107 protein-coding genes and 1 tRNA gene (1 of these 108 running past the window's edge) are annotated in these 114749 nt (G+C 70.9%); 61 read left to right on the forward strand and 47 right to left on the reverse strand.

The window, feature by feature from the left end; genetic code table 11:
* Window positions 1-145 precede the first annotated feature (145 nt).
* From IFU19_RS03700 to IFU19_RS16985, 6 genes are all read left to right on the forward strand, one after another.
* Window positions 146-1312: an MFS transporter gene (locus IFU19_RS03700; protein ID WP_192013328.1), complete on the forward strand. Its 1167-nt coding sequence runs from the start codon at window positions 146-148 to the stop codon at window positions 1310-1312.
* A 125-nt stretch (window positions 1313-1437) separates the two neighbouring features.
* The gene (gene treS, locus IFU19_RS03705; RefSeq protein WP_244630765.1) at window positions 1438-3702 is read left to right on the forward strand and encodes a maltose alpha-D-glucosyltransferase; all 2265 of its coding nucleotides are present in this window, start codon (window positions 1438-1440) and stop codon (window positions 3700-3702) included.
* 35 nt (window positions 3703-3737) lie between these two features.
* Window positions 3738-4289 (forward strand): GIY-YIG nuclease family protein, encoded by a 552-nt coding sequence (locus tag IFU19_RS03710; protein ID WP_192012969.1) that lies wholly within the window; start codon window positions 3738-3740, stop codon window positions 4287-4289.
* A 92-nt stretch (window positions 4290-4381) separates the two neighbouring features.
* Entirely contained in the window at window positions 4382-5095 is a 714-nt protein-coding gene (locus tag IFU19_RS03715) for a hypothetical protein (RefSeq protein ID WP_249405346.1), read from the forward strand.
* A 96-nt stretch (window positions 5096-5191) separates the two neighbouring features.
* Window positions 5192-6799, forward strand: a complete 1608-nt coding sequence (locus IFU19_RS03720; RefSeq protein ID WP_192012970.1) for a sensor histidine kinase — start codon at window positions 5192-5194, stop codon at window positions 6797-6799.
* A complete protein-coding gene (locus tag IFU19_RS16985) occupies window positions 6796-7959 on the forward strand; it encodes a diguanylate cyclase domain-containing protein (protein WP_192012971.1) in 1164 nt (387 codons plus the stop codon). The genes IFU19_RS03720 and IFU19_RS16985 overlap by 4 nt, the downstream gene beginning before the upstream one ends.
* A gap of 37 nt (window positions 7960-7996) precedes the next feature.
* Here IFU19_RS16985 and IFU19_RS03730 read toward each other — a convergent pair whose 3' ends face one another.
* Complete coding sequence (locus tag IFU19_RS03730; RefSeq protein ID WP_192012972.1) at window positions 7997-8365, reverse strand: response regulator transcription factor; 369 nt, start codon at window positions 8363-8365, stop codon at window positions 7997-7999.
* A 116-nt stretch (window positions 8366-8481) separates the two neighbouring features.
* On the opposite strand from IFU19_RS03730, the gene coaE reads away from it, so the two are divergent.
* The 3 genes from coaE to IFU19_RS03745 all read left to right on the forward strand — a co-directional run bounded on the left by coaE (window position 8482) and on the right by IFU19_RS03745 (window position 11769).
* Window positions 8482-9084 carry a dephospho-CoA kinase gene (coaE, locus tag IFU19_RS03735; RefSeq protein ID WP_192012973.1) on the forward strand — a complete coding sequence of 201 codons (603 nt, stop codon included), beginning with the start codon at window positions 8482-8484 and terminating at the stop codon, window positions 9082-9084.
* A gap of 78 nt (window positions 9085-9162) precedes the next feature.
* Complete coding sequence (uvrB, locus tag IFU19_RS03740; RefSeq protein ID WP_055837767.1) at window positions 9163-11232, forward strand: excinuclease ABC subunit UvrB; 2070 nt, start codon at window positions 9163-9165, stop codon at window positions 11230-11232.
* 114 nt (window positions 11233-11346) lie between these two features.
* A complete protein-coding gene (locus IFU19_RS03745; protein WP_192012974.1) occupies window positions 11347-11769 on the forward strand; it encodes a VOC family protein in 423 nt (140 codons plus the stop codon).
* A gap of 157 nt (window positions 11770-11926) precedes the next feature.
* Here IFU19_RS03745 and IFU19_RS03750 read toward each other — a convergent pair whose 3' ends face one another.
* The gene (locus IFU19_RS03750) at window positions 11927-12163 is read right to left on the reverse strand and encodes a hypothetical protein (protein ID WP_055837761.1); all 237 of its coding nucleotides are present in this window, start codon (window positions 12161-12163) and stop codon (window positions 11927-11929) included.
* A 36-nt stretch (window positions 12164-12199) separates the two neighbouring features.
* Here IFU19_RS03750 and IFU19_RS03755 point away from each other — a divergent pair, with 36 nt between their 5' ends.
* From IFU19_RS03755 to IFU19_RS03805, 11 genes are all read left to right on the forward strand, one after another.
* Window positions 12200-12628, forward strand: a complete 429-nt coding sequence (locus IFU19_RS03755) for a MarR family winged helix-turn-helix transcriptional regulator (RefSeq protein WP_055940067.1) — start codon at window positions 12200-12202, stop codon at window positions 12626-12628.
* Between the two features lie 83 nt (window positions 12629-12711).
* Window positions 12712-15681 (forward strand): excinuclease ABC subunit UvrA, encoded by a 2970-nt coding sequence (gene uvrA / locus IFU19_RS03760; RefSeq protein WP_070408073.1) that lies wholly within the window; start codon window positions 12712-12714, stop codon window positions 15679-15681.
* Between the two features lie 21 nt (window positions 15682-15702).
* Window positions 15703-17628 carry an excinuclease ABC subunit UvrC gene (gene uvrC, locus IFU19_RS03765; RefSeq protein WP_192012975.1) on the forward strand — a complete coding sequence of 642 codons (1926 nt, stop codon included), beginning with the start codon at window positions 15703-15705 and terminating at the stop codon, window positions 17626-17628.
* A 30-nt stretch (window positions 17629-17658) separates the two neighbouring features.
* Complete coding sequence (rapZ, locus tag IFU19_RS03770) at window positions 17659-18537, forward strand: RNase adapter RapZ (RefSeq protein WP_055837748.1); 879 nt, start codon at window positions 17659-17661, stop codon at window positions 18535-18537.
* 40 nt (window positions 18538-18577) lie between these two features.
* Entirely contained in the window at window positions 18578-19555 is a 978-nt protein-coding gene (whiA, locus tag IFU19_RS03775; protein WP_055837743.1) for a DNA-binding protein WhiA, read from the forward strand.
* A gap of 326 nt (window positions 19556-19881) precedes the next feature.
* Window positions 19882-20508 carry a superoxide dismutase gene (locus tag IFU19_RS03780; protein WP_055837740.1) on the forward strand — a complete coding sequence of 209 codons (627 nt, stop codon included), beginning with the start codon at window positions 19882-19884 and terminating at the stop codon, window positions 20506-20508.
* A gap of 103 nt (window positions 20509-20611) precedes the next feature.
* Window positions 20612-21622 carry a type I glyceraldehyde-3-phosphate dehydrogenase gene (gap, locus tag IFU19_RS03785; RefSeq protein WP_055837737.1) on the forward strand — a complete coding sequence of 337 codons (1011 nt, stop codon included), beginning with the start codon at window positions 20612-20614 and terminating at the stop codon, window positions 21620-21622.
* A 6-nt stretch (window positions 21623-21628) separates the two neighbouring features.
* Window positions 21629-22843, forward strand: coding sequence for a phosphoglycerate kinase (locus tag IFU19_RS03790; RefSeq protein WP_055837734.1), 1215 nt, complete (start codon window positions 21629-21631; stop codon window positions 22841-22843).
* Window positions 22834-23652 (forward strand): triose-phosphate isomerase, encoded by an 819-nt coding sequence (gene tpiA / locus IFU19_RS03795; RefSeq protein WP_192012976.1) that lies wholly within the window; start codon window positions 22834-22836, stop codon window positions 23650-23652. The genes IFU19_RS03790 and tpiA overlap by 10 nt, the downstream gene beginning before the upstream one ends.
* Before the next feature lie 114 nt (window positions 23653-23766).
* Window positions 23767-24015, forward strand: a complete 249-nt coding sequence (secG, locus tag IFU19_RS03800) for a preprotein translocase subunit SecG (RefSeq protein ID WP_013586744.1) — start codon at window positions 23767-23769, stop codon at window positions 24013-24015.
* Between the two features lies 1 nt (window position 24016).
* Window positions 24017-24370, forward strand: coding sequence for an RNA polymerase-binding protein RbpA (locus tag IFU19_RS03805; RefSeq protein WP_055837729.1), 354 nt, complete (start codon window positions 24017-24019; stop codon window positions 24368-24370).
* Between the two features lie 280 nt (window positions 24371-24650).
* Here the strand turns inward: IFU19_RS03805 and pgl are convergent, their stop codons facing one another.
* The 6 genes from pgl to tkt are packed head-to-tail and all read right to left on the reverse strand — an operon-like array spanning window position 24651 to window position 32796.
* Window positions 24651-25442 (reverse strand): 6-phosphogluconolactonase, encoded by a 792-nt coding sequence (gene pgl / locus IFU19_RS03810; RefSeq protein ID WP_055940072.1) that lies wholly within the window; start codon window positions 25440-25442, stop codon window positions 24651-24653.
* Window positions 25439-26386, reverse strand: a complete 948-nt coding sequence (locus IFU19_RS03815) for a glucose-6-phosphate dehydrogenase assembly protein OpcA (protein WP_191916354.1) — start codon at window positions 26384-26386, stop codon at window positions 25439-25441. The genes pgl and IFU19_RS03815 overlap by 4 nt, the downstream gene beginning before the upstream one ends.
* Window positions 26383-27933 carry a glucose-6-phosphate dehydrogenase gene (gene zwf / locus IFU19_RS03820; RefSeq protein ID WP_055837719.1) on the reverse strand — a complete coding sequence of 517 codons (1551 nt, stop codon included), beginning with the start codon at window positions 27931-27933 and terminating at the stop codon, window positions 26383-26385. The genes IFU19_RS03815 and zwf overlap by 4 nt, the downstream gene beginning before the upstream one ends.
* 2 nt (window positions 27934-27935) lie before the next feature.
* Window positions 27936-29561 (reverse strand): glucose-6-phosphate isomerase, encoded by a 1626-nt coding sequence (locus IFU19_RS03825; RefSeq protein ID WP_192012977.1) that lies wholly within the window; start codon window positions 29559-29561, stop codon window positions 27936-27938.
* The gene (gene tal / locus IFU19_RS03830) at window positions 29558-30679 is read right to left on the reverse strand and encodes a transaldolase (protein ID WP_055837714.1); all 1122 of its coding nucleotides are present in this window, start codon (window positions 30677-30679) and stop codon (window positions 29558-29560) included. The genes IFU19_RS03825 and tal overlap by 4 nt, the downstream gene beginning before the upstream one ends.
* Before the next feature lie 17 nt (window positions 30680-30696).
* Window positions 30697-32796 carry a transketolase gene (gene tkt, locus IFU19_RS03835; protein ID WP_055940078.1) on the reverse strand — a complete coding sequence of 700 codons (2100 nt, stop codon included), beginning with the start codon at window positions 32794-32796 and terminating at the stop codon, window positions 30697-30699.
* A 229-nt stretch (window positions 32797-33025) separates the two neighbouring features.
* On the opposite strand from tkt, the gene IFU19_RS03840 reads away from it, so the two are divergent.
* The gene (locus tag IFU19_RS03840; protein WP_055837705.1) at window positions 33026-33952 is read left to right on the forward strand and encodes a heme o synthase; all 927 of its coding nucleotides are present in this window, start codon (window positions 33026-33028) and stop codon (window positions 33950-33952) included.
* Window positions 33953-34295: 343 nt separating this feature from the next.
* Here IFU19_RS03840 and IFU19_RS03845 read toward each other — a convergent pair whose 3' ends face one another.
* Together IFU19_RS03845 and IFU19_RS03850 are read right to left on the reverse strand one after the other, a co-directional pair.
* On the reverse strand, window positions 34296-34778 hold the full coding sequence (locus IFU19_RS03845; RefSeq protein ID WP_055837703.1) for a hypothetical protein: 483 nt from the start codon (window positions 34776-34778) through the stop codon (window positions 34296-34298).
* Between the two features lie 259 nt (window positions 34779-35037).
* Entirely contained in the window at window positions 35038-36024 is a 987-nt protein-coding gene (locus tag IFU19_RS03850; protein ID WP_192012978.1) for a COX15/CtaA family protein, read from the reverse strand.
* Between the two features lie 247 nt (window positions 36025-36271).
* Between IFU19_RS03850 and sufB the strand changes: the two genes are divergently transcribed.
* The 6 genes from sufB to IFU19_RS03880 all read left to right on the forward strand — a co-directional run bounded on the left by sufB (window position 36272) and on the right by IFU19_RS03880 (window position 41692).
* The gene (gene sufB, locus IFU19_RS03855; protein ID WP_055837990.1) at window positions 36272-37690 is read left to right on the forward strand and encodes a Fe-S cluster assembly protein SufB; all 1419 of its coding nucleotides are present in this window, start codon (window positions 36272-36274) and stop codon (window positions 37688-37690) included.
* 64 nt (window positions 37691-37754) lie between these two features.
* The gene (gene sufD, locus IFU19_RS03860; protein ID WP_055837697.1) at window positions 37755-38948 is read left to right on the forward strand and encodes a Fe-S cluster assembly protein SufD; all 1194 of its coding nucleotides are present in this window, start codon (window positions 37755-37757) and stop codon (window positions 38946-38948) included.
* Window positions 38945-39274, forward strand: a complete 330-nt coding sequence (locus IFU19_RS03865) for a non-heme iron oxygenase ferredoxin subunit (protein ID WP_055837695.1) — start codon at window positions 38945-38947, stop codon at window positions 39272-39274. The genes sufD and IFU19_RS03865 overlap by 4 nt, the downstream gene beginning before the upstream one ends.
* A 37-nt stretch (window positions 39275-39311) precedes the next feature.
* Window positions 39312-40082: a Fe-S cluster assembly ATPase SufC gene (gene sufC, locus IFU19_RS03870; RefSeq protein WP_055837692.1), complete on the forward strand. Its 771-nt coding sequence runs from the start codon at window positions 39312-39314 to the stop codon at window positions 40080-40082.
* A gap of 9 nt (window positions 40083-40091) precedes the next feature.
* Window positions 40092-40421, forward strand: a complete 330-nt coding sequence (locus IFU19_RS03875; RefSeq protein ID WP_055837689.1) for a metal-sulfur cluster assembly factor — start codon at window positions 40092-40094, stop codon at window positions 40419-40421.
* 107 nt (window positions 40422-40528) lie between these two features.
* Window positions 40529-41692, forward strand: a complete 1164-nt coding sequence (locus IFU19_RS03880) for a MalY/PatB family protein (protein WP_192012979.1) — start codon at window positions 40529-40531, stop codon at window positions 41690-41692.
* Window positions 41693-41797: 105 nt separating this feature from the next.
* Here IFU19_RS03880 and IFU19_RS03885 read toward each other — a convergent pair whose 3' ends face one another.
* Genes IFU19_RS03885 through IFU19_RS03905 form a run of 5 tightly spaced genes read right to left on the reverse strand, consistent with a single transcriptional unit; the run spans window position 41798 to window position 46818 of the window.
* Window positions 41798-42706 (reverse strand): siderophore-interacting protein, encoded by a 909-nt coding sequence (locus IFU19_RS03885; RefSeq protein ID WP_055940086.1) that lies wholly within the window; start codon window positions 42704-42706, stop codon window positions 41798-41800.
* Complete coding sequence (locus tag IFU19_RS03890; protein ID WP_192012980.1) at window positions 42690-43544, reverse strand: ATP-binding cassette domain-containing protein; 855 nt, start codon at window positions 43542-43544, stop codon at window positions 42690-42692. Before IFU19_RS03890 ends, IFU19_RS03885 begins: the two co-directional genes overlap by 17 nt.
* A gap of 52 nt (window positions 43545-43596) precedes the next feature.
* The gene (locus IFU19_RS03895) at window positions 43597-44661 is read right to left on the reverse strand and encodes an iron chelate uptake ABC transporter family permease subunit (RefSeq protein ID WP_191916368.1); all 1065 of its coding nucleotides are present in this window, start codon (window positions 44659-44661) and stop codon (window positions 43597-43599) included.
* Between the two features lie 56 nt (window positions 44662-44717).
* Window positions 44718-45764, reverse strand: a complete 1047-nt coding sequence (locus IFU19_RS03900; protein ID WP_235560613.1) for a FecCD family ABC transporter permease — start codon at window positions 45762-45764, stop codon at window positions 44718-44720.
* A gap of 31 nt (window positions 45765-45795) precedes the next feature.
* The gene (locus IFU19_RS03905) at window positions 45796-46818 is read right to left on the reverse strand and encodes an iron-siderophore ABC transporter substrate-binding protein (RefSeq protein ID WP_055837675.1); all 1023 of its coding nucleotides are present in this window, start codon (window positions 46816-46818) and stop codon (window positions 45796-45798) included.
* 268 nt (window positions 46819-47086) lie between these two features.
* Here IFU19_RS03905 and IFU19_RS03910 point away from each other — a divergent pair, with 268 nt between their 5' ends.
* A complete protein-coding gene (locus tag IFU19_RS03910) occupies window positions 47087-48685 on the forward strand; it encodes an ABC-F family ATP-binding cassette domain-containing protein (protein WP_055837672.1) in 1599 nt (532 codons plus the stop codon).
* Window positions 48686-48725: 40 nt separating this feature from the next.
* Here IFU19_RS03910 and menC read toward each other — a convergent pair whose 3' ends face one another.
* Genes menC through IFU19_RS03935 form a run of 5 tightly spaced genes read right to left on the reverse strand, consistent with a single transcriptional unit; the run spans window position 48726 to window position 53299 of the window.
* Window positions 48726-49871: an o-succinylbenzoate synthase gene (menC, locus tag IFU19_RS03915; RefSeq protein ID WP_199858597.1), complete on the reverse strand. Its 1146-nt coding sequence runs from the start codon at window positions 49869-49871 to the stop codon at window positions 48726-48728.
* The gene (locus IFU19_RS03920) at window positions 49868-50689 is read right to left on the reverse strand and encodes a GNAT family N-acetyltransferase (RefSeq protein ID WP_192012981.1); all 822 of its coding nucleotides are present in this window, start codon (window positions 50687-50689) and stop codon (window positions 49868-49870) included. The genes menC and IFU19_RS03920 overlap by 4 nt, the downstream gene beginning before the upstream one ends.
* Entirely contained in the window at window positions 50686-51468 is a 783-nt protein-coding gene (locus tag IFU19_RS03925) for an amino acid ABC transporter ATP-binding protein (protein ID WP_342343375.1), read from the reverse strand. Before IFU19_RS03925 ends, IFU19_RS03920 begins: the two co-directional genes overlap by 4 nt.
* Window positions 51465-52403: an ABC transporter permease subunit gene (locus tag IFU19_RS03930; RefSeq protein ID WP_192012982.1), complete on the reverse strand. Its 939-nt coding sequence runs from the start codon at window positions 52401-52403 to the stop codon at window positions 51465-51467. Before IFU19_RS03930 ends, IFU19_RS03925 begins: the two co-directional genes overlap by 4 nt.
* Window positions 52400-53299, reverse strand: a complete 900-nt coding sequence (locus tag IFU19_RS03935) for a transporter substrate-binding domain-containing protein (RefSeq protein WP_192012983.1) — start codon at window positions 53297-53299, stop codon at window positions 52400-52402. The genes IFU19_RS03930 and IFU19_RS03935 overlap by 4 nt, the downstream gene beginning before the upstream one ends.
* Before the next feature lie 98 nt (window positions 53300-53397).
* Between IFU19_RS03935 and IFU19_RS03940 the strand changes: the two genes are divergently transcribed.
* Window positions 53398-55005, forward strand: a complete 1608-nt coding sequence (locus IFU19_RS03940; protein WP_192012984.1) for a PucR family transcriptional regulator — start codon at window positions 53398-53400, stop codon at window positions 55003-55005.
* A 53-nt stretch (window positions 55006-55058) separates the two neighbouring features.
* On the opposite strand, the gene IFU19_RS03945 is transcribed toward IFU19_RS03940, so the two are convergent.
* From IFU19_RS03945 to IFU19_RS03960, 4 genes are all read right to left on the reverse strand, one after another.
* The gene (locus IFU19_RS03945) at window positions 55059-55913 is read right to left on the reverse strand and encodes an SURF1 family cytochrome oxidase biogenesis protein (RefSeq protein ID WP_192013332.1); all 855 of its coding nucleotides are present in this window, start codon (window positions 55911-55913) and stop codon (window positions 55059-55061) included.
* A gap of 132 nt (window positions 55914-56045) precedes the next feature.
* Window positions 56046-56252, reverse strand: a complete 207-nt coding sequence (locus IFU19_RS03950; protein ID WP_192012985.1) for a hypothetical protein — start codon at window positions 56250-56252, stop codon at window positions 56046-56048.
* Window positions 56249-56623, reverse strand: a complete 375-nt coding sequence (locus tag IFU19_RS03955; RefSeq protein ID WP_082516580.1) for a DUF3099 domain-containing protein — start codon at window positions 56621-56623, stop codon at window positions 56249-56251. The genes IFU19_RS03950 and IFU19_RS03955 overlap by 4 nt, the downstream gene beginning before the upstream one ends.
* 117 nt (window positions 56624-56740) lie before the next feature.
* Window positions 56741-57457, reverse strand: a complete 717-nt coding sequence (locus IFU19_RS03960; RefSeq protein ID WP_342030296.1) for a DUF4190 domain-containing protein — start codon at window positions 57455-57457, stop codon at window positions 56741-56743.
* A gap of 281 nt (window positions 57458-57738) precedes the next feature.
* Here IFU19_RS03960 and fabG point away from each other — a divergent pair, with 281 nt between their 5' ends.
* A complete protein-coding gene (fabG, locus tag IFU19_RS03965; protein ID WP_055837650.1) occupies window positions 57739-58449 on the forward strand; it encodes a 3-oxoacyl-ACP reductase FabG in 711 nt (236 codons plus the stop codon).
* Window positions 58450-58658: 209 nt separating this feature from the next.
* On the opposite strand, the gene serB is transcribed toward fabG, so the two are convergent.
* Complete coding sequence (gene serB / locus IFU19_RS03970) at window positions 58659-59300, reverse strand: phosphoserine phosphatase SerB (protein ID WP_192012986.1); 642 nt, start codon at window positions 59298-59300, stop codon at window positions 58659-58661.
* 121 nt (window positions 59301-59421) lie between these two features.
* Here serB and IFU19_RS03975 point away from each other — a divergent pair, with 121 nt between their 5' ends.
* Window positions 59422-59895 (forward strand): S-ribosylhomocysteine lyase, encoded by a 474-nt coding sequence (locus IFU19_RS03975; protein ID WP_192012987.1) that lies wholly within the window; start codon window positions 59422-59424, stop codon window positions 59893-59895.
* Window positions 59896-60050: 155 nt separating this feature from the next.
* Here the strand turns inward: IFU19_RS03975 and glgC are convergent, their stop codons facing one another.
* On the reverse strand, window positions 60051-61295 hold the full coding sequence (gene glgC / locus IFU19_RS03980) for a glucose-1-phosphate adenylyltransferase (RefSeq protein ID WP_055837638.1): 1245 nt from the start codon (window positions 61293-61295) through the stop codon (window positions 60051-60053).
* A gap of 76 nt (window positions 61296-61371) precedes the next feature.
* On the opposite strand from glgC, the gene glgA reads away from it, so the two are divergent.
* From glgA to IFU19_RS03995, 3 genes are all read left to right on the forward strand, one after another.
* A complete protein-coding gene (gene glgA / locus IFU19_RS03985; RefSeq protein WP_192012988.1) occupies window positions 61372-62562 on the forward strand; it encodes a glycogen synthase in 1191 nt (396 codons plus the stop codon).
* A 121-nt stretch (window positions 62563-62683) separates the two neighbouring features.
* Window positions 62684-63466: an ABC transporter ATP-binding protein gene (locus tag IFU19_RS03990; protein WP_055940109.1), complete on the forward strand. Its 783-nt coding sequence runs from the start codon at window positions 62684-62686 to the stop codon at window positions 63464-63466.
* 112 nt (window positions 63467-63578) lie between these two features.
* On the forward strand, window positions 63579-63830 hold the full coding sequence (locus IFU19_RS03995) for a type B 50S ribosomal protein L31 (RefSeq protein ID WP_055837630.1): 252 nt from the start codon (window positions 63579-63581) through the stop codon (window positions 63828-63830).
* Between the two features lie 175 nt (window positions 63831-64005).
* Here IFU19_RS03995 and IFU19_RS04000 read toward each other — a convergent pair whose 3' ends face one another.
* The 3 genes from IFU19_RS04000 to IFU19_RS04010 form a co-directional block, all read right to left on the reverse strand.
* Window positions 64006-64812, reverse strand: a complete 807-nt coding sequence (locus IFU19_RS04000) for a carbon-nitrogen hydrolase family protein (RefSeq protein ID WP_192012989.1) — start codon at window positions 64810-64812, stop codon at window positions 64006-64008.
* 281 nt (window positions 64813-65093) lie between these two features.
* Window positions 65094-66647 (reverse strand): HNH endonuclease signature motif containing protein, encoded by a 1554-nt coding sequence (locus IFU19_RS04005; protein ID WP_192012990.1) that lies wholly within the window; start codon window positions 66645-66647, stop codon window positions 65094-65096.
* A gap of 311 nt (window positions 66648-66958) precedes the next feature.
* On the reverse strand, window positions 66959-67693 hold the full coding sequence (locus IFU19_RS04010; protein ID WP_192012991.1) for an exonuclease domain-containing protein: 735 nt from the start codon (window positions 67691-67693) through the stop codon (window positions 66959-66961).
* Between the two features lie 142 nt (window positions 67694-67835).
* Between IFU19_RS04010 and IFU19_RS04015 the strand changes: the two genes are divergently transcribed.
* A complete protein-coding gene (locus tag IFU19_RS04015) occupies window positions 67836-68708 on the forward strand; it encodes an alpha/beta fold hydrolase (RefSeq protein ID WP_192012992.1) in 873 nt (290 codons plus the stop codon).
* Between the two features lie 116 nt (window positions 68709-68824).
* Here IFU19_RS04015 and IFU19_RS04020 read toward each other — a convergent pair whose 3' ends face one another.
* Complete coding sequence (locus tag IFU19_RS04020) at window positions 68825-69385, reverse strand: CGNR zinc finger domain-containing protein (protein WP_192012993.1); 561 nt, start codon at window positions 69383-69385, stop codon at window positions 68825-68827.
* Between the two features lie 72 nt (window positions 69386-69457).
* On the opposite strand from IFU19_RS04020, the gene IFU19_RS04025 reads away from it, so the two are divergent.
* Entirely contained in the window at window positions 69458-70450 is a 993-nt protein-coding gene (locus IFU19_RS04025; protein ID WP_192012994.1) for an EamA family transporter, read from the forward strand.
* 58 nt (window positions 70451-70508) lie between these two features.
* Here IFU19_RS04025 and IFU19_RS04030 read toward each other — a convergent pair whose 3' ends face one another.
* Window positions 70509-70982, reverse strand: coding sequence for an Lrp/AsnC family transcriptional regulator (locus IFU19_RS04030; protein WP_055837611.1), 474 nt, complete (start codon window positions 70980-70982; stop codon window positions 70509-70511).
* Window positions 70983-71158: 176 nt separating this feature from the next.
* Here IFU19_RS04030 and pdhA point away from each other — a divergent pair, with 176 nt between their 5' ends.
* From pdhA to IFU19_RS04045, 3 genes are read left to right on the forward strand one after another with little or no spacing between them, the layout of a single operon-like run.
* Entirely contained in the window at window positions 71159-72286 is a 1128-nt protein-coding gene (pdhA, locus tag IFU19_RS04035; protein WP_192012995.1) for a pyruvate dehydrogenase (acetyl-transferring) E1 component subunit alpha, read from the forward strand.
* Window positions 72283-73329 (forward strand): alpha-ketoacid dehydrogenase subunit beta, encoded by a 1047-nt coding sequence (locus IFU19_RS04040; protein WP_192012996.1) that lies wholly within the window; start codon window positions 72283-72285, stop codon window positions 73327-73329. The genes pdhA and IFU19_RS04040 overlap by 4 nt, the downstream gene beginning before the upstream one ends.
* Window positions 73326-74732, forward strand: coding sequence for a dihydrolipoamide acetyltransferase family protein (locus IFU19_RS04045; protein WP_192012997.1), 1407 nt, complete (start codon window positions 73326-73328; stop codon window positions 74730-74732). Before IFU19_RS04040 ends, IFU19_RS04045 begins: the two co-directional genes overlap by 4 nt.
* A gap of 565 nt (window positions 74733-75297) precedes the next feature.
* On the opposite strand, the gene IFU19_RS04050 is transcribed toward IFU19_RS04045, so the two are convergent.
* Window positions 75298-76173, reverse strand: a complete 876-nt coding sequence (locus IFU19_RS04050) for a TetR/AcrR family transcriptional regulator (protein WP_249405347.1) — start codon at window positions 76171-76173, stop codon at window positions 75298-75300.
* 120 nt (window positions 76174-76293) lie between these two features.
* Here IFU19_RS04050 and IFU19_RS04055 point away from each other — a divergent pair, with 120 nt between their 5' ends.
* Genes IFU19_RS04055 through IFU19_RS04075 form a run of 5 tightly spaced genes read left to right on the forward strand, consistent with a single transcriptional unit; the run spans window position 76294 to window position 82642 of the window.
* Window positions 76294-77901: a carboxyl transferase domain-containing protein gene (locus IFU19_RS04055; RefSeq protein ID WP_192012999.1), complete on the forward strand. Its 1608-nt coding sequence runs from the start codon at window positions 76294-76296 to the stop codon at window positions 77899-77901.
* 5 nt (window positions 77902-77906) lie between these two features.
* Window positions 77907-80150: an acetyl/propionyl/methylcrotonyl-CoA carboxylase subunit alpha gene (locus tag IFU19_RS04060; RefSeq protein ID WP_342343376.1), complete on the forward strand. Its 2244-nt coding sequence runs from the start codon at window positions 77907-77909 to the stop codon at window positions 80148-80150.
* Complete coding sequence (locus tag IFU19_RS04065; protein ID WP_082509705.1) at window positions 80147-81322, forward strand: acyl-CoA dehydrogenase family protein; 1176 nt, start codon at window positions 80147-80149, stop codon at window positions 81320-81322. The genes IFU19_RS04060 and IFU19_RS04065 overlap by 4 nt, the downstream gene beginning before the upstream one ends.
* The gene (locus IFU19_RS04070) at window positions 81319-81786 is read left to right on the forward strand and encodes a MaoC family dehydratase (protein ID WP_055837595.1); all 468 of its coding nucleotides are present in this window, start codon (window positions 81319-81321) and stop codon (window positions 81784-81786) included. Before IFU19_RS04065 ends, IFU19_RS04070 begins: the two co-directional genes overlap by 4 nt.
* 43 nt (window positions 81787-81829) lie before the next feature.
* Entirely contained in the window at window positions 81830-82642 is an 813-nt protein-coding gene (locus IFU19_RS04075; protein ID WP_192013000.1) for an aldolase/citrate lyase family protein, read from the forward strand.
* Between the two features lie 39 nt (window positions 82643-82681).
* On the opposite strand, the gene IFU19_RS04080 is transcribed toward IFU19_RS04075, so the two are convergent.
* From IFU19_RS04080 to IFU19_RS04090, 3 genes are all read right to left on the reverse strand, one after another.
* The gene (locus IFU19_RS04080; protein WP_192013001.1) at window positions 82682-83269 is read right to left on the reverse strand and encodes a histidine phosphatase family protein; all 588 of its coding nucleotides are present in this window, start codon (window positions 83267-83269) and stop codon (window positions 82682-82684) included.
* Between the two features lie 279 nt (window positions 83270-83548).
* Window positions 83549-84397 (reverse strand): Sir2 family NAD-dependent protein deacetylase, encoded by an 849-nt coding sequence (locus IFU19_RS04085; RefSeq protein ID WP_055837586.1) that lies wholly within the window; start codon window positions 84395-84397, stop codon window positions 83549-83551.
* Between the two features lie 86 nt (window positions 84398-84483).
* Entirely contained in the window at window positions 84484-84654 is a 171-nt protein-coding gene (locus IFU19_RS04090) for a hypothetical protein (protein ID WP_156458872.1), read from the reverse strand.
* 96 nt (window positions 84655-84750) lie between these two features.
* On the opposite strand from IFU19_RS04090, the gene IFU19_RS04095 reads away from it, so the two are divergent.
* Together IFU19_RS04095 and IFU19_RS04100 are read left to right on the forward strand one after the other, a co-directional pair.
* Entirely contained in the window at window positions 84751-85953 is a 1203-nt protein-coding gene (locus tag IFU19_RS04095; protein WP_249405348.1) for an amidohydrolase family protein, read from the forward strand.
* A gap of 771 nt (window positions 85954-86724) precedes the next feature.
* On the forward strand, window positions 86725-87531 hold the full coding sequence (locus IFU19_RS04100) for a TrmH family RNA methyltransferase (protein WP_055837580.1): 807 nt from the start codon (window positions 86725-86727) through the stop codon (window positions 87529-87531).
* Here IFU19_RS04100 and IFU19_RS04105 read toward each other — a convergent pair.
* The 3 genes from IFU19_RS04105 to IFU19_RS04115 all read right to left on the reverse strand — a co-directional run bounded on the left by IFU19_RS04105 (window position 87528) and on the right by IFU19_RS04115 (window position 89447).
* Entirely contained in the window at window positions 87528-87830 is a 303-nt protein-coding gene (locus tag IFU19_RS04105) for a putative quinol monooxygenase (RefSeq protein ID WP_055940130.1), read from the reverse strand. The two genes, IFU19_RS04100 and IFU19_RS04105, sit on opposite strands and share 4 nt — an antisense overlap.
* A gap of 67 nt (window positions 87831-87897) precedes the next feature.
* Complete coding sequence (locus tag IFU19_RS04110; protein ID WP_191916327.1) at window positions 87898-88590, reverse strand: hypothetical protein; 693 nt, start codon at window positions 88588-88590, stop codon at window positions 87898-87900.
* The gene (locus IFU19_RS04115; protein ID WP_055837571.1) at window positions 88587-89447 is read right to left on the reverse strand and encodes an SGNH/GDSL hydrolase family protein; all 861 of its coding nucleotides are present in this window, start codon (window positions 89445-89447) and stop codon (window positions 88587-88589) included. The genes IFU19_RS04110 and IFU19_RS04115 overlap by 4 nt, the downstream gene beginning before the upstream one ends.
* A gap of 355 nt (window positions 89448-89802) precedes the next feature.
* On the opposite strand from IFU19_RS04115, the gene IFU19_RS04120 reads away from it, so the two are divergent.
* Both IFU19_RS04120 and IFU19_RS04125 read left to right on the forward strand, forming a co-directional pair.
* The gene (locus IFU19_RS04120; RefSeq protein WP_249405349.1) at window positions 89803-91992 is read left to right on the forward strand and encodes a DEAD/DEAH box helicase; all 2190 of its coding nucleotides are present in this window, start codon (window positions 89803-89805) and stop codon (window positions 91990-91992) included.
* A 234-nt stretch (window positions 91993-92226) separates the two neighbouring features.
* Window positions 92227-93348 (forward strand): VIT1/CCC1 transporter family protein, encoded by a 1122-nt coding sequence (locus tag IFU19_RS04125; protein WP_197978823.1) that lies wholly within the window; start codon window positions 92227-92229, stop codon window positions 93346-93348.
* A gap of 145 nt (window positions 93349-93493) precedes the next feature.
* Here the strand turns inward: IFU19_RS04125 and IFU19_RS04130 are convergent, their stop codons facing one another.
* Window positions 93494-94537 (reverse strand): isopenicillin N synthase family dioxygenase, encoded by a 1044-nt coding sequence (locus IFU19_RS04130; protein WP_192013002.1) that lies wholly within the window; start codon window positions 94535-94537, stop codon window positions 93494-93496.
* Between the two features lie 157 nt (window positions 94538-94694).
* Window positions 94695-94780, reverse strand: a tRNA-Leu gene (locus IFU19_RS04135).
* Window positions 94781-94920: 140 nt separating this feature from the next.
* Between IFU19_RS04135 and IFU19_RS04140 the strand changes: the two genes are divergently transcribed.
* Both IFU19_RS04140 and IFU19_RS04145 read left to right on the forward strand, forming a co-directional pair.
* Window positions 94921-96222 (forward strand): M20/M25/M40 family metallo-hydrolase, encoded by a 1302-nt coding sequence (locus tag IFU19_RS04140; RefSeq protein ID WP_191915147.1) that lies wholly within the window; start codon window positions 94921-94923, stop codon window positions 96220-96222.
* Window positions 96223-96230: 8 nt separating this feature from the next.
* Complete coding sequence (locus IFU19_RS04145; RefSeq protein ID WP_055837560.1) at window positions 96231-97076, forward strand: undecaprenyl-diphosphate phosphatase; 846 nt, start codon at window positions 96231-96233, stop codon at window positions 97074-97076.
* Window positions 97077-97147: 71 nt separating this feature from the next.
* Here the strand turns inward: IFU19_RS04145 and IFU19_RS04150 are convergent, their stop codons facing one another.
* Entirely contained in the window at window positions 97148-98014 is an 867-nt protein-coding gene (locus tag IFU19_RS04150) for a PAC2 family protein (protein WP_055837557.1), read from the reverse strand.
* Window positions 98015-98122: 108 nt separating this feature from the next.
* On the opposite strand from IFU19_RS04150, the gene IFU19_RS04155 reads away from it, so the two are divergent.
* From IFU19_RS04155 to lnt, 9 genes are all read left to right on the forward strand, one after another.
* Complete coding sequence (locus IFU19_RS04155) at window positions 98123-98818, forward strand: HAD family hydrolase (RefSeq protein WP_055837554.1); 696 nt, start codon at window positions 98123-98125, stop codon at window positions 98816-98818.
* Window positions 98815-99831 (forward strand): tRNA (adenine-N1)-methyltransferase, encoded by a 1017-nt coding sequence (locus IFU19_RS04160; protein WP_191915146.1) that lies wholly within the window; start codon window positions 98815-98817, stop codon window positions 99829-99831. Before IFU19_RS04155 ends, IFU19_RS04160 begins: the two co-directional genes overlap by 4 nt.
* 9 nt (window positions 99832-99840) lie before the next feature.
* Window positions 99841-100788 carry an FKBP-type peptidyl-prolyl cis-trans isomerase gene (locus tag IFU19_RS04165; protein WP_055837548.1) on the forward strand — a complete coding sequence of 316 codons (948 nt, stop codon included), beginning with the start codon at window positions 99841-99843 and terminating at the stop codon, window positions 100786-100788.
* A gap of 26 nt (window positions 100789-100814) precedes the next feature.
* Window positions 100815-101807, forward strand: a complete 993-nt coding sequence (locus tag IFU19_RS04170) for a WYL domain-containing protein (protein WP_192013003.1) — start codon at window positions 100815-100817, stop codon at window positions 101805-101807.
* A complete protein-coding gene (locus IFU19_RS04175) occupies window positions 101804-102778 on the forward strand; it encodes a helix-turn-helix transcriptional regulator (protein WP_055837542.1) in 975 nt (324 codons plus the stop codon). The genes IFU19_RS04170 and IFU19_RS04175 overlap by 4 nt, the downstream gene beginning before the upstream one ends.
* A 164-nt stretch (window positions 102779-102942) precedes the next feature.
* Window positions 102943-103197: a Sec-independent protein translocase subunit TatA gene (gene tatA / locus IFU19_RS04180; protein ID WP_055837538.1), complete on the forward strand. Its 255-nt coding sequence runs from the start codon at window positions 102943-102945 to the stop codon at window positions 103195-103197.
* Window positions 103198-103260: 63 nt separating this feature from the next.
* On the forward strand, window positions 103261-104022 hold the full coding sequence (gene tatC, locus IFU19_RS04185) for a twin-arginine translocase subunit TatC (protein ID WP_055837953.1): 762 nt from the start codon (window positions 103261-103263) through the stop codon (window positions 104020-104022).
* Window positions 104019-106502 (forward strand): DEAD/DEAH box helicase, encoded by a 2484-nt coding sequence (locus IFU19_RS04190; RefSeq protein ID WP_055940146.1) that lies wholly within the window; start codon window positions 104019-104021, stop codon window positions 106500-106502. Before tatC ends, IFU19_RS04190 begins: the two co-directional genes overlap by 4 nt.
* Window positions 106499-108094 (forward strand): apolipoprotein N-acyltransferase, encoded by a 1596-nt coding sequence (lnt, locus tag IFU19_RS04195; protein WP_235560619.1) that lies wholly within the window; start codon window positions 106499-106501, stop codon window positions 108092-108094. The genes IFU19_RS04190 and lnt overlap by 4 nt, the downstream gene beginning before the upstream one ends.
* 15 nt (window positions 108095-108109) lie before the next feature.
* Here lnt and IFU19_RS04200 read toward each other — a convergent pair whose 3' ends face one another.
* Both IFU19_RS04200 and IFU19_RS04205 read right to left on the reverse strand, forming a co-directional pair.
* A complete protein-coding gene (locus IFU19_RS04200) occupies window positions 108110-108481 on the reverse strand; it encodes an RNA polymerase-binding protein RbpA (protein ID WP_055837532.1) in 372 nt (123 codons plus the stop codon).
* A gap of 108 nt (window positions 108482-108589) precedes the next feature.
* Window positions 108590-109387 carry a glycerophosphodiester phosphodiesterase family protein gene (locus tag IFU19_RS04205; protein ID WP_192013004.1) on the reverse strand — a complete coding sequence of 266 codons (798 nt, stop codon included), beginning with the start codon at window positions 109385-109387 and terminating at the stop codon, window positions 108590-108592.
* Window positions 109388-109607: 220 nt separating this feature from the next.
* On the opposite strand from IFU19_RS04205, the gene IFU19_RS04210 reads away from it, so the two are divergent.
* Together IFU19_RS04210 and IFU19_RS04215 are read left to right on the forward strand one after the other, a co-directional pair.
* Window positions 109608-110372: an SDR family oxidoreductase gene (locus IFU19_RS04210; protein ID WP_055837526.1), complete on the forward strand. Its 765-nt coding sequence runs from the start codon at window positions 109608-109610 to the stop codon at window positions 110370-110372.
* Window positions 110373-110374: 2 nt separating this feature from the next.
* Window positions 110375-112348 (forward strand): S9 family peptidase, encoded by a 1974-nt coding sequence (locus IFU19_RS04215; protein WP_192013005.1) that lies wholly within the window; start codon window positions 110375-110377, stop codon window positions 112346-112348.
* 51 nt (window positions 112349-112399) lie between these two features.
* Here IFU19_RS04215 and IFU19_RS04220 read toward each other — a convergent pair whose 3' ends face one another.
* The 4 genes from IFU19_RS04220 to IFU19_RS04235 form a co-directional block, all read right to left on the reverse strand.
* On the reverse strand, window positions 112400-112951 hold the full coding sequence (locus tag IFU19_RS04220; protein ID WP_055837520.1) for an HdeD family acid-resistance protein: 552 nt from the start codon (window positions 112949-112951) through the stop codon (window positions 112400-112402).
* A gap of 474 nt (window positions 112952-113425) precedes the next feature.
* Window positions 113426-113713, reverse strand: coding sequence for a WXG100 family type VII secretion target (locus IFU19_RS04225; protein ID WP_192013006.1), 288 nt, complete (start codon window positions 113711-113713; stop codon window positions 113426-113428).
* A gap of 12 nt (window positions 113714-113725) precedes the next feature.
* Window positions 113726-114199 carry a hypothetical protein gene (locus IFU19_RS04230; RefSeq protein WP_191915139.1) on the reverse strand — a complete coding sequence of 158 codons (474 nt, stop codon included), beginning with the start codon at window positions 114197-114199 and terminating at the stop codon, window positions 113726-113728.
* A gap of 26 nt (window positions 114200-114225) precedes the next feature.
* Window positions 114226-114749 carry the final stretch of a putative T7SS-secreted protein gene (locus IFU19_RS04235; protein WP_192013007.1) on the reverse strand. Its footprint extends 1234 nt past the window's final position, so the window shows 524 of its 1758 coding nt (coding positions 1235-1758); the start codon falls outside the window, past its right edge; its stop codon occupies window positions 114226-114228.

Below are 114749 nucleotides of genomic sequence, written 5' to 3' on the forward strand. Positions count from 1 at the left end.
AGTCGGAATGGCCACCCAATGTTGGGTGGCCATTTCGCATTTACGGGCACATTTTGTGTTCGTGTGTCAGCGCCGNCGGGGGACTGGCTAGAGTCGAGGGGTGAGCGCGTTCTCGGGGCACGTACCCGGGAGCCGCGACTACCGGATGCTGCTGATCGGTCTGTTCTTCGGCGGCGTCGCGACGTTCGCGCAGCTGTACTCCACCCAAGCGGTGCTTCCGCAGATCGCCGGCGACATCGGGTCGGGACCGGCCTCGGCAGCCCTCACGGTTTCTGCGTCGACGCTGGGGCTGGCGGCCGCGGTACTTCCCTGGTCCTTGGTCGCCGACCGCATCGGTCGGGTGCCCGCGATGGCATCCGGTCTCGTCGTGGCGACCGTGCTCGGGGCGGCGACCCTGCTCGCCGACGACCTCGTCGTGCTGCTGACGCTGCGGCTGCTCGAGGGGGCGGCGCTCGGTGCGGTTCCGGCCGTGGCCTTGGCCTACCTGAGCGAAGAGGTGCATCCTCGACACGTGGCGGCGGCGGCCGGCTCGTACATCGCGGGAACCACCGTGGGCGGCCTGTCGGGCCGGGTGGTGTCGGGTTGGGTCGGCGAGCTCGCCGGATGGCGGTGGGGAGTGGCATCCGTCATTCTTGTCTGCGTCGTGGCGGCGGTGATCTTCCTGGTTCTCATTCCCCGTGCGCGGGGTTTCGTGTCGGGGCGCGATCGCGAAGAGCGCGGACCCACGGTGCGCAGGAGGATCGGCGTCAATCTGCGATCCCCGGTGCAGCGGGCGCTGTACGCGCAGGGCTTCCTGCTCATGGGTGCGTTCGTGGCGGTCTACAACTACCTGGGGTTCCACCTCGCCGCTCCACCATTCTCGCTGGCGCCCGCCCTGGTCACCCTGCTCTTCCTCGCCTATCTCGCGGGCACGGCGTCATCCCCACGCGCGGGGGCCCTGGCCGTGCGGTACGGGCGGTTCCCCGTGCTGGCGCTCTCGATCGGCGTGATGGCGACGGGGGTCGCGCTGATGGCGGTCCCGGCTCTGGTCGTCGTGGTGGTGGGGTTGATCCTCTTCACCGCGGGCTTCTTCGGCGCGCACGCGGTGGCATCGGGGTGGACGCCCGTCGCAGCCGCGCCCGAGGCGCGCGCGCAGGCGTCGTCTCTGTACTACCTCGGTTACTACGCCGGGTCGAGCGTGTTCGGATGGCTGCTCGGCGTGGTGTTCGGCTCGGTGGGGTGGTTCTGGTTCCTCGTCGTGGTCTTGGCGATGTGCGCCGCGGCTCTCGGCGCCGCCCTCGTGTCGCTGCGCGCGGCTCGCCCCTCGCCGTGACCGTCTGAGCCCTTCTCTTATCCGACCCGCCGAGGTCAATGGCCCGGGGCGATGTCGCCGAAACCGGGTAGCGTCGGAGGTCAGACGTGAGGAGGTCGGGAGTGGACGACGCCGACGAGCGGACGATGGATCAGGGTACCGATGGCGAGACGGTGGGAGAGGTGACTGCAGACGACGTGGCCGAGACCGCGTCGGAGATCAGTTACGACGAGCAGAGGTACCCGGCTCGACCCCGCAGGCTCCGCCCGCGGGATCAGTTCCGAGGGGGAACTCTCCGACGGTTCCTGACGGATCCGCGCAACGCGAACGGAATGAACCCCTCGTACGTCGAGTGGCTCGTGCGCCAGTCGATGCTCAAAGACGCCGACGTCCTCAGCCGACAGCTGTCGGGACAGCCGTCGATGTGGCGGAACCCCTACGCTCGGCCCGACGCGCGACGCGCCATCGATTCGACGGACGTGTGGTTCACCGCCTATCCCATCTCGCTGATCACGCGACCGGGGGAATCCTTCCTCGAATCCCTCGGCAACGAGGCGCTCTGGGAGGCCTTCGAGTGGGTGGGCATCAACGGCATCCACACGGGTCCGGTGAAGCGGGCCGGCGGGATCACCGGATGGCAGGAGACCCCCAGCGTCGACGGCCACTTCGACCGCATCAGCACCCAGATCGACCCGGACTTCGGCGATGAGAACGCTTTCCGCCGCGTCGCCGACGTGGCCGACGCACACGGTGGCAGCGTCATCGACGACATCGTGCCCGGCCACACCGGCAAGGGCGCCGACTTCCGGCTCGCCGAGATGGCGTACAAGGACTACCCCGGCATCTACCACATGGTCGAGATTCCCCGGGAGGACTGGGGACTCCTGCCGGAGGTGCCCGCGGGACGGGACTCGGTCAACCTCGACTCCGACACCGAGCGCGAGCTCAGTGCGCGCGGATACATCATCGGCGAACTGCAGCGGGTCATCTTCTACACGCCGGGCGTGAAAGAGACCAACTGGAGCGCGACCGCCCCGGTGGTCGGCACCGACGGCATGGAGCGCCGGTGGGTCTACCTGCACTACTTCAAAGAGGGCCAGCCGTCGATCAACTGGCTCGACCCCACCTTCGCGGGGATGCGTCTGGTGATCGGCGACGCGCTGCACTCCCTCGGAGACCTGGGCACCAGCGCGCTGCGCCTCGACGCCAACGGGTTCCTCGGCGTCGAGAAGAGCGCGGAGGGTCTTCCGGCCTGGTCGGAGGGGCACCCCCTGTCGCACGCGGCGAACCACATCATCGCCGGCATGGTGCGCAAGGTCGGGGGGTTCACCTTCCAGGAGCTGAACCTCACGATGGAGGACATCCGCGACACCGGTGCGGTGGGTGCCGACCTCTCGTACGACTTCGTCACGCGTCCGGGATACCACCACGCTCTGGCGACGGCGAACACGGAGTTCCTTCGCCTCGCGTTGACCACCGCGCTCGAGACCGGTCTCGAACCGGCGCAGCTCGTGCACGGCATGCAGAACCACGACGAGCTGACGTATGAGCTGGTTCACTGGGCGACCACGCATCGCGACACCCTGTATCCGTTCCGTCACGGCGAGCACACCGGTGGCGAGATCGCCGAGATGGTGCGATCCGAGTTGACTGAGAAGCTGACCGTCGAGGCCGACTACAACCTCGTCTTCACGCAGAACGGCATCGCGTGCACGATGACGTCGCTCATCGCGGCGACGCAGGGCAAGGCGACTCTCGCCGAGATCTCCGAGAGCGACGTGCCGGCGATCCGCGACGCCCACCTGCTGCTGGTGAAGTACAACTCGTGGCAGCCCGGGGTGTTCGCGCTGTCGGGATGGGATCTGACCGGATCCCTGACCCTCCCCGCCGACGATGTGCGACACCTCATCTCGTCGGGCGACACGCGATGGATCGAGCGCGGGGCGCACGACCTGCTCGACGTGGCCCCGGAGGCCTCGTCATCGGCATCCGGGATGCCGCGGGCCCGGTCGCTCTACGGCTCGCTGGGCAGCCAGCAGGACGACCCCGATTCGTTCCTCTCGGGGCTCCGCGACGTGCTGCGGATCCGTCGCGAGAACGGCATCGCCGTCGCCTCGCAGGTCGACATCCCGCAGGTCGGACACCCGAGCATGCTCGTGATGGTGCACCGGCTCGACGGTGGCGACAAGCACCTCGACGAGGCCCCGCTGCAGATCACGGTGCTGAACTTCTCGGGCGAGACGATCGAGGGAACGGTGCGCTCCGAGTGGTTGGTCCCGCAGAGCACCGCCGTCGACGCCGAGACGGGCGACGTGGTGGGTCGCGTCGACGAACTGCAGAGCTTCTCGCTCGAGCTCGGGCCGTACGCCGGGCTCTTCCTGACGCTGGAGGCCCCGGTCGCGGGGGAGTGAGCCCCGATGTCGGGGGCCGGACGTAGCGTGGAGCCGTGTCCGCCCCCGACTGTCTCGCCGATCGCTGCCTCGCGCCCGCCGTCGCCGACGCCCCCGTCTCGCTCTGCGCGTGGCATCTGGCCGTCAGCACCGAGTGGGCGGCATCCGCCGACGGGGTGACCGATCTGCTCCCGACCCCCTGCATCCTCTGCGGATCGCGTCTGGGGGTGCGGTGGCCGAGTGGGTGGCTGTGCGCCGTGTGCGAATGGCGGCACGGGGATCCGATCGACGGTGAGCTCCCGCCGCCGCGCGTCGACGTCGTCTACTACCTGCGATTCGGCGACCGCATCAAGATCGGCACCTCGGCCCGCCCTCGCAGGCGCCTGGCCGCGATCTGGCACGACGAGCTGCTGGCGTTCGAACTCGGCGATCGTCTGGTCGAACGCCGTCGGCACGCCCAGTTCGCCGACGACCGATTCGACCGGACGGAATGGTTCCGCCGCAGCCCGGCGCTGTCGGCACACGTGGCAGCTCTGGCCGAGGGGGTCGACGACCCCTGGGCGCGATATGCGCGGTGGAGGAGCGAGGCTCTCGCCCGACGGGGATGACACCCGGGGAGCCGGGGCGCACGGCACAAGCCCCAGCCCGCTCCAAGCCTCGCCTCTTACCGTGAGCGGACACCACCCGGGAAAGGGATCTGATGGGCTTCCTCGATCGACTGTTCGGCTCCGGCGACACCCCTGAGCGCGGCCCCGTCGTGCCACCCGCACCCCGGCAGGCGGCCAGCGGACTGAGCGACGGTGACGGTCGCTACGCGCCACCTCCGCCCCAGACCTCGGCCGGGGCGATGTCGAGCTCAGTCGAGGGCCCCGTCGCCGGATCCGACGAGGATCGCCAGGCCGTCGAGCGGTACCGCTACCTTCTGCGCACGGCGCCGCCCGAGACCGTCGAGCAGGTGCACGCCGAGGCGTTCGGCCGGTTGACTCCCGCACAGCGCCAACAGGTGCTGCAGGAGATGTCCGCCGGCCTGCCGGCGTCGGAGCGACCGACCGGCGACGATCCGTCGTCGTTGGCGCGCGCGGCGACCCGCGCCGAGTACACGCAGCCGGGTTTCATGGAGCGCACCTTCGGCGGGCGGTCGTTCGGGGGCGGACCCGGGTTCGGATCGATGCTCGGGGCCTCGATGCTCGGCACCATCGGCGGCTACGTGGTGGGGTCGGCGCTCGTGGGCGCGCTCTTCGATCCCGGCTACGACGCCGGATTCGCCGACGGGGCGTCCGCCGATTCGGCCGTCGCCGACTCCACCGGGGGCGAGGGTGACGCCGGCGCCGTGGACGCCGGCGGGGGCGATTTCGGAGGCGGTGACTTCGGCGGCGACTTCGGCGGTGATTTCGGGGGAGACTTCGGCTTCTGAACCGAGCGCTGCGCGACGGGCGCCATTTCTGCGCGCCACGGGTGCCGGCGCCCCACCGAGCCAATGAAAAGGCTATGGTCGAGGCCATGGCGCACCATGAACAGTGAGCGTCTCGGCCTGCGTCGTAGCGTCCTGTCGAACCAGTTGCTTCTGTCGGCAGCGACCCTGATCGTTGTCGTGGTGTCGATCGCGCTCGGTCAGGTCGTCTCGGGCACCTTCTTCGTCGCGGGTGCGGCCGTGATCTTCATCGTCGCCATCGTCAGCGTCCTGGCGCCGTGGCAGCGGATTCCGTGGTGGACGGTCGGTCTCGTGCCCATCGTCGACGTGCTCGCAGTCGCGATGCTGCGTGTCAGCGCGCCCCTGGCCGGAGTGGGTCTGCTCTGGGCCTTCCCGGCGATCTGGGTGGGCATGATCCTCGGCTTGCGCGGCGTGATCGCCTTCACCGCGGTGATCTGCGCGGTCATGGTGCAGCAGTTGGCGACCGACCCCCTGCAACGCTTCAGCGCCTCCACGCTGATCCTTCCCTTCACCCTCGCCGCTCTGGCATCCATGGCGCACTTGACCTCCCGCCGGACCCGCGCCCAACGTGCTCTGCTGGAGAAGCAGTCCACCGAGCTCCGGCGCGCCGTCGACCGGTCGCGCCGACAGGAGGACCTGGTCACCGAGGTGCTGGATGCCGTCGACTTCGGCGTCACGAGCGTGACGCCGACGGGGGAACTCGTGGTCACGAACACCGCGCACGCGCGCCTGCTCGACCCCGTCGACGCCCTGGGACGCGACCTGGCCGTCTTCGCCGCGGACGGCGCGACGCCCATCGCGCCGCGAGACGCCCCGCTGGCCCGCGCGCGCGCCGGCGAAGCCTTCGAGGGCGAGCTCGTCTGGTACGGACAGCCCGGCGAGGGCCGCCGCGCGCTGAGCGTCACCGCGCGGCGTCTCCCTGCTCGAGCGGGCGAGGATGCCGGCGGCATCATCGTGTCGCGCGACGTCACCGTGGAGGAGCAGGCCCGTCGCATCCGGGAGGACTTCGTCGCGAGCGTCTCGCACGAGCTGCGCACCCCGCTGACTTCGATCCTCGGGTACCTCGATCTGGCCCTCGACGACGACACGATCACCGAGGCCACCCGGGAGCGGCTCGAAGTGGCCGAGCGCAATGCGGCACGTCTGTCGGAACTGGTCGCCGACATCCTCGCCCTGTCCACCGCGTCGGGAGAGGGCTTCGGGGTCGACCTGGAGCGCGCGCCGGCCGATGTCTCGGCCCTGGTCCGCACCGCCATCCACTCGATCATGCCGCGCGCCGTCGAACAGCAGATCCACCTCGACGGAACGGGGATCGACGACGGAGTCATCGCCGTCGTCGACGCGCACCGGGTGCGGCAGGTGATCGACAACCTGCTCTCCAACGCGGTCAAGTACAACCCGCGCGGCGGAGTGGTGGCCGTCACCGTGACGGCGGATGCCCGATCCGTGACCGTCGTGGTCGCCGACGACGGCCCGGGTATCAGCGTGAGCGAGCAGGCGCGTCTGTTCGAGCGCTTCTTCCGCGGTGACGCCGTGCGCAAATCCTCGACGCACGGGAGTGGGCTGGGGCTGGCCATCAGCCGCGACATCGTGCGAGCCCACGGCGGCGAGATCACGGTGCGCACCGCACCCGGTGACGGCGCCGCCTTCGCCGTGCGGCTTCCCCAGAGCGGAGAAGAGGGGTGAACCTCGACGTACTGACGCTGCAGGCGGCGGCGTCGCTCGTCATCGTCGTGTCCACCGTCATGTTCCTGCTCGACACCCTCATGTCGCAGGATTCCCCGCCGGGACGGCTGTGGGCGGGCGCCTACCTGTCGGGCACGCTGTCGGCCGTCTGCTATCTGGCGTGGATGCTCCTCCCCGACGCCTGGATGGCCGTCGCGCTCGGCAACGGCGCCTTCGTCGCCGCCACCGGTTTCATCTGGCTGGGGTGCGTGTCGTACAACCGGCACGCCATGAGGGCGCCCGCCGTCGTGATGGCGGTGACGGTTTTCATCGTCATCTCGGCCGCGCTCATCGCCGGCCCCGAGGGCGGCGAATGGGCCGGCGCCGTGCCGTACTTCCTCGGCAACGCCCTGTTCGCGATCGCCGGCGCCGTCGAGACGCGGCGCGCCGCCATCGGCCGACGCTGGAGTTCGGGCGGGCTCACCCTGGTGCTGAGCGTCGAAGCGGTCTGGTTCCTCGCCCGTAGCGTGGTCTTCGTCACCGTCGGCCCCGACAGCGACCTGTTCCGCACCGTCTTCGACACCCGCGTGTCCGCACTGCTCACCATGACCCTGGTGATCGCCGCGGTCATCGTCACCTCGGCGCTGCGCGCGAACGAGTCGGCGCTGCGCGGACTGCCCGACATCCGCCGACTCTCCGTCGATCGCGACGGCGTGCTGTTGCGCGAATCGTTCGAAGCCGCTCTGGCCATCACCTGTGCGCGGGCGGAACGGGCGGGCGAGGGCGTGTGCGTCATCGGCATCCGCATCGACGACCTGCGTCGCGTGGTGACCGCCTTCGGACCCGACGAAGGCGAGGGGATCGCCCGCGAGCTCTGGGCGTCGGTCCGCCGCCACGCGCCCACGATGGCGCTGGTGGGGGAGATGGATGCCACGGGGCTGAACGTGGCGTTCACGACCACGCCGACGACCGACGTGCGTCGCGCCGCGCGGGTGCTGCACGCGCGGGTGATCGCCGACCTGGCGGGGGTGGGGGCGTCGGTCGTCCCGGTCGTCGGGGTCGGGATGGCGCTCTCGGAGGACCACGGGCACGACGCGGCGGTCCTGTCCGAGCGGGCCGACGCCGCGGCGGCGCAGGCGGCGCTCACGGGCGATCAGCCGTTCGGCCTCACCGGGCGCTGAACGCGGGCGGGCCCGCCCGGGTGTCGCCCGGCGTCGCTCAGCTCGACGCCATGAGCTTCTGGACGAGCTCGCGCAACTCTCGTGGGCGGAAGGGTTTGGTGAGGTAGTCGTCGGCGCCGGCATCGCGGCCCGAGAGCTGCTCGAGTTCGTCGACGCGGGCGCTCACCATCAGGATTTTCGTGGAGCTGAACTCGCGGATCCGCCGGGCCGTCTCGAACCCGTCGATGCCGGGCATGCTCACATCGAGCGTGGTCACGGCCGGATCGTAACGTTGGACGAGATCGATCCCGTCGAAGCCGTTCGGGGCCGTGTGCACGACGAAGCCCGCGCTCTCGAGCACCGCGGCGATCAGCGTGCGGATGTCGAGGTCGTCCTCGATCACCACCGTGATGTTCGGGTCGGTCATCGTCGTGCTTCCTCGGTGGGGGCCGGAGAAGATCCCGCCTCTGGACGAATGCTAGACCACGCTCCGCCCGCGGGACGTCTCCGGGCGCGAGGGCCGAGGTATGGCATCCTCGGATCGTGCCTCTTCTCGCGTTGACGGGCGGAATCGCCTCGGGCAAGTCCACCATCTCCGGTTTTCTCGCCGCCAAGGGCGCCGTCGTCGTCGACGCCGACGCGATCGTGCGCGAAGTGCAGGCGCCGGGGACCCCGGTCCTCGACGGCATCGCCGCGGAGTTCGGCCCCGAGGTGCTCCGCGCCGACGGATCGCTGGACCGCGCGGCGCTGGGTGCTCGCGTGTTCGGGCACCCCGATCGACTGGCCGCGTTGAACGCGCTCGTGCATCCCGCGGTACGGGCGGAGTCGGTCCGGCGCTTCCGCGCGGCGCTCGACGCCGATCCCGAGGCCGTCGTCGTCTACGACGTCCCCCTGCTCGCCGAGGCACGGGCGGGCGACGAGTGGGATCTCGTCGTCGTCGCCCACGCCCCGGCGGCGGTGCGCGTGCGGCGTCTGGTCGAGACCCGGGGGATGAGCGAGGACGACGCGCGTGCGCGGATCGCATCGCAGGTCAGCGACGACGAACGCCTCGCCCTGGCCGATGTGGTCATCGACACCGCCGCCGACCTCGACGCCACGCGCCGCCAGGTCGACGAGCTCTGGGCGCGCGTGGCCGAGGCCGGCTGAGGGCGATCGCGCCGGCGCGCTCGCCCAGGGCGAACGCAACCCGCCCCCGATGTCGGAGGCCCCGCCTACGCTGGAAGCATGCAGGCCACCCGATCCGTTCGCCCCTTCGAGGTCATCAGCGAATACACCCCCTCCGGCGATCAGCCACACGCGATCGCCGACCTCGCCGCGCGCATCAACGCCGGCGAGACCGACGTGGTCCTGCTGGGCGCGACCGGAACCGGCAAGTCGGCCACGACGGCGTGGCTGGTCGAACAGGTGCAGCGCCCCACCCTGGTGCTGGCGCACAACAAGACCCTGGCCGCGCAGCTGGCGAACGAGTTCCGAGAGCTCATGCCCAACAACGCCGTCGAGTACTTCGTGTCGTACTACGACTACTACCAGCCCGAGGCGTACGTCCCGCAGACCGATACGTTCATCGAGAAGGACAGCTCCATCAACGCCGAGGTCGAGCGTCTGCGGCACTCCACCACCAACTCCCTCCTGTCCCGCCGCGACGTCATCGTGGTGTCGACGGTGTCCTGCATCTACGGCCTCGGTGCGCCCGAGGAGTACCTGCGCGCCATGGTCGCGTTGCAGGTGGGGGAGCGCTACGACCGCGACGCGCTGATCCGCAAGTTCATCTCGATGCAGTACAACCGCAACGACGTCGACTTCTCGCGAGGGAACTTCCGCGTGCGCGGCGACACGATCGAGATCATCCCGGTGTACGAGGAGTACGCCATCCGCATCGAGATGTTCGGCGACGAGATCGAGGCGCTGTACACGCTGCACCCGCTCACGGGCGACGTCATCGAGAAGATGGACTCCGTGCCGATCTTCCCGGCCTCGCACTACGTGGCCGGTACCGAGACGGTCCAGCGCGCCATCGGCACCATCGAGCACGAGCTCGAGGAGCGACTCAAAGAGTTCGAGTCCCAGGGCAAGCTGCTCGAGGCGCAGCGGCTGCGCATGCGCACGACGTTCGACCTCGAGATGCTGCAGCAGCTGGGCTTCTGCTCCGGGATCGAGAACTACTCGCGTCACATGGACGGCCGCATGCCCGGCGACCCGCCGCACACCCTGCTCGACTTCTTCCCCGACGACTTCCTGCTGGTGATCGACGAGTCGCACGTGACGGTTCCGCAGATCGGGGCCATGTACGAGGGCGACGCCTCGCGCAAGCGCACGCTCGTCGAGCACGGCTTCCGTCTCCCCAGCGCCATGGACAACCGACCGCTCCGCTGGGACGAGTTCAAGGAGCGCATCGGGCAGGCGGTGTATCTCTCGGCCACGCCGGGGCGGTACGAGATGGGGATCGCCGACGGTGTCGTGGAGCAGATCATCCGCCCCACGGGGCTGGTGGATCCCGAGATCATCGTGAAGCCCTCGAAGGGGCAGATCGACGATCTGCTCGAAGAGATCCGGGTGCGTGTCGAACGCGATGAGCGCGTGCTCGTGACGACCCTGACCAAGAAGATGGCAGAGGAGCTCACCGACTTCCTCGGCGAGCACGGCGTGCGCGTGCGCTACCTGCACTCCGACGTCGACACCCTGCGCCGCGTCGAACTGCTGACCGAGCTGCGGGCCGGCGTCTACGACGTGCTGGTGGGCATCAACCTCCTGCGCGAGGGGCTCGACCTTCCCGAGGTCTCCCTGGTGGCGATTCTGGATGCCGACAAAGAGGGGTTCCTGCGCAGTGGCACCTCGCTCATCCAGACGATCGGCCGCGCGGCGCGAAACGTGTCGGGCGAGGTGCACATGTACGCCGACCGCATGACCGACTCGATGCAGAAGGCCATCGAAGAGACCGAGCGCCGCCGAGAGAAGCAGGTCGCCTACAACCTGGAGCACGGGATCGACCCGCAGCCGCTGCGCAAGAAGATCGCCGACATCACCGACGTGCTCAACCGTGAGGCCTCCGACACCAAGAAGCTGCTCGCCCGCACCGACAAGGGGGGCAAGGGCAAGTCGCCGACTCCGTCGCTGCGGCGGACCGGTATCGCCGCCGAGGGTGCCGACCAGCTCGAGTCGACCATCGCCGATCTGACGCAGCAGATGCTCGCGGCCGCGGCGGAGCTGAAGTTCGAGCTCGCCGGCCGACTGCGCGACGAGGTGCAGGACATGAAGAAGGAGCTGCGGGCGATGGAGCGGGCCGGTCACGCCTGACCCGGTCGCAGAATCGTCCCGCAGTCGGGGGAGTCACGAGATGCGGCAGGCGATGACGTTGCAGGCGATGACGTCGCAGGGGATGATGCCACAGGGGATGCCGCAGGAGGGCTCATGCAGCAGAGAGTGTCGCTGATCACGCTGGGCGTGCGCGACCTGGCTCGGTCGCTGGAGTTCTACGAGGGCCTCGGGTGGAGACGCCACGCGGATTCCGTCGAGGGTGAGGTGGCGTTCTTCGACACCGGGGGCATGGTGGTGGCGCTCTGGGCCCGCGCGTCGCTCGCCGAGGACTCCGCCGTGGACGACGCCGGGGGATGGGGCGGGATCACACTCGCCCACAACGTCCGGCGAGCCGACGAGGTCGATGCGATCCTGCACGCCGCCGTTGCCGCCGGTGCACGCCTCGGTCGTGGCGGTGCGCCGACGCCGTGGGGCGGGTACTCGGGTGTGTTCGTCGACCCCAACGGGCATCCGTGGGAGATCGCGGTCAATCCGGGATGGCCCCTCGACGAGAACGGGCGGCCGCGCCTCAGGTGACGGCGCGGCCGGGGTGCGCTGCGCCTCGGCTGAACGCACGGCTGTCATGCGCTGTGTCTCGGATCAACGCGCGGCTGATGAGCGCTGCGCCTCGGCTGGCGTGCGCACGAACCGCGGGCATCGGTCGCGCGCGTGCGTGCGCACGTCCGGGACGTGGTCAGGGGCAGTGCAGCAGGGGCTTCGGGCCGGTGCGGTCGACCGAGTGCTCCGTCATCGCGTGCCCGCAGAGCGGGCAGGGCCGACCGGTCCGAACCGGCTCGGGGGTCGTCTCGTACGGGCCGACCGATGCCGGGCCGGCCACCTTGATGAGGCGCGTGTTGAGGTACTGGTACCAGCCACCGGCTTCGCGCACGCGCTCGCGGAGCGGTGGGCGATCGGCATCCTTTCGTGTCATGATCTTTAGTGTACTAACGAATGGGAAGGTGCGGTGATGGACGATCCCCTGAAGCTCGAGAACCAGGTGTGCTTCGCGCTCGTGACGGCCGCACGCAACGTGGTGTCGATCTATCGCCCCGTGCTCGAGCCGCTCGGGCTGACGCACCCGCAGTACCTGGTCATGCTCGCGCTGTGGCAGCGCGCCCCGCGATCGCTCGGCGACCTCGCCGCCGAACTCGCCATGGAGCCGGCCACGCTCTCGCCGCTCGTCAAGAGACTCGAGGCGCAGGGGCGCGTCGCGCGTACCCGGCGGGCCACCGACGAGCGCGTGCTCGACATCGACCTGACGGACGAGGGTCGGGCGCTGCGCGAACGCGCGCTCGCGGTGCCCGCGCAGATCATGGCGCGCGTCGGCATCGACGAGCGTCAGCTCGTCGCCCTGCGCGATGATCTCGCGCCCTTCGCCGCCTCGCCGCGCGACTGAAAAAGACCGGGCGCGGGCATGCACATCCGTGCGCCGGGTGCGAACCCGGGGCCGATGCCGGAGGCCCGACCTAGACTTAACACGTGCCCATCGTTCCCGTTTCCTCTCCCTCGTCGTCAGCGAACTCCGGCACCAGCGGAAAGCTGAGCGTTCGGGGTGCCCGTGTCCACAACCTGAAGAACGTCGACCTCGACATTCCGCGCGACTCGCTCGTCGTGTTCACGGGGCTGTCCGGTTCGGGAAAGTCGAGCCTCGCGTTCGACACGATCTTCGCCGAGGGCCAGCGACGCTACGTCGAGTCCCTGAGCGCCTACGCACGTCAGTTCCTCGGCCAGGTCGACCGGCCCGACGTCGACTTCATCGAGGGACTCAGCCCGGCGGTCTCGATCGACCAGAAGTCGACCAACCGCAACCCGCGATCCACGGTGGGCACGATCACCGAGATCCACGACTACATGCGTCTGCTGTGGGCGCGCATCGGCGTCCCCCACTGCCCCGACTGCGGCGCGCGCATCCAGCGTCAGACCGTGCAGCAGATCGCCGATCAGCTCATGGAGCTGCCCGAGCGCACGCGGTACCAGATCGTCGCCCCCGTGGTCACGCAGAAGAAGGGCGAGTTCGTCGACCTCTTCAAGGAGCTCAGTGCGAAGGGCTACGCCCGCGCCGTCGTCGACGGTGACCTCGTGCAGCTCGCCGAGCCGCCGACGCTGAAGAAGAGCTACAAGCACGATATCGCCGTCGTCGTCGACCGACTCGTGGCATCCGGAGACAACCTGAGCCGCGTCACCGACTCGGTCGAGACGGCCATGGGCCTGGCCGGTGGCATCATGCAGGTGAACTTCGTCGACGAAGAGGGCGACGACGCCTGGCAGTCGTTCTCCGAGAAGCTCGCGTGCCCCAACGGCCACCCGTTGCAGCTGACCGAGATCGAGCCGCGCACCTTCTCGTTCAACGCCCCGTTCGGCGCCTGCCCGGTGTGCTCCGGCCTCGGCACGCGCATGTCGGTCGACGTCGACCTCATGCTCGGCGACGAAGACCTGTCGATCCGCGAAGGGGCGATCCTCCCGTGGACCACGCAGGGCAAGGGGCTCTTCCAGTACTACGAGCGCCTGCTCGAGGGACTCGCGCGCGACCTCGACTTCTCGCTCGACACCCCGTGGCGCAAGCTCTCGCACGACGTGCAGCAGGCCGTGCTGCGCGGCGAGAACTACAAGGTCACGGTCAAGTGGAAGAACCGTTACGGCCGCGAGATGCGGTACGCGTCGGGCTTCGAGGGCGTCGTGCCCTACATCGAGCGGCAGTACCTGCAGGCCGAATCCGACACGCAGCGTCAGCGGTGGTCGGAGTACCTGCGCGAGGTCCCCTGCGCCGTCTGCGACGGCGACCGCCTCAAGCCCGAGGTGCTGGCGGTGCTCGTCGACGACACGTCGATCGCCGCGGCCTCGCGCATGAGCCTCGCCGACGCCCGGGAGTTCTTCTCGAAGCTGAAGCTCACGGCCCGTGAGGCCACCATCGCCGCCGCGGTGCTGCGCGAGATCCGCGCCCGCCTCGACTTCCTGCTGCAGGTCGGCCTCAACTACCTCAGTCTCGGTCGGGCGGCCGGAACGCTGTCGGGCGGCGAGGCGCAGCGCATTCGACTGGCCACGCAGATCGGCTCCGGCCTCACCGGCGTGCTCTACGTGCTCGACGAGCCCTCGATCGGTCTGCACCAGCGCGACAACCGCCGCCTGATCCAGACGCTCGAGACGCTGCGCGACCTCGGCAACACCCTCATCGTCGTCGAGCACGACGAAGAGACCATCCACGCGGCCGACTGGGTCGTCGACATCGGCCCCCGGGCCGGCGTCGACGGCGGCAACGTCGTGCACTCCGGCCCCCTCGCCGGGCTCCTGACCGACGAGAACTCGCTCACCGGCGCGTATCTCTCGGGACGGCGCGCGATCGAGGCGCCCAAGAAGCGCCGCAAGATCGACAAGAAACGTCAGGTGACGGTCGTCGGTGCACGCGAGAACAACCTGCAGAACGTCACGGTCGACTTCCCGCTCGGAGTGCTGACGGCCGTCACCGGCGTCAGCGGCTCCGGCAAGTCGACGCTGGTCAACGGCATCCTGTACGAAGTGCTCGCCTCGAAGCTCAACGGTGCCCGCCGCGTTCCCGGCAAGCACACGCGCGTCACCGGGCTCGACAACCTCGACAAGGTCGTGCACGTCGATCAGGCGCCCATCGGCCGCACCCCGCGCTCGAACCCGGCGACCTACACCGGCGTGTTCGACCGCGTGCGCAGCCTGTTCAGCGAGACGCCCGAGGCGAAGGTGCGCGGCTACCAGGCCGGGCGCTTCAGCTTCAACGTCAAGGGCGGACGCTGCGAGGCCTGCTCGGGCGACGGCACGCTGAAGATCGAGATGAACTTCCTGCCCGACGTGTACGTCGACTGCGAGGTCTGCCACGGCAAGCGGTACAACCGCGACACCCTGTCGGTGCACTACAAGGGCAAGAACATCGCCGAGGTGCTCGAGATGCCGATCGCCGAGGCCGCCGAGTTCTTCGAGCCCATCCAGGCCATCCACCGCTACCTCAAGACGCTCGTCGACGTGGGCCTCGGCTACGTGCGCCTCGGGCAGTCGGCCACGACCCTGTCGGGTGGAGAGGCGCAGCGCGTGAAGCTCGCCACCGAGCTGCAGCGTCGGAGCAACGGTCGGTCGATCTACGTGCTCGACGAGCCCACCACGGGCCTGCACTTCGAAGACGTCTCGCTGCTGCTCAAGGTGCTCAACGGCCTCGTCGACAAGGGCAACACCGTGATCGTCATCGAGCACAACCTCGACGTGATCAAGAGCTCCGACTGGGTGATCGACCTCGGCCCCGAGGGCGGCTCCGGCGGCGGCATGGTCGTCGCGACCGGAACCCCCGAGCAGGTGTCGAAGGTCGAGGCGAGCCACACGGGTGCGTTCCTGGCCGAGCTGCTGGAGTCCGGACGCACGGGGACGCAGCGCAACGCCGCCGCGCTCGACGCCGCACGCGCCGAGCCGGAGCTCGTGAGCGCGGCGGGCTGAGCCGTGGCATCCCGAGAACGGATGTCGCACCTGCCCTATCGTCCGAAAGCCGGCGAGATCCCCACCAACCCGGGGGTCTACCGGTTCCGCGATGCCGAGGGTCGTGTGCTGTACGTCGGCAAGGCCAAGAATCTGCGCGCCCGGTTGTCGAATTACTTCGCGCCCCTGCACTCGCTGCACGAACGCACCCGCCGCATGGTCACGACCGCGGCGAGCGTGGAGTGGACGGTCGTGCCCAGCGACATCGACTCGCTGCAGCTCGAGTTCATGTGGATCAAAGAGTTCGATCCGCCCTTCAACGTGCGCTACCGCGACGACAAGTCGTACCCCTTCATGGCGATCACCCTCGCCGATGAGGCGCCGCGCGTGATCGTGACCCGCAACCCCAAGATCCGCGGGGCGAAGTACTTCGGGCCGTACCCCAAGGTGTGGGCGGTGCACGACACGATCGACCTGATGATCAAGGTCTTCCCGATCCGCACCTGCAGCGATTCGTCGTACAAGAAGGCCATGGCCTCGGGGCGGCCGTGCTTCCCCGGGCAGATCGGCCGCTGCGGCGGGCCCTGCTCGATGAAGGTCACCATCGCCGAGCACCGTGCGATGGTCGACGATTTCGTCGCCTTCATGTCGGGCGGCGACCAGCGTTTCGCGCGCGAGCTCACCGCCCGCATGAAAGAGGCGTCGGCGGCGATGGATTACGAGGCCGCCGCCCTCTACCGGGACCGTCTGCAGGCCATCGACGCCGTGCTGGGCAAGAGCGCCCTGGTGCTGGCGCCCGACACCGATGCCGATCTCTTCGGCATCGCCGAAGACGAACTCGCCGCCACCGTGCAGCACTTCGTCGTGCGGGGCGGGCGCGTGCGCGGTGTGCGCGCCACGACGATCGAGAAAGAGATCGACATCTCGGGCGCCGACCTCGTCGACCAGGTGCTGCAGCGTACCTACGGCGATGCGGATGCCGCCGACATCCCGCGCCAGGTGATGGTTCCCGAGCTGCCCGACGACGCCCCGCAGCTCGAGGACTGGCTGCGCGAGCGGCGCGGGCGCCCGGTGACGCTGCAGGTCGCCCAGCGCGGGCGCAAGGCCGATCTGCTCAAGACCGCCACCCTCAACGCGCAGCAGGCGCTGATGCTGCACAAGACGCGTCGCACGAGTGACTACGTCGCGCGGTCGCAGGCCCTCACCGATCTGCAGGAGGCGCTCGGCATGAGCGAGGCGCCGTTGCGCATCGAGTGCTTCGACATCTCGCACCTGTCGGGGACCAACGTCGTGGCCTCGATGGTGGTCTTCGAAGACGGGCTTCCCCGCAAAGACCAGTACCGCTCGTTCGGGGTCGCCGAGACGACCGACGACACCGACTCGATGTACCAGGTGCTCACGCGACGCGTGGCCTACCTGGACCGACCGGACGAGATCGAGCCCGAGACGATCGACGGCGCGATCGTGACGTCGCCCGACTCCGAAGAGGCGACGGCCGACGGCGATGTCGTGACGGCGCGGAAGCGCCCCCGCTTCGCGTATCGCCCGCAGCTCCTCGTCGTCGACGGCGGCCAGCCCCAGGTCGCGGCCGCGGCACGCGCGCTGGCCGACGCGGGGCACGAGGAGATCGCGCTCTGCGGGATCGCCAAACGTCTCGAGGAGGTGTGGCTGCCGGGGGAGGAGTACCCGGTGATCCTGCCGCGCACCTCCGAGGCCCTGTACCTGCTGCAGCGCCTGCGCGACGAGGCCCACCGGTTCGCGATCGTGCATCAACGCAAGCGCCGCAAGCGCGACATCACGAGCGTGCTCACCGAGGTGCCGGGACTCGGCGACACCCGCATCAAAGCGCTGCTGCGCCACTTCGGGTCGGTCTCGGCGTTGAAGAACGCCACCCCCGACGAGATCACGGAGCTGCCGGGTATCGGGCCGACACTGGCCGAGGCCATCCACACGCACCTGTCTCGGTAGGCTGGACACGACAACGGGAGGCGATCGCCCATGGAACCGGCACGCGACGAGCCAGGCGAGGTGCTGATCGTCACGGGAATGTCCGGCGCGGGGCGGTCGACCGTGGCCAATGCCCTCGAAGACCTCGACTGGTACGTCGTCGACAACCTCCCGCCGCAGATGCTGCGTCCGCTGCTCGAGCTCACCGAGCTCGCCGGCGGGGCGGTTCCGCGCGTCGCGGTGGTCGTCGACGTCCGCGGTCGCAGCCTGTTCAGCGATCTGCCCGAGGCGATGCGCAGTCTGCAGGCGGGCCGTCAGGTGCGCGTCGTGTTCCTCAATGCCAGCGACGCGGTGCTGGTGCGGCGGTTCGAAGCCGTGCGGCGCCCGCACCCGCTGCAGGGCGAGGGCACGATCCTCGACGGCATCCGCCGGGAGCGCGAACGTCTCGCACCCGTGCGGGAGGCCGCCGACGTCGTGATCGACACGTCGTCGCTGAACGTGCACCAGCTGTCGCTGCGCACGGTCGCCCTCTTCGGCGACGAGGGTGCTGCACGCCACACGGTCACCCTCATGAGCTTCGGATTCAAGTACGGGCTGCCCCCCGACGTCGACCTCGTCGCCGACATGCGCTTCCTGCCCAACCCGTTCTGGAACGAAGACCTGCGCGCTCTCACGGGCGAAGACCCGCGCGTGCGCGAGTACGTGCTCGGGCAGGAGGGGGCGGCGGAGTTCCTCGGCGCGTACGCCGCGGCGTTGCACCCCGTGCTCGAGGGCTACCAGCGCGAGAACAAGCGGCACTCGGTGGTGGCGATCGGCTGCACGGGCGGCAAGCACCGGTCGGTCGTCATGGCCCGTGAACTCGCTGCACGTCTGTCCGATGTGCCCGGGGTGGCCGTCCGTGTGGCTCACCGCGACCTCGGTCGCGAGTAGGCTGTACCGTCGTCCCCGCTGCCCCCACCCGAGGAGAACCGTGCCCCTGACCGCCGACGTGAAGGCCGAGCTCATCACCGTCCGCGACCCGCGCCCGACCGCGCGGATCGCCGAGCTCACCGCCCTCCTGCGCTTCTCCGGTGGTCTGCACTCCATCGCCAACCGCGTCGCCGTCGAGGCCGAACTCGACTCCGACATCCTGGCCCGCCGGGTGGCCCGCGACCTCATGGAGCTGTACGGCGTGCGTCCCGAGCTGCACCACGTGCAGGGGTCGGGCGGACGCACCGGCGGCCACTACGCGGTGCGCGTCATCGAGGCGGGCGAGACACTCGCTCGTCAGACCGGCCTGCTCGACCAGCGCCGTCGCCCCGTGCGGGGCCTCCCCAACAAGCTCACGACGGGATCGCGTCCCGACCTCAGCGCCATCTGGCGCGGTGCGTTCCTGGCGAGCGGCACCCTGAGCGACCCCGGCCGCTCGGCGGCGCTCGAGATCTCGTGCCCGTCGTCGGAGGCCGCGATGGCCCTCGTCGGCGCGGGGCACCGCATCGGCATCCCCGCCAAGGCGCGAGAGGTGCGCGGTGTGCCGCGCGTCGTGGTGCGCGACGGAGAAGCCATTCGGGGTGCCCTGTACGAGATGGGCGCGCGCCGCACCGCGGGGGAGTGGGACCAGATGCGTCAGCGCCGCGAGGTGCGCGCGGGCGTGAACCGTCTCGTCAACTTCGACGACGCCAACCTGCGTCGCTCCGCCCAGGCGGCCGTCGCCGCGTGCGCGCGCGTCGAGCGCGCGCTCGAGATCCTCGGCGACGAGGTTCCCGACCACCTGCAGCAGGCCGGCGCTCTGCGCCTGGCCCACCGCGACGCGAGCCTCGACGAGCTGGGTCACCACGCCGACCCGCCCCTGACCAAAGACGCCGTGGCCGGTCGCATCCGCCGTCTGCTGGCGATGGCCGACAAGAAGGCCGAGGTCGAGGGCATCCCCGGCACCGAGGCCGCGGTTCCGGTCGGCGCCGAAGACTGATTCCCCGACTCCGGATGCCGCGCGGTCGACGCGCCGGCGGAGTGAGGCCCGCGGGGCGTGCGTCGTTCTCGGATGTGGCGCGCGTCGACGCGCACAGACCCCGCGTGTGCGCCGCCCCGTTCACACCGTGCGGGTCCGGCATCCGGGGCCGTCTCGCCACACTGAGCGACGCGCCCGGGCGATCTATCCTCCGTCATGCGGGGAAGCAACCCCGTGGCTCGTGCGTTACCCGTCACTAGGATGAAAACGTCACCCTCGCTGCTCGGTTCCTCGGCACGCCTTCCCGGTGAAGAGGCCTCGGCGGCGACCGATCGGAAGTAGAGAACATGGCGACCTACACGCTGCCCGAACTGCCCTACGACTACTCGGCGCTGGAGCCGCACATCAGTGCGACCATCATGGAGCTGCACCACAGCAAGCACCACCAGACCTATGTCAACGGCGCGAACACCACCCTCGAGCTCCTCGCCGACGCGCGCGAGAAGGGCGATTTCGCCAACATCAACCGCCTGCAGAAGGACCTCGCGTTCAACCTCGGCGGTCACACCAACCACTCGATCTTCTGGACGAACCTCTCGCCCCACGGCGGAGACAAGCCCACCGGTGATCTCGAGTCGGCCATCGACGACCAGTTCGGTTCGTTCGACGCGTTCCGCGCGCAGTTCACCGCCGCCGCTCTCGGCGTGCAGGGCTCGGGCTGGGCGGGTCTGTTCTGGGACTCGATCGGTCAGAACCTGCTGATCCAGCAGTTCTTCGACCAGCAGGGCCAGATCGTCGCCGGCACCGTTCCGCTGCTGCTGCTCGACGTGTGGGAGCACGCCTACTACCTCGACTACAAGAACGTCCGCGCCGACTACGTGAAGGCGTTCTGGAACATCGCGAACTGGGCCGACGCCCAGGACCGCTTCGCCGCGGCCCGAGAGAAGACCACGGGTCTGCTGGTACTGTCGTAAACGGTGCGGCGTCCCGGTGGGACACCTCACCGGGACGCCGTTGTCCGCCAGCGAACACCGCAATCACGCGCTTCTCGCGCACAACTGATTCAGGAGATATTCCGTGACCGTCAAGATCGGAATCAACGGCTTCGGCCGTATCGGACGCAACTACCTCCGCGCGGCTCTCGCGCAGGGTGCCGACCTCGAAATCGTGGCGGTGAACGACCTCACCGACAACAAGTCGCTGGCGCACCTCCTCAAGTACGACTCCGTCGGCGGCGTTCTCGCCGAGGACGTCTCGTACACCGCAGACTCCATCACCGTCGGCGACAAGACCATCAAGGTCTTCGAAGAGCGCGACCCGGCGAACCTCCCCTGGGGCGAGCTCGGCGTCGACATCGTCATCGAGTCCACCGGCCGCTTCACCAAGGCCGAAGACGCCAAGAAGCACATCACCGGCGGTGCCAAGAAGGTCCTCATCTCGGCTCCCGCCACGGGTGACGACGCGACCATCGTGATGGGCGTCAACGAAGAGACGTACAACCCCGAGACCGACGTCATCATCTCGAACGCGTCGTGCACCACGAACTGCCTCGCTCCCCTCGCCCAGGTCTTCAACGAGGCCTTCGGTATCGAGCGCGGATTCATGATGACGGCTCACGCCTACACGGCCGACCAGAACCTGCAGGACGGCCCGCACAGCGACCTGCGTCGTGCGCGCGGTGCAGCGATCAACATCGTTCCCGCCTCGACCGGTGCCGCCAAGGCCATCGGCCTGGTGCTGCCCGAGCTCAACGGCAAGCTCAGCGGCTCGTCGTACCGCGTTCCGGTTCCCACCGGCTCGATCGTCGACCTCACGATCGTCACGCCCACCGAGGGTCTGACCGTCGACCAGGTCAACGAGGTCTACAAGAAGGCCGCTGCCGAGGGTCGCCTCAACGGCATCCTGCAGTACACCGAGGACCCGATCGTCTCGAGCGACATCCAGGGCAACCCGCACTCGTCGATCTTCGACGCCGAGCTGACCAACGTCAGCGGCAACCTCGTCAAGGTCTCGTCGTGGTACGACAACGAGTGGGGCTACTCGAACCGTCTCGTCGACCTCACCGAGTACGTCGCCGAGCGCCTGTAAACCTTCATGGCTCTGCGCACCCTCGATTCGCTGGGGTCGCTCGCCGGCACGCGCGTCATCGTCCGTTGTGATCTCAACGTTCCTCTCAAGGACGGGATCATCACGGACGATGGCCGCGTGCGGGCGTCGCTTCCGACTCTCAACGCACTGATCAACGCCGGCGCGCGTGTGGTCGTGTGCTCCCACCTGGGCCGCCCCGACGGCGCGCCCGATCCGAAGTACTCGCTCGAGCCGGTCGCGCAGCGGCTGTCCGAGCTGCTCGGCCAGCCGGTCGCGTTCGCGCGCGACACGGTCGGCGAGTCGGCTCAGGATGCCGTGGCCTCGCTCGAGAACGGCGAGGTCGCCGTCATCGAGAACCTCCGCTTCAACGCGGGCGAGACCTCGAAGGACGAAGCCGAGCGTCAGGCCTTCGCACGGGAGCTCGCCGGACTCGGCGACGCGCTCGTGTCGGACGGCTTCGGCGTCGTGCACCGCAAGCAGGCGAGCGTCTACGACCTCGCCCAGCTGGTGCCCTCGGCCGCGGGTCTGCTCATCCAGAAGGAGCTCGAGGTCCTCGACCGCCTGACCGAGAACCCGGAGCGTCCGTACACGGTCGTGCTCGGCGGATCGAAGGTCAGTGACAAGCTCGGCGTCATCGAGCACCTGCTGCCCCGCGTCGACAAGCTCCTCGTCGGTGGCGGCATGATGTTCACCTTCCTCGTCGCCGAAGGGCACAAGGTCGGCTCGAGCCTGCTCGAGAAGGACCAGATCGACACCGTGAAGGGCTACCTCGCCACGGCGAAGGAGCGCGGCGTCGAGATCGTCCTCCCGGTCGACGCGGTCGTCGCGGCCTCGTTCTCGGCGGACGCCGAGCACGTGATCGCCGACGCGGACGCACTCGAGGACACCGACTTCGGCGCCTCGGGTCTCGGTCTCGACATCGGCCCGCGCACGGCGGAGATCTTCGCCGACGCGATCCGCGCCTCGCGCACCGTCTTCTGGAACGGCCCCATGGGCGTGTTCGAGATGGCGGCGTTCGAAGCCGGCACCAAGACGGTCGCTGCCGCTCTCACCGAGGTCGACGGCCTCAGCGTGGTCGGTGGCGGCGACTCGGCCGCGGCCGTGCGTCAACTCGGATTCTCGGATGACGAGTTCGGCCACATCTCCACGGGTGGCGGCGCGAGCCTGGAGTTCCTCGAAGGCAAGAAGCTCCCCGGACTGGAGGTCCTCGGATGGTCGTAATCGACACGGAATCGTCTGCTGCGCAGAACAGGCGAACCCCCCTCATCGCAGGCAACTGGAAGATGAACCTCGACCACCTGCAGGCGGTCGCGTTCGTCCAGAAGCTGCACTGGACGTTGAAGGACGCCCAGCACGACGACAGCAGCGTCGAGGTGGCGGTCTTCCCGCCGTTCACCGACCTGCGTACCGTTCAGACGCTGCTCGACGCCGACAAGATCCCGTTCGCCCTCGGCGGCCAGGATCTGTCGGCACACGACTCCGGTGCGTACACGGGTGAGATCTCGGGCCAGTTCCTGGCCAAGCTCAACGCGCGGTACGTCATCATCGGTCACTCCGAGCGTCGTCAGTTCCACGCCGAGACCGACGAGGTCGTCGCGGCCAAGACGCAGGCGGCTCTGCGCCACGGCGTCGTGCCGGTCATCTGCGTCGGCGAGACCTCGGAGGATCTCGAGAAGTTCGGCGCCAGCGCCGTGCCCGTGGGTCAGCTCGAGGTCGCGCTCGAGGGCGTGGCACCCGATGCCGACATCGTCGTGGCGTACGAGCCGGTCTGGGCCATCGGCTCCGGTCAGGCGGCGACGCCCGACCAGGCGCAGGAGGTCTGCGCGAAGCTCCGCGCCGTCGTCGCCGACAAGCTCGGCGCCGACGCCGCCGCACGCACCCGCGTGCTGTACGGCGGATCGGTGAAGTCGGGCAACATCGCCGGCTTCATGCGCGAGCCCGATGTGGACGGCGCCCTGGTGGGTGGCGCGAGCCTCGTCGTCGACGAGTTCGCCGCGATCATCCGCTTCCAGAAGCACGTCGGGGTCTGACCCCCGCACCGATGCCCGCGGCGCTTCGCCGCGGGCATCCGTGCGCCCGGCACGCCTCCCCGTATACTTGACGCTTGTGCGGTCGACTGGGCCGCTCGCGAAAGGCTTTCGACAGTGCAGATTCTCGAGTTCGTCCTGCAGGTGCTCCTGGGAGTCACCAGCCTCCTGCTGACCCTGCTCATCCTGCTCCACAAGGGGCGCGGCGGCGGTCTGTCCGACATGTTCGGCGGCGGCATGAGCTCCGCGCTCGGCTCGTCGGGGCTGGCGGAACGCAACCTCAACCGATTCACGATCGTGCTCGCGCTGGTGTGGTTCGTCACCATCGTCGGCCTCGGTCTGCTGACCAAGTTCGCGGAGATCTGACATGGCGACAGGCGGAAACGCGATCCGGGGTTCGCGCGTAGGCGCGGGACCGATGGGCGAGCAGGACCACGGCTTCCACGCCGACCGCGTGGCCGTGTCGTACTGGGATGCCCTCGGCAACGAGACCGTGCGGTACTTCGCGGCGGGCATCGCCGATGCCGAGATCCCCGAGACCATCGACTCCCCGCACTCCGGCCTCCCCGCCGGTCGCGACAAGAGCAACCCGCCGGCCCTCGCGAAGGCCGAGCCCTACAAGACGCACCTCGCGTACGTGAAAGAGCGTCGCACCGAAGAAGAAGCGGCGTCGCTTCTCGACGACGCGCTGCAGCAGCTGCGCGATCGCCGCGGCCAGTAATCTCAAGCGAAAGGGTCGGATGCCGAGGCATCCGGCCCTTTCGCGTTCCTCCGGGCGTCGACGCGCGGCGACGAGGAAGCCGCCGGGCATCGGCATCGTTCGATGACCGAGCAGCCGTGCAGCGCGAGGCCCGCTCTCCGGCTCTGTGCGTCGTCCGGTGGCGCCACGTGTGTCTCGCGGCCGTGAACGCCGGGGGCGGCCGGCACGGAGCCGCACGGAGCGAGACAGCGAAAGGGCCGGATGCCTGGCATCCGACCCTCTTCGCTGTCTCCCGCGTGTCTCAGTACTCGCGTTCGATGAGCTGCGGCGGCACCTGATCTGCGGCCGCCTCGTCGACGAAGAACGCGGTGCGGCGACGACCCTTGGCCCCGGCGGCGGGCACGCTCTGGTAGCTGGCTCCCGCGAGGGCGAGTCCGAGGGCGGCGGCCTTGTCGGCGCCGGCGATCACCATCCAGACGCGCTTCGACGAGTTGATCACCGGGCGCGTCAGCGAGACGCGATCACTCGGCGGCTTCGGCGATTCGCGCACGGGAACCGTGGCGCGGTCGGTCACCGAGATCTCGGGACGATCGGGGAAGAGCGAGGCGATGTGCGCATCGGGACCGACACCCAGGAAGCAGATGTCGAACGACGGCCACGGCCCGGTCTCGCTGCGGTCCGACGGCGCGAACTGCGCGAGCTCGTCGGCGTAGGCGATCGCCGCGGCATCCAGATCGAGCCCCTCGTCGCTCGAGGCGACGGTGTGGATGTTCTCGGCCGGGATGTCGAGATGGTCGAGGAAGGCCTCGCGCGCCTGCTTCTCGTTGCGGTCGTCGGAATCACGGGGGACGAACCGCTCGTCGCCGAACCAGAAGTGCACGAGCGACCAGTCGACCCGCGCCGCACGCTCGTCGCGCGCCGCGGTCCGCAGCACCGCTCCGCCCATCGTGCCGCCGGTGAGGCAGATGTGCATGCGCTTGCCCTCGGCCACGCGCTTCACGATGCGGTTCATGAAGCGCGTCGCGACGTACTCGGCGAGCGTGTCGGTGTCGTGCTTGATGATGACGTTCTTGGTCGCTCCGGTGTCGGTCATGAGGCGTTCCGTTCGCTCGCGGCCAGCAGCAGCTCCTGGCCCTCGGTGATGACGCGGCCGTAGAGCACATCCGGGTCGAGGCGGCGCAGCTCTTCGGCCAGGCACTCGCGGAGCGTGCGCCGGGGGAAGGCCAGGTCGTGGGTCGGCTGACCCGGCTGCGTGAGCACCGCGACGCTCGCCTCGGGGCGCTCGAGCAGCGTGTCGCCGCTCGCGCGGGTGAGCCGCACCGATTTGATGCCGCTGGACCATTCGTCGGCGGGCAGGTACGCGTAGTCGACGGGGGCGTCGAGCTTCATGCCCAACCACGCTGCCAGCAGCGCCGTGGAGGGGGAGTCGGCGGCGCCGCGCACCTCGATCGCGGTGACGGGCTCGTACGGCGGCTGGTCGAGCACGGCCGCGAGCTGCTCGCGCCAGCGGGTGACGCGCGTCCACGCGAAGTCGGTGTCGCCGGGGGAGTAGTGCTCACCGAGGTGGGCCACCCACGCGGCGGGGTCGGACTGCGACGAGGCGTCGGTGATGCGGCGCTGCGCGATGCGCCCGATGGGGGAGTGCGCGGGGTCGGCGGGCGCCTCGGCCGGCCACCAGGCCACGACGGGGGCGTCAGGCAGCAGCAGGCCCGTGACCAGGCTCTCGGCGTTGGAGCCGGCGGCGCCGTGCGCGCGCAGCACGACGACCTCGCTCGCGCCGGCGTCGCCGCCCACGCGGATCTGGGCGTCGAGTCGCGGCTCTTCGTCCTCATCGCCGAACAGCACGGCGATGACCCGCATGGGGTGCTCTCGGGAGGCGTCGTTGGCGGCCTCGATGACCTTCTCTTCGGCCCCGTGGTGGGTCACGATGATGAGCGTGAGCACGCGGCCGAGGGCGACGGCGCCGCCCTCTTCGCGCACGCTGACGAGCTTCTTCGAGATCGCGCTGACGGTGGTGTCGGGCAGATCGATGATCACGGGCGTCTCCAGGTGCGGCCGTCACGGGCGAGCAGTTCGTCGGCGGATGCCGGTCCCCACGACCCGGGCGAATACTGTTCGAGCGGACCGCTCTGGGCGGCCCAGAACTCCTCGATCGGGTCGAGGATCTTCCAGCTGAGCTCCACCTCTTCGTGACGCGGGAACAGCGGCGGGTCGCCGAGCAGCACGTCGAGGATGAGGCGTTCGTACGCCTCGGGGCTGGCTTCGGTGAACGCGTGGCCGTAGCCGAAGTCCATGGTGACGTCACGCACCTGCGTGCCGTCGCCGGGGACCTTGGAGCCGAAGCGGATCGTGACGCCCTCGTCGGGCTGCACGCGGATGACCAGCGCGTTCTGACCGAGCTCCTGCGTCTGGCTGCGCGAGAAGAGCTGCTGCGGGGCGCGCTTGAACACGACGGCCACCTCGGTGACGCGACGGCCCAGCCGCTTTCCGCTGCGCACGTAGAACGGCACGCCCGACCAGCGGCGGGTGTTGATCTCGAGCTTGATGGCCGCGTAGGTCTCGGTGACGGACTCGGGGGCCATGCCGTCTTCTTCGAGGAAGCCGAGGACCTCCTCGCCGCCCTGCCATCCGCCGGCGTACTGGCCGCGGGCCGTCGCCTCGGCGAGGTTCTCGGGCAGGTGCACCGCCGCGAGGACCTTCTCTTTCTCGGCGCGCAGATCGGAGGCGTTGAAGCTGATGGGTTCTTCCATCGCGGTGAGCGCGAGCAGCTGCAACAGGTGGTTCTGGATGACGTCGCGCGCGGCGCCGATCCCGTCGTAGTAGCCGGCACGGCCGCCCACTCCGATGTCCTCGGCCATCGTGATCTGCACGTGGTCGACGTAGTTGCGGTTCCAGAGGGGCTCGTACAGCTCGTTGGCGAAGCGTAGCGCCAGGATGTTCTGCACCGTCTCTTTGCCGAGGTAGTGGTCGATGCGGAAGATCGAGTCGGCGGGGAAGGCGCTCTCGACGACCTCGTTCAACTCTCGCGCCGAGGCGAGGTCGTGGCCGAAGGGCTTCTCGATGACGACGCGGCGCCACCCGGTGGTGTCGTCGGCGGATTCTCCGACGAGCCCCGACGCCTTGAGCTGCGTCGTCACCAGGGGGAACGCCTTGGGCGGGATCGACAGGTAGTACGCGTGGTTGCCCATGGTGCCGCGCTCGGTGTCGAGCTTGTCGACCGTGCTCTTCAGCCGCTGGAACGCCTCGGGGTCGTCGAACTCGCCCTGGACGAAACGGATGCCCTCGAGCAGTTCCTTCCACGTCTCTTCGCGGAACTCGGTGCGCGCGTACTTCTTGACGGACTCGTAGACGACCTCGGCGAAGTCCTGGTCTTCCCAGTCGCGTCGCGCGAAGCCGACCAGCGCGAAGCCGGGGGGCAGCAGCCCCCGGTTCGCCAGGTCGTAGACCGCGGGCATGAGCTTCTTGCGCGAGAGGTCGCCGGTGACGCCGAAGATGACGAGGGCGCTGGGCCCCGCGATCCGGCTCAGTCGGCGGTCCTCGGGGTCCCGGAGGGGGTTGTGACCCGGTGTGATCTCTACGACCATGCTTATTGTGCCGCCTCGAAGAGTGAGAGCACCTCGACCTGCGGGTCGGTCAGCGTCAGCGTGACGACGGGACGGCCGTGGCCCTCCGCCAACACGCTCGCGTCTCCCGCGGCCTGTGCCTGGATGAGTTGTCCGAAGGTGAACGGCCGACCGGGGATCTCGAGATCGAGGTCGGTGCGTTCGAGGATCTGCAGGAAGACGCCGTTGGCGGGTCCGCCCTTGTGGTACTGACCGGTCGAGTGCAGGAAACGCGGACCCCAGCCGAACGTCGTGGGGCGACCGGAGTCGGCCGCGACGAGCTCGCGGAGCCCGGCCAGCTGCGACAGGTCGAGACGGTTCACGTACGCCTGGATGCTGACGTAGCCGTCGGCGGGAACCGTCTGCCACAGCGCCGCCAGCACGCCGGCGACCGTGCCGCTGGAGGCCAGGGCGGGGTCGGAGACGCGCACCTCGACGCCGTCGACGACGAAGGCCGGCGCGGTCGGTTCGGGGCGGGCGTCGAGCAGGCCGCGGGTGGCGACCTTCGCCGACTCGACGTCGGGCTGGTCGAAGGGGTCGATGCCGATCATGCGGCCGGCGATCGCGGTGGCGTACTCCCACACGACGAACTGCGCCCCGAGCGAGCCGCTGACGAGCACCTCGCCGGTGTGCCGCTCGAAGAGGTGGAAGGCGTGGGCGTCGTCGACGAAGCGCACGACCTGGAGGTCGGCGGGCTTCGCGTCGAGCTCGGGCGAGACGGGCAGCAGCACGACGGGCAGGATGCCGGTTCCCTGCTTGCCGGTCGACTCGGCGACGAGCTGCTCGATCCAGTCGGGCAGACCGATGAGGTGGCTGCCGTCGGTGACGAGCCCGAGCTTGTCGCGCCGCGCGACGCAGCCTCCGGCGATTGCCGCGGCGAGCACGAGGGCGGGGTTGTCGGGCGAGTCGATCGCGACCTCGAGCAGGGTGGCATCCGCCTCGTCGAGGAGGTCGCCGATGTCGACGCCGGCCAGTCCCGCGGGCACGAGGCCGAAGGCGGTGAGGGCGGAGTACCGGCCGCCGACGGTGGGGTCGGCCGTGAAGACGCGGTAGCCGTCGGCGCGGGCCGATTCCTCGAGCGGGGAGCCCGGGTCGGTGACGACGACGATGCGTCCGGCGGGGTCGATGCCCAGATCGCGGAAAGCGGCCTCGAACGCGCGCTTGGCCGAATCGGTCTCGATGGTGGAGCCGGACTTGCTCGAGACGACGAGCACCGTCTGGGCGAGCCCGCCGGACTCGGCGTCGCCGTCGATGGCGGCGAGCACCTGTCCGGGCGAGGTCGAATCGAGGATGACCAGCGGAACGCCGGCCGACTGCGCGATGACCTCGGGGGCGAGCGAGGATCCGCCCATGCCCGCGAGCACGACGCGGGTCACGCCCTGCGCGACGAGTTCGTCGCGCAGGGCCGTGACCTCGGCCACGAGCGGGCGCGAGACGGAGACCGCTCGCACCCACCCGAGGCGACGTGACGCCTCGTCTTCCGCGGCGGCGCCCCAGAGGCTGGCGTCGCCCGCGGTGATCCCCGACGCGATGAGTGAACCGGTCAGGCCCGGCAGCTCCGCGTCGACGACCGACTTGACGTGGCCCGTGACCTTGACCGCGAAGCTCACTGGGCGGCCTGGGCGCTTCCGGCGTCGAGAGCGGTCTTGACCGTGTCCTGCAGCTCGTGCCACGAGGCGATGAACTTCTCGACACCCTCGTCCTCGAGCGTCTGCGTCGCGTCGGTGACGTCGACGCCGGCCGCGGCGAGGCGGTCGAAGACGTCGTGCGCCTCGGCGTAACCGCCGGTCACGGTGTCGCCGGTGATGACGCCGTGGTCGAAGGTCGCCTCGAGCGTCTTCTCGGGCATCGTGTTGACGGTGCCGGGGGCGACGAGCTCGGTGACGTAGAGCGTGTCGGGCAGGGCGGGGTCCTTGACGCCGGTCGACGCCCACAGCGGACGCTGCACCGTGGCGCCGGCCTCGAGCAGCTTCTTCGCGCGGTCCTCGCCGAACTTCTGCTCGAAGAGCTCGTAGGCCAGGCGGGCGTTGGCGATGCCGGCCTTGCCCTTGAGGGCTGCGGCCTCGTCGGTGCCGATCGCGGCCAGACGCTTGTCGATCTCGGTGTCGACGCGCGACACGAAGAACGAGGCCACGGACTGCAGGTTCGCGATGTCGTGACCGGCGGCCTGCGCCTTCTCGACACCCGCGAGGTACGCGTCGATGACCTCGGCGTAACGCTCGAGGCTGAAGATCAGCGTGACGTTGACCGAGATGCCCGCGCCGATGACCTCGGTGATGGCCGGGAGGCCGGCCTTGGTCGCGGGGATCTTGATGAGGACGTTCTTGCGGTCCACGCGGGCCGAGAGGTCCTTCGCCTGGGCGATCGTGCCCTCGGTGTCATGCGCCAGATCGGGGGAGACCTCGATCGACACGCGGCCGTCGACGCCGTTGGTGGCGTCGAAGACGGGGAGGAAGATGTCGCACGCGTCGCGCACGTCGTCGGTGGTGATCGAGAAGATCGCCTCGTCGACGCTGGCGTCGGCCGCGGCGAGCTCCTTCACCTGGCCCTCGTAGGCCTCGCCCTTGGACAGGGCGCCGGCGAAGATCGTCGGGTTGGTGGTGACGCCGACGACGTTGCGCTGCTCGATGAGCTCGGCGAGGTTGCCGGACTGGATGCGCTGGCGCGAGAGGTCGTCGAGCCAGATGCTGACGCCGGCGGCCGAGAGGTTCTCAGTGGGAGTGCTCATGGTCGTTATCTCCTCGATTACTTCTTCGCCGCAGCGAGCGACTCGCGTGCGGCCTCGACGACGGCCTCAGCCGTGATGCCGAACTTCTGGAACAGGGTCTTGTAGTCGGCCGACGCACCGAAGTGGTCGATCGCGACCGAGCGGCCGGCGTCGCCGACGATGCCCTGCCAGCTGAGGGCGGATCCGGCCTCGACCGAGACGCGCGCCTTCACCGAGGCGGGCAGCACCGACTCGCGGTACGCCTCGTCCTGCTCGGCGAACCACTCCAGCGAGGGAGCCGACACGACGCGGGCGTGGACGCCCTCGGCGGCCAGCGTCTCGCGCGCCTCGACGGCGAGCTGCACCTCGGAGCCCGTCGCGATGAGGATGACGTCGGGCTCGCCGTTCGCGGCCTCGGCCAGCACGTACGCGCCCTTGACGGCACCGGCGGCCGAGGCGAACTCGTCACCGGATGCCGCACCCTCGCCGCGGGCGAACACGGGGATGTTCTGGCGGGTCAGGGCGATACCGGCGGGTCCGGCCGTGCGGCGCAGCATCTCGAGCCACACGACGCTCGTCTCGTTGGCATCCGCGGGACGCACGAGGGCGAAGTTCGGGATGGCGCGGAGCGTCGCGATCTGCTCGATCGGCTGGTGCGTCGGGCCGTCCTCGCCGAGCGCGACGGAGTCGTGCGTCCAGACGAAGATGGTCGGGATGTTCATCAGCGCGGCCAAGCGCACCGGGGGGCGCATGTAGTCGCTGAAGATCAGGAACGTGCCGCCGAAGGGGCGCGTGGGCCCGTGCAGCACGATGCCGTTGAGGATCGCACCCATGGCGTGCTCGCGGATGCCGAAGTGCAGCACGCGGCCGTAGGGGTCGCCCGACCACTCGTGGGTCGACCACTCCGACGGGATGAAGGACTTGGCGTCCTTGATCGTGGTGAGGTTCGATTCGGCGAGGTCGGCCGAACCGCCCCAGAGCTCGGGGAGCTCGGCGGCGAGGGCGTTGATGACGGTGCCGGAGGCGGCACGGGTCGACACGTCCTTGCCGGCTTCGAAGGCCGGGAGCGCGTCGGCGATGTCGGCGGGGAGCTCGCGCGCCTGCAGACGGTCCCAGAGCTGCTTGCGCTCGGGGTGAGCCGCGGCCCACTCGTCGAACTTCTGCTGCCAGGCGGCCTTCTCGGCCTCGCCGCGCTCGACGAGCGCGCGGGTGTGCTCGAGCACGTCGTCGGCGACGGCGAAGTGCTGCTCGGGGTCGAAGCCGAGGACCTCTTTCGTGGCCTTCAGTTCGTCGGCGCCGAGGGCCGAACCGTGGATCTTGCCGGAGTTCTGCTTGCCGGGCGAAGGCCAGCCGATGATCGTCTTGAGCACGATGAGCGAAGGCTTGCTCGTCTCGCCCTGGGCGGCCTCGATCGCGGCGTGCAGCTCGGCGACGTCTTCGACGTACTGACCGGTCTTCTTCCAGTCGACCGTCTGGACGTGCCAGCCGTACGACTCGTAACGCTTCTGGACGTCTTCGGTGAAGGCGACGTTGGTGTCGTCTTCGATCGAGATCTGGTTGGAGTCGTAGATCGCGATGAGGTTGCCGAGCTCCTGGTGGCCGGCGAGCGACGACGCCTCGCTGGTCACTCCCTCTTGCAGGTCGCCGTCACCGGCGATCACGTACACGAAGTGGTCGAACGGGCTCTCGCCGGCGGGCGACTCGGGGTCGAACAGGCCGCGCTCGTAGCGGGCGGCGTAGGCGAAGCCGACGGAGGAGGCCAGGCCCTGGCCGAGGGGGCCGGTCGTGATCTCGACGCCGTCGGTGTGGCCATACTCGGGGTGACCGGGGGTCAGCGAACCCCAGGTGCGCAGTGCCTCGAGGTCCTTCTTCTCGAGACCGAAGCCACCGAGGTAGAGCTGCACGTACTGCGTGAGCGAGGAGTGACCGACCGACAGGATGAAGCGGTCGCGGCCCGGCCAATGGGTGTCGGCGGGGTCGTGGCGCATGACGCGCTGGTAGAGCAGGTACGCGGCGGGTGCGAGCGACATCGCGGTTCCGGGGTGGCCGTTGCCCACCTTCTCGACGGCATCCGCCGCGAGGATGCGGGCGGTGTCCACCGCGCGCCGATCGATGTCATCCCATTCGAAGTCCGACAACAGGGTCGCCTTTCTCGATACTGAGCGCCCGGTTTCACTTCCGACGCCGCACTCACCACCGTAGGAGTGGGAGTGGGGTGGGGTGTCGGCGCGGGGCGCGCGTTCTTCGCCAGCATAGCGAGAACGACCGTCACCGTTGCCTCTCGTGACGGGGGTCGACAGGCGGCCGGTCGTGTGGTGGACATGGCATAGAATCGTGGAGGTTCTATACGCGCTACCCCGGGGGACGATGGACATCTCGACGACGTCGCACGTCACTGCGACGACCGATCGCCGCTCCGTCGGACGCACCCTTCGGGCGTACATCGCCCTCACGAAGCCGCGCGTCCTCGAGCTGCTGCTGGTGACGACCGTGCCGGTCATGATCCTGGCGCAGAACGGTCTGCCCCACCTGGGGCTGGTGTTCGCGACCGTCATCGGCGGCTCGCTGAGCGCGGGGTCGGCGGCGGCGTTCAACATGTACCTCGACCGCGACATCGACGCGCACATGCAGCGCACCGAGAAGCGCCCCCTCGTCACCGGCGAGGTCTCTCCGCGCGGTGCCCTGGTGTTCGCCTGGTCGCTCGCGGTGGTCTCGACCGTGTGGCTGTGGGTCTTCACGAACCCGCTCGCGGCGGGACTGTCGGCCGCGGCCATCTTCTTCTACGTCGTGATCTACACGATGATCCTCAAGCGCCGCACCGAGCAGAACATCGTGTGGGGCGGCATCGCCGGCTGCTTCCCCGTGCTCATCGGCTGGTCGGCGGTCACCGGATCGCTGTCGTGGGCGCCGGTCATCCTGTTCGTGCTCGTCTTCCTGTGGACGCCGCCGCACTACTGGCCGCTGTCGATGAAGTACGCGGACCAGTACGACGAGGTCGACGTGCCCATGCTCGGCGCGACCCGCAGTGGATCGCAGGTCGGCCTGCAGGTCATCCTGTACGCGTGGGCCACGGTGGCCTGCTCGCTGCTGCTCATCCCCGTGGCATCCATGGGCCTGGTGTACTCCGTGTCGGCGCTGGTGTTCGGGGGGTGGTTCATCTACGAGTCGCACCGCCTGTATGCGCGTGCCGTGCGCGGCGGTGAGCCGCGGCCGATGCGCGTGTTCCACGCGTCGATCACGTACTTGACGCTGCTCTTCGTGGCGATCGCCGTCGACCCGCTGCTGCCGTTCTGACGGCGAGTCCGCACGCTGCGAAAGCGCCCGCCCCGACGTGAGGGGGTGGGCGCTTTCTCGTGGGGGAGCGGGTCGGGATCGTCGGCCGACCGCGTCCGGCGTCGGGGGCTCGGACTCCGCAACGTCGAGAGCGCGGAGCGGGTCTTGGCGGGGTGCGGATGCCGCGAGCCGGGCGCCGCGGACGGGCTGCCACCTCCGTGCAGACGGTGCCCGGGCGGCGGGGGTGCGCGCGAGCGCATCGGCGAACGAGACGCTCGTCGTCACGGCATCCGGTCCGGGCGACGAGGGGCACACACGAAAGCGCCCGCCCCGGGGATCGGGGCGGGCGCTTCGTATCGCGGTGTCAGCGACGGCTGGGATCGTCGTTCGCATCCTGCTGCGCGGCGGCGGCGGCGGCCGGCGGAGCGGGGGTGTTCGACGACGTCTCGACGTCGGCGTCTTCGACCGCCAGGGGCGCCGCGGTCGCGGCGGGGGCGGTGTACGACGGGGTCGACGACACGTGCGGCTCGGCCGAGGTCTCGTCGTCGCTCGTCCAGTCGATGGTCTCGATCGCGACGTCGGCGCGGGCACGCGTGGTCACCACGGCGGCCACGGCCAGGGCGGAAGCGATGCCGATGGCACCGGCGGCGAGGACGGCGGCGCCCACCGAAACCCACGCCTGTGCGACGTAGACGGTCACGACCGTGGCGTTGGGGTCGTTGACGAGGGCTTGGATCTCGTCGACCTGACGGAAGACGAGGACGAGTCCGCCGATCACTGCGGCGAGCGACGCGACCACGAGCACCCAGAACGGGATGCTGGTCACCAGGCGGGGACGGGTCTGCATGAGATGAACTCCTTGTCGTACCGTGCTCCGGGGATGCACGACGGCTGTTTCCGGTACCGGGGCACCGGGAGGGGATCCGGGCCTCTCAGGGCACCGGAAGTCCCACAGTGTCGCACGGGTCGGGGTGTCGGCTAGGGGACGCCGATGAATCGCCTATGAGGGTATAAGGGCCGCGGGCTGCCGGGGCGACCGCGCGGACGAGGGTGGCCTCCCCGCGGAAACGCGCGAGAAGTGCCGCCCCGAAGCGATTCTTCCGGCCTCAGCCGCGTGCGGCCGCCGTCTGGCGCGGGGGCGCGGGGCGTTCGGTGACCGCGGGCTCCTTGACGCGCAGCACGACCACCGTCATGGTGGCCGCGGCGAGGGCGGCGAGCACCATGTGCGTACCGACCGCGATCTCGGGCAGGCCGTTGCGGGCCTGGTACAGGCCCACCGCGATCTGCACGAGCTCGACCGCGAGCAGCGCCGTCGCCCAGCGTCGAACGCCCAGGCGCAGGCGCCACGCGAGCACCACGACGATGAGCGTGAGGAAGAACAGCGCGTAGCCCGGCCACGCGTGCACGTGTTCGAGCACCTGGGCGTCGAAGCCGTTGCGCACCGAGGCCGCATCGCCCGAGTGCGGCCCCGCTCCGGTGGTGAGCACGCCGAACACGATCGTGAGGGCGAGGACGGCGGTCGTCGTGTGCACGAGACCGGCGAACCACTGGGGGGCCGCGAGCGTACGCGGGCCGGCGGGTGCGTTCATCAGCACCAGGAAGGCGGCGCACACCGCCACCAACGACACCGAGGCGACGTAGTGGAATCCGACGATGAAGGGGTTCAAGCCGGTCAGTACGGTCACGCCGCCGACGAGCGCCTGAGCGACGACGCCGCCGAGCACGATGAGCGACAGGACGAAGAGGGCGCGACGCTCGCGACGCAGGCGCCAGACCAGCACGACGACCACGATCGCCAGGATGCCGACGAGCCCCGTCAGCGTGCGGTTGCCGAACTCGATGATGCCGTGGATGCCCATCTCGGGCGTGTTCACGATCGAGTCGGCGGTGCAGCGCGGCCAGGTGGGGCATCCGAGGCCCGAGCCGGTCAGGCGCACGGCACCGCCCGTGCCGATGATGAGCACCTCGGCGAGGAACGACAGCCAGGCGAAGACGCGCACGCGCCGATCGACGTCGGTGGGAAGCCACGCGAGGAAGCGACCGGGGATCGTGGCGGCGCGGGACGAGGGGGGCGTGGTCGAGGCGGGGGACATGCGCTGGCTTCCTGGCATCGGTCCGCTCGGGCTGCGGGAACAGCGGACCTGCCGTGCCGGGAGCGGGTGTTGCCTGTAGAATCAAAGGGTCCGGGTGCAGCGCTCACGCGATCCGCACCGGAGACAGTCTAGGCGCGCAGCCAGCGCCTTCGAACGGGCCCACCAGCGACATTCCTGGGACTTCGACCGGAGTCCGGAATGCCGGGGCGGATGACACCGTTGAGGCCCGAGAAGGAGAGTGATCACCATGTCCGATGTACTCATCGACCGACCCGAGCTCGAAAGCCTGGGGCAATACGAGTTCGGCTGGCACGACACCGACGCCGCCGGTGCGCTCGCGCAGCGCGGCATCAACGAGGACGTCGTGCGCGGGATCTCCGCTCTGAAGTCCGAGCCCGAGTGGATGCTGAAGACGCGCCTCAAGGGCTACCAGCTCTTCGGTCGCAAGCCCATGCCCACGTGGGGTGCCGACCTGTCGGACATCGACTTCGACAACATCAAGTACTTCGTGCGCTCCACCGAGAAGCAGGCGCAGACCTGGGAAGACCTTCCGGAAGAGATCCGCAACACGTACGAGAAGCTCGGAATCCCCGAGGCTGAGCGTCAGCGCCTGGTCGCCGGCGTCGCCGCGCAGTACGAGTCCGAGGTCGTCTACCACCAGATCCGCGAGGACCTGGAGCAGCAGGGCGTCATCTTCATGGACACCGACACGGCGCTGCGCGAGCACCCCGAGTTCTTCGAGGAGTACTTCGGCACCGTCATCCCCGCCGGTGACAACAAGTTCGCCGCGCTCAACACCGCCGTGTGGTCGGGCGGATCGTTCGTGTACGTGCCGAAGGGCGTGCACGTGGAGATCCCGCTGCAGGCGTACTTCCGCATCAACACCGAGAACATGGGCCAGTTCGAGCGGACCCTGATCATCGCCGACGAAGACAGCTACGTGCACTACATCGAAGGCTGCACGGCGCCGATCTACAAGAGCGACTCGCTGCACTCGGCCGTCGTCGAGATCATCGTGAAGAAGAACGCCCGCGTTCGCTACACGACGATCCAGAACTGGTCGAACAACGTGTACAACCTGGTCACCAAGCGGGCCGTGGCCCACGAGGGCGCGACCATGGAATGGGTCGACGGCAACATCGGCTCCAAGGTGACGATGAAGTACCCCTCCATCTACCTCATGGGCGAGCACGCCAAGGGCGAGACCCTGTCGGTCGCCTTCGCCGGTCCCGGACAGCACCAGGACGCCGGCGCCAAGATGGTGCACATGGCGCCCTACACGCAGTCGTCGATCGTGTCGAAGTCCATCGCGCGCGGCGGCGGTCGCGCGGGCTACCGCGGCGAAGTGCGAGTGGATGCCAACGCGCACCACTCCGCGAACACCGTGCGCTGCGACGCGCTGCTGGTGGACACCATCTCGCGCAGCGACACGTACCCCGCGATCGATATCCGCGTCGACGACGTGCAGCTCGGACACGAGGCGACCGTCTCGAAGGTCAGCGAAGAGCAGCTCTTCTACCTGCAGTCGCGCGGCATGCCCGAAGACGAGGCCATGGCCATGATCGTGCGCGGGTTCATCGAGCCCATCGCGCGCGAACTCCCCATGGAGTACGCCCTCGAACTCAACAAGCTCATCGAGATGGGCATGGAGGGCAGCGTCGGATGATCTCTTCGGCGACATCCGCGCCTCCCGTGTTCTCCCCTCTCGCGCCGAACGGAGTATCAGCTCAGTGACCACAGCGACCACGACCCCCGCGGATTCCGCGGCGGGTCACATCGACCCGGCCGCCCTCGTGGCATCCATCGTTCCGGTGCAGACGCGCTCGGAGCGGGCGACCTCGTTCGATCCGGCCGACTTCGGCACGCCGACAGGCCGCGAGGTGAACTGGAAGCTCAGCCCGATCGACCGGCTCGCGCCGCTGTTCGTCGACCAGGCCGGTCCCACGGGCGTCATGCAGGTCGAGGTGCACGCCCCGGCCGAGCTCGAGCAGCTGCGTCTCGGTCACGGTGACGCGCCCCGCGGCGAGCACTTCCGCCCCGAAGACCTGCCCAGCGCCATCGCCTGGTCGCAGGAGGCCGAGGCACCGCTGCTGCGCATCCCCGCCGATGTCGAGCTGACCGAGCCGGTCGTCGTCCGCCTGACCGGCACGGGCGGCCTCGCTCACGCCCACGTGGTCATCGAGGCGCAGCCGCACTCGCGCGGCACCGTCGTGCTGCGCCACGAGGGCACCGCCCAGCACGCGCAGAACGTCGAGATCATCGTGCGCGACGGCGCCGACCTCACGGTCGTGTCGGTGCAGAACTGGGACGACGACGCGATCCACGCCTCGGCGCACCAGGCGCGCGTCGACCGCGACGCGAAGTTCACGCACATCGTCGTCAGCTTCGGCGGCGGCGTCGTGCGCGTGAACCCGTCGCTGGAGCTCTCGGGCGCCGGCGCCGAGGGGCGCATGTACGGCCTGTCCTTCTCGGACGCCGGCCAGCACCTCGAGTCGCAGGTGTACCTGCACCACAAGGGCCCGCACACCGTCGGCGACGTGCTCTACAAGGGAGCCCTCCAGGGCCAGGGCGCTCGGAGCGTCTGGATCGGTGACGTGCTCATCGGACCGGATGCCACGGGCACCGACTCGTACGAGGCCAACCGCAACCTCGTGCTCACCGACGGCGCGCGCGCCGACTCGATCCCGAACCTCGAGATCGAGACCGGTGACATCCAGGGCGCCGGCCACGCGAGCGCGACCGGTCGTTTCGACGACGAGCAGCTGTTCTACCTGCAGGCGCGCGGCATCGACGAGTACGAAGCCCGCCGTCTGGTGGTGCTCGGGTTCCTGAGCGAGATCGTGCAGCGCATCGGCATCCCGGAGCTCGAGACCGAGCTCACCGCGGCCATCGAGCGCGAATTGGCCGACGGAGCAGCGGCGTGAGCGCCGCGCGCGCCTGCGCCCTCAGCGACCTCACGCAAGACGAGGCGCACCGCGTCGAGCTCGACGGCGTCGCGATCGCGGTCGTGCTCGACGGCAACGGAGAAGTGCACGCCATCGGCGACGTCTGCACCCACGGCGACATCTCGCTGTCGGACGGCTTCGTCGAGGGCGAGACGCTCGAATGCTGGGCCCACGGCTCGGCATTCTCGCTGCGCACCGGCCGCCCCCTCAACCTGCCGGCCTTCGAGCCGGTCCCCGTGTACGAGGTCGTGATCGACGGAGACGACGTGCTCATCGACACCTCCGTCACCAAGGCGACGGCCTGAGCCGCGCCCACGAACCCAGATTTACGTAAGGAACCCCATGTCTGTCCTCGAGATCCGCGACCTCCACGTGACGGTCGAGACGGAGAACGGTACGACCCCCATCCTCAACGGCGTGACGCTGACCATGCGCACCGGTGAGACCCACGCCATCATGGGGCCCAACGGCTCCGGCAAGTCGACCCTGGCGTACACGATCGCCGGTCACCCCAAGTACACGGTGACGAGCGGCTCCATCACGCTCGACGGCGAAGACGTGCTCGCGATGACCGTCGACGAGCGCGCGCGCGCCGGCCTCTTCCTCGCCATGCAGTACCCGGTCGAGATCCCCGGCGTCACGGTCACCAACTTCCTGCGCACGGCCAAGACGGCCATCGACGGCGAGGCGCCGGCGATCCGCACGTGGACCAAGGACGTCAAGCAGGCCATGGGCAACCTGCGCATGGACCCCAAGTTCGCCTCGCGCAACGTCAACGAGGGATTCTCGGGCGGCGAGAAGAAGCGCCACGAGATCCTGCAGCTCGAGCTCCTCAAGCCGAAGATCGCCGTGCTCGACGAGACCGACTCCGGCCTCGACGTCGACGCGCTGAAGATCGTCTCCGAGGGTGTGAACCGCGCCAAGGAGCAGACCGGTCTCGGCGTGCTGCTCATCACGCACTACACGCGCATCCTGCGCTACATCCGTCCCGATTTCGTGCACGTGGTCGTTCAGGGCCGCATCGTCGAAGAGGGTGGATCCGAACTCGCCGACCGACTCGAGGAAGAGGGTTACGACCGTTTCCTCGAGGCCGGTACGCCGATCGACGCGTAGGATCGTTACATGACCGCAACGCTCGCTCCCGAGAAGTACGACGAGGTCACCGAGGCCTTGAAAGACGTCATGGATCCCGAACTGGGGATCAACGTCGTCGACCTGGGACTCATCTACGACCTCGCGTGGGACGACGAGAACGACGCGCTCGTCATTCACATGACCCTGACGTCGGCCGGCTGCCCGCTGACCGATGTGCTCGAAGAACAGACGGCGCAGTCGCTCGACAACGTCGTGGACCGTTTCCGCATCAACTGGGTGTGGATGCCGCCGTGGGGTCCCGAGCGGATCACCGACGACGGCCGCGACATGATGCGCGCCCTCGGCTTCGCGATCTGAGATCGCCCGACGAAACGCCCCCTCCGCTCCGGCGGGGCGGGCGTTTCGTGTGTCGCCGTCTGACGCCGACCCCCGCGTCGTGCGAGCGTGCTCGTTAGGCTTTCGGGATGAGCGTTCCCCCCTTGAAGGCCCTGCCGCTCGAGATCCTCCGTCAGCGCAGCAGTACCAAGTGGCGCTCGTACGGGGATGACGTCATCCCCATGTTCGTCGCCGAGACCGACTTCGCCCTCGCCCCCGCGATCACCGCGGCGCTCACCCGGGCGGTCGAGATCGGCGACACCGGCTACACCCCGCCGCGTCCGGGCATCGACCTCGACTTCGCCGCGTACGCCGAGCGGCAGTGGGGGTGGCGACCCGATCCGGCGCGCATCCGGTGGACGGGTGACGTGATGATGGGCGTGGTCGAGGTGCTGCGCGCGGTCACCCGTCCGGGCGACCGCGTGATCGTCACCCCGCCGGTGTACCCGCCCTTCTACGACACCGTCGAAGAGGCCGGTGCGGTCGTCGAGCGCGTGCCCCTCGTCGACGACGGCGAGCGGTGGTCGCTCGATCTCGACGGCATCGAGCGCGCCCTCGCCGCCGGCGCCCGCTCGGTGCTGCTGTGCAACCCGCACAATCCCACCGGCACCGTGCACACCCGTGCGTCGCTCGCGGCGCTCGCGCGCCTCGTGCATCGGTACGGCGCCACCGTGGTGAGCGATGAGATCCACGCCCCGTTGACGCACGCTCCGATGACCTTCACCCCCTTCTTGGATGCCGGCCCCGAGGCCGCCCTCGTCGGGTACACCGTCACGAGCGCGAGCAAGACCTACAACCTCGCGGGTCTGAAGTGCGCGGTCATCGTGACCGGCGACGAGTCGACCGCCGAGGTGGTGCGCGGGCTGCCCTGGGAAGTCGAGTGGCGCGCCGGATTGTTCGGGGTCATCGCCAACCGGGCGGCGTTCTCGGCCGAGAGCGACGAATGGCTCGAGGGGTTGATGGCCGCCCTCGACGAGAACCGCCACCTGCTCGCCGACCTGCTGGCCGAGCACCTGCCGCTCGCGCGGTACCGGCCGCCCGAGGCCGGCTTTCTGGCGTGGGTCGACGTCTCGGCCTACGGCTGGGGCGACAACCCGGCACCGTACCTCCGCCGCGAAGCGGGGGTGGCCCTGCACCACGGCCCGCTCTTCGGCGAGCAGGGCGTGGGGCACGTGCGCATCAACGTCGGGTGCGCGCCCGAGGTCTTGCGCGAGGCGATCGAACGCATCGGCGCGCTGGCTCGCCGCGCCTGACGCGGGCAGGCCGTCGCGCGTGGCGCGGGTGCATCGGTGCGCCGCGCCTGACGTGGGCGGGTCGTCGCGTCGGTACTCCGCGCCTGACGTGGGCGGGTCGTCGCGTCAGTACTCGGCGCGACCCGTGCGCCAGTAGCCCATGAACGCCACGGCGCGGCGGTCGACGCCGCGCTCGGTGACGAGGTGGCGGCGCAACGCCTTGATCGCCGATGCCTCACCCGCGAGCCAGGCGTACAGCGGGGCCTTCTTCAGCGCCGCCCCGCCCTTGGCCGTGCGGGGAACCTCCCAGAGCATGCCCTCGTCGATGTCGATCTCCTCGACCTCGTCGCCGTGGCCCTCGGGGGTGAGGGCGAAGGCCGCGTCGCGCGTCGCCGTGACCAGGTGCGCGTGGCGGTCGCCGCCCGCGCGGGCAGCGATCCGGAACGAGAAGCCCGGATGCTGCGGGAGATACGCGCAGTCCTCGGGCGTGGGCACTTCGAGCACGACCGTGCCGGTGGCATCCGGGGGCAGCTGCTCGAGGATGACGGCGATGGCGGGGGCTGCGGTCTCGTCGCCGGCGAGCAGGTACTCCCCGGTCTGCGCGGGCGGAACGAAGTCGACGCCGAAGCTCACGTCGGTGAGGGCGATGGTGGGGGCGAAGATGAGCACCTCGTCGCCGGGGCGCGCGTTCTCGATCCACGCCGACGCCGGTCCGAGCACCTCGTGCGCGACCATGTCGATGTCGACCTCACGGTCGCCGCGTCGCACCGCCCGCGTCGTGTAGGTGCGGAAGGGCAGGCGGCGCTCGTCGGGCAGGGCGCGCCAGTCGGTCCACCAGTCCGCGCCCGTGGGCATGGCATCCAATCCCAGGTCGTCGGTGGGGAAGACCACCTTGATGCGCTGGTCGAAGCCGGGGTCGCCGTACTCATGCAGGTCGTCGCCGGTGAAGGTGAACCGGCGGAAGCTGGGGGTGAGGTCGGTGATGCGGGCGACGCGGACGCGGAAGAACCGCGCGGTGTCAGGAGTGGAGGGCATCGAGGGTCTCCGGCGAGGCGTCGGGGGCGGGAACGCGGGCGCTCACGTGGTGGCGACCGCGGGGGAGGACGAGGGGCGTGCCCGAGACGGGGTCGGGGACGACGAGGGCATCGAGGCCGAAGACGTCGGCGATGAGCTCGGAGGTCATGACCGCGCTCGGGTCTCCGGCGGCGACGATGCGGCCGTCGCGCAGGGCCACCAGGTGGTCGGCGTAGCGCGCGGCCATGTTCATGTCGTGCAGCACCATCACGGTGGTGGTGCCGCGGTCGCGGTTCAGGTCGGTCAGCAGGTCGAGCACCTCGACCTGGTGGGCCACGTCGAGGAAGGTCGTCGGCTCGTCGAGGAGCAGGATGTCGGTCTCCTGCGCCAGAGCCATGGCGATCCACACCCGCTGGCGCTGGCCGCCCGACAACTCGTCGATGGAGCGGTCGGCCAGGTCGCTGATGCCGGTGGCCGCGAGAGCCTCGGCGACGACCTCGTAGTCGAGCGCGCTCCACCGCGCCAGAGCGCGCTGGTGGGGGTGGCGCCCCCGGCCGACGAGGTCGGCGACGGCGATGCCCTCGGGGGCGATCGGGCTCTGGGGAAGCAGACCCAGGATGCGGGCGATCTCTTTGGAGGGGCGCTCGTGCAGCGCCTTCCCATCGAGGACGACGCGCCCCGTCTTGGGGGGCAGCAGGCGCGCGAGGGCGCGCAGCAGCGTGGACTTGCCGCACCCGTTCGCACCGACGATGGCGGTGATCCGCCCGGCGGGGAGTTCGAGGTCGAGCTCGTCGATGATCGTGCGGTCGCCGTACGAGAGGGTGAGCTTCTCGGCCGAGAGCGTGCGGTTAGCAGTCACGAGAGGCCTCCCCGGTCGACGGGGATCGGCGGGATGGTGCTTCGGGTCGCGATCACAGCGAGCCTCCGGAACGGTTCGTTCTGATGAGCAGGTAGATGAGGTAGGGGGCACCGAGCACGCCGGTGATGACGCCGACGGGGTAGCGGTTGTCGAAGGCGAACTGGCCGACCAGGTCGGAGACCATCACGAGCAGGGCCCCGACGAGTCCCGCGGGCAGCAGCAGCGAACCGCCCGGGCCGATGAGTCGCGCGGCGATGGGGCCGGCCATGAAGGCAACGAAGGCGATGGGACCGCTCGCGGCGGTGGCGACGGCCAGCAGCACGACGGCGCCGACGATGAGCAGCAGACGCGTGCGTTCGACGCGTACGCCCAGCCCCGCCGCGGAGTCGTCGCCGAGGCGCAGCACGGCCAGACCGCGGGTGTTCGCGGCCATGAGCGGCACGATGACGACGACGGCGATCGCGAGGGGGAGCAGGCGCCCCCACGAGGCGTTGTTCAGGCTGCCGGTCAGCCACTGCATCGCGGTCTGCAGGTCCCAGTTGGCCGCGCGGGTGAGCATCCAGGTCGTGACGCTGTCGAGCATCGCGGCGACGCCGATCCCGATGAGCACGAGCCGGGTGCCCGTGAAGGCTCCGCGGCGCGAGAGCAGGTAGATCGCTCCCGCGGTGCCCAGGGCGCCGACGAGTGCGAAGGCCGAGACCGCGGCATCCGACAACGAGAAGCCGACGATGGCGACGACGGCGAAGGCGCTCGCGCCCGACGAGATGCCGATGATGTCGGGGGAGGCCAGGGGGTTTCGCAGCATGGTCTGGAACGTCACGCCCGCCATGCCGAAGGCGAGGCCCGCGAGAAGACCGAGGCTCGCGCGGGGGAGGCGCAGCTCGCCGATGGTGAAGGAGGCGCCGGGCACGGTCTGCCCGAGGAGCACCCGCACGACCTGGTCGGGCGTGTAGAAGGTGTTGCCCACCATCAGGGTGATGACGAAGGCGGCGACCACGGCGGCGACCAGGATGCCGGTGACCGTGGTGCGTCGACGGGCGCGGCTGCGCCGGCCGCGCACGAGGGCGGCGACGTCGGGGGCGGCGGCTCCGGACGTGGCGGCGGCGGGCGTGGCGATCCGGGGCGTGAGGGGGGTACGCGCGGTGGTCCGGCGGTCGCGGGTGTCGGGGGCGCTCACAGCTCGCGTACTTTCTGCCGACGCACGATCCAGATGAAGAACGGCGCTCCGATGAGGGCGGTGAGGATGCCGACCTCGATCTCGGTCGGACGAGCGACGAGACGCCCGATGACGTCGGCGCCGACGAGCAGCACCGCCCCGCCCAGGGCCGAGAAGGGGACGAGCCAGCGATGGTCGGTGCCGATCAGCAGTCGGCAGACGTGCGGCACGACCAGGCCCACGAAGGCGATCGGGCCGGCGACGGCGGTCGCCGCCCCCACGAGCACGACGGCGCCGGCCGAGGCGACCAGACGGGTGCGCCCGACGTGCTCGCCGAGGCCCGTCGCGACGTCGTCGCCGAGCGCGAGGGAGTTCATGCCGCGCGAGCACAGGACGCAGACGAGCGCGCCGGCGGCCAGCACGGGGATCACGACCTGCACGCGGTCCCACGTGGCGCCGCCGATACCGCCGATCTGCCAGAACCTGAACGTCTCGAGCAGATCCACCCGGGGGAGCAGGATCGCACTCGAGAGCGATCCGAACGCGGCCGTGGTCGCCGCTCCCGCGAGGGCGAGCTTGAGCGGGGTCGCGCCTCCGCGTCCGAGCGAGCCCACGGTGTAGACGAACACCGCGGCGACCGCCGAGCCCACGATCGCGAAACCCAGGTAGCCGAACGAGCTCGACAGGCCGAAGAAGGCGATGCCGGTGACGACCGCGAGCGAGGCTCCGGCGGACACACCGAGGATGCCGGGGTCGGCGAGCGGGTTGCGGGTCACGGCCTGCATCGTGAGACCGGCCATGGCCAGGGCCGCGCCGACGAGCAGGCCCAGGACGGTGCGCGGGATGCGCGTCGTCACCGCGGCTTCGCCGACCCCGGTGCCGCCGGTGAAGGCCGAGACGATCTCGGTGATCGACACGTCGCGCGTGCCGAAGGCGACGGATGCCACCGACACCACGACCACGCCCACCGTGAGCACCAGCAGCCAGAGGAGCCGTCGGCTCGCCGGGCGCCGCAGGGAAGCGGCATCCGGGAGCACGTCGACGACGGTGGAGCGGGAGGTCACGATGGGCGCGGTCCGGTGTGCGGGGTGGGGATCAGCCGACGGCGGCGGTGAGCAGGTCGAGGTACCGGCTGAAGCCCCAGCTGATCGACAGCGGCGAGGGGTTCGCCGAGGCCGCGAGGGGCGTGCCGTCTTCGAGGACCGCGATGTGGCCGGCGGCGATGGCGGGGATCTTCGACAGCAGCGGGTCGGCCTGCAGCTGCGCGACGGTCGAGCCGTCGGTGTTGCCGTAGGTGATCCACAGGCCCACGTCGCTGAACGTATCGGCCTCTTCGGCGCTGATCTCGCTGTAGAACGCGTCGATCTCAGCCGAGGTCTTGCTCACCTGTGCGGGCACGGGCATGCCGAGCTGGTGCAGGTAGCCCGCGCGCGGGTCGTGCGAGGTGTAGTAGGTGATCTTGCTCATGTTGGTCGGGTCGGTGAACGCGAACAACGGCGCGACGTCGGCGAGGGCGGGATGGGCGTCGAACGCCTCCTGCGACTCGGTCTTGATCTGGTCGATGAGGGCGTCGCCCTCGCTCTCGAGCCCGAGGGCCTTCGAGTTGAGCTGGATCATCTGGTCGAGCGTGGTTCCCCAGGCGGCGTCGGGGTAGGCGACGACGGGGGCGATCTTCGACAGGGTGTCGTAGTCCTCCTGCGTCAGGCCGGAGTACGCGGCGAGGATCACGTCGGGCTGCGTGTCGGCCACGGCCTCGAAGTCGATGCCGTCGGTCTCGTCGAAGAGCACGGGGGTCTCACCTCCCAGCTCAGTCAGCTTGTCTTCGACCCAGGGGAGGATGCCGTCGCCGTCGTCGTCGCCCCAGGTGGCCTTGGCCATGCCCACGGGCACGATGCCGAGGGCGAGGGGGACCTCCTGGTTGGACCACGCGACGGTGGCCACGCGCTCGGGCTTCTTCTCGATCACGGCCTGGCCGAGGGCGCTGTCGACCGTGACGGGGAACACGCTGTCGGACTCCTGCGCCGCCCCGCCTTCCGACGTTGCGGGCGAGCCGGCGCAGCCGGCGAGAACGAGGGCGGAACCGGCGGCGAGAGCAGCCAGGGCGCGGAATCGGGACACAGAGAGCCTCCTGTGATCTAAGTAAGGACAGGCTTAGCTTATGTCCTCGATCGGGTGAGAACGCAAACCCGCGGGCCCGCTCCCGCGCCGATCGTCTCGACACCGAGGTATCGACGGCGACCACCCCGCGCGCGGATCGGGTGCGCGTCCACGACCGCCGGGACGGGGCTGTCGGGACGCTGTCGGAATGCGTGCAGGAAGCCGCCGTATACTGGGTGGCTGGCCTTCTGGGCCACCCACCCCCAACCCCGAAGAACGGACGTTCGCTGTGCTCGCCGTGCACGACCTCGAGATCCGCGTGGGTGCCCGCGTGCTCATGTCCGACGTGGCGTTCCGCGTCTCCGACGGCGATAAGATCGGCCTCGTTGGGCGCAACGGTGCGGGGAAGACGACCCTGACCAAGGTGCTCGCGGGCGACCTGCTCCCCGCGAACGGCGGCGTCGACCGCGTCGGCGAACTGGGCTACCTGCCGCAGGACCCCCGCTCGGGCGACCCCGAGATGCTGGCCCGCACGCGCATCCTCGACGCCCGCGGCCTCGGCTCGCTGGCGCTCGGCATGCACGAGGCCTCGATGGCGATGGGCGACGACGATCCCGCCGTGGCCGCGAAGGCCATGAAGAAGTACGGCACCCTCACCGAGCAGTTCGAGGCGCAGGGCGGGTACGCGGCCGAAGCCGAGGCGGCATCCATCGCCCACAACCTCTCGCTTCCCGACCGCATCCTCGAGCAGCCGCTGAAGACCCTCTCGGGAGGACAGCGTCGCCGCATCGAGCTCGCGCGCATCCTGTTCTCGGACGCCCAGACGATGATCCTCGACGAGCCCACCAACCACCTCGACGCCGACAGCGTCGTGTGGCTGCGCGAGTTCCTCAAGGGGTACAAGGGCGGGCTCATCGTGATCTCGCACGACGTGGAGCTCGTCGGCGAGACGGTGAACCGCGTGTTCTACCTCGACGCGAACCGTCAGGTCATCGACGTCTACAACATGAACTGGAAGAACTACCTGCGCCAGCGGGTGGCCGACGAGGAGCGCCGCAAGAAAGAGCGCGTCAACGTCGAGAAGAAGGCCACTGCTCTGCAGCTGCAGGCGGCGCGCTTCGGCGCGAAGGCCTCGAAGGCCGCGGCCGCGCACCAGATGGTCGCCCGCGCCGAGAAGATGCTGTCGGGACTCGACGAGGTGCGCGCCGAAGAGCGCGTGGCGAAGCTCCGCTTCCCCAAGCCCGCGCCCTGCGGAAAGACCCCGCTCATGGCATCCGGACTGTCGAAGTCGTACGGCTCGCTCGAAATCTTCACCGACGTCGACCTCGCGATCGACCGCGGCTCCCGCGTGGTGATCCTGGGCTTGAACGGTGCGGGGAAGACGACGCTGCTGCGCATCCTCGCCGGCGTCGACCAGCCCGACACCGGTCAGCTCGAGCCCGGGCACGGCCTGAAGGTCGGCTACTACGCCCAGGAGCACGAGAACCTCGACGTGAATCGTTCGGTGCTCGAGAACATGATGTCGTCGGCGCCGCACATCACCGCCACCGAGGCCCGCAAGGTGCTGGGTTCGTTCCTGTTCGTCGGCGACGACGTGCTGAAGCCCGCCGGGGTGCTCTCGGGCGGCGAGAAGACCCGTCTGTCTCTCGCGACCCTCGTGGTGTCGTCGGCGAACATGCTGCTGCTCGACGAGCCCACGAACAACCTCGACCCGGCCTCGCGCGAAGAAATTCTCGGGGCGCTCTCGCACTACGAGGGTGCCGTCGTGCTCGTCTCGCACGACGAGGGGGCCGTCGAGGCGCTGAACCCCGAGCGCGTGCTGATCCTGCCCGACGGCGTCGAGGACATCTGGGGTCGCGACTACGCGGACCTGATCACGCTGGCCTGACGGCCGGCGCTGCGCGCGCGGCGCGGCTCATCCGCGCTGTTCATCCGTGCGAGAGATCGACCCGCTGGGCGTGGATCTGCGCCGCTGCGACGCGATCCTCGTCGGGCTCCACGCCGAACCCGGACCCGCGGGGAATGGCGATGAACCCCTCGTCGTCGAGGACGAAGGGCGCGGTGATGTCCTCGCGGTAGAAGCGGTCGGATGCCGAGATGTCGCCGGGCAGAGTGAAGCCGGGAAGACCCCCCAACGCGGCGTTCGCCGCCCGCCCGATGCCCGTTTCGAGCATGCCGCCGCACCACACCGGCACCCCGTGGGCCCGGGCGACGTCGTGCACCCGCCGTGCTTCGACGTAGCCGCCGACGCGTCCCGGCTTGACGTTGATGATCGCCGAGGCGCCGAGCGCGATGGCATCCGCGGCCGTCTCCGCCGAGACGATCGACTCGTCGAGGCAGACGGGGGTCTGGAGCTGTCGGGCCAGGAGGGAGTGCTGGCGCAGATCCTCGTCGGCCAGGGGCTGCTCGATGAGCAGGAGGTCGAAGGCGTCGAGCCGCCGCAGGTGCGCCGCGGCGCCCAGCCGGTACGCGGTGTTCGCGTCGACCTGCAGGGGGATGTCGCCGAAGCGTTCGCGGACGGCCCGGACGGGCTCGACGTCCCACCCGGGCTCGATCTTCAGCTTGACGCGTCGGTACCCCTCGGCGAGATACCCGCCGACCACGTCGAGCAGCATCGGCACGGAATCCTGGATGCCGACCGACACCCCGGATGCCACCCGGGTCGCGGTCACGCCGAGCCACGACGCGAACGAGCGGTCGCTCGCGCGCAGCTGTGCGTCGAGCACCGCCATCTCGACCGCGGCCTTGGCCATCCGGTGGCCCCGGATGGGCGCGAGGAGGTCGCCGACGTTCTCGGCGGTGACCTCGATGCCGCTCGTCTGCGCTGACCGCAGGGCCGGCGCGATCTCGCTCGCGATGATCTGGCGCGCCCCGTCGAGGAACTCGGACGAGTAGACGGGACGGGGGAGAGCCACGCACTCGCCCCACCCGATCACGGTGCGCGCGCCGACCGCCGCTTCGACGCGGACGAGCATCGGCGTGCGATCGGTCTGCACGCCGAACGAGGTGCGGAAGGGACTCACCAGGGGGAGACGGAGGGTCAGGAGGTCGAGCGACAACAGGTGCACGGTCATGCCTTTCGGAGGAGATAGCCGCGGTCGCGGAGGAAGCCGTCGATGTGCCAGCCCTCGGCGAGCGCCGTGGTGAGAACGGTGCGCACGGCGAGCCGCCACCGGTGGGCGCGTCGCGGGTCGAGGGAGCGCAGACGTTCGATGTCGGCGGGGATCACGACCACTCCGTATCCCCGGGCGGGCAGGGGGACGACGACGGGAGAGCCGTCGCGTTCCGACAGCACGTCCGGCACCGGTCCCGGAGGCGAGGACACCGCTGCGGGGTGGGAGAGCTCCCACGTCACGTGCAGGCGATCGCTGGGCTCGCCCCGGTTGAGGGTGTCCTGCATGGGCCCGTAGAGATCGGGCAGGTACGCCACGCCGCGCGCACCCAGACGGGTCAGGTTGAAGTGGGCGTTGCGGCGCACCAGGGGATCGAAGGTCCACGTGATCGTCCGGATGCCCCGGTGCAGAGCCCAGGCGCGCTGCTGGAGCTTGAGCGTGAGGCCGATCCCGCGTCCCGAGGTACCCGGCCGCGTCGCCGCGACGTGCGAGTGCAGCGCGGTCGGATCGTCGGCGTGCACGAACCCCGCGCAGACGCCCGCGACGCCCTCGTCGTCCTCGGCGAGCGCGACGTGGTTGCCGGTCTGGGCGAGGGCGACGAGGAGTCCGGTGCTGGCGATGCGGTTGTCGGGTCCCCAGACGTCGCCGATGAGCTGCATCGCGGCGCGGGCCCCCTCGGCATCCGTCACCGCTCGCACGCGAACGCCGGAGCGAGTGGACGCCTCGCCCCAGGCCCGATCGGCAGCGGCGAGGCCGGGGAGCGTCGAGGGGGCACTCACAGGACGCTCTCGATGAACGCGCGGGTGCGTTCGTGACGCGGCGCGCCGATCACCTCGTCGGGGGTGCCGGCTTCGACCACGACCCCCGCATCCATGAACACCACCGTGTCGGCGACCTCGCGGGCGAATCCGATCTCGTGGGTCACCACGATCATCGTCATCCCGTCGCGTGCGAGGTCGCGCATCACGCCGAGGACGTCGCCGACCAGCTCGGGATCGAGCGCCGAGGTCGGCTCGTCGAACAGCATGAGCTGCGGGCGCATGGCGAGGGCCCGCGCGATCGCCACGCGCTGCTGCTGACCGCCCGAGAGCTGCGCCGGGTAGTGGTCGGCGTGATCGGCCAAACCCACGCGGTCGAGGAGTTCGCGCGCGTCGACCAGGGCGTCGGCACGGCGTCGGCCGGCCACCCGCATCGGTGCCTCGATGATGTTCTCCCGCGCCGTCAGGTGGGGGAACAGGTGGAAGCGCTGGAACACCATTCCGATGCTCCGGCGTTGCACCGCCACTTCGCGCGGACGCATCTCGCGCAGTCCGCCGCGGTGCTCGCGGTAGCCGATCAGTTCGCCGTCGACGAGGATGCGCCCGCCGTCGATGGATTCGAGGTGGTTGATGCAGCGGAGGAACGTCGATTTGCCCGAGCCGGACGGACCGAGCAGGCACGCGACGCTTCCCTGGTCGACGCGCAGGTCGATGCCGTCGAGCACGCGGTGCGTGCCGAAGCTCTTGCGCACCTGTCGTGCGTCGACGAGGGTCAGGGTGGGGGAGGGAGTGGTGGTCACGGGGTCGTCTCCTTTCGTCGGCGCAGGCGCGCGATCACCCGGTCGGCGAGGTCGAAGGCCCGCTGGCGCGGGGTGGGCGGCAGGATCCTGCCGATCCCTCGGCCGTAACGGCGCTCCAGGTAGTACTGGGGGATGGACAGGATCGAGGTCAGGATGAGGTACCACACCGCCACGACCACGAGCAGTTCCACCTGCCGGAGGTTCTGGGCCGAGATGTCGGTCGCGCGGGTGTACAGCTCCTGCACGGCGATGAGCTCGAGCAGGGCGCTGTTCTTGAGCATCGAGATGGTCTCGTTGCCCATCGGCGGGATGATGACGCGCATCGCCTGCGGGAGCACGATGCGCCGCATGGTGGCCGCCTCGCTCATTCCGAGCGACAGCGCCGCCTCGCGGTTGCCGCGATCGACCGACAGCAGGCCGGCGCGGACGATCTCCGAGGCGTAGGCGGCCTCGTTGAGTCCCAGGGCGAGCACGCCGGCGATGAAGGGGGTGATGACCGTGCTCGTGGGCGCGGTGAAGATCACCACGTCGGTGAACGGGATGCCGAGGGTGATGTCCTGGAAGAGGAGTCCGAGGTAGCCCCAGAACACGATCTGCACCAGCAGCGGCGTGCCGCGGAAGAACCAGGTGTACAGCCAGGAGAACGTGCGCAGCACGGGGTTGGCCGACTGGCGCATCACCGCGAGCACGACCGCCAACGACACGGCCAGCAGCATCGAGCAGGCGGTGAGGACGATGGTGGTGACGACGCCCTCGAGGATCGGCGTCGCGAAGAGGTACTTCTCGATGACCTCGTGCTCGATGTTGTCGTTGCCCCAGACCGAGACGGCGAAGGCGACGAACAGCAGGGCGACGGCCGTCGCCGCGACCCAGCGCAGCGGATGCCGCACGGGGGTCGCGACGACGTCGTCGTTCGTCGAAAGGGTGGTCGTCACTGCAGGGTGCCGTTGACGGTGGCGGCGGGGACGGCGTAGTCGCCGAGGTCGTACTTCTGCAGCAGCGTCGTGTACGTCCCGTCGTCGATGACCGCCTGCAGAGCGGCCTCGAGGGCGGAGGTGAGCGCGGAGTTCTCCTTCAGGACCCCGATGCCGGTGAACACGACACCGTAGCCGGCGGGGTTCGCCGGGTCGTGGACGACCTCGAAGTCGTCGCCGTCGCCGCTGGTCTGCGCGGCGTACGCGGCAGGAGCGGCATCGAAGACGTCGGCGACGGCCTGGCCGGACTTCACGGCGAGGATGGCGTCGTTCTCGGTCGGCAGCTCGATCGAGGTGATGGCGCCGCTGGCGCATTTCGCCGATTCGGCGGCGACGAAATCGGCCTGGGTGGTGCCCTTGGCCACGGCGACGCTCTTTCCGCAGAGGTCGCTCATCGAGGTGATCCCGGCGGGGTTGCCCTTCTCGACCATGATCGCGAGGCCCGCTTCGAAGTAGTCGACGAAGTCGAGCACCTCCCGGCGCTTGGCGGTGTCGTTCATGCCGAACATGATGATGTCGTGCTTCTGGGACTGCAGTGACGGAATGATGCTGGTGAAGTCCTGAACCTCGAAGGTGAAGGGCACGCCGAGCTGGGCGGACATCGCCTGCCCGAGGTCGTAGTCGAAGCCTCCCCACTCGCCGGTGTCCGAGCGCGTCACCATGGGGGCGTAGATGCCGCTCGCGACATTGATGCCGTCGCTGAATTCGGCGGGGACCAGGGATGCCAGCGGCGCGGCGCTCATGCTGGGCGTGGGGGCGGCCGTATTCGGGGCGGCGCACCCTGCCAGGGTCAGCAGGAGTACGGCGCTGACGGCCACGGAGCCGGCGATCGGGGAGGCGGTGCGGAAGGAAGCCACGGGGGTTCTCGCTCTCGTTCTTCGGGTGGGGCAGGACACCTCTCACGCTAAAGAGCGGGCGTGCGGGGCGGTGTGTCGGATCGGCCTAAGATCACGGCATGCCGTTAGCCGATCGACTCATTCCCGACGGCGAGGAGTCATCGACCCTCGACACCCTTCTCGCTCGCGTGGGACCAGCGATGCTGCACCCCCTCGGCGAGGGGCACGGCAGCGGGGCGGGCGGTGCGGCGGTCGTCGCGCGAATCGTGCTGCACGATCCGAGCGACCCGCTTCCCGACGTCGCCCAAGCGCTGCTCCTGGTGCCCGCCGCGCGGGTGGACGACGATCTCGAGGCGTTGCTCGCCCACGCCGCGGAGCGGGGCTGCCCGGGCGTGGCGGTCAAGGTGCGTGGGCTCGACGTGGAGGCCGCCGTCGAGAGGGCCGCTCGCCACGGGGTGGTCCTTCTCGCCGTCGATGACGCCGCCGCCTGGCAGCATGTGGTGTCGGTGCTCGAATCCGCGTTGGGATCCAGCGCCGTCGACGGCACGCGGTCGGCGCCGGACACCTTGTTCGCGCTCGCCAACGCGGCGGCCGCCGGCATCGGCGGTGCCGTCGCGATCGAGGATCTCGATCGCAGCGTGGTCGCCTACTCCGTGATCGAGGGGCACCTCCTCGACCGGCTCCGCGAGGAGGGCATCCTGGGTCGCCGGGTGCCGGATGTCGCCCACAACATCGAGCGGTACCGCGCCCTGTTCGCCGCTGCGGGCGTGGTGCACTTCCCCGAGGTCGACGACGCGTTGGCTCGCACAGCCCTGGCCGTCACGGCAGGGACGCGCGCGCTCGGGTCGATCTGGGTGATCGATCCCCCCGGTGGGGTGAGCGAGGCGGGTGAGCGCACCCTCCGCGAGGCGGCGAGCCTGGCGGCGCTGCACATGCTGCGGCGTCGCACCAACGACGAGGTGAGGCTCCATCTGCGTGCCGATGTCGTGGGCGGCGCTCTGGAGGGCCGGTGGAGCGATCGCGAGACGCAGCGCCGCCTGGCACTCTCGCCCGGGGCTCGCCCGGGGTTGGTGGGCTTCGCCGCCTCGCGCGTCGGCGCCGAGTGGCTGACGATCCTGCCGTATCTCTCGCACGCACTCTCACGCTTCGTGGCCACGTTCCGCCCCGACGCAGGCCTCGTGGACACTCCGTCGGCGGTGTACGTGCTCGTGCCCGACGGCGGGGAGAAGGCCGCCCTGCGGCTCGCTCAGCAGGGCGTCGCGGCCTTGGCCCGCAGCTTCCGCGATCAGGTGCGCGCGGGGGTCGCCGGGGCGATCGACGGTGTCGCCGACCTGGTCGCCGCTCGCCGTGAGATCGACGAGATCCTGAGAGAACTGTCGTCCGACCCGGAACTCCCGCGCGTGGGGCGCCTCGACGACGTCCGGGAGCGGGTGCTCCTGCAGCGCGTGCGCGACGAACTCGCCGCGGATGCGCGGCTGCTGTCTCCCGGCATCCTCGCTCTGCTCGACAACGACGAACAGCAGGGCACCGACTACCGGCGCACGCTGCTGGTGTGGTTCGAGGAGCACGGTGACGTGCGCGCCGCGGCCGCGCGACTGGGGGTGCATCCCAACACGCTCCGGTACCGCGTGCGCCGCGCCGCGGAGCAGTTCGCCCTCCCCCTCGAGGATCCGGCCTCGCGGCTGGCCCTCTGGCTACAGCTTCGGACGTTCGAGCTGCAGAAGTAGACCGCGCCTCTGCACCGCACGTGCCGGCGCGCGGCACGATCGAGGTCGCTGCCTCACCGCGCGTCGAGCAGGGCGTCCTCGTCGTCGGCATCGCGGTCGCGGGGGAGCTTGCGCGAGCGGTGCAGGGCGACCGGGTCGACGCGGCGGCGGCCCTCGCCGGCGCGCACGGGCGCGGCGGCGGGAACGACGTCGTCATCGTCGTCTTCGGTGTCCTCGCGGCGCAGGCGCCGTTCGCTCACGATCACGTAGGTGATGAACCCGAAGCCCATGAGGGCGAAGAGGATCCACTGGATCGCGTACGACAGGTAGGGGCCGGGATCGTTGCTCGGAGGATCGACCGTCAGCGGCGCGGTGGCCGGGGCGGGGGTCTCGGACATCAGCAGTCCGTACGCGCCGGGCTCGAGGGGGCCTGTCTGCTCGGCGACCAGGCCGAGGTTGATGGTGGGAACCTGGCCGGCTTCCGCGGTGCGGCCCGAGGTGGGGGCGGCCTCGCCCGGACGGAGGCGGACCTCGACGGTCACCTCGCCGGACGGCGGGTCGGGGATGTCGTCGGGGAGCGACTGGCTGTTGCCGGGCGGGAGCCATCCGCGGTCGACGAGCAGCGTGCGTCCGTCGTCGAGGCGGAAGGGCACGAGCTGCTCGTAGGCGGCGGAGCCGCCGTGGGCGCGGTTGCGCACGAGGAGCTCTTCGTCGGCGAGGTACCGCCCCTCGAGGCGTACGGGCCGCCACTCGTCGGAGGGGGTGAGTTCCGCGCCGGGCGCGAGCAGATCGCCCAGGGCGACCGGGGCGGCGTCGTAGTTGTTCGCCACGAGCTCCAGCTGTTCGCTGCGCTCGGCGTTGCGCGAGAACTGCCAGTTCGACAGGAAGGCGCACGCGATCGCGAACAGGATCGCCACGCCCACGTACATGGCCCAGCGCGCGGCTGCGGGGGTCTCGCGGGCGCTCACGCCGCACCGTCCCTCTGCCGCGTCTCGCGCGCGCTCACCTGCAAGCTTTCGGCCACGCCTTCCAGCGTACGTCGATCGGCGGCGTGCGCGAGTTCATCCCGCGTCCCGCGCGAGGGCGGCGACGTCGACCGGGAAGTCGCGGGCGCTGAGGAACTCGCGGAGATAGGCCACGTGCGCGTCGCAGGCGACCCAGGTCTTCCTGCGGTCGGCGGCGTGGATGCGGGGATTGCGCCAGCCGATGACCCAGACGGCGGCGTCACGGCATCCGGCCCGCGAACACTCGGCGGCGGCCTCGGTCACGACCGGTCGTCGCGCGGCGGGGCGAGGCGCGGGCTCTCGGCGATGCGGATGACGAGCGGCTCGTCGGCCGCGGGGGCCGGCGTCGGCGCGGCCGGCCGCGGTGCGTCGATGGCGCGTTCGGGGTTGATCGCCGTGCTCGGTGCGGCGTCCTGGCCGACGTTCGCCACGATGACGGCGAGGTAGGGCAGGAAGATCGCCCCCGCGGCGAACACGAAGGTGTACCAGCCGTAGGGAGTGATGACCGCCATCGCGATGAAGCAGGCGATACGGATCCCCATCATCACCATGTACTTCGTGAAACGGGAGTCGGCGTCGTCCCGGGGTGCCTTCGGGAGCGACGTCGCGGATTGGGCACGGGACGGTGTCTTCACAGTGAGACCACAGTACGCCCGTCACGAACGCACGGGGTGGGTGGACGCCACGTCTGTTCGACGTCGTGACAAGCGCGTCGCCCCCTCCCCGTGCCGTCGGCGCGAGGCGCTGCGGTCTCAGGAGTACCGCGACCCGGGTGCGCTCGCGAGCGCTCCGATGAAGATCGCGAACGCGATGATGGCCAGCACGCCGAGGGCGAGCGTGGCGTAACCGATGATCACGCCGGCCAGGGCGAGGCCGCGGCCCTTCTCCCCCCGGGACTTGATCTGAGAGAGCGAGATGTGCCCCATCACCACCCCGGCGATCTGGCCGATGACCGGCAGCACGAACACCCCGGCCAACGACGCGATGAACGAGACGATCGCGAGGGTGTTGGTGCGCGCTGCGGCGTATCCGTAGCCGTAGGCGGGCGCACCGTAGGCCGCGGTCGCCTGGTTGTACGCGGGTGCATCGGAGGGGGCGTCGTACGCCGGCGCTCCGTAGGCGGGGGCGCCGTAGGCCGGTGCGCCGGAGGTGGATGCCGCGTCGCCCGCCACGTCGTAGGGCGGGGTCGCGGGAGCACCGTACGCCGGGGCGGCGGGGGCGGACCCGTACGGCGCCTCGGGAGCGGCACCGGGGGCCGGAGCCGGGGCTGCCGGGGCCTCGGGAGCCGTACCGGATGCCGACGGGGCACCGTCGCTCGAGACGGCGTCGCCGCCGTCGAACGGGCTCGCGCCGGGCGAGGGGTCGCCCGTCGGGGGAGCGTACGGCGACACCGGCACGCCGGAGGCGTCGGCGCTGGCGTCGGACGAACCGGCGGGCTGGTTCGGGTCGGTCGTGCGGTCGTCGCTCACGGGGTCCCTTTCATCGTGCGTCGCTCCAGAGTTCCAGCGCCGCTCGGGCCGTGTCAAACCTCCGGGGCTCGCGGGAGGCGGGCGGCGGTGCGGTGGGGGCGCGCGGACGGGTGGCATCGGGTTCCCCCGCGCCCGTCGTCGTGGGTGCCGTGCTCCGTGCCGGTGCCCGTGCTCCGCGGCCGCGCTTCGAGCCCGAGCCCCGAGCCCGCGCTCCACGGCTCGGACGTCAGCCTCGGTAGGCTGAGTCGGTTCCGTCCCTCGCAAGCGCAGGAGTCTCACCCATGTCTCAGGACCGCGTCGTCGTCGTCACCGGTGGAAACCGGGGCATCGGTCGTGCCATCGCCGAGCGCTTCGTCGCGGAGGGGTGGCGCGTCGCCGTCACCGCCCGCTCGGGCGAGGGCCCCGAGGGCACCCTCACGGTGCGCGCCGACGTCACCGACGCCGCCGCCGTCGACGCCGCCTTCTCGCGGGTGGAGGCCGAGCTCGGACCGATCGCCGTGGTCGTGGCCAACGCCGGCGTCACCAAGGACACTCTGCTGCTGCGCATGACCGAAGACGACTTCGACAGCGTCGTCAACACGAACCTCGGGGGAGCGTTCCGCGTGGTCAAGCGTGCCTCGAAGGGCATGCTGAAGGCACGGTGGGGCCGCGTCATCCTCATCTCCAGCGTCGTCGGACTGTACGGTTCGGCCGGTCAGATCAACTACGCGGCGTCGAAGAGCGCCCTCGTCGGTTTCGCCCGCTCACTCACGCGCGAGCTCGGGGGGCGCGGGATCACCGCGAACGTCGTTGCTCCGGGCTTCATCGAGACAGACATGACGGCCGAGCTTCCGGCCGACACGCAGGCCGACTACAAGAAGAGCATCCCCGCGGGGCGCTTCGCCTCTCCCGACGAGGTCGCCGGTGTCGTCACCTGGCTCGCCGGCGATGACGCCGCCTACATCTCGGGCGCCGTGATCCCGGTCGACGGCGGCCTCGGCATGGGGCACTGACGAGGCAGGACCCTCCTGGGGCGCGGGTCGTCGGCCGACAGGGTGCACGTCACGACGGTGAACGGGATGCCGTGCCGGCGGTCGTCGTGGAGCGGGCTCGGGTCGGTGGGGATGCGTGCCGAGACCGTCAGCACCGCGCCGTCGGTTCGCCGGCGCACGACGAACCACACCCGGCCATGCAGGGCGCGGCGCCGTCCACGCCCGCCGCGTCAGCGCGGCAGCAGCGCGATGACCTGGGCCAGGTCGACGTCGCCGATCACGAGGTCGGCGCGCTCGCGCACGGCGGGCTTGGCGTTGAACGCCAGCCCCAGGCCGGCCGTCGCCATCATCTCGAGGTCGTTCGCGCCGTCGCCGATCGCGAAGGTGAGTGAGAGGGGCACGCCGTGTTCCGCCGCCCAGGCGCGCAGCGTCTCGGCCTTCGCCGTGGCATCCACGATCGCGCCGTCGACCTCGCCGGTGAGCGCGCCGTCGACGGCGACGAGCCGGTTGGCGCGCCAGACGTCGACTCTCAGGTCGGGGGCGACGGTGTCGAGCACCTCGTGGAACCCGCCCGACACGACGCCGACGACCCCACCGCGCTCGTGCACAGCGGCGATGAGTTCGCGCACGCCGGGCGTGGGTTCGATGCGGGCGATCGCCCGGGCGAAGGCCTCGGTCGGCACGCCCGTGAGGGCGGTGACCCGCGAGCGCAGGCTCGTGGCGAAGTCGACCTCGCCGCGCATCGCGGCCTCGGTCGCCGCGGCCACCTCGGCGCCTCGGCCGGCTTCGTCGGCGAGGAGTTCGATGACCTCGTTGCGGATCAGGGTGGAGTCGGCATCGAGCACGACGAGGAATCGGGCGGGCGCAGGCACGCGCTCGACCCTAGCGGGTCGGGCCGCGGGTCCCGCGTCGCGCGGCGTCACGCGCGGCGCCGTCACCGGCATCGCCGCGTAGGCTTTCGCGGTACCCCGAACCCCTCAGAAGGGACCCTCCATGGCCGATGTCGAGAGCTTCACCCTGGATCACACCGCCGTGCTGGCGCCCTACGTGCGCCTGATCGGCTCGGAGTCGGGCCCGCGCGGCGACGTCATCTCCAACTTCGATCTGCGCCTCGTGCAGCCGAACGAGCAGGAGATCCCCACGGCGGGGCTCCACACGATCGAGCACCTGCTCGCGAGCCTCGTGCGCGACCGCATCGAGGGTCTCATCGACATCTCGCCGTTCGGATGCCGCACCGGCTTCCACGTCATCATGTGGGGCGAGCCCGCGGTTGCCGACCTCGTCGAGGCCATCACGGGCTCGCTGCGCGCGATCGCCGACGACGTGCAGTGGGACGACGTGCCCGGCACCGACGCGTTCAGCTGCGGCAACTACCGCGACCACAGCCTGCACAGCGCCCGCGAGTGGTCGAAGGTCGTGCTCGACAAGGGCATCAGCCGCGACGCGTTCGCGCGCGTGGGCGTCTGATCCGACGTCGGTGCGGAGGCGGTGATCAGCCGGGACGCGTTCACGCGCGTAGGTGTCTGAGCGTCGCCCCATAAGAACGTGGAAGGGGCGGTGACCATCGCGGTCACCGCCCCTTCCGGCATCCAGGATCCCGGCATCCGGGGTCTGGATCACGCTCACGCGTGGACGTGCACGTCCTTACCGACGACGGTGATGCCCGTCTCGGTGACGGTGAAACCGCGGGCCAGGTCGCGTTCGCGGTCGACGCCGATGGTGGCGCCCGGTTCGAGCACGACGTTCTTGTCGAGGATCGCGCGGTGGATGCGGGCTCCCGCGCCGACCTGCACGCTGTCGAAGAGCACCGAGTCGGTGATGGTCGAGCCGCCACCCGCGAGGGCCCAGGGGCCGACGACGCTGCGCTCGAGGTGGGTGCCCGAGAGCACCGAACCGAGCGAGACGATCGAGTCGATCGCGTTGCCGATGCGTCCGACCGAGTCGCGCACGAACTTCGCCGGCGGGGCGTTGAACGTCTGCGAGTAGATCGGCCAGTCGGTGTTGTACAGGTTGAAGATCGGCAGGGTCGAGATCAGGTCCATGTGGGCGTCGTAGAACGACTCGATCGTGCCCACGTCGCGCCAGTACGAGCGGTCGCGCGGCGTGGAGCCCGGAACGTCGTTGCGCTGGAAGTCGTAGACGGCCGCTTCGCCGCGGTCGACGAACCAGGGCACGATGTCGCCGCCCATGTCGTGCGCCGAGGTCGGCAGCTCACCGTCGTGCGTGACGGCTTCGACCAGCGCATCGGCGTCGAAGATGTAGTTGCCCATCGACGCGAGCACCTCGTGCGGGGCGTCGGCGAGTCCGGTGGGGTTCTGCGGCTTCTCGAGGAACGCGCGGATCTTCGTGGGGTCGGTCGGGTCGGTGTCGATGACGCCGAACTGATTCGCGAGCCCGATGGGCTGACGGATGCCGGCCACCGTGGCGCGGGCGTCGGAAGCGATGTGCGCGTCGAGCATCTGCTTGAAGTCCATGCGGTACACGTGGTCGGCACCGATGACGGCCACGATGTCGGGCTTCTCGTCGCGGATGAGGTTCATCGACTGCAGGATCGCGTCGGCCGAACCCGAGAACCATCGCTTGCCGAGACGCTGCTGCGCCGGCACCGACGCCACGTAGGCGTTCAGCATCGGCGACATGCGCCAGGTCTGCGAGATGTGGCGGTCGAGGCTGTGCGACTTGTACTGCGTGAGCACGACCAACTGACGCAACCCCGAGTTGATGAGGTTGGAGATGGCGAAGTCGATCAGGCGGTACTGGCCTCCGAACGGCACGGCGGGTTTCGCGCGGTCGGCCGTAAGGGGCATGAGACGCTTTCCCTCGCCGCCGGCGAGGATGATTCCGAAGACCTTCGGCGCTGCAGGCATGGCACCACACTAGGGGTCGAAAACTCCCGCGACTACACGCGGCGCGTCGCTTGACGGGTGTACTACCGTTCGTGTCATGCGCGTCGACATCGTGACCAAGGAATACCCGCCGGAGATCTACGGCGGTGCGGGTGTCCACGCCACCGAACTGGTGCGCGCGCTGCGTGCCGAGGGCACCGAGGTGCAGGTCCGCGCCTTCGGTGCGGCGCGCGACGAGGACGACACGACGTCGTACGGCGTCCCGGCGGAGCTCTCCTCCGCGAACGGCGCGATCCAGACGCTCGGCACCGACCTCGAGATCGTCTCCGACATCGCCGGCGCCGACGTCGTGCACTCCCACACCTGGTACGCGAACTTCGCCGGACACCTCGCGTCGCTGCTGCACGGCATCCCGCACATCGTCACCGCGCACAGCCTCGAGCCGCTGCGCCCGTGGAAGGCCGAGCAGCTCGGCGGCGGCTACGCCGTGTCGAGCTACATCGAGAAGACCGCCTACGAGGGAGCCGCCGCGGTCGTCGCGGTGAGTTCGGGTATGCGCGACGACATCCTGCGCAGCTACCCCGCTCTCGACCCCGCCAAGGTGCGCGTGATCTACAACGGCATCGACACCGAGTCGTGGCATCCGGTGTCGGACGACGCGTTCCTGTCGTCGGTCGGCATCGACCCCGCGCGGCCCTCGGTCGTGTTCGTCGGACGCATCACCCGTCAGAAGGGGCTGCCCTACCTGCTGCGCGCGGCGGAGCAGCTGCCCCCCGAGGTGCAGCTGGTGCTGTGCGCGGGGGCGCCCGACACCCCGCAGATCATGGCCGAGGTGCAGGAGCTCGTGCGCGGTCTGCAGGCCACGCGCGACGGCGTCGTCTGGATCGACCGACTGCTGCCGCGGGGCGAGCTGTGCGCGATCCTCACCTCGGCGACGACGTTCGTGTGCCCCTCGGTCTACGAGCCGCTGGGCATCGTGAACCTCGAGGCCATGGCGTGCGGTGCCGCGGTCGTCGGCACGGCCACCGGGGGGATCCCCGAGGTCGTCGTCGACGGCGTCACCGGCCGTCTCGTGCCCATCGAGCAGGTGCAGGACGGCACGGGCACGCCCGTCGACCCCGAGCGCTTCGTCGACGACCTGGCCCGCGTGCTCACCGAGGTGGTGACGGATGCCGAGACCGCCCGCGCCTACGGACAGGCCGGTCGCCAGCGCGCCATCGACGACTTCAGCTGGGCGGCGATCGCCGAGACCACGACGGCGCTGTACGCGGAGGTGGCGGGGAAGTAGCGGGCGGCGCCGTCGGGTGCGCGCGGTACGCCGAGGTCTCGGGCCTCGCGGTGCCGCGGCGCCTCGCCGCGCGGGCCGCGTCGCACCCGGCCCGGCGTGTCGGGGCCAGTAGGCTAGCCCCATGCCGCAGGTGCTCGAATTCTCCGATGTCGTCGTCCGCCGCAACGGTCGGGACATCGTGTCCCACCTCGACTGGACGGTCTCGGATGACGAGCGCTGGGTCGTCCTCGGACCGAACGGCGCCGGCAAGACCACGGTGCTGCAGCTCGCCGACACGCTTCTGCATCCCACCTCGGGCTCCGTCACGATCCTCGGCGAGCAGCTCGGGCGCACCGACGTGTTCGAGCTGCGTCCGCGCATCGGCTTCGCCTCGTCGGCGATGGCCCGCCGCGTCCCGCCCGAGGAGAGCGTGCTCGACGTGGTGCTCACCGCCGCGTTCTCGGTCGTGGGGCGCTGGCGCGAGGACTACGACGACATCGACGAGCGACGCGCGCTGCGGGTGCTCGCCGAGTGGAAGCTCGACCACCTCGCCGACCGCACGTTCGGCACGCTCAGCGACGGCGAGCAGAAGCGCGTGCAGATCGCCCGCGCCGTCATGACCGACCCCGAACTGCTGCTGCTCGACGAGCCCACGGCCAGCCTCGACCTCGGCGCGCGCGAGGAACTGCTCGCACTGCTGTCGGGATATGCGCAGGCCCCCACGACGCCCGCGATGGTGATGGTGACGCACCACGTCGAGGAGATCCCCGTCGGCTTCACGCACGTGCTGCTGTTGCGCGACGGCGAGGTCGTGGCATCCGGACCCCTCGATGAGGCCCTCACGGCCGAGAACCTCTCGTCGACGTTCGGGCTGAACATCACGTTGACGCACGAAGCCGGCCGCTACGCGGCGCGCGCGGTCTGAGCGCGACCGGCGTTCGCGTGCGGGCCTGGTAGACTCTTCCGTTGGTGCCTACGGCGCCGCCGACTTTGACGTCCTGGCAGAATCCAGGGCACCACTTCTCAAAGGACCTCCCATGCAGACTGACATCCACCCCACGTACAAGGCCGTCGTCTTCCGCGACCTCGGTTCGGGGGACACCTTCCTGACCCGTTCGACGGTCTCGAGCGACAAGACGATCGAGCTCGACGGCGTGGAGTACCCCGTCATCGACGTGGAAATCTCGTCGGCCTCGCACCCCTTCTACACGGGTAAGCAGCGCATCATGGACTCGGCCGGTCGCGTCGAGAAGTTCAACCAGCGCTTCAAGAACTTCGGCGGTCGTTGATCCCCACGGATCCGTCGCGAAAGCCCCTCGTCCTTCGGGACGGGGGGCTTTTTTCGCGCTCGTCAACACGGCGCGGCGGGGGAGGCGTGCGGTGCGAGCGCGGAGTCGTTGGGCGCAAGCGAGGAGTGGTGCGGTGCGAGCTAGTTGTGTGGGGCGAGCTAGCCGTGGGTGCGAGCTAGCCGTGCAGCGCGAGCGAGCCTGACCGTTCGTACGCTCCCAGGTCGGCGCGCCGGTCGGTCCACATCCGCTGGTCGCCGCGGACGGCATCCACGAGGGCGGGATCGATGTCGGCGACGGCCAATCCCTCGCGCTCGGTGACGTCGGCGATGCGGCGGCCGAGGGGGTCGAAGATCGCCGAGCCGCCGATGAAGTCGCTCGGGGCGCCGACGAGACCGCTGTAGACGACGTAGATGCCGTTGTCGAGCGCGCGTGCGGCCAGGTGCAGGTCGCGACGGCGTTCGCCACCGGGGAAGTACGCTCCGCTGTTGAGGTAGACGGTGGCCCCTGCGGCGGCCGCGGCGGCCGCGTGCTCGGGGAAGTTCGCGTCGTAGCAGACCGACAGGGCGAGCTCGACGCCGCCGACCTCGAAGGAGTATCCGCGTGTTCCCGGGGTGAAGATCGCCCTCTCGGGTGCGTGGAGGTGCTGCTTGGCGTACGCGGGGTGAGGGGATCGACCGGGGGCGATCAGCAGGTCGGTGAGAGTGCGGTGCTCGCCGAGCTGAAGAGCGGTGTTCACGACGGCGACGACGCCGGTCTCATCGACGACGCTCTGCAGCGGGTGCAACCAGGCGACATCGTCGAGGTGCGGCAGGACGCCCGCGAAGACGGTCTCGTCGTAGCCGGTGAGGAACGCCTCGGGGAAGACGACGACGTCGGCTCCCTGGGCGGAGCCCTCGGCGACGAAGCGGGCGGCACGAGCGACGTTGCGCTCGAGCGCGCCGGGAACGGCCTCAGCCTGGACGGTGGCGATGCGGCAGGTCACGGGGACAGTCTGGCAGGGAGGTGCGGGGGACTCGCGGCCTCGCGGGCGACGCGGGGGTGGTGTGTGCGACTGGCGGCCGTGCGGGCGGGCGGGGGTGATCTGCGCGACTCGCGGCTACTCGGGTGGGACGGGGTGAGGTGTGCGACCGGCGGCCTCGCGGGCGGGTCGGGGGTGATGCGCGTGACTCACGGTTTCGCGGGAGGGCGGGGGTGGTGTGCGCGACTCGCAGCCTCGGGGGCGGGGTCGGCGGGGTCGGGGGTGATGCGCGATAGGCGCCGTTCCTAGAACGGTGGGGGATCGGTGCCGTACGTGCCGCCGAGGGGCGACGTCCAGGCCGTGGGCCCGCCGGTCGTGTGCGCGATGTCCCATCGCGACTCGTGGCGTAGGCGATGGTGATGTCGGCACTTCGGGTCGAGGTTGTCGTCGTCGGTAGTTCCGCCGTCGGCCCAGGCGGTGAGGTGGTCGATGTCGCAGTCTCGGGCCGCTCGGCCGCAGCCGGGGAAGACGCAGGTGGGTGAGGTGACGCCGAGCCACCGCCGCAGCGCGGCGGGAACGCGATAGGTCTTGCGGTCGAGAACCAGTGGCGCCCCGGTGACGGGGTGGGTGAGGAGCCGGATCCACGATGTGGCGGTGCCGGCCAGCCGCCGGGCCGTGTCGAGGTCGATGGGGCCGTAGCCCTCCAAGGTCGCGGGCTCGCTGTCGGCACCGAGAAGGGTGAGAGCGGGAATGGTGACGACGACGGTCGCCGGGGGAGCCGCGCGGAAGGTGCGGGGTGCTGTCCCTGACGTCGGCGCGCCGGCCGGGCGCGCCGCCTCGGTGGCCGTCGTCGCACCCTCAGCGGGAGCGGGCGCCTCATCGCCCGTCGTCGTGACGAGGTCGGCGAACGCATCCGCTCGCAACTGCGCCAGCGTGCGGTCTTCGTCGTCGCGCGAGCGGAGGTGACGGGCCGTCTGATCGAGCGTGGACATCACGGCTCTCGCCCGATCGGCGGGCAGGAGCGCGTGCAGCGTGGCCATGCCGTCGAGCTCTGGCGTCATCCATACGGCACGGTCGTCTGCGGCCCGACGGTGCCGGGTTTCGAGGGACTCGGCGTGGACGCGCTCGCGCACCGCCCTCGCCGCGACGAAGAACTTCGCGGGTGGGAGGACGAGCGCCCGGGCGCACGCCTCATCGTCGAAGCGATGGAAGGCCGCCGTATCGCCCGCGGGGAGGGTCGACGCCAGGCGAGCCGCGTCGACGGCGTGCTTCTCGGATATGCGACCGTCGCCGAACGCCGCCCAGAGCTGCGGACAACCGCCGACAAGCGTGCGTGCGTGGGCGGCGCGCGTTCGCACGGTCTGCTCCGAGAGGTGCAGCCGTACCGCGATCTCGGCGACGGCGGCGCGTTCCGCGAGGTCGACGCGGTCGCGCCGCACGGCCCGGGGCGTCCGCCCGCGGGCGTCGATCCAGGCGCGGTCGAGCGTGGGGTCGGGCCCGACCCAGGGCGCCGGGTCGAACGCCGCGTCGTCGAGGACCGTGAGAATCAGCCGGTACTCCTCGGCGGTCGCCCGCTGGTGCTCGCTCACGACGGTCTCGAGATGCCCCAGCCGCGCGTCGAGGTCGGAGGCCGCATCGGCCGCGCCGTGACCCCGATCGTGCGGGCTCTGGATCTGGAGGGGCGCGTCTTCATCGGTGGGTTCGGGCGCGGCATCCGTCCACCACTCGACGTCGCCGCACTCGCGCAACGCTGCCCACTCGGCATCCAGATCGAGGTCGTCGTCGGTCGGCCACGGCACCCCGTCGCACGCCCGGAACACCGGCGCGGGCCGGTCGGCGGGACGTGCGGTTCGGGTCATGGGAGAACGGTATCGGGGACCTCCGACATTGGCTGGCGGAGGGATGTCGCGGCGCGGGGATCGATGCGGGAGGACCGTTCGCGTGGTCCGGCGGAGCCAGGGCCATGCCGGGGAGCGGGCAGAAGTCGGCTCGGGCGGGCGCTGAGCGGGACGGATGCCGGAAGGCCCCGGAGTAGCCAGGCTCGAGGTCACAGGATCAACCAGGCCCATCGAGCGGAGCAGCCGCAGATCAGCGGACCGGCTGTGCCGCGTCGCGAAGAAAGCCATACCTCCGCGGATCGGCCGCGCCCGGTCGCGAAGAGAACCTCACCTCAGCGGATCGGCCACGCCCCGTCGATCGGCGCCGCCGCGGCATCCAGTCGACCGATCTTCACGAAATACTCGCTGAGGCTCGCCGCTTGCGCGCGGGCCCAGGCGATCTGGCGGGTGTGCAGTTCGTCGAGGGTGGGTGGCATCCAGGGGCCGAACTTCTCGGCGAGGGCCAGGGCGAGACGGCCCGCGGCGACCGCGTCGGCGCAGGCCTCGTGGGCGGATTCGAGCGGAACGGCGTAGTGCTCGGCGACGACCGACAGCGTGCGCTTGCCGCGCCGGTACCGGTCGTACGTCTTGTCGACGACGAGCGGATCGATCACGGGCGCGGGGGAGTGGATGGGCTCGACACCGTGGCGCAGGGCCTCGTACTTGAGCATCGAGAAATCGAACGGGGCGTTGTAGGCGACGACGGGGATGCCGGCGGCGAAGAGCGCGCCGAGCGCCTCGACGACCTCGGCCACCACGCGCGGGGCCGGCGCTCCCTCGGCGCGCGCGTGCGCGGTGGTCACGCCGTGGATCGCGGCCGCACCCGCGGGGATCTCGATGCCGGGATCGGCCAGCCAATCGCGGGCGTCGACCACCTGCCCGTCGGCGTCGAGCACACCGACGTGCGCGGTGACGATGCGGTCGTTCACGACGTCGACACCGGTGGTCTCGAGGTCGAAGACGCCGACGACACGCGTCCACTCGGGAATCTGGAAGAGCGGGAGCGGCTCGGCCTGCCACAGGGTCATGCGCCCACGGTAGAGCGGGGCTCCGACATGGCCGCCGAGGCGCGCAGGCCCGAAAGCGAAGAAGCCGGGGTCACGGGGCTCCGGCGCCCGCGCCCGCTCCGCCCGGCACGGCGATGTCGGACCCTGCTCATAGACTTCACGGATGCCGAACCCCTATGCCGCGCAGCTCGCCGAGATCCCCGTCGTGCGGCGCGAGGTCGCCCTGCTCGGTGGAACCACGGCCTACTGGGTCTACGGCGACGACACGGCCGCGACGACGATCGTGGCGGTGCACGGGTTCCGCGGCGAGCATCACGGGCTCGATCCGGTCGTGGCGCATCTGCCCGGCATCCGGGTCATCTCGCCCGATCTCCCCGGCTTCGGTGAGACCGCCCCTCTCGTCGGGCACGCGCACGACCTCGACACGTACGCCGAGTGGCTGCGGCAATTCGTTGAAACCGTCGCTCCGGATGCCGTCGTGCTCGGCCACTCGTTCGGATCGATCGTGGCGTCGGCCGCGGTCGCCGGTGGGCTCGCCACCCCGAAACTGATCCTGGTGAACCCGATCGGGGCGCCCGCGCTCGAGGGGCCGCGGGGGATCCTCACGCGTCTCGCCGTCTTCTACTACCTCGCCGGGGCGAAGCTGCCGCGCCCGGTGGGCGAGGGGCTGCTGCGCAACGGGATCATCGTGCGCGTGATGAGCAACGCCATGGCGAAGACGCGCGACCCCGCGCTGCGTCGCTTCGTGCACGAGCAGCACGACGAGTACTTCTCGCGGTTCGCCGATCGCGACGTGCTGCACGAGGCGTTCGTGACGAGCGTGTCGCACGACGTGCGAGCCTTCGCGCCGCGCATCGCGCAGCCGACGCTGCTCATCGCCGCCGAGAAAGACGACATCACGCCGATCGAGGCCGAGCGGCACCTCGCGACGCTCTTCCCGAACGCCGAGCTGGTCGAGATCCCCGAGGTCGGGCACCTCATCCATTACGAGACGCCGCGGGCGGCGGCATCCGCGATTCGGGAGTTCCTCGCCTAGGCGCAGGGGTGTCGCGGTCCGGCGGTCACTTCGTCGACGGGGCCGCGCGGGGTGTCAGGCCGGCGGGTCGGCCCTGCGCTTCGGTGGGCACCTCGTCGACGGGGCCGCGCGGGGTGTCAGGCCGGCGCGTCGGCCTTGCGCTTGCGGTACGCGTTGACGTTCATGCGGTTGCCGCAGTTGCCCGCGTCGCAGTAGCGTTTCGAGCCGTTCTTCGAGAAGTCGACGTACACGCCGTTGCAGTCGTCGGCGTCGCATACCCGCACGCGCCCGTACTCATCCGCGCGGATCACGTCGACGAACGCGAGCGCCGTCTCGACGAGGATGCGCGTGGCCAGCGGATCCGCCGGGTCGCTCGCGTGGATGTGCCAATCGAGCCCGTCGTGCCGAACGAGCTGAGGAAGGGCACGGCCGTCGGCGAGCATCGCGTTCACGAGGGGCACCGCTCCGTCGCGATCGACGCTCCAGAGGGGCAGCAGGCGTCCCCGGATGCCGCGGACGGCGGCGAGCTCGCCCGCGTCGCGGGTGCGGGATCCGGTGTACCCGTGCCGCTCGATGAAGGCCTCGAGGTCGGACACGTCGGTGAGCGTGTCGGCACCGCTGGTGTCGGTCTGCGGCAGGGTGTTGACGAGTTCCACGGCGGCGCGCAGCACGAGCTCCGTGTCACGAATGAAGATCATGTTGACTCCTGACATGTCGAGGTCGTACTGTCACGAGTGTAAACGTTCTTCACTCCTGACAGCAGGCATCGCATGACCACGTCGTCCGTCACCCTCCCGCGCCCCACGCATCGCGGATCCAGCGCCGTCACCGGCCTCGCGATCGCGGTCGCCTCGGCCCTCGCCTTCTCCTCCAGCGGTCCGTTCGTGAAGCCGCTGCTCGACGGCGGGTGGTCGCTGGGCGCGGTGCTGCTCGTGCGCATGGGCGTCGCCGCCCTGCTGCTCTCGCCGGCGCTCCTGCTCGCGATCCGACGGCAACGCGGGTTCCTGCGCCGTCACGGCCTGCTGATCGTCTCGTTCGGTCTCACCGCCGTCGCCGGGTGCCAGCTGTTCTACTTCGCCGCCATGCAGCGCATGCCCGTCGCCGTGGCACTGCTCATCCAGTACATCGCCCCCGTGCTGATCGTCATCGCCGTCTGGGTGCGCACGCGCCGTGCGCCGTCGAGAGCGGTACTGATCGGCTCGGTCGTCGCGATGGCCGGCCTCGTGCTCGTCGTCGACATCAGCGGAGCCCGGTTCGACCTGCTCGGCACGATCTTCGCGCTGTGCGCGGCCGTCTGCGCGGCGGCGTACTTCGTCATCGCCGGACGCGCGGGCGACGACCTCCCCCCGCTCGCCCTCGCCGCGGGCGGCCTGCTCACCGGCACGCTGCTCATGGGCGTGCTCGTCGGCACCGGGGTGCTGCCGTTCGCCGCGCCGTCGATCACGGTGACGCTGGCGGGGCTGGAGCTCCCCGGCATCCTGCCCCTGCTGTGGGTCGGCGCGGTCGCCACCACCGTGGGGTACGCGCTCGGGGTGATCGCGGTGCCGCTCATCGGGTCGCGGCTCGCGTCGTTCGTCGGGCTCAGCGAAGTGCTCTTCGCCCTGGGCTTCGCGTGGCTGCTGCTCGGTGAGACGCCCGCCCCGATCCAGTTCGTCGGCGGAGCGTTGATCCTGATCGGGGTCGTGCTCGTGCGATTGGATGCCGCGAGTCCGGCCGAGCGGAGCGCCGAGACGGCGAGTATCCCGGTGGTGCCGTCGCCGTAGGGCGGTGCGGCGGTGTGGGGCCGGCGCGTGAGCGCAGCCTGACCCGCCCGCCCCCGACCTAGATGTCCTCGCGCGCCAGCTGCATGAGCGGACCCACGCGGTAGCCGATGACCTCGCCCATCACGAGCGAGGTCTCGGTGCGCTCGACGCCCTCGATCGCGAGGATGCGCGCGTCGGTGTCGAAGAGGTGCTGCGTGTCGCGGCAGGCGACGCGCACGAGAAGGTCGACCTGGCCGCTGAGGCCGTGGGCCTGCAGCACCTCGGGCACTTTCGCGAGCTCCGCGCGGATCGCCGGCAACTCGGCCTGGCGCACGGTCACCTGCAGGAACGCCTCGATCGGAAAGCCCAGGGCCTCGGCCGACAGCGTGCGCTCGTACGACAGGAACACCCCGCCGCGTTCGAGGCGGCTCATGCGCGCCTGCACGGTGTTGCGCGAGAGGCCGAGCTTCTCGGCGAGTGCCACGACGGTGGCCCGCGGATCGGCGGCGAGGGCGCGGAGGAGGTCGAGGTCGACCGCGTCGAGCTTGCTCATGCTGCGAAACATTAGCAGCGGCGCGACCGTTCGCAATGGGCAGTGTGCTCAATATGACGGCGAGGTCTTGAGCGGGGTGCATTCCGCGCGTACGGTCGGCCTCGTCGGCGACGCTGCCGGCACCCGGACCGCCGACGCTCCCACGAGGGGCCCCGGCCGCACCTGGAGGGATGACGATGACGTACACCCAGACGCAGGATTCTTCGATCGGAAGAGCGCGCCACCACGACGATGAGGACGCCCTGCGGCTCCTGGAATCGGATGGGACCCGCGTCGCCGAGCCGACGCTCGATCCCTGGGTGAGCGACCTGTCTCCGCACGAGCTGCGCGCCCTCCACCGCGACATGGTCCTCACCCGCCGCCTCGATGCCGAGGGCGTCGCCCTGCAACGCCAGGGGCAGCTGGCGCTCTGGGCCCCGTGTCGCGGACAGGAGGCCACGCAGGTCGGAACGGCGCACGCCCTCGCCCCGGGCGACTTCGTCTTCCCGAGCTACCGCGAGCACGGCGTGCTCCTCGGCCGCGGCGCCCAGCCCGCCGACTACGTGCTCGCCTGGCGCGGCGAGGAGCACTCGGCCTACGACCACACGACCATCAACGCCGCCCCGCCCCAGATCATCATCGGAGCCCAGTCGCTGCACGCGACCGGGTGGGCGATGGGTGCGCAGCGCGACGGCTCCACCGACGTCGCCGTCGCGTATTACGGCGACGGGGCCACGAGCCAAGGCGACGTGAACGAGGCGATGGTGTTCGCTTCGTCGTTCCGTGCCCCCGTGGTGTTCGTCTGCTCGAACAACCAATGGGCGATCTCCGAGCCCGTCACCGTGCAGTCCGAGTTCCCCCTCGCGGGCCGGGCGCCGGGGTTCGGCATCCCGAGCCTGCGCATCGACGGAAACGACGCGCTCGCCTGCGTCGCGGCGATGCGGTGGGCGCTCGACCGCGCGCGCCGCGGGGAGGGACCCTCGTTCCTCGAGGCCGTGACCTACCGCATGGGCCCGCACACCACCAGCGACGACCCCACCCGGTACCGGGAACCGGGCGAGGTCGAGGCTTGGGCGGAGCGCGACCCCATCGCCCGGCTCGAGGCGTACCTGCGCGCCGAGGGGATGCTCGACGACGGCGGCCTCGCCGAGGTCGCCCGTGCCGCCGACGCACTCGCCGCCGAGGTGCGCGCCGCGTGCATCGGAGCCACCACCCGGGCACCCGAGACGATCTTCGACCACGTCTACGCCGAGCCGCACGCGGGGCTCGCGCAACAGAAAGCCGACTACGCGCAGTACCTCGCCGGATTCGAGGTGTCGCGATGACCGCCCTCACCCTCGGTGCCGCCATCAACGCCGGCCTGTCCGAAGCTCTCGAGAGCGATGACAAGGTGCTGCTCATGGGCGAGGACATCGGCAAGCTCGGCGGGGTCTTCCGTGTGACCGACGGCCTGCAGAAGCGCTTCGGCGCGCAGCGCGTCGTCGACACCCCGCTGGCCGAAGCGGGCATCGTCGGTACCGCCGTCGGACTCGCCCTACGCGGCTACCGGCCCGTCGTCGAGATCCAGTTCGACGGTTTCGTCTACCCCGCGTTCGACCAGATCGTCTGCCAGGTCGCGAAGCTGCACTACCGCAGCAACGGGCGGATCCGGATGCCACTGGTCATCCGCATCCCGTGGGCCGGGGGCGTGGGCGCCGCCGAGCACCACTCCGAGTCTCCCGAGGCGTACTTCGTGCACACCGCGGGGCTCCGCGTCGTAGCCGCCAGCAACCCGCAGGACGCCTACGTGATGCTGCAGCAGGCCGTGGCATCCGATGATCCGGTCATCTTCTTCGAACCCAAGCGCCTCTACCACTCCAAAGGCGAGGTCGACCTGGACGCCGACCTCTCGGACGCCCCGCCCATGCACCTCGCCCGCATCGCCCGCGAGGGCATCGACGCGACGATCGTCACCTACGGCGCGCAGGTGCGGACGGCACTCGATGCCGCGCTCGCCGCGGAAGACGAGGGGATCTCGCTCGAGGTCGTCGACCTGCGTTCCCTGTCGCCCCTCGATCTGAACACGATCGCGGCGTCGGTGCGCAAGACCGGCCGGGTCGTCGTCACCCACGAAGCCGCCCGCGAGGCAGGTCTCGGTGCGGAGCTGGTGGCGAGCATCACCGAGCAGTGCTTCGAGTACCTCGAGGCGCCGCCGATGCGGGTCACCGGCCACGACATCCCCTACCCGCCGTCGAAGCTCGAGAAGCACCACGTGCCCGACCTGGATCGCATCCTGCACGCGGTGGACCGGGTGCTCGATCGCGGGACGGGTGCGGTCGCAGCCGCCGCGACCCCCGCCGGAGTCCGCGTCGACGGGGGTGTCCGATGATCGCCGAGTTCCTGCTGCCCGACCTCGGTGAGGGACTGCCCGAGGCCGAGATCGTGCAGTGGCACGTGGCCGAGGGCGACCAAGTCACCCTCAACCAGACCATCGCCGAGGTCGAGACGGCCAAGGCCATCGTCGAGATCCCCTCGCCGTACGCGGGCACCGTGCAGGGACTGCACGCCGCCGCCGGCGACGTCGTGGCCGTGGGGGCACCGCTGGTGTCCTTCGCCGTGGCGGGGGCCGACGATGAGCCCGACGCCCCCGCCGCCGCCGCCGAGGGCCGGGCCGTCGAGACCGTCGTCGAGGCGCCCGTCGAGGCTCCCGCCGACGACATCGCCGCCCGCGCGACCCCGAACCTGGTGGGCTACGGCGCGGCTCCGTCGTCGGGCGGTCGCCCCCGGCGGCGAGCGCGCGGCGTCACCGCGACCCTCGACGCCGACGCCGCCGTCGACACCGCGGTGCGCGAAGCCGCCCCGCACGACGTGCTGCGCACCGGCCCCATCGATCTGCCGATGGAGCGTCCGCGCTCGACGCCGCCGGTGCGCAAGCTCGCGAAAGACCTGGGCGTCGATCTCGTGCTCGTCGCCGCCGCTCACCCCGGTGAAGCGGTCACGCGCACGCACGTCGAGGAGTACGCCGCGCGCGCGGACTCCTCCCTCGCCTCCACCCCCACGTCGACGGTCCCCCCGGCCTCGTCTCCCGGCGCGCGCGAGACCCGCACGCCGATCCGCGGAGTGCGCAAGCACACCGCCGCGGCGATGGTGCGCAGCGCCTTCACCGCTCCGCACGCGACGACCTTCCTCACGGTCGACGTCACCGCGACGACCGAGTTGCTGGCATCCCTCAAGCACGATCGCGCCCTCGACGGTCACCGCATCGGAGTGCTCGCGATCGTCGCGAAGGCCGTGTGCCTCGCCCTCGGGCGCACGCCCGCGCTGAACGCGCGATGGGACGAGGCGGCGGGTGAGATCGTCGAGCACCACTACGTCGGCCTCGGCATCGCCGCCGCGACCGAGCGCGGGCTGGTGGTGCCGGTGATCCCGGATGCCGACGGCCTCGACCTCGTCGACCTCGCCGACGCGATCGCGGAACTCGCCGCCACCGCGCGGGCCGGGCGTACCTCGCCGGCGGCGATGACGGGCGGCACGTTCTCGATCACCAACGTGGGCGTGTTCGGAGTGGATGCCGGTACCCCGATCCTCAACCCGGGTGAGGCCGGGATCCTTGCCGTCGGGGCCGTCCGCCGCACGCCGTGGGAGCACCACGGCGAGATCGCGCTGCGCGACGTGCTGACGCTCAGCCTGTCGTTCGACCACCGTCTCGTCGACGGCGCCGAGGCGGCCCGGTTCCTCACCGACGTCGCCGGGGTGCTGCGCGAACCCGGGAGGGCGATGCTGCTGCGGTGAGCTCGGGCCGAGCGCTGGGGTGGCGGGTGCGTCGAGTGTCCAGGACACGCCGGGGAGGGGCTTCGGAATGCGGCGTGTCTTGGACACTCGTGTGCGTGTGCGTGTGCGTGTGCGTGTGCGTGTGCGTGTGCGTGTGCGGGTGCGAGTGGGTTCGGGTTCGCGGCCGTGCGGCGTCGTGAGGCGGGTCGAGTGACCCGGGCAGGCGGCGCAGGGTTCGACGCCGAGTGGCGTCGTGACACAGGTTGAGTGTCCAGGACATGCCGCGAGAGGGTTCCGCCGTGCGGCGTGTCTTGGACACTCGACAGGGGGCGGGGCGAATGAGGCGGGTTCGACGCCGGGCGGCGTCGTGAGGCGGGTCGAGTGACCCGGGCAGGCGGCGCAGGGTTCGACGCCGAGTGGCCGTCGTGACACAGGTTGAGTGTCCAGGACATGCCGCGAGTGGGCTCCGGCGTGCGGCGTGTCTTGGACACTCGACAGTGGGGAGACGGCGGGCGGGTGACGAGGCGCGGGGCGACGCGCGGCGCCGCGCGAGGGCGCGCCAGGTCGCCAACGCCGCGAGAGCGCGTCAGGCCGTCAACGCCGCGAGGGCCATGCGCGTCAGCGTGGGGCCCACGCGAGCGGCCGCCACCCCGCGCACGCTGTGCGGGGTCGAGTTGATCAGACCGAAGCAGGCCAGGGCGCGGACGCGGCGTTCGGCGGGGGTCTCGGCATCCGGGTCCGCGGCGGCGAGAGCCGCGGTCCACACCGAGACGTACGCGTTCTGCAGGTCGCGGACCGTACGGCGGTCGGCGGGCGAGAGGCGGTCGAGGTCGCGGTCCTGCACGCGGATCACGTCGGCCTCGGCGAGCGCGAACGCGACGTGGAAGTCGACGAGGGCGCGGAGCAGCGGTGCGCCCGGATTCCGCTCGGACGGGGAGTCCCCGGATGCCGAGCGTGCACGGCTGCGGGGATCCTCGGCGACACGCCGGTCGAGGGAGCCGTGGCCCGATGTGTCGTGAGGGGTCTCCGCCGTTGTGCTCGGGGTCGCGGGGTCCGACACCGCCGCGGTGACGGCACGCCCGCCGTGGAGGAGCCGCTCGCTGACGTCGACGAGGATCGCGCCGAGCAGCGCCTGCTTGCTGGAGACGTGGCGGTACACCGCGGGGCCGCTGACCCCGACGGCGGCGCCGATGTCTTCGAGGGTCACGCCGTCGAAGCCGCGCTCGGCGAAGAGACGGGCGGCGGCCGCGAGCAGCGCCGCTCGGCGATCGGCCTTGGCGCGGTCGCGCGCGGTGCCCGGGCGCGTTTCGCCGGCGTCGGCCGCGAGCAGCGCAGCTCGGCGATCGGCCTTGGCGCGGTCGCGCGCGGTGCCCGGGCGCGTTTCGCCGGCGTCGGCCGAGCGCTCGTCGCGCGCTTCACCGGCGTCGGCCGACGGCTTACCGTTCGCTCTTGTCATCGGCATCCCGTCGGGCTAGCCTGAAATCTCAGTTAGCCAACATTAACTGAAACCTATCCCCGGGGGAACGACCCCCCAACGGGAGCGACGATGCCGTCGACGACGCGGCGTCGAGACGGAGCCGCCATGAGCACAGCACCGGTTATCGATTCACCCTCGCCCGAGGCGACGGGCGAGGCCGCGCCCACGCAACGCTCCCTGGCGGTCGACCTCCGCGACACCCTCGCGCGGGCCGCGCGCGGGGGATCGGATGCCGCCCGCGAACGCCACACCGCGCGGGGCAAGCTCCTCGCCCGTGACCGCATCGACCGCCTTCTCGACGAGGGCAGCCCCTTCCTCGAGGTCGCGCCTCTGGCCGCCCACGGGCTCTACGACGGCGGCGCCCCCGGGGCGGGCATGGTGGCGGGCATCGGTCTCGTGCACGGGCGCCACGTGATGGTGCTGGCCAACGACGCCACCGTGAAGGGCGGCGCCTACTTCCCCCTCACGGTCAAGAAGCACCTGCGCGCCCAGGAGATCGCGCGTGAGAACCGTCTGCCCTGCATCGCCCTCGTGGACTCGGGCGGGGCGTTCCTGCCGATGCAGGACGAGGTCTTCCCCGATCGCGAGCACTTCGGCCGAATCTTCCGCAATCAGGCGCAGCTGTCGGCCCTCGGCATCCCTCAGATCGCCGCCGTCCTGGGCTCGTGCACCGCGGGAGGCGCGTACGTGCCCGCGATGAGCGACGAGAGCGTGATCGTGCGCAACCAGGGCACGGTGTTCCTCGGCGGACCGCCCCTGGTGAAGGCCGCGATCGGCGAAGACGTCACCGCCGAGCAGCTCGGCGGGGGAGACCTGCACGCGCGCCGCTCCGGAGTGGTCGACCACCTCGCCGACGACGACGCGCACGCGCTCGAGATCGTGCGCGACATCATCGCCACCCTGCCGCCGACTCCCGCGCCGGTGTGGGAGGTGCTGCCCGCGATCGCCCCCCGACGCCCGGCGGAAGATCTGTACGACCTCGTCCCCGTCGACGTGTCGCACCCCGTCGACATGCGCGCGATCATCGACACCCTCGTCGACGCGGGCTCCCTGCACGAGTTCAAAGCGCTCTACGGCGAGACCGTCATCACCGCCTTCGCGCGCCTGCACGGCCACCCGGTCGGCATCATCGCGAACGACGGGGTGCTGTTCAGCGAATCCGCGCTCAAGGCGGCGCACTTCATCGAGCTCGCCGACCAGCGCGGCATCCCCCTGCTGTTCCTGCAGAACATCACCGGGTTCATGGTGGGGCGCGATGCCGAGGCCGGCGGCATCGCCAAAGACGGCGCCAAGATGGTCACCGCCGTCGCCACCACGCGGGTGCCCAAGCTCACCGTGCTCGTGGGCGGCTCGTACGGCGCGGGCAACTACGCGATGTGCGGGCGCGCGTACGATCCGCGGTTCCTGTGGACCTGGCCCGCGAGCCGCATCTCGGTCATGGGCGGCGCGCAAGCGGCATCCGTGCTCTCGACCGTCACGCGCGATCAGCGCGCCGCCCGCGGTGAGGAGTGGACGGATGCCGACGACCAGGCGTTCCAGAAGCCGATCCGCGAGCGCTACGACGAACAGGGCAGCCCGTATTACGCCACCGCCCGCCTCTGGGACGACGGCGTGATCGACCCCACCGACACCCGCACGATGCTCGGGCTCGCGCTCGACGTCGTCAGCCGGGTGCCGCTGGCCGACCGGGGCTTCGGCCTCTTCCGGATGTGATCCCCGTGCCCACGATCCCCGACTCCGACCCGCGCCCGTTCTCCTCCGTGCTCGTCGCCAACCGGGGAGAGATCGCACGTCGGGTGTTCCGCACGCTCCGGCGTCTCGGCATCCGCTCCGTGGCCGTGTACACCGACGCGGATGCCGACGCCCCCCACGCCCGCGAGGCGGACCATGCCGTGCGCGTGTCCTCGTATCTCGACGTCGATGCGGTCGTCGCGGCGGCCGTCGCCGGCGGTGCCGAGGCCGTGCACCCGGGCTACGGCTTCCTCAGCGAGAACGCCGGTTTCGCTCGCGCGTGCGCCGCGGCCGGGGTCGTCTTCGTCGGCCCGGGCGTCGAGGCGCTCGAGGTCATGGGCGACAAGATCCGCGCGAAGGAGCACGTCGCCGCCCACGGGGTGCCGACCGTGCCGGGGTTCTCGGCGACCGGGCTCACCGACGCCGAGATCGCCGTCGAGGCCGACCGTGCCGGGTACCCCCTGCTGGTGAAGCCCTCCGCCGGCGGGGGAGGCAAGGGGATGACGGTGGCCACCCGCCCCGATGACCTCGTCGACGCCCTCGCCACGGCCCGCCGGGTGGCGGCATCGGCCTTCGGCGACGACACCCTGCTCCTCGAACGCCTCCTCGAGCGCCCCCGGCACATCGAAGTGCAGGTGCTCGCCGACCGGCACGGCACGACGCTGTCGCTCGGCGAACGCGAGTGCACCCTGCAGCGCCGGCACCAGAAGGTCATCGAGGAGGCACCCTCGCCGGTCGTCGACACCGAGACCCGCCGACGTCTGGGCGAGGCAGCCGTGGCCGCTGCCCGCAGCGTCGGATACCTCGGCGCGGGCACCGTGGAGTTCCTCGTCTCGGGTGACCGGCTCGACGAGCCGTTCTTCATCGAGATGAACACGCGCCTGCAGGTCGAGCACCCCGTCACCGAGCTCGTCACCGGCATCGACCTCGTCGAGCAGCAGCTGCGGGTCGCGGCGGGGTTCGCGCTCGATCTGCCCGAGGTGCGTCTCGACGGGCACGCGATCGAAGCCCGGGTCTATGCCGAGACGCCTTCTCGCGGATACCTTCCCGCCACCGGCACCGTGGTCCACTGGCACGCCGGAGACGCGCGCGTCGACAGTGCCGTCGAGACGGGATCGGTCATCAGCGCGCTCTACGACCCCATGATCGCGAAGGTCATCGCGCACGGACCCGACCGCGCCACCGCGCTCGCCCGCCTCGACGCCGCCCTCGCCGACACCGTCGTGCTCGGCGTCGACACGAACATCGCCGACCTGCGGGCGCTGCTGGCCGATCCCGCGGTGCGGGCCGGTGAGCTCGATACCGGGCTGCTGGATCGGCGCGGAACGCCCGCGGCTCCCCACCCCTCGACCGCCGCGCTCGCCGCGGTCGCCGACCGCGTCGCGGGTGAACAGACCCAGGATGCCGGCACCCCGGCCCTCGACTCCGTCTGGCGCCGCGTCGGACCGTGGCGTGCCGGGGGAGCGGCCGCCCCGCGGATCATCCACCTCGAGGACGACGCCGGTCGCGTGCACGACGTCGCGCCCGGGGTCATCCACCTCGGCGACGACCTGGAGCGCGCGCACGATGTGGCTCCCGGCCCGGTTCAGGCCGCTGTCGTGACCGGTGGGCCCACCGAGTACTGGGTGCACGCCGACGGCGGGGCGCACCGGCTGCGTGTCGTCTCGCGGCGGGCGGCCGCCGAACGGCGCCGGGCGGCCGCGGGTCGGGCGCCGGGAACGATCGACCCCGACCTCGTCGCCCCGCTTCCGGGCACCGTCGTCGCCGTGCACACCGCCGACGGCGACGCGGTCGCGGCGGGGGACCGGCTCGTCACCATCGAGGCGATGAAGATGGAGCACACAGTGACCGCTCCCCACGCCGGCACCGTGCGGCTGCGCACGTCCGCGGGCGCGCAGGTCGCCCGCGATGCGGTGGTCGCGACCGTGACGCCGGCTGCCCCCGCGGGAGAGGCGTCGACCGGCTCACCGACCGGAGCTGATCAGGTCGCTGAGCCCATCGACGCCCCCGCGGGGCGCGAATCCTCGCGCACCACCTCGGCGATGCGCACAACCTCCGTCGCCGATGCGGCGAGTGCGGCGGAGGATGCGCGAATTGCGGAGGATGCGCACGCCGGCGCAGACGCAGACCCAGACGCCGCACCCGCGAAACCCCGCGATTCCGCCGCCACCCTGGCATCCTCTCTCCCCGCTTCCCCCATCCCCGCTTTCCACAAGGAGACCCTCCCGTGAGCATCGACAGCCAACAGGCCTTCACCGACGACGAGCGCGACCTCAGCGCCATGGTGCGCGAGTTCGCCGACGAGGTGATCGCGCCCCGCTCGTACGAGGCCGACCGTGCGCACGAACTGCCCCTCGACCTGGTCGCGCAAATGGGCGAGCTCGGCCTGTTCGGGCTGCCGTTCCCCGAGGAGGTCGGCGGGCAGGGCGGCGACTACGCGAGCCTGTGCGTCGCGATCGAGGCGATCGCGCGCGTCGACCAGTCCATGGCGATCACCCTCGAAGCGGGAGTGGGGCTCGGCGCCATGCCGATCTACCGCTACGGCACCGAGGCGCAGAAAGCCGAGTACCTCCCCGACCTCGTCGCCGGTCGCGCGCTCGCCGGCTTCGGGTTGACCGAAGCCGAAGCGGGAAGCGACGCCGGCGCGACCCGCACCACCGCCCGACTCGAGGGTGACGAGTGGGTGATCGACGGGTCGAAGCAGTTCATCACCAACTCGGGCACCGACATCACCCGGTTCGTGACCGTCACCGCGGTGACCGGTCGCACGGGCGATCGCCCCGAGATCTCGACGATTATCGTGCCGAACGGCACCCCCGGCTTCACCGTGGGCCCGGCCTACGACAAGGTCGGCTGGAACGCCTCCGACACCCACCCGCTGCACTTCGACGGCGTGCGCGTGCCCGCGGCCCACCTGCTGGGCGAGCGCGGACAGGGGTTCAAGAACTTCCTCCGCACGCTCGACGAGGGTCGCGTGGCGATCGCCGCCCTCGCGACCGGAGCCGCCGAGGGCTGCCTCGAAGCGGCGGTCGACTACGCCCGCACCCGCACCGTGTTCGGTGAGACGCTGTCGACGCGTCAGAGCATGCAGTTCCTGCTCGCGCGCATGCACGCCCGCGTGCACACCGCCCGGCTGGCCTGGGTGCACGCGGCGCGGCTGTGCGACGCCGGAAAGCCGTTCTCGGTCGACGCCGCGGTCGCCAAGATGACCGCGAGCGATGCGGCGATGGCGAACGCGCGCGATGCGACGCAGGTGTTCGGCGGCAACGGGTTCATCAACGAGTACGCCGTCGCCCGGCACTACCGCGACTCGAAGATCCTCGAGATCGGCGAGGGCACGACCGAGGTGCAGCTCATGGTGATCTCGCGCGCGCTGGGACTCACCGGTACCGTGGCGGCATGATCGAGCAGCGCGGCCTGTATCTGGACGAGTTCGTCGTCGGCGAGAGGTACGCGCACCGCCCCGGTCGCACCGTCACCGACGCCGACAACGTGCTGTTCACCACCCTCACGATGAACACGCAGGCCCTGCATCTGGATGCCGCCTACGCGGCGACCCAGCCCTTCGGCCGGCCGCTCGTGAACTCGATGTGGACGCTGTCGACACTCGTGGGACTGTCGGTCGCGCAGCTGACGCAGGGCACTCTCGTCGCCCAGCTGGGGCTGACCGACGTCAGCTTTCCCGCCCCGCTGTTCGTCGGCGACACCCTCACGGCCGAAACCGAGGTCGTGTCGGTGCGCGCCTCGAGCTCACGCCCCGGTCAGGGGATCGTGGTGATGGCGCACACCGGTCGATCGCAGAACGACGAGGTGGTCGTCACGGCGACGCGGACCGTGCTGGTGTGGGCGCAGGAGGGGCGGGCGTGAGCGGGTCCGCGCTGCGCTGTGTCTCACGTCCGGGGGCTGTTGCGTGAGCGGGTCGTTCGAGCTCGGCCCGGCGCTGCTCTTCGTTCCCGGAGACCGGCCCGAGCGGCTCGCCAAAGCCCTCGAGCGCGCGGATGCCGCGATCCTCGACCTCGAAGACGCCGTGGCCCCGGATGCCAAGGCCGCCGCCCGTGAGGCGCTGATCGCCGCCGATCCCGATCCCGACCGGGTCGTGGTGCGGGTGAACGCTCCCGCGACCGCCGATTTCGTGCTCGACCTCGCCGCGCTGGCGCAGACCCGCGTGCGCACGGTGATGGTCGCCAAGGCCGAGGACCCGGCATCCCTCGATCCTCTGGTGTCGTACGAGGTCATCGCCCTCTGCGAGACGGCGCGCGGCGTCGTCGCGGCCGAACAGCTCGCCGCGTGCACGCAGGTGGTGGCGTTGATGTGGGGCGCGGAAGACCTCGTCGCGAGCCTCGGCGGCACCTCCAGCCGCGGGGACGACGGCGGGTATCGCGACGTCGCCCGCCTCGCGCGCGCCCGGGTGCTTCTCGCCGCGGGAGCGTTCGGCAAGCGGGCGATCGACGCCGTGCACGTCGACATCGCCGACCTCGAGGGTCTCGCGGTCGAGGCGCGGGATGCCGCGGCATCCGGGTTCGCGGCCACCGCGTGCATCCACCCGGGGCAGGTCGCGGCGATCCGCGAGGCCTACGCCCCCCGCCCGGAGCAGGTGGAGTGGGCGCGCGACGTGCTCGCGGCCGCCGAGGGCGAGCGCGGGGTGTTCCGGTTCGAAGGGCGCATGATCGACGAGCCGATCCTGCGGCACGCGCGATCGCTCGTGCAGCGCGCGAGGCGCTGAGGCGGGGAGCCCGGTCTCAGCGACCCCGGCCCGGGCGTCTCAGCTCGCGACGCCGGCGTACGCCAGCATCTCCCACGAGTCGCCGTCGAGTCGGAACGTCGTCGCCGAGCAGTTCGGCAGGCGCTCGCCCTCGCGGGGGAACGCGCCGTCGGTGGCGTAGAGGATGACTTCGCGGATGAGCGCGCCGTGCGCGACGGCGATGACGTCGGCACCCTCGGGAGCGGCGGTCAAGGCCTCGGCGAGTGCGGTGAGCGCGCGCTCGCGCACCACAGGCCAGGTCTCGGCGCCGGGGACGTCGGCCGCGTGCCACGCTCCATAGGCCCGGGCGAACGACGGGGCGTCCATCCCCTCGGCGTCTCCGTACGACCGCTCCTGCAGGCCGGGGAGTCGCAGCGCCACGGTGGTGCCGAGTGCTGCGGCGATGACGTCGGCGGTCTCGGCCGCGCGGGACAGGTCGCTCGAGACCACCACCGCGTCGCGCCCGGCGTACTCGGCGGCGAGACGCTCGGCGAGCTCGCGCGCCTGGGCGCGACCGGTGTCGTTCAGGGCGATGTCGGTCGAGCCCTGGATGCGGCCCCCGGAGTTCCAGTCGGTCTCACCGTGTCGCACGAGGGTCAGGATCGTCACCGTTCGAGCCTAACCGAGCGCGGCATCCGCCGGTCCGGCCCTCCGGGCGGCAGGTTACGCAGCTCGCGCGGCTCGCACGGGTGGCGCGGGTGGGTCGCGCGGGGTGGTGCGGAGCGGAGGACGTGGGGGGAGGGGAGGATGCCGGGGCGGATTGCGGTCCTCCGCTCGTCCCAGATCCTCCGCCCGTCACGCTCCACCGCGCGACGGACCGGGCATCGCGGCCCGCAGCGCCCGCCGCAGGTGATCTCGACCCGCGAACGTCGGTTCCGCTGACAGGTGTCAGAGCAGCGCGGGCAGCCGCTCGGCGAGTGCGCGCAGCACGTGGGTGGTGCTCCCGTCGATCTTCACCGCGGCGCGCTGGTCGGCGCGGGTCTCGCCGCGGTTCACGATCACGACCGGCAGGCGCTTGCGTCGCGCCCGCTCGACCAGACGGATGCCGGAGTTGACCACCAGCGACGAGCCGGCGATCACCAGGGCCCCGCTGGTGTGCACGAGCTGCTCCGCCTCACGGAACCTCTCGACCGGGATGTACTCGCCGAAGAACACCACGTCGGGTTTGAGTGTGCCACCGCACACTGAGCACACCGGCACCACGAACCCGTCGGCCGAAGCGGGGGTGACGTCGCCGTCGGGGCCGAGCTCCACGTTCTCGGGCAGGCTGATCCACGGGTTGTCGGCTTCGACGCGCTCGGCGAGGTCGCGACGGTCGAACACCTGACCGCAGTGCAGGCAGCCGACCCGGCGCATCGTGCCGTGCAGTTCGACGACGCGTCCACTGCCCGCGCGCACGTGCAGCCCGTCGACGTTCTGCGTCACGACGCCGTTCGCCACTCCCGCGCGTTCGAGGTCGGCGAGCGCACGGTGCCCGTCGTTGGGTTCGGCGGCGGCGAAGACCTTCCAGCCCAGGTGACTGCCCACCCAGTACCGGCGTCGTGCCTCGGCGTTCGAGAGGAACTGCTGCGCCGTCATGGGCGTCCGCGTCGGAGCCCCCTTGCCGCGGTAGTCGGGAATCCCCGAGTCCGTCGACACGCCGGCACCGGTCAACACCGCGATGCGGCGGCCCGCGAGCACCTCGACGGCTCGATCGATGGATGCCAGGAACTCGGCATCCTCCGTCGTGTCGGTCATGCGCACCTCCGTCGTACCGAGTCTAGGACGGGCACCGACACCGGACGCGCGCGGGCGGCGGCGCAGGCGGCCGGCGCGGGAGGCCCCTACTTGCGCCGCTGCCAGGGGTAGGGCTTCTTCGGCTCCGTGCGCGCGATCCGCGCCTGCAGCAGGGCCGGCCCGAAGATGACGGCGAGCACGACGGCGAGAACGATCAGGCCGATGAGGCCGAGGACACCGTACGACCACACGTCGGCGAGAAAGCTCTGCAGATCCATACGGTGATCGTCGCACAGCCCCGGCCAGCGCCGCGCGCGGGCGGTCGCCGCGCGCGGCGCCGCCGACGGGGCCGAGGCGCTGGGGATACTGGGACCATGACCCCCCTTCCCCCTCCGGCCATGCTCGACATCACCTCGCTCCGCCGCGTCCGGCCCTGGGGCGGTGACCTCGTCGACATCGCGATGGCCGACGGGAAGATCACCGGCATCACCCCGGCGGGCACGGCCCCCATCGGCGTGCGGGAGTTCGACGGACGCGGTCTCCTCGCCCTCCCCGGCATCGTGAACGCGCACGCGCACGTCGACAAGTCGTGGTGGGGGCTTCCCTGGCAGTCCTACGGCGGCGAGGCGTCCACCGAGGGGCGCATCCGCCACGAACGCTCCGAGCGCGACCGCCTCGGCATCCCGTCGCTCGAGCGCTCCGCCCACGTGCTGCGCGAATTCGTCCGCCACGGCACCACCGCGATCCGCACCCACGTCGACGTCGACGGCGGAGTCGGCCTGCGCGGAATCGAGGCCGTGGAAGAAGCGGCCGCGGCATACGAAGGCGCGCTCGACGTGCGGATCGTCGCTTTCCCTCAAGACGGGGTCCTGCGCCGCCCCGGAGTCCTCGACCTGCTGCGCGCGGCCGCCGCCCGACCCCGCGTGGAGGGGATCGGCGGACTCGACCCGGCGACCATCGACCGCGACCCCGTCGGGCAGATCGACGCGATCACCGCGCTCGCCGCCGACACCGGCGTCGGCATCGACATCCACCTGCACGACCCCGCCGACCTCGGAGCCTTCCAGATCGAACTTCTCGTCGACCGTGCCGCCCGGCTCGGGCTGCAGGGGCGGGTGAACATCGCCCACGGGTTCGCCGTCGCGCAAATCGAGCCCGCGCGCCGCCGCGACCTGCTCGCCGCGATGGCCGAGGTCGGTGTCACCATGACCACGGTCGCCCCGCTCCGCCTGCCGCAGCTGCCGCTCGCCGAGCTCGACGAGGCCGGGGTGCGCTTCGCGTTCGGCACCGACGGCATCCGTGATCTGTGGAGCCCCTACGGCACCGGCGACACCCTCGGGATCGCCTGGCAGTACGCCCGCGCGGCGGGCCTCGTGCGCGACGACGATCTGCTGCGCGTCGTGCATCTCGCCACGACCGACGCGGCTTGGTCGGTCGGCCGGGAGACCCACGACCTCATCGAGGGTGCCCGCGCCGACATCGTGCTGCTCGATGCCGAGAACCCCCTCGATGCGCTGGTGCGCCTGCCCGAGCGGATGCTGGTCGTCGGCGGCGGGCGGGTGCTGCACGTGGCGTGAGGGTGCGCGGCGCCTGGTGCTGGTCCCGGTTCGCGCCGCCCGGCGCCCGGCCCCGGCTCGCGTCTCGCGCCTCGCGCCTCGTGCCGGCTCACGCCTCGTGCCGGCTCGCGCCTCGTGCCGGCTCGCGCCTCGTGCCGGCTCGCGCCTCGCGCCGGCTCGCGCCTCGCGCCGGCTCGCGCCTCGCGCCGGCTCGCGCCCGGCCCGGCCCCGGCTCGCGCCCGGCCCGGTCCCGGCCCTCACGCTCACGCTGAAGCCGTTGAGTGTCCAAGACGCGCCGTGCCAGCGGGCAGGGACGCGGCGTGTGTTGGACACTCGACGTGCTCCGGCCCTCACGGGGCGCCGGCGAGGCGCGAGCCCGGGCGTGGGCGCGGCCTAGTCCCGGGCATGGGCGCGGCCTAGCCCCGGGCCCGGGCCTACGCGTGGGCGTGGGCGTGGGCGCGGGCGTGGCCCCGGGCGCGAACGCCGGTGCGGACTGCGGGAGTGACGCGCGGCGCCGAAGCTGATGAGTGTCCAAGACGCGCCGTGCCAGCGGGCCCGGATGCGGCGTGTTCCGGACACTCGACGTGCTCCCGGGGCGCACGGGGCGCGGTCTGGGCGTAAGCGTGGGTGCGGAGCGTGGGCTTGGGCGCAAGCGTGGGGGTGGGCGCGGCGTGGGCCTGGGCGTAGACGTGGGGGGCGGATGCGGCCTGGACGTGGGCGGCCTGGACGTGGACGTGGGACCGGGCGTGGGCGTGGGCGCAGCGCGCGGCACGCGGCTGGCACGATGGGACGATGCCCGTCATCCCGCTCGACTCCGCCGACGACCCCCGACTCGCCGACTACCGCGATCTCACCGACGTGTCGCTGCGCCGGGTATCGGAGCCCGCGGGAGGGCTGTACATCGCCGAGTCGTCGAAGGTGCTCGACCGGGCCCTCCGCGCCGGGCACCGCCCCCGCTCGGTCCTGGTACAGCAGAAGTTCCTCGCCGACGCCCTCGCCCTCGTCGGTGAGGATGCCGAGGTGTACGTCGTCACGTCCGAGACCGCCGAGCAGATCACGGGGTACGCCGTGCACCGGGGGTTGCTGGCATCCATGCACCGCCCGATGCCGGCATCCGTCGCTGACGTCGTCCGCGACGCGCGGCTCGTCGTCGTGCTCGAAGACATCGTCGACCACACCAACATCGGTGCCGCGTTCCGCTCGGCGGCGGCCCTGGGCGCGGATGCCGTGCTGGTGACGCCGCGGTGCGCCGACCCGCTGTACCGACGCAGCGTGCGCGTGAGCATGGGCACGGTGTTCCAGGTGCCGTGGACCCGCCTGCCCGAGTGGTCGGAAGCGACCCCGCTGCTGCACGACGCGGGGCTCCACCTCGCCGCCCTCGCGCTCTCGGACGACGCCGTCAGCCTCGACGCCTTCTCGGCCGCGGGACACGAACGCGTCGCGCTGCTGCTCGGCGCCGAGGGCGACGGTCTGAGTCGTACCGCTCTCGCCGCGGCCGACACTGTCGTGACGATCCCGATGGCCGGGGGAGTGGACTCCCTCAACGTCGCCGCGGCGAGCGCCGTCGCGCTGTGGGAACTGGGGCGCGGGCGGCGCTAGTCGCGCAGAGGCGACCCCGAGACCTCGAACCGGAAGCCGCCGAACTCCCCGTTCAACAGGGGCCGGGCCTCGGCGATCGCGGCGACGACGTCGGGATGCCGCAGCGAGGCCTTATGCGCCTCGGGGTCGCGCCACATTTCGACGACGAACACGGTGTCGGGCTCGTCGTCGGTCGTGCCCACCTCGTACAGCTCGCAGCCCAGCTCGCGCAGCGCGTCGTTGCGACGAGTCAGGATGCCGACGAGCTCATCGCGTCGGCCGGGTTCGGTGCCGAGCGTGCCGGCGTTCACGAAGGTCATGCCTGAAGGCTAGCGAGGGGCTCGGACATCGCCGGGAGCCGCCGCGGCGCCGGGGCGCGCAGAAGGGTCAGAGCCCCGGCGGCTGCTCACCGAGCGAGCGCTCGCGGATCCACCGCTCCGACTCGGCCGCGGCGCGCACGCGCGGGTCGTGGTCGGCTTCGAGGGCCGTGAGCACGTCGTCGGGGAGGTCATCCTCGCCCGTGAGGTACCAGCGATCGATGACGGAGCCCTCGCGCAGCACGCGCCGCGCGCGGTCGTCATCGCGCGGCAGGCCGTCCGACGGAGTGTCGGCGCGTTCGATCGCGAGGTGCAGGTGGGCGGGGAGCGTGCCCGGCCCCGCCGGCGTCTCGCCCGCGGTGAAGAGGGTGACGACGACGTCGGCTCCCGTCCACTCCAGCGCGTCGATGGACTCGGCGTCCCATCGCTCGTCGTCGACCGACCACGTCGACCAGTCCGGCCCCTCGGAGTCGAACACCCAGCGGTGCGGCACGGCCTTCATCGCCGACGCGACCGCGAGGGCGGCGCCCCTCACCCGGCTCACCTCGCCGTCGAGGAACACCGACACGTGGGGCGCCCGGGCCGAAGACAGCACGTCCCAGCCGTCGGCGCTGAAGCGCCCGCTCTCGACCTCGGGTGTCCAGCCGGCCTCGACGAGTCCCGCGGCCAGTGACTCGGCATCGCGCAGCAGCACGTCGGCGTCGGCGGCGTCCAGCAGCGCGGTGACGGCGTCGGGCAGGTCGTCGTGGTCCACGCCGCTCACACCTGCGTCCCGCGTGGGCCCGCGGCATCCGGACCCGGCGCGAGGGTCACGACGGGCAGCGGCTCCGGACGCTTGGCGTGCACGTCGTCGCCCGACGACTGGTGCCGCAGGCGCCGCAGGACCCACGGCATGAGGTACGACCGCGCCCAGACCAGGTCGCGCTCGCGCGCGGCGCGCCACGTGCGCACCGGAAGCGTCTCGGGCTGCATCGGCTGCAGATCGTTGGGAACGTTGAGCGCCCGCAGCACCATGCGCGCCACCTCGTGATGGCCGAGCGCGTTGTAGTGCAGGCGGTCGTCGTCGAAGAAGCGCATGTCCTGCACCCCCTTGAGCCCCCACTGGTCGGCGACGACGCAGTCGTGGGCGTCGGCGATCGCGCGGATGTTCTCGTTGTAGATCGCGACCTTGCCCCGGATGCCGCGGAACACGGGCGTGAACTCGGTGTCGATCGCCGTGAACACCACGACGGTGGCGCCGTCGCGGCGCAGGCGCCTGACGGCGTCTTCGAACTGGCGCGAGACGGCGTCGGGATCGGTTCCGGGGCGGATGACGTCGTTGCCGCCGGCCGAGAAGGTGATGAGATCGGGCTTGAGGGCGAGGGCCGGCTCGATCTGGTCGGCGACGATCTGCGCGATGAGCTTTCCGCGCACGGCGAGGTTGGCGTAGGCGAAGTCGTCGACCTGCGAGGCCAGCACGGCCGCGACGCGGTCGGCCCAGCCGCGGTGATCGCCGTCGGGGAGCGGGTCGCCGATCCCCTCGGTGAACGAGTCGCCCAGGGCGACGTAGCGGCGCCACGGGTGGGGGCCGGGATTGTCGGATGCGGACGGGATGCGGGGCGAGTGCGGATCTGTCGTCATCGGTACCTCCTCGGTCCAGGCTAACCCCGACCCCCGACACGGCGGGAGGTGCCGGACGGCCGGGGCGGCGCACGCGGCAGCGGGTCGGCCGTCGCCCGCCGCGACGCCCGCTGCACCGCCCTCCGCGCCCTCCGCGCCCTCCGCGCCGCCCGCCCCGCCGCGCCGCGCCCTCCGCGCTGCCCGCCGCGCCGCGACGCCCCGCCGCGCAGACGGCCGTGCGGACGCGCGCGGCCGCACGACCCGCTCCGGCCCGCGGTGAGAGCCCGGCGAAGGCGAGATCTGTCCGCAGTCCGGTGCGACACCGTGCGGAGGTGACCTATCGTTGATGTTCGCGCTCGCGAGGGATGGAGGTTCGATGCTGGAAGAAGAAGCCCGCCCCCCGCACCCCCCTCACGCAGACTCCTCCCCGGCGGGCGTCGGCACGATCCGCATCGCCAGCCCCGGCCCTGTCGCGAGCACGGCGCGCATCGCCAGCCCGGGCCCGATCGCCAGCCCGGGCCGCTCCCCGCTCGACGACCCCCCCGCGCCGCCTCGCGAGGCGGCGACGCCGCTCGCTCCCGCCGACGCCCCGCGCACCACCGAGCCCCACCCGGCCTCCGCCCCCGCCGGCCCCGCCCACGCCCCCACCCCCGTCGACCCGGCCCACGCCACCGCTCCCGTCGTCGACCACCCCGTGCCCGGCGACGCCCCCCTCTCCGTCGACGAGTCCCCCGACGGCACCGAGCCGCACTTCGGCTCCTTCGCGGCCGAGCACCTCTCGCCGGCGTTCCCGCAGCGCGCCCCGTGGGGCACCGCCCAGCGCCTCCGCGCGTGGCAGGCCGAGGCGCTCGACCTCTACTTCGGCCTCGACGGACCCGACGGCGAGGGCAAGGGGCCCCGCGACTTCCTCGCCGCCGCCACCCCCGGCGCCGGAAAGACCACCTTCGCCCTGCGCCTGGCCAGTGAGCTCATGCGCCGCGGCGTCATCGACCGCATCGTCGTGGTGGCCCCCACCGAGCACCTCAAGACCCAGTGGGCCGAGGCGGCCGCGCGGGTCGGCATCCGTCTCGATCCGTTCTTCTCGAACCGCCACGCGACGCCGTCTCGGCAGTACCACGGGGTCGCGGTCACCTACGCGCAGGTGGCGGTCAAAGCCGAGGTGCACCAGCGGCTGACGATGGATGCCAGAACCCTTGTCGTCCTCGACGAGGTGCACCACGGCGGCGACGCGCTCAGCTGGGGCGACGCCCTGCGCGAGGCCTACAACCGCGCCACGCGGCGCCTGCTGCTGTCGGGGACGCCGTTCCGCAGCGACACCGCCCCCATCCCGTTCGTGGAGTATCACCCCAACGCCAAGGGCATCCGCCTCTCGAGAACCGACTACGCGTACGGCTACCGGCGCGCCCTCGACGACGGTGTCGTGCGTCCGGTCTTCTTCCTCGTCTACGCAGGTCAGATGCGCTGGCGCACCAAGGCCGGCGAAGAGATGGAAGCCCAGCTCGGGCAGGACAACACCAAAGACATCACCTCGCAGGCCTGGCGCACCGCTCTCGATCCGAACGGCGACTGGATCCCCGCGGTCCTCCGCTCCGCCGACCGCCGCCTCACCGAGGTGCGCGAGACGGTCCCGGATGCCGGAGGCCTGGTCATCGCGACCGATCAGACCGCGGCGCGCGCCTACGCCGCCATCCTCGAGGACATCAGCGGCGAGAAGGTCACCGTCGTGCTGTCCGACGAGGCCGAGGCCTCGGGCCGCATCGAGACGTTCTCGAAGGGCACGAGCCGATGGATGGTCGCCGTGCGCATGGTGTCGGAGGGCGTCGACGTGCCGCGTCTCGCGGTCGGCGTGTACGCCACGAGCGCCTCGACCCCGCTGTTCTTCGCCCAGGCCATCGGCCGTTTCGTGCGCGCCCGCCGGCGGGGCGAGACCGCGAGCGTCTTCCTGCCGAACGTGCCGCAGCTGCTCGCCCTCGCCGGTGAGATGGAGGCGCAGCGCGACCACGCCCTCGACCGCGACAGCGACGCGGAAGACCAGTGGAACGCCGAAGAAGACATGATGGACGCCGCCGAGCGCGAGGACAAAGCGTCCGACGCGCTCGAGCAGGAGTTCGAGTACCAGGCACTGGGCTCCCTCGCCCACTTCGACCGGGTGCTGTTCGACGGGCAGGAGTTCGGTCAGCTCGCGGTTCCCGGGACCGTCGAAGAAGAGGAGTTCCTCGGCATCCCGGGTCTGTTGGAGCCCGAGCAGGTGCACGAGGTGCTGATGTCGCGCGCGACCCGGCAGTCGCGCCACCGCTCCACTCGCGAGGCGAGCGAGAAAGAGAACGGCGTCGAGCCGCCGTCGGTCGACGAGGGCGGCCTGCCCGCCCCGCTGCACCGCACGCTGAAAGAGCAGCGCCAGCTGCTGAACACCATGGTGGGTCTGTACGCCCGCCAGAGCGGCGAGGCCCACGGTCTCGTGCACGCCGAGCTCCGGCGCATCTGCGGCGGTCCCGCCGTCTCGCACGCGACCGTCGCGCAGCTGCAGGCGCGCATCGACGTGCTGCGCAGGCGCGTGCATTCCTGAACCGCGCTGGGTGACCTCGCCCCCGCGGACGTGGTCCATCTGCATGACAGGTGGGTCAGGAGTTCGTGGTCGGCGCCACTTTGGCCTCTCACCGCGCGGTCGGTCATGCAGATGTGCCATCACCTCGCGTTTCGCGACCCCGAAATGCTGGCACCGTCGCCGTGGCATCCGCGTGTTCCCGGGCTTCGGAGGCCCGAAATGCTGTCAGTGTCAGCCGACGCGCCCGGGGGAGCGATGGGCGCTCATTACGGTGGTGGGCGACCCGAAGGAGCCCGAGTGACGACCCTCGCCACCCCGACCGCCCGTGATCGCCGCCGCTGGGCGCGCTATCTCGTCGACGAACGCGCCGAGGCGCGCGTCTACCGCGAGCTCGCCTCGCGGCGCACCGGCGAGGAACGCGACATCCTGCTCGCCCTCGCCGAGGCCGAGGGGCGCCACGAGCAGCACTGGCTCGACCTGCTGGGTGAGACTCCGCCGCGCCTGCCGCGGCCCGGGATCGGTACGCGGTCCCTCTCGTGGATGGCCCGCCGCTTCGGCTCGATCTTCGTGCTCGCCCTCGCCCAGAACGCCGAGGCCCGTTCGCCGTACTCCGACGAGCCGTACGCGACCCCCGCGATGGCCGCCGACGAGCGCGTGCACCACGAGGTCGTGCGCGGTCTCGCCGCCCGCGGCCGCCGCCGTCTGTCGGGAACCTTCCGCGCCGCCGTGTTCGGGGCCAACGACGGCCTCGTCTCGAACCTGGCCCTCGTGATGGGCGTGGGGGCCACCGGCGTCGCCCCGAGCTTCGTGCTGTTCAGCGGCATCGCGGGTCTGCTCGCCGGAGCGCTGTCGATGGGCGCGGGGGAGTTCGTCTCGGTGCGCTCGCAGCGCGAGCTGCTGGAAGCCACCGAAGAGAGCGACTTCGCCGACTCCGCGCTTCCCCACCTCGACCTGGATGCCAACGAGCTCGCCCTCGTGTACCGCACGCGCGGCATGGACCCCGAGGCCGCCCTCGATAAGGCCCGCGAGGCCGTGACCGCCGCGCGAGCGGGAACGGCGCCCGCCGCCGCGGCTCCGGGGGAGTCCGCGCACGACGTCGTCGGCAGCGCCTGGGGTGCCTCGATCTCGAGCTTCCTGTTCTTCGCCTCGGGCGCGATCATCCCGGTGCTGCCGTGGATTCTCGGCATGACGGGTCTCGGTGCCGTCGTCCTCGCCCTCGCCCTCGTGGGCATCGCGCTCATGGCGACCGGGGCGATGGTGGGGCTTCTGTCGGGGGCGTCGCCGCTGAAGCGGGGACTGCGCCAGCTGGCGATCGGCTTCGGCGCCGCCGCCGTGACCTACGCGCTGGGTCTGGTGTTCGGCGTCTCCGCGGCGTGACTCCGAGGCCTCTGGAGACGCCGCGCGAGACACACCGATTCGCGCGAGACACGGCGCGACACCGCGCGTCTCGCGAGAGCGAGCGTTTCTCGGCCGCGATGCCCGGGCGGCTGGGGGCGGCGCCGCATGCCGGGGCGACCCCGCGTCAGCCGCGACTCGCCGCCACGCGCGCGGCCTCGCGGACCGCCGTCACGTTGCGCCGGCCCGCCCGCGAACCGGCGAGCTTGGCGGCGATGTGCTCCCGCACGGTCACCGGGTCGTAGAGCGCGGGCGCGTCGGGCGAGACGAAGTGCGGCAGGGGAGCGATCACCGCGTCGGCGTTGCCGTCGTGGAAGAACGCCGCCGATCGTCGGCGTTCGATCGTCCCGTCGATGACGGGCGGCTTCACCCGGTGGAGCGTCGACATCCACCGGTCGTTGGTGAGCCGTGCCGCCACGTCGCCCAGGTTGACCAGCAGCGCGCCGTCGGCGGGCGAGACGTCGTTCCACGACCCGTCCGACCCCAGCACCTGCAACCCCTTCACCTGATCGGCCCAGAGCACGGTCACGAGTCCGAAGTCGGTGTGCTCGCCCATGCCCGTGAGCTCGCCGTCGAGTTCGATCGTGCCGGGCGGCAGGGCGTAGTTGTTCATGCGCAGCACGTCGATCGAGTGGCCGGTCAGGTCGTCGAAGAAGTCCTCCGGCACCCGCAGCGCTGCGGCGAACACGCGCGTGAGCGTGTGGGCGACCCGGCGTGCCTCGTCGTAAAAGGTGCGGACCGCGGGCTCGAAGACGGTCGTGTCGGTGGGCCAGGTGTTCGCGGCGTAGTCCTCGGGGGTCGCCGTCGACCCCGGATACTCGGCGGCCGACGTTCCCACGTTGAACGCCTCGAAGAAGTCGTTCATGCGCGTGACCGGGTCGACGCCGAGGCTGTAGCTCAGCGACTCGCTCTTCGGCGGGCTGTACCCCCGGTTCTCGCTCGCCGGTCGCACGTACGTCTTCTTCGCCTCGAGAGGCAGGGCGAAGAATTCGTCGAGTCCGGCAGCGAGGTCCGCGACCGCGGCATCCGGGATGCCGTGCCCCACGATCTGCATGAACCCGACGGTGCGGCACGCGTGATCGACGGCGGCGACCACCGCCGCCCGGGCATCGGGCGAGCCGCGGCCCACCCAGGCGGAGATGTCGATCGTCGGCACGCGGAACGAGGGCATGCCTCGACGCTAAGCGGGCCGTGTCACGCCGGTGTTTCTGGGGCGTCACGTTCGCGCGGAACAGGCGCGGCGGGGGAGGGTTCCGAGGACACCGACGCCGGGCCGCGAGGGGAACAGAAAAGGCCCCGGGGATGAACCCGGGGCCTTCGTCGTTCTGTGCGCGAGGGGGGACTTGAACCCCCACGCCCGTTAAAGGGCACTAGCACCTCAAGCTAGCGCGTCTACCTATTCCGCCACCCGCGCATTGGGTGTTTCGTCGCTTTCGCAACGAGGAACGACATTACCATGCTCCCGACCCCGCCTCGAACCGGGGCGACGCCCCGGGCGCGTCTCACGATGACACGCGACGGGAGGGGTCGCGCTCCCCGGGTACCGTAGAGCGCATGTCCGAGCTCGAAACCGACGTGCCCGAGGTCGCCCGCATCGCGTCCGACCTGATCCGGTTCGACACCTCGAACTACGGCGGGGGTCGCGCCGAGGGGGAGCGCGAGGCCGCCGAGTACGTCGGTGCCTACCTCGAAGCGCTGGGCCTCGACGTCGAGTACTACGAGCCGGTCGAGCGCCGCACCAACGTCTGCGCGCGCATCCCGGGCCGCAACCGCGACAAGCCCGCCCTGATCCTGCACGGCCACCTCGACGTCGTGCCGGCCGTCGCCGCCGACTGGAGCGTCGACCCGTTCGCGGGCGAGATCCGCGACGGGGTGCTCTGGGGCCGCGGCGCCGTCGACATGAAGGACATGGATGCCATGATCCTCACCGCCGTCGCCGACGTGCTGCGCGCGGGGGACCAGCCCGAGCGCGACATCATCGTGACCTTCTTCGCCGACGAGGAGAACGGGGGCGTCGAGGGCTCGGCGCGCGTGGTGAAGGACCGCCCCGAGTGGTTCGCCGGCGCGACCGAGGCCATCAGCGAGGTCGGCGGCTACTCGATCGCCGTCGGCGACCGCCGGGCGTACCTGTTGCAGGTGGGCGAGAAGGGCCTCATCTGGATCAAGCTCGTCGCCCGCGGCCGCGCCGGCCACGGCAGCGGTCTGCATCCCGACAACGCCGTGACGGCCCTCGCCGAGGCCGTGGCGGCCCTCGGGCGCACGGAATGGCCCATCCGGCTCACCGACACCACCACGCAGCTGCTGGCGGGACTCGCCGAGATCACGGGTGACGACGCGGGCGATCCCGATGCTCTCGCCCTGCGCACCGGCGCCGCATCCAGCTTCATCCGCTCCACGCTTCGCACCACCACGAACCCCACGGGTCTCACCGCCGGGTACAAGCACAACGTGATCCCCGACCGCGCCGAGGCCCTCATCGACGTCCGCGTGCTGCCGGGCACCGAAGAGGCCGCCCTCGCCGACATCCGCCGCATCGTCGGCCCGCACGTCGACATCGAGATCGTGCACCAGGACATCGGCCTCGAGGTGCCGTTCTCGGGCGACCTCGTCGACGCCATGATCGAACAGCTCGGTCGTCACGACCCGGGCGTGCCGGTCGTTCCCTACCTGATGGGCGGAGGCACCGACAACAAGGCGCTGTCGACCCTCGGCATCGCCGGCTACGGATTCGCACCGCTGCGACTCCCCGCCGATCTCGACTTCACCGGGATGTTCCACGGTGTCGACGAGCGCGTCCCCGTCGACGCGCTCGAGTTCGGTCGACGAGTTCTCGCCGACCTCCTCCGGACGTACTGAAGGACCGTATGCATATTCTCGAGGTCATCATCCTCGGGCTCGTTCAGGGCCTGACCGAGTTCCTCCCCATCTCCTCCAGCGCGCACCTGCGCATCGTGGGCGAGTTCCTGCCGTCGCGCGTCGACCCGGGCGCGACCTTCACCGCGATCACGCAGATCGGCACCGAGCTCGCCGTCCTGATCTACTTCCGCAAGAAGATCGGTCGGGTCCTCTCGCGCTGGTTCGGCTCGCTGACCGGCCGGGTTCCGCGCAGCGACCCCGACGCCCGCATGGGCTGGCTCGTGATCATCGGCACCATCCCGATCGCGGCGGCGGGCTTCCTGCTGCAGAGCCTCATCCGCGACAACTTCCGGAGCCTGTGGATCACCGCGATCGTGCTGATCGTGTTCGGCGTCCTGCTCGGTCTCGCCGACCACTACGGCAAGCGCCGCCGCGAGCTCGACGATCTGACCTATCCGCACGGCATCGCGTACGGCTTCGCGCAGGCGCTCGCGCTCGTCCCGGGCGTCTCGCGCTCGGGCGCGACCACGACGCTCGGTCGCGCCCTCGGCTACAAGCGCACCGCCGTGGCCGAGTACTCGTTCCTGCTCGCCGTGCCCGCCGTCTTCGCCAGTGGCTTCTACGAGCTGTACAAGAGCTTCGACGAGGGCACCGGTCCCTACAGCCTCGGTGAGACGGCCCTGGCCACGGTCATCGCGTTCGTCGTCGGCTACGTCGTGATCGCGTTCCTCATGCGCTACCTGCAGCGCGGCAGCTTCCTGCCGTTCGTGATCTACCGGGTGGCTCTCGGCATCCTGGTCATGGTGCTGCTGGCGCTCGGCGTGCTGCCGGCGTACTCGGCGATCACCGGCTGACGGGCCGCGCCCCGACGGGCCGGAACAACGGAAGGCGCCGTCCCCTCGGGGGCGGCGCCTTCGTTCTGTGTTCAGCGACGCGGCGGGTCGTCTCGACCGGGCTTCGTGGGACCGTCGCCGCCATGGCGGAGGTAGCGCTCGAACTCCTGCGCGATCGCGTCGCCCGACGCCTCGGGGGAGTCCCACGTGTCGCGGGTCTGCTCGAGCTGGCGGATGTAGTCGCTCATCTCGTCGTCGTCGGCGGCGGCCGCGTCGATCGAAGCGACCCAGGCGCGCGCCTCGGTCTCGAGGTCGCCGCGGGGCACCGCGATGCCGCTGATGGTCTCGAGGCGTTCGAGCAGTGCCAGCGTGGCCTTGGGAGAGGGGGTGTGCCCGGCGACGTAGTGGGGGACGCTCGCCCAGAGGCTCGCGGTGGGGATACCGACGGCCTCGGCGGCGTGGCCGATCGCGCTCAGGATGCCGACCGGACCCTCGTACAGGCTCTTCTCGAGGCCGAGCGACTGGCGGACGTTGTCGTTGTCGCTGCCGGCGAACACCGAGATGGGCCGCGTGTGGGGCACGTCCGACATCATCGAGCCGAGGGCCACGAAGCCGGTGACGTCCTCGCGCAGGGCGACGTCGATGAACTCGGCCGCGAAGGCCTGCCACGCGCGGGCGGGCTCGACGCCGACGAGCAGCCAGATCTCGGCCTCGTCGGAGCGCTCGACGGGCCGCAGCAGCGTCGCCTCGGGCCAGGTGAGCGTGCGCCGCCCCTCGGCATCCAATCCGATCTGCGGTCGTGTGTACTGGTAGTCGAAGTACAGCTCGGGATCGACCGTGTGCACGACCTCGTACTCGACGTCGGCGCGCAGCATGGCGGCCGCCGCCGACGCGGCTTCTCCGGCGTCGTTCCAGCCGTCGAATGCGGCGACGATGATCCGGCGACCCAGTGCGTCCACACAACCTCCTCTGCCCCGTCGGGGCTGGGTTCCAGGATAGGCGCACGCGCGCGACGACGGCCGGACGTGCGGCGCGGGGCCGCGCGGGGCGCTGGATACGATGGAACGATGACTTCCCCCGCGCGTCCCGCGCCGTCCGCGGTCCTCTGGGACATGGACGGCACCCTCGTCGACACCGAGCCGTACTGGATGGCCGCCGAGACCCCGCTCGTGGAGCGCTTCGGCGGCACGTGGTCGCACGAGCAGGCGCTGGGCATGGTCGGCCTCGCGCTCGAGGACTCCGCCCGCCTGCTGCAGAACGCCGGCGTGCCGTGGGGCGTCGACGAGATCATCTCGTACCTCACCGACGAGGTGCTGCGGCAGCTCGCCGTCACGGGGGTGCCGTTCCGCCCGGGCGCGCGCGAGCTGCTCGCCGATCTTCGCGCCGAGGGCGTCCAGACGGCGCTCGTGACGATGTCGATGCGGCGCATGGCGCTCTCGGTCGTCGATCTGATCGACTTCCCCGCCTTCGACATCGTCGTCGCCGGCGACGACGTCGAGCGCCCCAAGCCCCACCCCGACCCGTACCTGCAGGCCGCCGCCGCGCTCGGCGTCGCCATCGTCGACACCGTCGCCATCGAAGACTCCCCGAACGGCCTGCGCTCGGCCATCGCCAGCGGCGCCGTGTCGCTCGGCGTCCCTCTCATGGTGCCGCTCGAGGGCGTCGGAGCGCACGCGCTCTGGCCGAGCCTCGAGGGCCGCACCACCGCCCACCTGCGCGCGCTCCACGCCGCGCACGTCCCGACCCGCCAGGAGAACCGATGAGCGAGACCCCCCACCTGAGCGGTCCGTTCCGCATCGGCGATCGTGTGCAGTTGACCGGCCCCAAGGGCCGCATGCACACGATCACGCTGCGCGAGGCGGGCGAGCTGCACACCCACAACGGCGTGCTCAAGCACGAGCTGCTCGTCGGCCAGCCCGACGGCAGCGTGGTCACGAACAGCTCCGACCATGACTACCTGGCCGTGCGCCCGCTGCTGCGCGACTTCGTGATGTCGATGCCGCGTGGCGCGGCGATCGTCTACCCGAAGGACGCGGCGCAGATCCTCGCGCAGGCCGACATCTTCCCCGGCGCCACCGTCGTCGAGGCCGGCGTCGGCTCCGGCGCCCTGTCGCTGTGGCTGCTGCGCGCGATCGGGCCCGCGGGTCGGCTGCTCTCGTTCGAGCGTCGTGAGGAGTTCGCCGAGGTCGCCCGCGCGAACGTCGCGACCTTCCACGGCGAGCTCCCCCCGACGTGGGACGTCATCGTCGGGGACCTCGTCGAGAGCCTTCCGGATGCCGTGGCCCCGGCATCCGTCGACCGCATCGTGCTCGATATGCTCGCGCCCTGGGAGTGCATCGACGCCGCCGCCGACGCCCTCACCCCCGGCGGTGTGGTGCTGTGCTACATCGCCACCGCGACGCAGCTGAGCCGTGTTGCCGAGTACATCCGTGCCACGGGTCTGTTCACCGAACCGGATGCCAGCGAGACGATGGTGCGCGGGTGGCACGTCGAGGGCCTCGCCGTGCGCCCCGACCACCGCATGATCGCGCACACGGGGTTCCTCATCACAGCCCGCCGTCTCGCGCCGGGCGCCGTCCCGCCCGAGGTCAAGCGCCGCGCGTCGAAGTCGAGCTACGGCGATGAAGACGTGGAGCTCTGGACCCCGGGAGCTGTCGGCGACCGCGAGATCACCGACAAGAATCTGCGCAAGCGCGTGCGCGAAGCGCAGAAGTCCGCCGAGGGTGTGCGGCAGTCCGTCGCGGGCGCGGCGGAGGAGTCGGGCCCGAGCGCCTAAACTGATCCGGTGCGCAGACTTCCCGCTCTCGTGGCCGTGACCGCTCTGGCCGGATTCGGCCTCGTCGGATGCTCGGCGACCGCCGCGTCCTCCTGCCCGACCCCCACCGACAGCTCGATCGCCTCGGTGGTCGAGGCGACCGGTGACTTCGGTACGACGCCCACGGTGACCGTGCGATCGCCGTTCATCCCGTCGCAGGCGGGCACGCAGACGCTCATCGAGGGGAACGGCACGCGCATCACGACCGACGATCAGCTCTCGCTGATCGACGTCACCGTGCTCGACGCCGCCACCGGCGAGCAGGTGGGGGCGACGAAGTACAGCTCCGACCTCACCACCGCCACCCCGATCACGCGCCTCACGCAGGCGGTGCCCGCCGTCGCCCCGCTGCTGAAGTGCGTGACCGAGGGCTCGCGCGTCGCGGTCGCCCTCCCGGGCGACCAGGTCGGTGCGCAGGGCGCCCAGGGCTTCGGTCTGGGCGAGGGCGACGGCGCGATCTTCGTGTTCGACGTGCGCAAGGTGTTCCTGCCCGCCGCAGACGGCGCCGACCAGTACAACGCCGAGTCCGGCATGCCCTCGGTCGTGCGCGCGCCCGACGGACAGCCCGGCATCGTGACCCCCGCGGGCGACGCCCCCACCGAGGTGCGTTCGCAGACCATCATGAAGGGCGACGGCGACGCGCTGACCGCCGACTCCTCGGTGGTCATCCACGTGCAGGGCGTGGCGTGGGGCGCCAAGACGACGTTCGCCTCCACCTGGAAGAACGGCGCGCCCGGCCAGGCCAAGGTGTCTGCTCTGCCGCCGGCTCTCGCCTCGGCCCTCGAGGGGCAGACCGTCGGTTCGCAGGTTCTCGTCGTCGTCCCCGCCGACCAGACCGAGCAGGACCAGCAGATCCTCCAGGCTCCGGCCGACACCGCCCTGGTGTACGTCGTGGACATCCTCGGCACCGTCGGCTGACCCGCCCCGACGCCTAGGATGGGCGGGTGCCCGCCACCCCGTCCAGAAGTGCTCCCGAGGAGCGCCTGGTGAACCTCGTCGTCGCCCTCATGGCGACCGAGCAGGGGCTGACCAAAGACACCATCCTCTCCTCGGTCGCGGGCTACCGCGAGCAGCTCGAGGCGGGCGCGTCGAAGGATGCGCTCGAGAAGATGTTCGAGCGCGACAAAGAGAACCTGCGCGGGCTCGGTGTGCCGATCGAGACGATCGGCAACCGCTCCGACCCCGACGATCTGCGCGAGGCGCGCTATCGCGTGCCGACCGCCGAGTACGAGCTGCCCGACGACATCTCGTTCAGCCCGGCCGAGGTGGCGCTGCTGAACATCGCCGGAGGCGTGTGGGGGAGTGAGTCGCTCTCGGCCGACGCCCGCAGTGGTCTGCGCAAGATCCGCGCGCTCGGCATCGCCGTCGACGAGCCGATCATCGGGTACGCGCCCCGCATCCGGGTGCGCGACGCCTCGTTCGCGACCCTGCAGCGGGCGATCGAGCAGTCGCGGGTCGTGACGTTCACCTACCTGCGTCCGGGCGAGGCGCGTCCGCGCGAGCGGCGCATCCGTCCGTTCGCCCTCGTCGAGTACGAGGCGCGGTGGCACGTCTACGGGTTCGACCAGAACGTGCAGGCCGACCGCACGTTCCTCTTGGCCCGCATCGTCGGCGACGTCACCGTCGCGCGCGAGAAGTTCCCGGCCGACCTGCGAGACGGCGCCGGAGAGCGTGCGCTGGCGGGCCTGCGGGCTGTCGCCGCGCGTCAGCGGGCCCTGCTCGAGGTGCACCCCGGAACCGAAGCCGCCCTGCGGCTGGCGCGCCGCGCCGATGCGGCGCCGCAGGGCATCCTCGTGCCGTACGTCGACCTGCACGTGTTCGCCGACGAGCTCGCCTCGTACGGTCCCGAGGTGCGCGTCGTCGCCCCCGACGACCTGCGCGTCGAGGTCATCCGTCGCCTCGAGGCGACGCTGGCCCTGCACGGAGGTGCCGCGTGAGCACCGATCGGCCCATCGCCGCCCTCGACCGCGCGGCTCTGCTGCTGCAGCTGGTGCCCTACCTGCTCGGCAAGGGCGAGGTCTCGGTGGCCGAGGCCGCAGCCGACTTCGACGTCGCCCCCGGGCAGATGCGCGCGATGGTGGAGCGCCTCACCGTCATCGGCCTTCCCGGCGAGCAGGGGTACTGGCAGTTGCCGCACGACCTCTTCGACATCGACTGGGACCTGCTCGACCGCGAAGACGTGATCGCGATCACCAACACCGTGGGACTTGAACGCTCGCCTCGGCTGACCGCGCGCGAGGCCGCGGCTCTGCTGGCGGGTCTGCAACTCGCTCGGAGTCTGCCGGGCGTCGGCGACAACGACCTCGTCTCGGGGCTGCTCTCCAAGCTCGCTCGCGGTGCCGCCGCGGCGCCGCCCGCCGTCATCGTCGCGCCCGGGCCCGTCGACGGGGTGCGCGACGTCGTCGACGAGGCGCTCCGCGCCCGCGTGGCGGTCACGTTCACGTACCGCGCGCCCGGCGCCGGTCCCACCACGCGCACCGTCGACCCCATCAAGGTGCACATCGCCAACGACCAGTGGTACCTGCAGGGCTGGTGCCACCTGCGCCAAGCCGTGCGCACGTTCCACCTCGACCGCGTGAGCGACCCCACCCTCACCGACATCCCGGCTGTGCACGGCGGCGATCCGGTTCCCGACCTGTTCGCCCCGGCCGACGACGAGGTGGTGGCCCGGTTCCGCTTTCCCCGCGCGGTGGCGCCGTTGCTGGCCGACTACCTCGAGCGCGCCGACATCGACGACTCCGACGGGGTCACCTCGGTGGCCTCGCTCCATCTCGCCGACGAGCAGAGCCTGAAGCGCCTCGCAGCCCGGCGCGGCGGCGAGGTCGAGCTGCTCGAACCGGCCGGCGCCCGCCACGCGGCGGCGGCGTGGGCGGCGGCGGGGTTGGCGCAGTATCGCGCGGAGCCCTGAGCGCCTGCCCGCACGGCCCTCCGCGATGACGAGGAGCCGCTGGCCGGCCCGATCACCGCGCCTGAGCGTCCGCACCGAGTCGTCGCGCCCGTGGGCCTGTCCGGTCCGCGGCGGAAACCGCGGGTTAGACTGATGTCCACGCCCGAACAAGACGAGGAGTCCTCATGTTTCAGGGATTGACCGGATGGCACCTGCTGATCGTCTTGGCCGTCATCCTTCTGCTGTTCGGCGCCGCCAAGCTCCCCGCCCTCGCGAAGAGCGTCGGCCAGTCGGCTCGCGTGTTCAAGAGCGAGATGAAAGAGATGAAGCGCGACGACGAGGTCGCGGCTCCCACTCCCGAGACGCCGCGCGCCACCGAGACCGGCACCGCTTCGACCGCCGCCCCCGAGCCGCGCAGGTCGAACGACCCCACGATCTAAGTCGTGGTGACGGCAGGCCCGCCGCGCATCGACCTCCCCGAGGGGCCGCGGCGCGATAAGCGCATGTCCATCGGCGCGCATCTCGTCGAGCTGCGCAAGCGTCTGATGATCGCGGCTGCCGCCCTCGTGGTGGGCATGGTGGTGGCCTTCATCATCACCGACCCGATCATCCACCTCATCACCGAGCCGATCCGTGCGATCGCGGAGCGCCGCGGCGACGACTTCTCGGCGCTCAACTTCACCTCGGTGACCTCGGCGTTCGACCTGCGCATGCGCATCGCGTTCTCGATCGGCATCTTCCTGTCGGCGCCGGTGTGGCTGTGGCAGATCTGGGCGTTCATCATGCCCGGACTCACGCGCAAAGAGGTGCGCTACACGGTCGGGTTCGTGGCATCCGCCGTCCCGCTGTTCTTCGTGGGCTGCTGGGTGGGGCTCCTGATCGTGCCGCACGTGATCGAGCTCATGTGGGGCTTCACTCCCGAAGGCGGCGTCAACTTCTACAACGCCACCGATTACTACGACTTCGTGTTCAAGCTCATGATCGTGGTGGGCGTGGCGTTCGTGCTGCCGGTGTTCCTGGTCGCGCTGAACGTCGCCGGCATCATGAGCGGCAAGGCGATCCTGAAGGGCTGGCGGGTCGCGATCCTCATCGCCACCCTGTTCTCTGCCCTCGCCACCCCCGCGGCCGACATCATCAGCATGCTCATGCTGGCCGCCATCCTCACCGTGCTGTTCTTCGCCGCCGCCGGGGTGTCGATGCTGTTCGATCGCCGCAAGGCGCGTCGCGCGGCCGCGGCCGCAACGCCGTCGGGGCCCATCGCGTGAGCGCTCCGAGTCCGGCCGAGCGTTTCGCGCGCGCCAGCGCCCGTTCGACGCACCCGCACACGGCCGACTTCGCCGAGATGCAGCGGTTCGAGCTCGACGACTTCCAGATCGCCGGATGCCACGCCCTCGAAGACGGGCGGAGCGTGCTGGTGGCGGCCCCCACCGGCGCCGGAAAGACCATCGTCGGCGAGTTCGCCATCCACCTCGCGATGTCGGAGCCCGGGGACAAGGCGTTCTACACCACGCCGATCAAGGCGTTGTCGAACCAGAAGTTCCACGAGCTGCAAGAGATCTACGGCGACGACGAGGTGGGCCTGCTCACCGGCGACACGAACATCAATTCCTCGGCGCGCATCGTCGTCATGACGACCGAGGTGCTGCGCAACATGCTGTACGCCGATTCGCCGGCCCTGCGTGGCCTGCGCTTCGTCGTCATGGACGAGGTGCACTACCTCGCCGACCGCTTCCGCGGCGCGGTGTGGGAAGAAGTCATCATCCACCTGCCGTCGTCGGTCAAACTCGTGTCGCTGTCGGCGACCGTGTCGAATGCCGAGGAGTTCGGCGACTGGCTCGACACCGTGCGCGGCGACACCGAGGTGATCGTGTCGGAGACCCGGCCCGTGCCCCTCGAGCAGCACGTGCTCGTGCGCGGCGATCTGCTGCCGCTGTTCGACGACCGGGCGGGAGTCGCCACCGCCCAGGTGAACCAGGAGCTGCTGCGCATTCGCGGGGGCAACTCCGGGGGATACGAGAACAACCGGCGCGCGCAGGAGTACCGCTCGGCCCGCCACGCCGGAGGTCCGCGCCACGCGGGCCAGCGCCGCGCCGGGCACAAGCCGACCCGTGCGGCGCAGGGGCCGCGCATCGAGCGCATCGACCGTCCCGAGGTCGTGGAGCTGCTGCAGCGCAACCACCTGCTGCCGGCGATCTTCTTCATCTTCAGCCGCGCCGGCTGCGACGCCGCCGTGCAGCAGCTGCGGCGAGCGAACGTGCGGCTGACCTCGGCCGAGGAGCGCGTCGAGATCCGCCAGATCGTCGACGAGCTGACTTTCACACTGAAGGACGAGGACCTCGCCGTCCTGCACTTCTGGGAGTGGCGCGACAACCTCGAGCGCGGCATGGCCTCGCACCACGCGGGCCTGCTGCCGGCGTTCAAAGAGGTCGTCGAGGAGCTGTTCCGTCGCAAGCTCGTCAAGGTCGTCTTCGCGACCGAGACGCTGGCGCTCGGCATCAACATGCCGGCGCGCACGGTCGTGCTCGAGAAGCTCGAGAAGTTCAACGGCGAAGCTCGTGTGGCCATCACGTCGGGGGAGTACACGCAGCTGACCGGTCGCGCCGGCCGCCGCGGCATCGACGTCGAGGGCCACGCGGTGGTGCAGTTCACCGAGGGCCTCGACCCGCAGTCGGTCGCGGCGCTGGCCTCGCGCCGCACCTATCCGCTGAACTCGAGCTTCCGGCCCACGTACAACATGGCCGTCAACCTCATCGACCAGTTCGGTCGGGCCCGGGCCCGCGAGGTGCTCGAGTCGTCGTTCGCGCAGTTCCAGGCCGACCGCTCGGTCGTCGGTCTCGCGCGTCAGGTGAAGGATGCCGAGGAGTCGCTCTCGGGCTACGAGCAGGCGATGACGTGCGACCGCGGGGACTTCCGCGAGTACTCCACGATTCGCCGCGAACTCAGCGATCTCGAGAAGATCAACCGGCGCGACGCCACGGCGCCCCGTCGCCTGCGCGACGAGCGGCAGGAGCAGATCCAGTCGCTGCGCCGGCGCATGCAGCGGCACCCCTGCCAGTCGTGCCCCGATCGCGAGGCCCACGCCCGGTGGGCGGAGCGGTATTGGAAGCTCAAGCGCACCACCGACAAGACCCGGCAGCAGATCGATCAGCGCACCGGCAACGTCGCGCGCGTCTTCGACCGGGTCGTCGAGGTGCTCGCCGCCCTGGAGTACGTCGCGATCGAAGACGACGGTGCCACGGTGCTGACCCCCGCGGGTCGCACGATGCGCCGCATCTACGGTGAGCGCGACCTGCTCGTGGCCGAGTCGCTGCGCCAGCGCCTGTGGGACGGACTCGATGCTCCGTCCCTCGCCGCCCTCGCCTGCTGCCTCGTGTACGAACCGCGCCGCGACGAGGCCGGGCCGGGCGAGCGGGGTCTGCCGCGCGGCGCGTTCCGCGGGGCGCTCGATGCCACGCAGACCCTCTGGCAGGAGCTCGACGACCTCGAGCGCGACCACCGCCTGCCGGGCTCGGCGGAACCCGCCTCCGGCCTGGCCCCCGCCATGCACGCCTGGGCGAAGGGTCTGCCGCTCGACAGCGTGCTCACCCTCGCCGACATGGCCGCGGGCGACTTCGTCCGCTGGGTCAAGCAGACGATCGACCTGCTCGACCAGATCTCGCTCGTCGCCGAACCGAAGCTCGCGTCGACCGCGCGCACGGCGTTGGATTCCGTGCGGCGCGGCATCGTCGCGTACACGTCCGCGTGAGCGCCGTGTCGACGCGCCGTCCGCGCGCGCGCCTCGCCGAGCCCGCCCCGCCGGTGCTGCGTCTGGCGTTCGCGGCGCCGCTCTCGGTCGTGGCGGGTCTGCTGCTGGTCACCGCGTTCCCCGCGTTGGCGTGGTGGCCGATGGCACTGCCCGCCGTGGTGCTCGCGCTCGTCGTCCTCGCCGGTCGGGGCATCTGGTCGTCGCTGCTCGTGGGGTTCCTGTTCGGGGCGGCCTTCTTCTCGGTCAACCTGCTCTTCACGGCGCGCTACCTGGGACCCATCCCGTGGATCGCGCTGTCTGTGCTCGAAGCGCTGCTCACCGCGGTGTTCGCCATCCCCATCGCGCTGGCCTACCGATGGATGCCGCGGCTGGCGCCGGGAACGCTCGGACGGCTCGTGCTGCTGCCGGCCCTCGTCGCGGGGCTGTGGACGTTGCGCGAGCAGATCGTCGGCTCATGGCCGTACGGCGGCTTCCCCTGGGGACGTATCGGCGTCTCGCAGGTGAACGGGCCCTTCGCCGAGGTGGCGTCGTGGGTCGGCATGTCGGGGCTGACGTTCCTCGTCGTGCTGCTGTGCGCCATGGCGATCGAGTTCGTGCGCACCGGGCGGTTCCGCCGTCTCGCGCGTGCCGTGCCGGCCGCGCTCGTTCTGGTCGTGCTCGTGGCGCTGCCGCAGTTCCCGACCACCGACGCGGGCTCGCTGCGCGTGGGCGCGGCGCAGGGCAACGGTCCCGCCGGCTACTTCGACCAGCGCTCCCGCAACGCCGTGCTGAACGCGCAGCTGGCGGCATCCGCTCCGCTTCTCGGGCAGGACATGGACGTGCTGCTCTGGCCCGAGGGTGGCGTCGACTCCGACCCGACCGCCTCGCGACCGACCGCCGCCGTGCTCGACGAGCTGTCGCGCCGGGTCGACGCGCCGCTGCTCGTCTCGGCGGTGACCGAGCGCGGGCCCGACCTGTTCAATTCCGCGCTGCTGTGGACCCCCGACGGCGGGGCGATCGCCACGTACGACAAACGGCATCCGGTGCCGTTCGGCGAGTACGTGCCCGACCGGGCGTTCTGGGAGCCGTTCGCTCCCGACCTGATCGGTCTGATCGGGCGCGAGTACACCCCCGGAACGGCGAGCCCGCTCTTCGACCTGAACGGTGTCGGCATGGGCCTTGCCATCTGCTTCGACGTGATCTACGACGACGTGGTGTGGGACGGCGCGGCCGCGGGGGCGCAGATCTACATGTTCCAGACCAACAACGCCGACTTCCGCGGCACCGACGAGAACCTGCAGCAGCTCGCCTTCGCGCGCATGCGGGCGATCGAGACCGGTCGTTCGGTGGTGAACCTCTCGACCGTGGGCACGAGCCAGGTCATCGCACCCGACGGGGCCACCCTCGACGAGCTGCCCGTCGACGTCGCGGGGCACATGCTCACCGACGTGCCGCTGCGCACCGGTCTCACCCCCGCGACGGTCATCGGACCCGCGGTCAAGATCGTGGTGGGCGGGGGGAGCCTCGTCGCTCTGCTGGCGGCCGGTGTGCTCGTCGCGGTGCGGTCCCGCGCCACGAAGAAGACGCCGACCCCCGAAGGGGCCGGCGTCTGAATCCGTTTCTCAGCGTCAGGCGCTGAGCTTCTCGTTCCCGGCGCCACGGCGGGCGCGGACGAAGGCGAGACGCTCTTCGAGCAGCTCTTCGAGCTCGGGGAGGGTGCGACGCTCCAGGAGCATGTCCCAGTGCGTACGGGCGGCCTTGTCGCCGCTGTGGTCGACGGTCGCGATGCCGTCACCGATGCGCAGCAGCGCTTCGGCGCCGCACGTGCGGCACTCCCAGGACTCCGGAACCTCGGCGTCTGCAGCGAACGTCAGGACGGTGTCGCGTCCGCAGGTGCTGCAGTTGTACGTGTGTTGTGCACGGTCGTGAAACACGACGCCGTCTTCGCTCTGGAGGCTTTGGGCGCCGAGTCGGATGCCGCGGAGACTGCGGTCTGCCATTGTGTGGTCCTCTCGTCGGTCCCCATGTATAACGCTCGCACCTGTGCGCTTTATTCGAACGGCGGGCCCGCGGCCGGGTTTCACAGAGAATGCTCAGTCAGCTGGCGTTCACCGTTCGTTCACCAGGGCCAGAGCCAGGTCGGCGCGGTCGGTGACCAGCCCGTCGACGCCCAGGTCGAGCAGGCGGTGCATGTCGGCGGATTCGTTGACCGTCCACACGTGCACCTCGACGCCGGCGGCGTGCGCGTCGCGGACGAAGCCCGGGGTCACGACCGGGATCACCCCGTGCCGCTCGGGCACCTGCAGCGCATCGAGGTCGGCGAGCAGCTCCCGCACACGCCGGCGCTGGCCCAGCACGCGCGCCGCCAGCAGGCGGGCGATGGTCGCCGATCCGGGGGAGGTGGCCGGGCGGCCGGTCGCCCCCGCGCGGCGGGCCGCCTCGAGGGCGGTGCGACGGCGATCGTCGGAGAAGCTCGTGACGAGCACCCGCTCGGCGTGCGGCGCGATGAGCCGCCCGACCGGTTCGGCCGCGGCGGTGGCCTTGACGTCAAGGTTGAAGCGCACGTCGGGGAAGGCGTCGAGCGCCTGGGCGAGGGTGATGAGGCCGCCGCGGTCCGACATGAGCTCCGCCAGCTCGTGCACGCGGACATCGGCGATCGCCCGAGGGTCTTCGGCGACGCGTCGCAGGTCGTCGTCGTGGAACAGCACGACGGTGCCGTCGGCGGTGAGGTGGCAGTCCGATTCGACGTAGACGGCGCCGGCGGCGTGCGCCGCGGCCACCGCGGCGAACGAGTTGTCGACCAGCCCGTTCGCGACGGCATCCGGGGTGACGAGCCCCCGGTGCGCCAGCACACGCGGTCCCTCCGGTGAGAGGTAGGGATGCCGGGCGGCGGGCGATGCGGTCATGTCAGGGCCTCCGGGCCAGAACGTAGCACGCGCGTACGACACGCCCGTGCCCGTGGACAGGGGCTGTTCGCGGGGTCGTGGAGGCGTCCGTGGCCGTCGTGAGGAGCGGCGCGGCTGCGGCCCGGCGCCGGTGGCGGTGGGCGGGGGATCGGTAGGCTGGGAGGGGCTCCGAGTGTCCCCCCGCTCGCGGTCCCCCTTTTTCGAATCGTCAGGAGAATCCGTGTCTCAGACCCTTCCGTCCGGCTCCCTGAGCGGCAAGACCGCGCTCGTCACCGGCTCGTCGCGCGGCATCGGCGCCGACACCGTGAAGTACTTCGCCGAGGCCGGCGCGAACGTCGTCATCAACTTCCGCAACAAGGCGCCGCGCGCCGAGAAGCTCGCGTCGCAGCTGCGTGAGCTGGGCGTCGAGGCGCTCGTCGTGGGCGCCGACCTCACCGACCCCGCGTCGGTGAAGGCGATGTTCGACGAGGTCGAGCGCACGTTCGGAGGCCTCGACGTGCTCGTGCTCAACGCCTCGGGCGGCATGGAGTCCGGCATGGCCGAGGACTACGCGCTGCTGCTCAACCGCGACGCGCAGGTCTCCGTGCTCGAAACCGCGCTGCCGTTGCTCAAGGCCGACGCGCGCGTGGTGTTCGTGACCAGTCACCAGGCGCACTTCATCCGCACCACCCCGACCATGCCCGAGTACGAGCCGGTCGCGCTGTCGAAGCGGGCCGGCGAAGACGCGCTGCGTGAGAAGATCCCCGCTCTCGAGGAGCGCGGCATCGGCTTCACCGTCGTCTCGGGCGACATGATCGAAGGCACCATCACGGCCACCCTGCTCGAGCGCGCCAACCCCGGCGCGATCGCCGCCCGCCGCGACGACGCCGGCAAGCTGTACAACGTGTCGGAGTTCGCGGCCGAGGTCGCCCGCGCGGCCCTCGACCCGGTTCCCGCCGACAACACCCGTCTCGTGGGCGACACGGGTTCGTTCGGAGGCGAGTGACCATGCGCTCCGTCGACATCGAGGCGCTCGTCTCCGTCGGGCGTCCCGCGCTCTCGTCCGACGGCGACGTCGCCGTCTTCGCCACCTCGCGCCCCGATCTCGTCGCCGACCGCGGAGTGGGCCAGCTCTGGCGGGTCGACCTGCCCGACGGCGCGCCGCGCCGCCTGACCCGCGGTGTCGCCGACAAGGCGCCGCGCCTCTCGCCCGACGACGCCACCGTCGCGTTCCTCCGCGCCGATGAGCGCGGCCGCGCGCAGGTGTTCGTCGTCTCGGTCCTCGGTGGTGAGCCGGTCCAGGTGACCGACCAGCCCGGGGGAGTGACCGACGTCGCCTGGTCGCCCGACGGCACGCGTCTGGCGTTCTCGGCGCGCGTGCCCGAGCCCGGTCGGTACGGCACCGTCGAGGGGCGCGACGCCGCCGCCGAACCGCCGCGTCGGATCACCGGCATCCGGTGGCACTCGAACGGCGCCGGCTACCTGGACCGCCCGAGCCATCTCTTCGTGGTGGACGCGCCCTCGACCGAGGCGGAGCCCTTCTACACGCCCGCTCCGGCGCTGGAAGCGCCCGAGAAGCGCGTGATACCCGCCGAGCCCACGCGGCTGACCGAGGGTGACACCAGTTGGAGCGGCGTCGTCTGGACGCACGACGGCAGCGAGCTGCTGAGCGTTCCCGACGTGATCGAGACCGACCGCCGCGACCTGCGCGACCGCATCGTGGCCGTCGCGGTCGAGGGTGGGGCCGAGCGCGAGGTGCTCTCGACCTCAGCCGACCTGTCGGTCGCCGAGGTCGCCGTGGCGCCCGACGGGGCGATCTTCGCGCTTGCGAACGACGTGGGGCCGGAGGGCGTGGACTTCGTCGCCCCCGGCGTCTCGCTGTTCCTGCTGGAGGCCGAGGGTCCGCGCCGGCTCACCGACGCCGAGACGATCGATCTCGGCGAGGTCGGCAGTCACCTGTCGTTCGACAACGGCGACGTGCTCGTGCAGGACCGCACCCGCGGGCGCCTGCGCCTGCTGCGCGTCACGCGCGGAGCAGACGTGTCCGAGGTCCTCGGCGGGGACCTCGAGGTCAACGGCCACGCCGTCGCGAACGGCCGGGTCGTGGCATCCGTCGCCGCGCCCGAATCGTTCGGTGAGCTGGTGCTCGTCGACCCCGTCGCGGGCGTTCGCGCCGTCACCGACTTCGGCGCCGCCGTGCGCGAGCGGGGTGTCGTCGTGCCGGTCGAGCACGAGATCGCCGGCCGCGACGGCTACCCGGTGCACGGGTGGGTCGCCACGCCCGAGGGCGAGGGGCCGTTCCCGGTCATCCTGCAGATCCACGGCGGGCCGTACGCGTCATACGGGGTGCACGTCTTCGACGAGACCCAGGTGCTCGTCGACGCCGGGTACGCCGTCGTCTACAGCAACCCCCGCGGGAGCGCCGGATACGGTCGCGCCCACGGCCGGTCGATCCGACAGAAGATGGGCACCCTCGACTTCTTCGACGTGCTCGACTTCTTCGACGGCGTCGTGGCGGCAGATCCTCGCCTCGACGGCGACCGCGTCGGCGTGATGGGCGGGTCCTACGGCGGATACATGACCGCATGGATCATCGCGCATGACCACCGCTTCGCCGGCGCGATCGTGGAGCGCGGGTTCCTCGACCCGACCGCGTTCCCGGGCTCGAGCGACATCGGCTCGTTCTTCGGTCAGGAGTACGTCGGGACCGACCCCGAGCAGATGGCCGCGCAGAGCCCCATGGCCGTCGTCGACCGGGTGCGCACCCCCACGCTGGTGCTCCACTCCGAGCTGGACTTCCGCTGCCCGCTCGAACAGGCCACGCGTTACTACGCGGCGCTGAAGCGCCAGGGAACTGAGGCCGAGATGCTCGTCTTCCCCGGCGAAGACCACGAGCTCACCCGCGCGGGTCGGCCGCAGCACCGGGTGCAGCGCTTCGATGCGGTGCTCGAATGGTGGGCGCGGTACCTGCCGGTCGCGTGAATCGGAGAGGGCCCGGATGCCATGGCATCCGGGCCCTTTCGCGTACCCGTGTTACGCGGCCTTGCCGAACTGGATCGCTCGCACGATCTGGAAGATGCCGAGGATGACGAGCGAGATGCCGATGAGCAGGAACAGCGTCACCGCGCCCAGGAGCGGCGAGAACAGCAGCACGACGCCGGCGAGGATGCTGACGATCGCGAAGAAGATCGTCCAGGCCCGCGCCTTCGATCCGTGGCCGACGGTGGTGAGCGAGACGACGCCCTCGATGATCCACAGGATGCCGACGAGGGTGCCGATGAAGACGCCGAACCACGCGGTCGTGGCCGAGAGGTTGGCGAACGAGAAGATGCCCGCGACGATGAACAGCACGCCGAGCACGATGTAGCCGATGCGAGCCCAGCCGGAGCGCCAGAACAGGCCGATGCCGATGTTCACCAGTCCGGCGATGATGACGTAGACAGAGATGATGCCGACGGCGATCTCGGCGGTGCGGCCGGGCCACACCAGGATGAGCAGGCCGATGACGAGCGACAGCGCGCCGCTGACGCCGAGCGCGGTGCGGACGGCGCTGAGAGCGGGGCTGGTCGTGGACGAGGGCGACATTGCGTGCCTTTCTGGATGAACGCTGTGAACAGTGCTCACCTTAGACCGCACGACGAAACCGGCGCGACCCGGGCGTCCGCGCCGCGTCGAGCGGCGTCACAGAGGTCGTTTGATGGCGGCGCCGGCTGCGCCGAGACCGGGGGTGGTGTCGGTCGTGCGGGGATGGGGGTTGCGCCGGTCGTGCGGGACCGGGGAGTGCGCCGAGGGTTGAGTGTCCAGGACATGCCGCGAACGCCCGGCCACGCCCGGCGTGTCGTGGACACTCCACCCTTCTGCGGTCCTCGCTGCGTCGCGCGCGCTGTTGAGTGTCCCGGACACGCCGCACACGCACCGACATGCGCGGCGTTTCGCGGACACTGAACCCCTCTGCGGGCCGCGCGCGGGCCGACCCGTGTGCGCGATGCCGCCTCGGTCGTGCCGGGACCGCTGCGTTGGTGGGCGGCAGCGCGGAGGGTCGCGAGGTGGCGCGGCCGCTCACCGGCGCCACAGGGCGCGGACCGCCCGCTCAATCGCGACGAATCGTTCCGCCGTCGCTGAGGCGAAGTCGCGGGCACCCCGCAGCCCGCGCTCCAGCTCCTCGAGTAACGCCGCCCCCGCGGTGTGGGTCCGGTCGTAGGCTTCGCGCGCCGAGCCGTCCCAGTCCCCGCGAAGGCGACTGGCCTCCCGGTCGAGCAGGTCGATCTCGACCGCGATGCCGGAGAGGGCCTGGTCGAGGTGCGCGACGAGCTCGCCGTGGCGCGCGCTGTCGAACCGGATGTACACGGTGCAGTCCCGTCAGTAGGTGTCGCGCGGGTGGAGGCCGTCGGCCAGGTGGAAGCAGGGGGAGAAGGAGAGGATCTGGATGTAGGTGCGGTCCACGCTGAGCGCCATCATGTACACCGACCCGTGCGGACCGCGCACTTGAACGCTCGGAACACCGTCGTCGAGAGTCTCGCGGATCGCGGTGTACCCGGTCTTCTCGACGTAGGCGGCGACAACTGCATCCATGATCGCGGCCGTCTCCGACGCTCCGATCAAATGGACATTGGTGTGCCCCGCCCACTGAAATGCACGATCCGTTCCACAGCTGAGCAAGCCACTCTCTTCAGCCTGGTCAACGGACGCGACCTCAGCCGGTGGAACGAACTCGGCAAGAGAGAGCTCCATGTCTTGGGCAACCTTCTTGGCGCCCAACACATCGAGGTCGGGATCGACGTCGATACCTCCGGTCGGCGCGCACCCGGCCAACATCACGAGAGTGAGGATCATCAGGGGGGTGAGTAGACGACGGCGTTTCATTGGGTCACCTCGCGAAGAATGAGACGGAGAGCGGCCCTGTTCTCGGCAAGGTCGCTCGCGATGAGTTGGTGATTCTCGAGCGCGCGAAACGACACCCGGAAGCTGGGCGTGGGCTGCGGCTCGATTCCGGGTAGCCCGATCGCCGGGGGAGCGGGGAGCGGGATCTCGACGTCTCCGTCTCGCGCGTAGACGTGGCTCTCGAATGCCGGCTCATGAGCGGGGACGTGTCCTTCCCAGACGACTCCCGTCTCCTGCGCCATGGTGAGCACGTCGGTGTACGCCCAGTGGGCGTACGTCGTTCGGGGATCGGGTGCCCACCCCTCCGGCATCCCGGCCCCCGCCAGCGAGTGAACCTGGTCGTACTGAGCACCGGCGACCTCCGAGGCGGTGATGGGTGCGAGACCCCAGGAGTGCCCCATCGCCACGCTCTCGCTGTCGGCGACGGCGTCGCTCGCGCCGCGGATCTCGGCGGCGAAGTCGGCGAGACGGTCTCCCATGGCGCGCGCGAGATCCGGATCGT

This window comes from Microbacterium sp. CFBP 8794 (assembly GCF_014841235.1).
Lineage (GTDB): Bacteria > Actinomycetota > Actinomycetes > Actinomycetales > Microbacteriaceae > Microbacterium.

Bases quoted from the DNA above. Each gene is read 5' to 3' on its own strand.
- IFU19_RS04085 (WP_055837586.1), bottom strand. From the start codon at position 84,397: ATGACCGACACGACGGAGGATGCCGAGTTCCTGGCATCCATCGATCGA.
- IFU19_RS04015 (WP_192012992.1), top strand. From the start codon at position 67,836: ATGCCGAACCCCTATGCCGCGCAGCTCGCCGAGATCCCCGTCGTGCGG.
- IFU19_RS03880 (WP_192012979.1), top strand. From the start codon at position 40,529: ATGAGCGTTCCCCCCTTGAAGGCCCTGCCGCTCGAGATCCTCCGTCAG.
- IFU19_RS04030 (WP_055837611.1), bottom strand. From the start codon at position 70,982: ATGAGCAAGCTCGACGCGGTCGACCTCGACCTCCTCCGCGCCCTCGCC.
- sufC (WP_055837692.1), top strand. From the start codon at position 39,312: ATGTCTGTCCTCGAGATCCGCGACCTCCACGTGACGGTCGAGACGGAG.
- IFU19_RS04100 (WP_055837580.1), top strand. From the start codon at position 86,725: ATGCCCGTCATCCCGCTCGACTCCGCCGACGACCCCCGACTCGCCGAC.
- IFU19_RS04125 (WP_197978823.1), top strand. From the start codon at position 92,227: ATGGGCGCTCATTACGGTGGTGGGCGACCCGAAGGAGCCCGAGTGACG.
- IFU19_RS04010 (WP_192012991.1), bottom strand. From the start codon at position 67,693: ATGACCCTGTGGCAGGCCGAGCCGCTCCCGCTCTTCCAGATTCCCGAG.
- IFU19_RS03790 (WP_055837734.1), top strand. From the start codon at position 21,629: ATGGCTCTGCGCACCCTCGATTCGCTGGGGTCGCTCGCCGGCACGCGC.
- IFU19_RS03850 (WP_192012978.1), bottom strand. From the start codon at position 36,024: ATGTCCCCCGCCTCGACCACGCCCCCCTCGTCCCGCGCCGCCACGATC.
- IFU19_RS03995 (WP_055837630.1), top strand. From the start codon at position 63,579: ATGCAGACTGACATCCACCCCACGTACAAGGCCGTCGTCTTCCGCGAC.
- uvrC (WP_192012975.1), top strand. From the start codon at position 15,703: ATGTCGCACCTGCCCTATCGTCCGAAAGCCGGCGAGATCCCCACCAAC.
- IFU19_RS03975 (WP_192012987.1), top strand. From the start codon at position 59,422: ATGGCCGATGTCGAGAGCTTCACCCTGGATCACACCGCCGTGCTGGCG.
- zwf (WP_055837719.1), bottom strand. From the start codon at position 27,933: ATGGTCGTAGAGATCACACCGGGTCACAACCCCCTCCGGGACCCCGAG.
- IFU19_RS03875 (WP_055837689.1), top strand. From the start codon at position 40,092: ATGACCGCAACGCTCGCTCCCGAGAAGTACGACGAGGTCACCGAGGCC.
- IFU19_RS04055 (WP_192012999.1), top strand. From the start codon at position 76,294: ATGAGCACAGCACCGGTTATCGATTCACCCTCGCCCGAGGCGACGGGC.
- tpiA (WP_192012976.1), top strand. From the start codon at position 22,834: ATGGTCGTAATCGACACGGAATCGTCTGCTGCGCAGAACAGGCGAACC.
- IFU19_RS03715 (WP_249405346.1), top strand. From the start codon at position 4,382: ATGGGCTTCCTCGATCGACTGTTCGGCTCCGGCGACACCCCTGAGCGC.
- IFU19_RS04145 (WP_055837560.1), top strand. From the start codon at position 96,231: ATGCATATTCTCGAGGTCATCATCCTCGGGCTCGTTCAGGGCCTGACC.
- IFU19_RS04050 (WP_249405347.1), bottom strand. From the start codon at position 76,173: ATGCCGATGACAAGAGCGAACGGTAAGCCGTCGGCCGACGCCGGTGAA.
- IFU19_RS03780 (WP_055837740.1), top strand. From the start codon at position 19,882: ATGGCGACCTACACGCTGCCCGAACTGCCCTACGACTACTCGGCGCTG.
- IFU19_RS04120 (WP_249405349.1), top strand. From the start codon at position 89,803: ATGCTGGAAGAAGAAGCCCGCCCCCCGCACCCCCCTCACGCAGACTCC.
- IFU19_RS03805 (WP_055837729.1), top strand. From the start codon at position 24,017: ATGGCGACAGGCGGAAACGCGATCCGGGGTTCGCGCGTAGGCGCGGGA.
- IFU19_RS03755 (WP_055940067.1), top strand. From the start codon at position 12,200: ATGGACGATCCCCTGAAGCTCGAGAACCAGGTGTGCTTCGCGCTCGTG.
- IFU19_RS03720 (WP_192012970.1), top strand. From the start codon at position 5,192: ATGAACAGTGAGCGTCTCGGCCTGCGTCGTAGCGTCCTGTCGAACCAG.
- IFU19_RS03945 (WP_192013332.1), bottom strand. From the start codon at position 55,913: ATGTACGTGGGCGTGGCGATCCTGTTCGCGATCGCGTGCGCCTTCCTG.
- IFU19_RS03885 (WP_055940086.1), bottom strand. From the start codon at position 42,706: ATGCCCTCCACTCCTGACACCGCGCGGTTCTTCCGCGTCCGCGTCGCC.
- treS (WP_244630765.1), top strand. From the start codon at position 1,438: ATGGATCAGGGTACCGATGGCGAGACGGTGGGAGAGGTGACTGCAGAC.
- IFU19_RS03840 (WP_055837705.1), top strand. From the start codon at position 33,026: ATGGACATCTCGACGACGTCGCACGTCACTGCGACGACCGATCGCCGC.
- IFU19_RS04105 (WP_055940130.1), bottom strand. From the start codon at position 87,830: ATGACCTTCGTGAACGCCGGCACGCTCGGCACCGAACCCGGCCGACGC.
- IFU19_RS04095 (WP_249405348.1), top strand. From the start codon at position 84,751: ATGACCCCCCTTCCCCCTCCGGCCATGCTCGACATCACCTCGCTCCGC.
- fabG (WP_055837650.1), top strand. From the start codon at position 57,739: ATGTCTCAGGACCGCGTCGTCGTCGTCACCGGTGGAAACCGGGGCATC.
- IFU19_RS03700 (WP_192013328.1), top strand. From the start codon at position 146: ATGCTGCTGATCGGTCTGTTCTTCGGCGGCGTCGCGACGTTCGCGCAG.
- IFU19_RS04025 (WP_192012994.1), top strand. From the start codon at position 69,458: ATGACCACGTCGTCCGTCACCCTCCCGCGCCCCACGCATCGCGGATCC.
- tatC (WP_055837953.1), top strand. From the start codon at position 103,261: ATGTCCATCGGCGCGCATCTCGTCGAGCTGCGCAAGCGTCTGATGATC.
- glgA (WP_192012988.1), top strand. From the start codon at position 61,372: ATGCGCGTCGACATCGTGACCAAGGAATACCCGCCGGAGATCTACGGC.
- IFU19_RS04155 (WP_055837554.1), top strand. From the start codon at position 98,123: ATGACTTCCCCCGCGCGTCCCGCGCCGTCCGCGGTCCTCTGGGACATG.
- IFU19_RS04020 (WP_192012993.1), bottom strand. From the start codon at position 69,385: ATGATCTTCATTCGTGACACGGAGCTCGTGCTGCGCGCCGCCGTGGAA.
- pgl (WP_055940072.1), bottom strand. From the start codon at position 25,442: ATGACCGACACCGGAGCGACCAAGAACGTCATCATCAAGCACGACACC.
- uvrB (WP_055837767.1), top strand. From the start codon at position 9,163: ATGCAGGCCACCCGATCCGTTCGCCCCTTCGAGGTCATCAGCGAATAC.
- IFU19_RS03845 (WP_055837703.1), bottom strand. From the start codon at position 34,778: ATGCAGACCCGTCCCCGCCTGGTGACCAGCATCCCGTTCTGGGTGCTC.
- IFU19_RS04045 (WP_192012997.1), top strand. From the start codon at position 73,326: ATGATCGCCGAGTTCCTGCTGCCCGACCTCGGTGAGGGACTGCCCGAG.
- IFU19_RS04200 (WP_055837532.1), bottom strand. From the start codon at position 108,481: ATGGCAGACCGCAGTCTCCGCGGCATCCGACTCGGCGCCCAAAGCCTC.
- IFU19_RS04160 (WP_191915146.1), top strand. From the start codon at position 98,815: ATGAGCGAGACCCCCCACCTGAGCGGTCCGTTCCGCATCGGCGATCGT.
- IFU19_RS03750 (WP_055837761.1), bottom strand. From the start codon at position 12,163: ATGACACGAAAGGATGCCGATCGCCCACCGCTCCGCGAGCGCGTGCGC.
- IFU19_RS03745 (WP_192012974.1), top strand. From the start codon at position 11,347: ATGCAGCAGAGAGTGTCGCTGATCACGCTGGGCGTGCGCGACCTGGCT.
- pdhA (WP_192012995.1), top strand. From the start codon at position 71,159: ATGACGTACACCCAGACGCAGGATTCTTCGATCGGAAGAGCGCGCCAC.
- IFU19_RS03990 (WP_055940109.1), top strand. From the start codon at position 62,684: ATGCCGCAGGTGCTCGAATTCTCCGATGTCGTCGTCCGCCGCAACGGT.
- rapZ (WP_055837748.1), top strand. From the start codon at position 17,659: ATGGAACCGGCACGCGACGAGCCAGGCGAGGTGCTGATCGTCACGGGA.
- IFU19_RS04115 (WP_055837571.1), bottom strand. From the start codon at position 89,447: ATGACGACAGATCCGCACTCGCCCCGCATCCCGTCCGCATCCGACAAT.
- IFU19_RS04220 (WP_055837520.1), bottom strand. From the start codon at position 112,951: ATGTCGCCCTCGTCCACGACCAGCCCCGCTCTCAGCGCCGTCCGCACC.
- IFU19_RS03730 (WP_192012972.1), bottom strand. From the start codon at position 8,365: ATGACCGACCCGAACATCACGGTGGTGATCGAGGACGACCTCGACATC.
- IFU19_RS04205 (WP_192013004.1), bottom strand. From the start codon at position 109,387: ATGACCGCATCGCCCGCCGCCCGGCATCCCTACCTCTCACCGGAGGGA.
- IFU19_RS04130 (WP_192013002.1), bottom strand. From the start codon at position 94,537: ATGCCCTCGTTCCGCGTGCCGACGATCGACATCTCCGCCTGGGTGGGC.
- IFU19_RS04090 (WP_156458872.1), bottom strand. From the start codon at position 84,654: ATGGATCTGCAGAGCTTTCTCGCCGACGTGTGGTCGTACGGTGTCCTC.
- IFU19_RS03940 (WP_192012984.1), top strand. From the start codon at position 53,398: ATGCCGTTAGCCGATCGACTCATTCCCGACGGCGAGGAGTCATCGACC.
- sufB (WP_055837990.1), top strand. From the start codon at position 36,272: ATGTCCGATGTACTCATCGACCGACCCGAGCTCGAAAGCCTGGGGCAA.
- IFU19_RS04230 (WP_191915139.1), bottom strand. From the start codon at position 114,199: ATGATCCTCACTCTCGTGATGTTGGCCGGGTGCGCGCCGACCGGAGGT.
- glgC (WP_055837638.1), bottom strand. From the start codon at position 61,295: ATGCCTGCAGCGCCGAAGGTCTTCGGAATCATCCTCGCCGGCGGCGAG.
- IFU19_RS04040 (WP_192012996.1), top strand. From the start codon at position 72,283: ATGACCGCCCTCACCCTCGGTGCCGCCATCAACGCCGGCCTGTCCGAA.
- menC (WP_199858597.1), bottom strand. From the start codon at position 49,871: ATGACCGTGCACCTGTTGTCGCTCGACCTCCTGACCCTCCGTCTCCCC.
- tatA (WP_055837538.1), top strand. From the start codon at position 102,943: ATGTTTCAGGGATTGACCGGATGGCACCTGCTGATCGTCTTGGCCGTC.
- tal (WP_055837714.1), bottom strand. From the start codon at position 30,679: ATGAGCACTCCCACTGAGAACCTCTCGGCCGCCGGCGTCAGCATCTGG.
- IFU19_RS04215 (WP_192013005.1), top strand. From the start codon at position 110,375: ATGCGCTCCGTCGACATCGAGGCGCTCGTCTCCGTCGGGCGTCCCGCG.
- IFU19_RS04070 (WP_055837595.1), top strand. From the start codon at position 81,319: ATGATCGAGCAGCGCGGCCTGTATCTGGACGAGTTCGTCGTCGGCGAG.
- IFU19_RS04005 (WP_192012990.1), bottom strand. From the start codon at position 66,647: ATGACCCGAACCGCACGTCCCGCCGACCGGCCCGCGCCGGTGTTCCGG.
- IFU19_RS04140 (WP_191915147.1), top strand. From the start codon at position 94,921: ATGTCCGAGCTCGAAACCGACGTGCCCGAGGTCGCCCGCATCGCGTCC.